At 72.4% G+C, this 114,339-nt stretch carries 104 protein-coding genes and 1 tRNA gene (1 of these 105 cut by a window edge); 68 read left to right on the forward strand and 37 right to left on the reverse strand.

Annotated elements, in window-relative coordinates:
- From ABZ659_RS14245 to ABZ659_RS14255, 3 genes are all read right to left on the reverse strand, one after another.
- On the reverse strand, positions 1-1,158 hold a 1,158-nt coding region (locus tag ABZ659_RS14245; protein ID WP_360218561.1), incomplete at its 3' end, for an ABC transporter ATP-binding protein.
- 26 nt (positions 1,159-1,184) lie between these two features.
- Positions 1,185-2,045, reverse strand: a complete 861-nt coding sequence (locus ABZ659_RS14250) for an ABC transporter permease (protein WP_360218194.1) — start codon at positions 2,043-2,045, stop codon at positions 1,185-1,187.
- Positions 2,042-3,025, reverse strand: a complete 984-nt coding sequence (locus ABZ659_RS14255; protein ID WP_360218197.1) for an ABC transporter permease — start codon at positions 3,023-3,025, stop codon at positions 2,042-2,044. The genes ABZ659_RS14250 and ABZ659_RS14255 overlap by 4 nt, the downstream gene beginning before the upstream one ends.
- Positions 3,026-3,319: 294 nt before the next feature.
- Between ABZ659_RS14255 and ABZ659_RS14260 the strand changes: the two genes are divergently transcribed.
- Positions 3,320-4,876: an ABC transporter family substrate-binding protein gene (locus ABZ659_RS14260; RefSeq protein WP_360218200.1), complete on the forward strand. Its 1,557-nt coding sequence runs from the start codon at positions 3,320-3,322 to the stop codon at positions 4,874-4,876.
- Here the strand turns inward: ABZ659_RS14260 and ABZ659_RS14265 are convergent.
- The 4 genes from ABZ659_RS14265 to ABZ659_RS14280 all read right to left on the reverse strand — a co-directional run bounded on the left by ABZ659_RS14265 (position 4,819) and on the right by ABZ659_RS14280 (position 10,840).
- Positions 4,819-6,102: a transposase gene (locus tag ABZ659_RS14265; protein WP_360218203.1), complete on the reverse strand. Its 1,284-nt coding sequence runs from the start codon at positions 6,100-6,102 to the stop codon at positions 4,819-4,821. The genes ABZ659_RS14260 and ABZ659_RS14265 overlap by 58 nt on opposite strands.
- Positions 6,103-6,105: 3 nt before the next feature.
- A complete protein-coding gene (locus tag ABZ659_RS14270; protein ID WP_360218206.1) occupies positions 6,106-8,253 on the reverse strand; it encodes an AGE family epimerase/isomerase in 2,148 nt (715 codons plus the stop codon).
- Between the two features lie 4 nt (positions 8,254-8,257).
- On the reverse strand, positions 8,258-10,372 hold the full coding sequence (glgX, locus tag ABZ659_RS14275) for a glycogen debranching protein GlgX (RefSeq protein WP_360218209.1): 2,115 nt from the start codon (positions 10,370-10,372) through the stop codon (positions 8,258-8,260).
- A 383-nt stretch (positions 10,373-10,755) separates the two neighbouring features.
- Positions 10,756-10,840: transfer RNA gene (locus ABZ659_RS14280), tRNA-Leu, on the reverse strand.
- 186 nt (positions 10,841-11,026) lie between these two features.
- On the opposite strand from ABZ659_RS14280, the gene ABZ659_RS14285 reads away from it, so the two are divergent.
- From ABZ659_RS14285 to ABZ659_RS14295, 3 genes are all read left to right on the forward strand, one after another.
- Entirely contained in the window at positions 11,027-12,352 is a 1,326-nt protein-coding gene (locus ABZ659_RS14285; protein WP_360218212.1) for a M20/M25/M40 family metallo-hydrolase, read from the forward strand.
- 156 nt (positions 12,353-12,508) lie between these two features.
- Complete coding sequence (gene chpH, locus ABZ659_RS14290) at positions 12,509-12,742, forward strand: chaplin ChpH (protein WP_360218215.1); 234 nt, start codon at positions 12,509-12,511, stop codon at positions 12,740-12,742.
- A gap of 184 nt (positions 12,743-12,926) precedes the next feature.
- On the forward strand, positions 12,927-13,736 hold the full coding sequence (locus tag ABZ659_RS14295; protein WP_360218218.1) for a chaplin: 810 nt from the start codon (positions 12,927-12,929) through the stop codon (positions 13,734-13,736).
- Between the two features lie 81 nt (positions 13,737-13,817).
- On the opposite strand, the gene ABZ659_RS14300 is transcribed toward ABZ659_RS14295, so the two are convergent.
- Positions 13,818-14,006, reverse strand: coding sequence for a DUF5703 family protein (locus ABZ659_RS14300; protein ID WP_053758043.1), 189 nt, complete (start codon positions 14,004-14,006; stop codon positions 13,818-13,820).
- Positions 14,007-14,053: 47 nt separating this feature from the next.
- Between ABZ659_RS14300 and ABZ659_RS14305 the strand changes: the two genes are divergently transcribed.
- Positions 14,054-14,743 (forward strand): hypothetical protein, encoded by a 690-nt coding sequence (locus ABZ659_RS14305; RefSeq protein ID WP_360218222.1) that lies wholly within the window; start codon positions 14,054-14,056, stop codon positions 14,741-14,743.
- Positions 14,744-14,841: 98 nt separating this feature from the next.
- On the opposite strand, the gene ABZ659_RS14310 is transcribed toward ABZ659_RS14305, so the two are convergent.
- Both ABZ659_RS14310 and ABZ659_RS14315 read right to left on the reverse strand, forming a co-directional pair.
- Positions 14,842-16,884 carry a helix-hairpin-helix domain-containing protein gene (locus ABZ659_RS14310; RefSeq protein ID WP_360218225.1) on the reverse strand — a complete coding sequence of 681 codons (2,043 nt, stop codon included), beginning with the start codon at positions 16,882-16,884 and terminating at the stop codon, positions 14,842-14,844.
- A complete protein-coding gene (locus ABZ659_RS14315; RefSeq protein WP_360218228.1) occupies positions 16,881-17,864 on the reverse strand; it encodes an aldo/keto reductase in 984 nt (327 codons plus the stop codon). Before ABZ659_RS14315 ends, ABZ659_RS14310 begins: the two co-directional genes overlap by 4 nt.
- Before the next feature lie 484 nt (positions 17,865-18,348).
- Here ABZ659_RS14315 and ABZ659_RS14320 point away from each other — a divergent pair, with 484 nt between their 5' ends.
- Together ABZ659_RS14320 and ABZ659_RS14325 are read left to right on the forward strand one after the other, a co-directional pair.
- Positions 18,349-19,404, forward strand: a complete 1,056-nt coding sequence (locus tag ABZ659_RS14320) for an LLM class F420-dependent oxidoreductase (RefSeq protein ID WP_360218231.1) — start codon at positions 18,349-18,351, stop codon at positions 19,402-19,404.
- A gap of 304 nt (positions 19,405-19,708) precedes the next feature.
- Positions 19,709-20,500 carry a ferritin-like domain-containing protein gene (locus tag ABZ659_RS14325; RefSeq protein WP_360218234.1) on the forward strand — a complete coding sequence of 264 codons (792 nt, stop codon included), beginning with the start codon at positions 19,709-19,711 and terminating at the stop codon, positions 20,498-20,500.
- Between the two features lie 24 nt (positions 20,501-20,524).
- On the opposite strand, the gene corA is transcribed toward ABZ659_RS14325, so the two are convergent.
- Positions 20,525-21,517, reverse strand: a complete 993-nt coding sequence (gene corA, locus ABZ659_RS14330; RefSeq protein ID WP_360218237.1) for a magnesium/cobalt transporter CorA — start codon at positions 21,515-21,517, stop codon at positions 20,525-20,527.
- 62 nt (positions 21,518-21,579) lie between these two features.
- On the opposite strand from corA, the gene ABZ659_RS14335 reads away from it, so the two are divergent.
- From ABZ659_RS14335 to mshC, 4 genes are all read left to right on the forward strand, one after another.
- Positions 21,580-22,266, forward strand: a complete 687-nt coding sequence (locus ABZ659_RS14335) for a histidine phosphatase family protein (RefSeq protein WP_360218240.1) — start codon at positions 21,580-21,582, stop codon at positions 22,264-22,266.
- A gap of 88 nt (positions 22,267-22,354) precedes the next feature.
- Positions 22,355-22,945, forward strand: a complete 591-nt coding sequence (locus ABZ659_RS14340; RefSeq protein WP_360218243.1) for a DUF3090 domain-containing protein — start codon at positions 22,355-22,357, stop codon at positions 22,943-22,945.
- On the forward strand, positions 22,909-23,727 hold the full coding sequence (locus ABZ659_RS14345) for an SCO1664 family protein (RefSeq protein ID WP_360218246.1): 819 nt from the start codon (positions 22,909-22,911) through the stop codon (positions 23,725-23,727). The genes ABZ659_RS14340 and ABZ659_RS14345 overlap by 37 nt, the downstream gene beginning before the upstream one ends.
- Positions 23,728-23,835: 108 nt before the next feature.
- Positions 23,836-25,065: a cysteine--1-D-myo-inosityl 2-amino-2-deoxy-alpha-D-glucopyranoside ligase gene (gene mshC / locus ABZ659_RS14350; protein ID WP_360218249.1), complete on the forward strand. Its 1,230-nt coding sequence runs from the start codon at positions 23,836-23,838 to the stop codon at positions 25,063-25,065.
- A gap of 82 nt (positions 25,066-25,147) precedes the next feature.
- On the opposite strand, the gene ABZ659_RS14355 is transcribed toward mshC, so the two are convergent.
- From ABZ659_RS14355 to ABZ659_RS14380, 6 genes are all read right to left on the reverse strand, one after another.
- Positions 25,148-26,158, reverse strand: coding sequence for a PAC2 family protein (locus tag ABZ659_RS14355; protein ID WP_360218252.1), 1,011 nt, complete (start codon positions 26,156-26,158; stop codon positions 25,148-25,150).
- Positions 26,159-26,316: 158 nt separating this feature from the next.
- Positions 26,317-27,000 carry a FadR/GntR family transcriptional regulator gene (locus ABZ659_RS14360; RefSeq protein WP_360218255.1) on the reverse strand — a complete coding sequence of 228 codons (684 nt, stop codon included), beginning with the start codon at positions 26,998-27,000 and terminating at the stop codon, positions 26,317-26,319.
- A gap of 142 nt (positions 27,001-27,142) precedes the next feature.
- Positions 27,143-28,759 (reverse strand): glycerol-3-phosphate dehydrogenase/oxidase, encoded by a 1,617-nt coding sequence (locus ABZ659_RS14365; protein ID WP_360218258.1) that lies wholly within the window; start codon positions 28,757-28,759, stop codon positions 27,143-27,145.
- A gap of 68 nt (positions 28,760-28,827) precedes the next feature.
- Positions 28,828-30,387 carry a glycerol kinase GlpK gene (gene glpK, locus ABZ659_RS14370; RefSeq protein ID WP_360218261.1) on the reverse strand — a complete coding sequence of 520 codons (1,560 nt, stop codon included), beginning with the start codon at positions 30,385-30,387 and terminating at the stop codon, positions 28,828-28,830.
- Positions 30,388-30,463: 76 nt separating this feature from the next.
- Positions 30,464-31,258, reverse strand: coding sequence for an MIP/aquaporin family protein (locus ABZ659_RS14375; protein WP_360218264.1), 795 nt, complete (start codon positions 31,256-31,258; stop codon positions 30,464-30,466).
- Between the two features lie 303 nt (positions 31,259-31,561).
- Positions 31,562-32,326, reverse strand: a complete 765-nt coding sequence (locus tag ABZ659_RS14380) for an IclR family transcriptional regulator (protein WP_360218267.1) — start codon at positions 32,324-32,326, stop codon at positions 31,562-31,564.
- Positions 32,327-32,709: 383 nt separating this feature from the next.
- On the opposite strand from ABZ659_RS14380, the gene metH reads away from it, so the two are divergent.
- The 3 genes from metH to ABZ659_RS14395 all read left to right on the forward strand — a co-directional run bounded on the left by metH (position 32,710) and on the right by ABZ659_RS14395 (position 39,106).
- The gene (metH, locus tag ABZ659_RS14385; RefSeq protein ID WP_360218270.1) at positions 32,710-36,228 is read left to right on the forward strand and encodes a methionine synthase; all 3,519 of its coding nucleotides are present in this window, start codon (positions 32,710-32,712) and stop codon (positions 36,226-36,228) included.
- A gap of 143 nt (positions 36,229-36,371) precedes the next feature.
- Positions 36,372-37,073, forward strand: a complete 702-nt coding sequence (locus ABZ659_RS14390; protein ID WP_360218273.1) for an HAD family phosphatase — start codon at positions 36,372-36,374, stop codon at positions 37,071-37,073.
- A gap of 431 nt (positions 37,074-37,504) precedes the next feature.
- Positions 37,505-39,106 (forward strand): ABC transporter substrate-binding protein, encoded by a 1,602-nt coding sequence (locus ABZ659_RS14395; RefSeq protein ID WP_360218276.1) that lies wholly within the window; start codon positions 37,505-37,507, stop codon positions 39,104-39,106.
- A 260-nt stretch (positions 39,107-39,366) separates the two neighbouring features.
- On the opposite strand, the gene ABZ659_RS14400 is transcribed toward ABZ659_RS14395, so the two are convergent.
- Positions 39,367-40,038, reverse strand: a complete 672-nt coding sequence (locus ABZ659_RS14400; RefSeq protein ID WP_360218279.1) for a response regulator transcription factor — start codon at positions 40,036-40,038, stop codon at positions 39,367-39,369.
- Between the two features lie 15 nt (positions 40,039-40,053).
- Positions 40,054-41,001, reverse strand: coding sequence for a RecB family exonuclease (locus tag ABZ659_RS14405; protein WP_360218282.1), 948 nt, complete (start codon positions 40,999-41,001; stop codon positions 40,054-40,056).
- A gap of 176 nt (positions 41,002-41,177) precedes the next feature.
- Between ABZ659_RS14405 and ABZ659_RS14410 the strand changes: the two genes are divergently transcribed.
- The 3 genes from ABZ659_RS14410 (at position 41,178) to ABZ659_RS14420 (ending at position 44,415) form a co-directional block, all read left to right on the forward strand.
- A complete protein-coding gene (locus ABZ659_RS14410) occupies positions 41,178-42,653 on the forward strand; it encodes a site-2 protease family protein (RefSeq protein ID WP_360218285.1) in 1,476 nt (491 codons plus the stop codon).
- Positions 42,654-42,708: 55 nt separating this feature from the next.
- Positions 42,709-43,611 (forward strand): tRNA (adenine-N1)-methyltransferase, encoded by a 903-nt coding sequence (locus tag ABZ659_RS14415; RefSeq protein ID WP_360218288.1) that lies wholly within the window; start codon positions 42,709-42,711, stop codon positions 43,609-43,611.
- A gap of 219 nt (positions 43,612-43,830) precedes the next feature.
- On the forward strand, positions 43,831-44,415 hold the full coding sequence (locus ABZ659_RS14420; RefSeq protein WP_360218291.1) for a hypothetical protein: 585 nt from the start codon (positions 43,831-43,833) through the stop codon (positions 44,413-44,415).
- A gap of 57 nt (positions 44,416-44,472) precedes the next feature.
- Here ABZ659_RS14420 and ABZ659_RS14425 read toward each other — a convergent pair whose 3' ends face one another.
- The gene (locus ABZ659_RS14425) at positions 44,473-44,778 is read right to left on the reverse strand and encodes a ferredoxin (RefSeq protein WP_360218294.1); all 306 of its coding nucleotides are present in this window, start codon (positions 44,776-44,778) and stop codon (positions 44,473-44,475) included.
- A 245-nt stretch (positions 44,779-45,023) separates the two neighbouring features.
- Between ABZ659_RS14425 and arc the strand changes: the two genes are divergently transcribed.
- The 6 genes from arc (at position 45,024) to prcA (ending at position 51,210) form a co-directional block, all read left to right on the forward strand.
- The gene (gene arc, locus ABZ659_RS14430) at positions 45,024-46,790 is read left to right on the forward strand and encodes a proteasome ATPase (protein ID WP_360218297.1); all 1,767 of its coding nucleotides are present in this window, start codon (positions 45,024-45,026) and stop codon (positions 46,788-46,790) included.
- A gap of 233 nt (positions 46,791-47,023) precedes the next feature.
- Positions 47,024-48,535 (forward strand): depupylase/deamidase Dop, encoded by a 1,512-nt coding sequence (gene dop, locus ABZ659_RS14435; RefSeq protein ID WP_360218300.1) that lies wholly within the window; start codon positions 47,024-47,026, stop codon positions 48,533-48,535.
- A gap of 188 nt (positions 48,536-48,723) precedes the next feature.
- Positions 48,724-48,942: a ubiquitin-like protein Pup gene (locus ABZ659_RS14440; protein WP_360218303.1), complete on the forward strand. Its 219-nt coding sequence runs from the start codon at positions 48,724-48,726 to the stop codon at positions 48,940-48,942.
- Between the two features lie 49 nt (positions 48,943-48,991).
- A complete protein-coding gene (locus ABZ659_RS14445) occupies positions 48,992-49,597 on the forward strand; it encodes an endonuclease VII domain-containing protein (protein WP_360218564.1) in 606 nt (201 codons plus the stop codon).
- Positions 49,549-50,394 carry a proteasome subunit beta gene (prcB, locus tag ABZ659_RS14450; protein WP_360218306.1) on the forward strand — a complete coding sequence of 282 codons (846 nt, stop codon included), beginning with the start codon at positions 49,549-49,551 and terminating at the stop codon, positions 50,392-50,394. Before ABZ659_RS14445 ends, prcB begins: the two co-directional genes overlap by 49 nt.
- Positions 50,395-50,454: 60 nt before the next feature.
- Positions 50,455-51,210: a proteasome subunit alpha gene (gene prcA / locus ABZ659_RS14455; RefSeq protein WP_360218309.1), complete on the forward strand. Its 756-nt coding sequence runs from the start codon at positions 50,455-50,457 to the stop codon at positions 51,208-51,210.
- Positions 51,211-51,273: 63 nt separating this feature from the next.
- On the opposite strand, the gene ABZ659_RS14460 is transcribed toward prcA, so the two are convergent.
- Positions 51,274-52,287: a LacI family DNA-binding transcriptional regulator gene (locus ABZ659_RS14460; protein ID WP_360218312.1), complete on the reverse strand. Its 1,014-nt coding sequence runs from the start codon at positions 52,285-52,287 to the stop codon at positions 51,274-51,276.
- Positions 52,288-52,379: 92 nt separating this feature from the next.
- Between ABZ659_RS14460 and ABZ659_RS14465 the strand changes: the two genes are divergently transcribed.
- The 17 genes from ABZ659_RS14465 (at position 52,380) to ABZ659_RS14545 (ending at position 69,879) form a co-directional block, all read left to right on the forward strand.
- A complete protein-coding gene (locus tag ABZ659_RS14465; RefSeq protein ID WP_360218315.1) occupies positions 52,380-53,639 on the forward strand; it encodes an MFS transporter in 1,260 nt (419 codons plus the stop codon).
- A gap of 9 nt (positions 53,640-53,648) precedes the next feature.
- The gene (gene pafA / locus ABZ659_RS14470) at positions 53,649-55,010 is read left to right on the forward strand and encodes a Pup--protein ligase (protein ID WP_360218318.1); all 1,362 of its coding nucleotides are present in this window, start codon (positions 53,649-53,651) and stop codon (positions 55,008-55,010) included.
- A 144-nt stretch (positions 55,011-55,154) separates the two neighbouring features.
- A complete protein-coding gene (locus ABZ659_RS14475) occupies positions 55,155-56,156 on the forward strand; it encodes an FKBP-type peptidyl-prolyl cis-trans isomerase (RefSeq protein WP_360218321.1) in 1,002 nt (333 codons plus the stop codon).
- A gap of 137 nt (positions 56,157-56,293) precedes the next feature.
- Positions 56,294-56,665 (forward strand): FKBP-type peptidyl-prolyl cis-trans isomerase, encoded by a 372-nt coding sequence (locus tag ABZ659_RS14480; protein ID WP_360218324.1) that lies wholly within the window; start codon positions 56,294-56,296, stop codon positions 56,663-56,665.
- A 119-nt stretch (positions 56,666-56,784) separates the two neighbouring features.
- Positions 56,785-57,786 carry a WYL domain-containing protein gene (locus ABZ659_RS14485; protein ID WP_360218327.1) on the forward strand — a complete coding sequence of 334 codons (1,002 nt, stop codon included), beginning with the start codon at positions 56,785-56,787 and terminating at the stop codon, positions 57,784-57,786.
- A 19-nt stretch (positions 57,787-57,805) separates the two neighbouring features.
- The gene (locus tag ABZ659_RS14490) at positions 57,806-58,870 is read left to right on the forward strand and encodes a WYL domain-containing protein (RefSeq protein ID WP_360218330.1); all 1,065 of its coding nucleotides are present in this window, start codon (positions 57,806-57,808) and stop codon (positions 58,868-58,870) included.
- Positions 58,867-59,160, forward strand: a complete 294-nt coding sequence (locus ABZ659_RS14495) for a hypothetical protein (protein ID WP_360218333.1) — start codon at positions 58,867-58,869, stop codon at positions 59,158-59,160. The genes ABZ659_RS14490 and ABZ659_RS14495 overlap by 4 nt, the downstream gene beginning before the upstream one ends.
- 76 nt (positions 59,161-59,236) lie before the next feature.
- Positions 59,237-59,431: a hypothetical protein gene (locus ABZ659_RS14500; protein ID WP_360218336.1), complete on the forward strand. Its 195-nt coding sequence runs from the start codon at positions 59,237-59,239 to the stop codon at positions 59,429-59,431.
- Between the two features lie 323 nt (positions 59,432-59,754).
- Entirely contained in the window at positions 59,755-60,039 is a 285-nt protein-coding gene (tatA, locus tag ABZ659_RS14505; RefSeq protein ID WP_360218339.1) for a Sec-independent protein translocase subunit TatA, read from the forward strand.
- Positions 60,040-60,085: 46 nt separating this feature from the next.
- Positions 60,086-61,045 (forward strand): twin-arginine translocase subunit TatC, encoded by a 960-nt coding sequence (gene tatC, locus ABZ659_RS14510; RefSeq protein WP_360218342.1) that lies wholly within the window; start codon positions 60,086-60,088, stop codon positions 61,043-61,045.
- A gap of 31 nt (positions 61,046-61,076) precedes the next feature.
- Entirely contained in the window at positions 61,077-61,967 is an 891-nt protein-coding gene (locus tag ABZ659_RS14515) for a diacylglycerol kinase (RefSeq protein ID WP_360218345.1), read from the forward strand.
- Between the two features lie 57 nt (positions 61,968-62,024).
- Positions 62,025-64,874, forward strand: a complete 2,850-nt coding sequence (locus ABZ659_RS14520; protein WP_360218348.1) for a DEAD/DEAH box helicase — start codon at positions 62,025-62,027, stop codon at positions 64,872-64,874.
- Positions 64,875-65,216: 342 nt separating this feature from the next.
- Positions 65,217-66,908, forward strand: a complete 1,692-nt coding sequence (locus ABZ659_RS14525) for an ATP-binding protein (RefSeq protein ID WP_360218351.1) — start codon at positions 65,217-65,219, stop codon at positions 66,906-66,908.
- Positions 66,905-67,312: a roadblock/LC7 domain-containing protein gene (locus ABZ659_RS14530; RefSeq protein WP_360218354.1), complete on the forward strand. Its 408-nt coding sequence runs from the start codon at positions 66,905-66,907 to the stop codon at positions 67,310-67,312. Before ABZ659_RS14525 ends, ABZ659_RS14530 begins: the two co-directional genes overlap by 4 nt.
- Positions 67,309-67,746: a DUF742 domain-containing protein gene (locus tag ABZ659_RS14535; RefSeq protein ID WP_360218357.1), complete on the forward strand. Its 438-nt coding sequence runs from the start codon at positions 67,309-67,311 to the stop codon at positions 67,744-67,746. Before ABZ659_RS14530 ends, ABZ659_RS14535 begins: the two co-directional genes overlap by 4 nt.
- Positions 67,727-68,347: an ATP/GTP-binding protein gene (locus ABZ659_RS14540; RefSeq protein ID WP_360218360.1), complete on the forward strand. Its 621-nt coding sequence runs from the start codon at positions 67,727-67,729 to the stop codon at positions 68,345-68,347. Before ABZ659_RS14535 ends, ABZ659_RS14540 begins: the two co-directional genes overlap by 20 nt.
- A gap of 56 nt (positions 68,348-68,403) precedes the next feature.
- On the forward strand, positions 68,404-69,879 hold the full coding sequence (locus tag ABZ659_RS14545) for a cytochrome P450 (protein WP_360218363.1): 1,476 nt from the start codon (positions 68,404-68,406) through the stop codon (positions 69,877-69,879).
- Between the two features lie 24 nt (positions 69,880-69,903).
- Here ABZ659_RS14545 and ABZ659_RS14550 read toward each other — a convergent pair whose 3' ends face one another.
- The 3 genes from ABZ659_RS14550 to ABZ659_RS14560 all read right to left on the reverse strand — a co-directional run bounded on the left by ABZ659_RS14550 (position 69,904) and on the right by ABZ659_RS14560 (position 72,822).
- Positions 69,904-70,869, reverse strand: a complete 966-nt coding sequence (locus tag ABZ659_RS14550; RefSeq protein ID WP_360218366.1) for a pseudouridine synthase — start codon at positions 70,867-70,869, stop codon at positions 69,904-69,906.
- 32 nt (positions 70,870-70,901) lie between these two features.
- On the reverse strand, positions 70,902-71,744 hold the full coding sequence (locus ABZ659_RS14555; protein WP_360218369.1) for a siderophore-interacting protein: 843 nt from the start codon (positions 71,742-71,744) through the stop codon (positions 70,902-70,904).
- 127 nt (positions 71,745-71,871) lie between these two features.
- Positions 71,872-72,822 (reverse strand): 5'-3' exonuclease, encoded by a 951-nt coding sequence (locus ABZ659_RS14560; RefSeq protein ID WP_360218567.1) that lies wholly within the window; start codon positions 72,820-72,822, stop codon positions 71,872-71,874.
- Positions 72,823-73,014: 192 nt separating this feature from the next.
- Here ABZ659_RS14560 and ABZ659_RS14565 point away from each other — a divergent pair, with 192 nt between their 5' ends.
- The 4 genes from ABZ659_RS14565 (at position 73,015) to ABZ659_RS14580 (ending at position 77,713) form a co-directional block, all read left to right on the forward strand.
- Positions 73,015-74,088, forward strand: coding sequence for a betaine/proline/choline family ABC transporter ATP-binding protein (locus ABZ659_RS14565; RefSeq protein ID WP_360218372.1), 1,074 nt, complete (start codon positions 73,015-73,017; stop codon positions 74,086-74,088).
- Positions 74,081-75,904 carry an ABC transporter permease/substrate binding protein gene (locus ABZ659_RS14570; RefSeq protein ID WP_360218375.1) on the forward strand — a complete coding sequence of 608 codons (1,824 nt, stop codon included), beginning with the start codon at positions 74,081-74,083 and terminating at the stop codon, positions 75,902-75,904. The genes ABZ659_RS14565 and ABZ659_RS14570 overlap by 8 nt, the downstream gene beginning before the upstream one ends.
- A gap of 516 nt (positions 75,905-76,420) precedes the next feature.
- Positions 76,421-76,987: an XRE family transcriptional regulator gene (locus ABZ659_RS14575; RefSeq protein ID WP_360218378.1), complete on the forward strand. Its 567-nt coding sequence runs from the start codon at positions 76,421-76,423 to the stop codon at positions 76,985-76,987.
- A gap of 3 nt (positions 76,988-76,990) precedes the next feature.
- On the forward strand, positions 76,991-77,713 hold the full coding sequence (locus ABZ659_RS14580) for a helical backbone metal receptor (protein WP_360218381.1): 723 nt from the start codon (positions 76,991-76,993) through the stop codon (positions 77,711-77,713).
- Here ABZ659_RS14580 and ABZ659_RS14585 read toward each other — a convergent pair.
- Positions 77,640-78,740, reverse strand: a complete 1,101-nt coding sequence (locus ABZ659_RS14585) for a TDT family transporter (protein WP_360218383.1) — start codon at positions 78,738-78,740, stop codon at positions 77,640-77,642. The genes ABZ659_RS14580 and ABZ659_RS14585 overlap by 74 nt on opposite strands.
- A 71-nt stretch (positions 78,741-78,811) precedes the next feature.
- Between ABZ659_RS14585 and ABZ659_RS14590 the strand changes: the two genes are divergently transcribed.
- Entirely contained in the window at positions 78,812-79,738 is a 927-nt protein-coding gene (locus tag ABZ659_RS14590) for a LysR family transcriptional regulator (RefSeq protein ID WP_360218386.1), read from the forward strand.
- 18 nt (positions 79,739-79,756) lie between these two features.
- On the opposite strand, the gene ABZ659_RS14595 is transcribed toward ABZ659_RS14590, so the two are convergent.
- The 3 genes from ABZ659_RS14595 to ABZ659_RS14605 form a co-directional block, all read right to left on the reverse strand.
- Entirely contained in the window at positions 79,757-80,467 is a 711-nt protein-coding gene (locus tag ABZ659_RS14595; RefSeq protein WP_360218389.1) for a gamma-glutamyl-gamma-aminobutyrate hydrolase family protein, read from the reverse strand.
- A 24-nt stretch (positions 80,468-80,491) separates the two neighbouring features.
- Positions 80,492-81,958 carry an ethanolamine permease gene (eat, locus tag ABZ659_RS14600; RefSeq protein ID WP_360218392.1) on the reverse strand — a complete coding sequence of 489 codons (1,467 nt, stop codon included), beginning with the start codon at positions 81,956-81,958 and terminating at the stop codon, positions 80,492-80,494.
- A gap of 139 nt (positions 81,959-82,097) precedes the next feature.
- Entirely contained in the window at positions 82,098-82,835 is a 738-nt protein-coding gene (locus ABZ659_RS14605; RefSeq protein WP_360218395.1) for an FCD domain-containing protein, read from the reverse strand.
- A 111-nt stretch (positions 82,836-82,946) separates the two neighbouring features.
- Here ABZ659_RS14605 and ABZ659_RS14610 point away from each other — a divergent pair, with 111 nt between their 5' ends.
- From ABZ659_RS14610 to ABZ659_RS14625, 4 genes are read left to right on the forward strand one after another with little or no spacing between them, the layout of a single operon-like run.
- Positions 82,947-84,311, forward strand: a complete 1,365-nt coding sequence (locus ABZ659_RS14610) for a glutamine synthetase family protein (RefSeq protein WP_360218398.1) — start codon at positions 82,947-82,949, stop codon at positions 84,309-84,311.
- Between the two features lie 7 nt (positions 84,312-84,318).
- Positions 84,319-85,710 (forward strand): aldehyde dehydrogenase family protein, encoded by a 1,392-nt coding sequence (locus ABZ659_RS14615; RefSeq protein WP_360218401.1) that lies wholly within the window; start codon positions 84,319-84,321, stop codon positions 85,708-85,710.
- A complete protein-coding gene (locus ABZ659_RS14620) occupies positions 85,707-86,489 on the forward strand; it encodes a 3-oxoacyl-ACP reductase (RefSeq protein WP_360218404.1) in 783 nt (260 codons plus the stop codon). The genes ABZ659_RS14615 and ABZ659_RS14620 overlap by 4 nt, the downstream gene beginning before the upstream one ends.
- 48 nt (positions 86,490-86,537) lie before the next feature.
- The gene (locus ABZ659_RS14625; RefSeq protein ID WP_360218569.1) at positions 86,538-87,464 is read left to right on the forward strand and encodes a DUF2510 domain-containing protein; all 927 of its coding nucleotides are present in this window, start codon (positions 86,538-86,540) and stop codon (positions 87,462-87,464) included.
- A 257-nt stretch (positions 87,465-87,721) separates the two neighbouring features.
- Here the strand turns inward: ABZ659_RS14625 and ABZ659_RS14630 are convergent, their stop codons facing one another.
- Together ABZ659_RS14630 and ABZ659_RS14635 are read right to left on the reverse strand one after the other, a co-directional pair.
- Entirely contained in the window at positions 87,722-88,657 is a 936-nt protein-coding gene (locus ABZ659_RS14630; protein WP_360218407.1) for a hypothetical protein, read from the reverse strand.
- 123 nt (positions 88,658-88,780) lie between these two features.
- Complete coding sequence (locus tag ABZ659_RS14635; protein ID WP_360218410.1) at positions 88,781-89,983, reverse strand: amino acid deaminase/aldolase; 1,203 nt, start codon at positions 89,981-89,983, stop codon at positions 88,781-88,783.
- Positions 89,984-90,214: 231 nt separating this feature from the next.
- On the opposite strand from ABZ659_RS14635, the gene ABZ659_RS14640 reads away from it, so the two are divergent.
- Both ABZ659_RS14640 and mycP read left to right on the forward strand, forming a co-directional pair.
- Positions 90,215-91,570, forward strand: a complete 1,356-nt coding sequence (locus ABZ659_RS14640) for a hypothetical protein (RefSeq protein ID WP_360218416.1) — start codon at positions 90,215-90,217, stop codon at positions 91,568-91,570.
- Complete coding sequence (gene mycP / locus ABZ659_RS14645; RefSeq protein WP_360218420.1) at positions 91,567-92,739, forward strand: type VII secretion-associated serine protease mycosin; 1,173 nt, start codon at positions 91,567-91,569, stop codon at positions 92,737-92,739. The genes ABZ659_RS14640 and mycP overlap by 4 nt, the downstream gene beginning before the upstream one ends.
- 33 nt (positions 92,740-92,772) lie before the next feature.
- On the opposite strand, the gene ABZ659_RS14650 is transcribed toward mycP, so the two are convergent.
- Entirely contained in the window at positions 92,773-93,681 is a 909-nt protein-coding gene (locus ABZ659_RS14650; protein WP_360218423.1) for a serine hydrolase, read from the reverse strand.
- A 150-nt stretch (positions 93,682-93,831) separates the two neighbouring features.
- On the opposite strand from ABZ659_RS14650, the gene ABZ659_RS14655 reads away from it, so the two are divergent.
- The gene (locus ABZ659_RS14655) at positions 93,832-94,563 is read left to right on the forward strand and encodes an SseB family protein (protein ID WP_360218426.1); all 732 of its coding nucleotides are present in this window, start codon (positions 93,832-93,834) and stop codon (positions 94,561-94,563) included.
- 18 nt (positions 94,564-94,581) lie between these two features.
- Here the strand turns inward: ABZ659_RS14655 and ABZ659_RS14660 are convergent, their stop codons facing one another.
- Positions 94,582-94,929: a DUF1844 domain-containing protein gene (locus ABZ659_RS14660; protein ID WP_360218429.1), complete on the reverse strand. Its 348-nt coding sequence runs from the start codon at positions 94,927-94,929 to the stop codon at positions 94,582-94,584.
- Positions 94,930-95,255: 326 nt separating this feature from the next.
- Between ABZ659_RS14660 and infC the strand changes: the two genes are divergently transcribed.
- The 9 genes from infC (at position 95,256) to ABZ659_RS14705 (ending at position 105,155) form a co-directional block, all read left to right on the forward strand.
- Entirely contained in the window at positions 95,256-95,969 is a 714-nt protein-coding gene (gene infC / locus ABZ659_RS14665; protein ID WP_360218432.1) for a translation initiation factor IF-3, read from the forward strand.
- Between the two features lie 121 nt (positions 95,970-96,090).
- Positions 96,091-96,285, forward strand: coding sequence for a 50S ribosomal protein L35 (gene rpmI, locus ABZ659_RS14670; protein ID WP_007829094.1), 195 nt, complete (start codon positions 96,091-96,093; stop codon positions 96,283-96,285).
- 94 nt (positions 96,286-96,379) lie between these two features.
- Positions 96,380-96,763 carry a 50S ribosomal protein L20 gene (gene rplT / locus ABZ659_RS14675; protein WP_210922300.1) on the forward strand — a complete coding sequence of 128 codons (384 nt, stop codon included), beginning with the start codon at positions 96,380-96,382 and terminating at the stop codon, positions 96,761-96,763.
- A gap of 206 nt (positions 96,764-96,969) precedes the next feature.
- Positions 96,970-97,812, forward strand: coding sequence for an RNA methyltransferase (locus ABZ659_RS14680; protein WP_360218436.1), 843 nt, complete (start codon positions 96,970-96,972; stop codon positions 97,810-97,812).
- A 54-nt stretch (positions 97,813-97,866) separates the two neighbouring features.
- Positions 97,867-98,988 carry an ATP-binding protein gene (locus ABZ659_RS14685; protein WP_360218439.1) on the forward strand — a complete coding sequence of 374 codons (1,122 nt, stop codon included), beginning with the start codon at positions 97,867-97,869 and terminating at the stop codon, positions 98,986-98,988.
- A 173-nt stretch (positions 98,989-99,161) separates the two neighbouring features.
- On the forward strand, positions 99,162-100,238 hold the full coding sequence (gene pheS / locus ABZ659_RS14690; RefSeq protein ID WP_360218572.1) for a phenylalanine--tRNA ligase subunit alpha: 1,077 nt from the start codon (positions 99,162-99,164) through the stop codon (positions 100,236-100,238).
- Positions 100,238-102,751: a phenylalanine--tRNA ligase subunit beta gene (gene pheT, locus ABZ659_RS14695; RefSeq protein ID WP_360218442.1), complete on the forward strand. Its 2,514-nt coding sequence runs from the start codon at positions 100,238-100,240 to the stop codon at positions 102,749-102,751. Before pheS ends, pheT begins: the two co-directional genes overlap by 1 nt.
- 369 nt (positions 102,752-103,120) lie before the next feature.
- On the forward strand, positions 103,121-104,461 hold the full coding sequence (locus ABZ659_RS14700) for a transcriptional regulator (protein WP_360218445.1): 1,341 nt from the start codon (positions 103,121-103,123) through the stop codon (positions 104,459-104,461).
- Between the two features lie 133 nt (positions 104,462-104,594).
- Positions 104,595-105,155, forward strand: coding sequence for an NUDIX hydrolase (locus ABZ659_RS14705; RefSeq protein ID WP_360218448.1), 561 nt, complete (start codon positions 104,595-104,597; stop codon positions 105,153-105,155).
- A gap of 10 nt (positions 105,156-105,165) precedes the next feature.
- Here ABZ659_RS14705 and ABZ659_RS14710 read toward each other — a convergent pair whose 3' ends face one another.
- Both ABZ659_RS14710 and ABZ659_RS14715 read right to left on the reverse strand, forming a co-directional pair.
- The gene (locus ABZ659_RS14710; RefSeq protein ID WP_360218451.1) at positions 105,166-105,423 is read right to left on the reverse strand and encodes a hypothetical protein; all 258 of its coding nucleotides are present in this window, start codon (positions 105,421-105,423) and stop codon (positions 105,166-105,168) included.
- A 182-nt stretch (positions 105,424-105,605) separates the two neighbouring features.
- A complete protein-coding gene (locus ABZ659_RS14715; protein WP_360218454.1) occupies positions 105,606-106,478 on the reverse strand; it encodes a 3-hydroxybutyryl-CoA dehydrogenase in 873 nt (290 codons plus the stop codon).
- A 183-nt stretch (positions 106,479-106,661) separates the two neighbouring features.
- Between ABZ659_RS14715 and ABZ659_RS14720 the strand changes: the two genes are divergently transcribed.
- Positions 106,662-107,897 carry a family 10 glycosylhydrolase gene (locus ABZ659_RS14720; protein WP_360218457.1) on the forward strand — a complete coding sequence of 412 codons (1,236 nt, stop codon included), beginning with the start codon at positions 106,662-106,664 and terminating at the stop codon, positions 107,895-107,897.
- 4 nt (positions 107,898-107,901) lie between these two features.
- Here the strand turns inward: ABZ659_RS14720 and ABZ659_RS14725 are convergent, their stop codons facing one another.
- Together ABZ659_RS14725 and ABZ659_RS14730 are read right to left on the reverse strand one after the other, a co-directional pair.
- Positions 107,902-108,099 carry a DUF1918 domain-containing protein gene (locus tag ABZ659_RS14725; RefSeq protein WP_360218460.1) on the reverse strand — a complete coding sequence of 66 codons (198 nt, stop codon included), beginning with the start codon at positions 108,097-108,099 and terminating at the stop codon, positions 107,902-107,904.
- 95 nt (positions 108,100-108,194) lie between these two features.
- Positions 108,195-109,115: a DMT family transporter gene (locus tag ABZ659_RS14730; protein WP_360218463.1), complete on the reverse strand. Its 921-nt coding sequence runs from the start codon at positions 109,113-109,115 to the stop codon at positions 108,195-108,197.
- On the opposite strand from ABZ659_RS14730, the gene ABZ659_RS14735 reads away from it, so the two are divergent.
- The 3 genes from ABZ659_RS14735 (at position 109,114) to ABZ659_RS14745 (ending at position 111,715) form a co-directional block, all read left to right on the forward strand.
- Positions 109,114-110,562: a PLP-dependent aminotransferase family protein gene (locus ABZ659_RS14735; protein WP_360218466.1), complete on the forward strand. Its 1,449-nt coding sequence runs from the start codon at positions 109,114-109,116 to the stop codon at positions 110,560-110,562. The genes ABZ659_RS14730 and ABZ659_RS14735 overlap by 2 nt on opposite strands.
- Positions 110,563-110,604: 42 nt before the next feature.
- Complete coding sequence (locus ABZ659_RS14740) at positions 110,605-111,045, forward strand: GNAT family N-acetyltransferase (RefSeq protein ID WP_360218469.1); 441 nt, start codon at positions 110,605-110,607, stop codon at positions 111,043-111,045.
- Positions 111,046-111,118: 73 nt separating this feature from the next.
- Entirely contained in the window at positions 111,119-111,715 is a 597-nt protein-coding gene (locus ABZ659_RS14745) for a histidine phosphatase family protein (RefSeq protein WP_360218472.1), read from the forward strand.
- Here the strand turns inward: ABZ659_RS14745 and ABZ659_RS14750 are convergent.
- Entirely contained in the window at positions 111,704-112,153 is a 450-nt protein-coding gene (locus tag ABZ659_RS14750) for a DUF6314 family protein (RefSeq protein ID WP_360218475.1), read from the reverse strand. The two genes, ABZ659_RS14745 and ABZ659_RS14750, sit on opposite strands and share 12 nt — an antisense overlap.
- A 159-nt stretch (positions 112,154-112,312) precedes the next feature.
- Between ABZ659_RS14750 and ABZ659_RS14755 the strand changes: the two genes are divergently transcribed.
- The 3 genes in view from ABZ659_RS14755 to argJ are tightly spaced (at most 28 nt apart) and all read left to right on the forward strand, a layout consistent with a single transcriptional unit that may run on beyond the window.
- Entirely contained in the window at positions 112,313-112,528 is a 216-nt protein-coding gene (locus tag ABZ659_RS14755) for a hypothetical protein (RefSeq protein ID WP_360218478.1), read from the forward strand.
- Positions 112,529-112,556: 28 nt separating this feature from the next.
- Complete coding sequence (gene argC, locus ABZ659_RS14760) at positions 112,557-113,585, forward strand: N-acetyl-gamma-glutamyl-phosphate reductase (RefSeq protein ID WP_360218481.1); 1,029 nt, start codon at positions 112,557-112,559, stop codon at positions 113,583-113,585.
- On the forward strand, positions 113,582-114,339 hold the 5' portion of the coding sequence (gene argJ / locus ABZ659_RS14765; RefSeq protein ID WP_360218484.1) for a bifunctional glutamate N-acetyltransferase/amino-acid acetyltransferase ArgJ. Its footprint extends 394 nt past the window's final position; only the first 758 of its 1,152 coding nucleotides appear in the window; it begins with the start codon at positions 113,582-113,584; its stop codon lies off the right edge, out of view. The genes argC and argJ overlap by 4 nt, the downstream gene beginning before the upstream one ends.

Consider the following 114,339-nt stretch of genomic DNA (forward strand, 5'->3'; position numbering starts at 1 on the left):
GCTCCCGCCCGCGGCGCTCCCGAGTCCGCCACCCGCGGTGCTCCCGCCCGCGGCGCTCCCGAGTCCGCCACCCGCGGTGCTCCCGCCCGCGGCGCTCCCGAGTCCGCCACCCGCGGTGCTCCCGCCCGCGGCGCCCCCACCCGCGACACCCCCGAGCCCTCGCCCCCGCACCGTCGGCGGGAACAGCTCCACCGCCCCCAACCCCGCGGCCCGCGCGCCGTGATGGCAGGCGGCCACATGCCCGTCCGCGCCCGCGAGTTCCGGCGGCCGCCCCCGGCACACCCCGTCCGCCAGCGGACAGCGCGGCGCGAAGGCGCAGGCCCGCCCCCGGGCGCCCGGCGCCGGCGGGACACCCGGCATCGGGGTGGGCGGGGTGTCGTCGTCGAGCCGGGGCACCGAGCCCAGCAGGCCCTTGGTGTACGGCATCCGCGGCCGGGTGTAGAGGGCCTCCGCGGGGGCGCTCTCCACGATCCGCCCGCCGTACATCACCGCGACCCGGTCCGCCGCCCCGGCCACCACCCCCAGGTCGTGGCTGACCAGCAGCAGCGCCGCGCCCGTCGCCCGCCGCGCGGCCTCCAGGGCCCGCAGCACCCGGTCCTGCCCGAGGGTGTCGAGCGCGCTGGTGGGCTCGTCGGCCACGATGACGTCCGGCCGGTTCGCCATCGCCACGGCGATCATCGCCCGCTGCCGTACCCCGCCCGACACCTGGTGCGGATAGGCGTCCGCGACCCGCCCCGGCTCCGGCACCCCGACGGCGTCCAGCAACCCCACGGCCGTCCGCCGCGCCGCCGCCCGCCCCGGTCGCGGCGACTGGTGCAGCCGCAGCGCCTCACCGATCTGGTCGCCGATCCGCCGCACCGGCGACAGCGCGGCCAGCGCGTCCTGGAAGACCATGGCGATCCGCCGCCCGCGCAGCCCCGCCAGCTCCCGCTCCGGCATCCCGACGACCTCCCGGCCCAGCAGCCGTACCGACCCGGACACCGTGAGCCCCGGCGGGCAGAGCCCGAGCAGCGCCAGCGCGGTCAGGCTCTTGCCCGCGCCCGACTCACCGACCAGGCCCAGCACCTCGCCCCGGCACAGCCGCAGGTCCACCCCGCGCACCAGCTCCAGCGCGGGGGAGCGGCGCCCGGCGGGCCGCGCCACCCGCAGCCCCCGCACCTCCAGCACCGCCTCCGTGCCCCCCGTCACCGCCCGCCCCCCGCCGCCGCCACCGGGTCGAGGGCGTCCCGCAGCGCCTCCCCGAGCAGATGGCAGGCGAGGACCAGGCAGACCAGCAGCCCGGCCGGGAAGAAGAACATCCACGGATACGTCACCGGCACCTCCGCGGCGTCCGCGATCAGCGAGCCCAGCGAGACGTCCGGCGGCTGCACCCCGAAGCCGAAGTACGACAGCCCGGTCTCACTGAGCACCGCCCCGGCCACCGCCACCGTCGCGTCCGTGACCAGGAACCCCGCCAGATGCGGCAGGAGATGCCGCCGCATCACCCCCACCGGACCGACGCCCAGGTACGGCGCCACCCGGACGAACTCCCGCTCCCGCAGCGACCGGGTCTGCGCCCGCACCGCCCGCGCGGTGACCATCCAGCCGAACGCGGCCAGCAGCCCCGCGAACACCGGCCAGCCCAGCCCGCGCAGCCGCGGCCCGAGGACCACCAGGACGAGGAACGCGGGCACCACCAGCATCAGGTCGACGAGGAACATCAGCACCCGGTCCACCCACCCGCCGAGATACCCGGCGCACACCCCGACGACGGCCCCCAGCACTGTCGCGAAGGACGCCACCAGCACCCCGACGAGCAGCGACTTCCGCAGCCCGCGCACACACTGCGCGAACACGTCCTGGCCGATCCGGTTGGTGCCGAACCAGTGCTCGGCGCCGGGCGGGCGGCGCAGGGCGGTGTAGTCGGCGTCGGCGTACCCCCACCGGGTCAGCGCCGGACCGGCGAGCGCCAGCAGGACCAGCCCGAGCAGCAGCGCCGTACCCGCGAGGGCGGTGGGGGAGCGGACCAGCCGCCGTACCACCGCACGGGACCGCGCCGACCTCACGGGTACCGGACCCGGGGGTCGAGCGCGGCGTGCAGCAGGTCTCCGGCCAGCCCGGCCAGCAGGACCAGCGCGGCCCCGAACACCTCCACCGCGACGACGGAGTTGACGTCGCCCTTCTGCACCGACTCCACGAACCAGCCGCCCATGCCGTGCCAGCCGAAGACCTTCTCGGTGAACACCGCGCCGGTGAACAGGGTCAGGAACCCGAAGGAGAAGAACGTCGCCAGCGGGATCAGCGAGACCCGCAGCCCGTGCCGCAGCAGCGCCCGCCCGGGAGTCAGCCCCCGGGCCCGGGCGGCGCGCAGGTGCTCGGAGGCGAGCACGTCCGCCGTCGCCGCCCGCTGGTAGCGGCTGTACGTGGCGACGGCCCCCAGGGCGACGGCGAGCGTCGGCAGCGCCAGGTGCACCGCGGCGTCCCCGAACCGGGTCAGCGGCCCGCCCGTCAGACCGGGCGTGCGCTCGCCGGTGTAGCGGATCACCGTACGGCCCGTGGCGTCGTTGACGGTGATCGCGCCCGCCTGCAACAGCAGCCCCAGCACGAACGGGGGCACCGCCAGCACCGCGAAGGAGAACACGGTGAGCGCCCGGTCCGGCAGCCGGCCACGGCGGACCGCCGCCCACACCCCGGCCAGCACCCCCAGCGCCGTACCCACCACGGTCCCCACGACCAGCAGCCGCGCGGTCACCCCGACGCGGCGGCCGAACTCCGTGGTCACCGGGGTGCCGTCGAGCGTCCGGCCGAGATCGCCGTGCAGCGCCCGCCACGCCCAGTGCGCGAACCGCTCGGTGACCGGAACCGAGTCGCTCAGTCCGAGCTGCGCGAGCCGCTGGTCGACCACGGCCACCGGCGGCGGCGGGGTGCGCTGTTCGTAGTAGGCGCGGGGATCGAGGGCGCTCGCGGAAATCAGATAGGAGAGGAAGGTTGAAACGAGAAGTAAGGCGAGGCAGTTTGTCAGGCGTATTGCCGACAGTTTAAGCATCGAGTGTTCCCCCGTAGGAACTTCACGAGCGTGGCATGGCCCAATGTTAGGCTCCTCTCCCCCGCCTGGAAGCCGAGTTGCGTGTTCGATCCCCACGGCGGTGGCGCAGCGCAGAACCTTATGAGGGGGAGAGGGCACGCTATGGCGGATTTTCCCGGCACCCGGAGATGGTTACGGCACCTATTGGTATGGACCGCCCTCGGCGGGCTGTTAGTCGGATGCACCCAATCCGCCACGGACACGCCCCGCGAGGACAATTCACGGGCCGCCGTCCCGGCCTACGGCCACACCGACGTGCACCCCCGCCCCCGCTCCGCACTGCGCCAGGGCGGCACCCTCACCCTGCCGGTCTCCCAGTGGCCCACCCAGTTCAACCACCACCACGTCGACGGCGCCCTGGACGACGTGTGGACCATCGCCTCCCTGGTGGAACCCATGCTCTTCACCCGGGACGCCCAGGGCACCCCCCGGCCCGACCCCGACTACCTCCGCTCCGCCGAGGTCACCGCCACCTCCCCGCAGACCGTCACCTACCGCCTCAACCCCGAGGCCCGCTGGTCCGACGGAGAACCCCTCGGCTGGCGCGACTTCGACGCCCAGTGGCGCGCCCTCGGCCGGGGCGACGACCGCTACCAGATCGCCGACCCCAGCGGCTACGAGGACATCGCCGACGTCCGCCCCGGCGCGGACCCGCACGAGGTCGAGGTCGTCTTCGCGGAGCCGTTCGCCGACTGGCAGCGGCTGTTCACCCCGCTCTACCCGGCCGCCGCCTCCGGCACGCCCGAGCAGTTCAACGAGGGCTGGCGCGACGGCGTCCCCGTCACCGGCGGCCCGTTCCGGGTCGGCGACCTGGACGCCACCGACCGCACCCTGACCCTGGTGCCCTCCCCGCACTGGTGGGGCCGCCGCCCCCTGCTCGACCGCGTCATCCTGCGCACCCTCGACCCCGCCACCGCCGTCCAGGCGTTCCTCAACGGCGAGATCGACGCGGTCAACGCGGCGGCCGCCGACGTCTACGACCGCCTCAAGGACGCCCGCGACACCGAACTGCGCACCGGCTCCGCCTGGGACGCCGTACAGATCGCCCTCAACGGCGCCGCGGGCCCGCTCACCGACCCCGAGGTGCGCCGGGCCCTGCTGCACGCCGTCGACCGGAAGGCCCTCGCGGAGGTCGCCGGCGAGGGCCTGCCCGTCGGGGTGCCCCTCCTCGGCAACCACTTCTTCATGACCAACCAGCCCGGCTACACCGACAACTCCGGCCCCTACGCCACCCGCGACCTCGCCGCGGCCGAACGCCTCCTGGACCGCGCGGGCTGGCGCCGCGCCGACCCCACCGGCACCCGCAGCAAGGACGGCCACCCGCTGGAACTGCGCCTGGTGCTGAGCCAGTCCACCAACCGCCTGGGCCTCGACCTCGCCCAACTCGTCCAGCACATGCTCGCGGAGGCCGGGATCACGGTGGAAGTGCAGAAGGTCCCCGCCGACGACTACCTGCCGAAGTACCTCAACCAGGGCAACTTCGACCTGGCCATCTTCCGCTTCGTGGGCCTGACCTACCCCAGCACCCTCTACCCCGTCTACCGGCAGACCGACGACGAGCAGACCTACGCCAACTACGGCCGCGTCTCCAGCCCGCGGGTCGACGCCCTGCTCGCGGAGGCCTCCCACACCCTGGACGAGGGGCGCCGCCGACGGCTCTACCAGCAGGCCGACGCCGCCATCTGGGCGTTGGCCCACGACATCCTCCTCTACCAGCGCCCCCAGGTCGTCGCCGTCCGCGAGCACCTCGCCAACTACGGCGTACCGGGCCTCGGCGACATCGACTTCACCGACGTCGGCTGGGAGAAGTGACCACCGGCGCTCAGCGCGTCATAGCCGAGCGCCACCGAGGCCAGCGTGACGTGGTGGTGCCAGCCCCGGAACGAACGGCCCTCGAAGTCCGCCAGCCCGAAGTCCCGCTGGAGCCGCGCCAGACTCTGCCCCGACAGCGCCCGCAACTGCGCCAGCGGCATGATCTCGGGCAGCCTGCGCGCCGACAGGTTCGTCAGCCAGTAGGAACGCGGCGCCGGACGGCCGTAGGGCCAGTCGGTCACCAGGTGCCGGGGCCGCTGCGCGGGCTGCGCCTCCGCCGATCGGGCCCCCGCACCCCCGCCGTGCGGAGCCTCCGTCAGCAGCAGCGCGGGCATCGACAGCACCTGTGACTGCCGCATCCGCGCGGTGGCCCGGTCCTGCCAGGCGATCGGCATCCGCTTGCGGTGCTGCGCGGCGTGCACCGCCAGCTCCACCAGCGTTCCACTGCCGTACGGCGATCCCGCGCACGGCCGCGGCAGGGTGACCCCCACGCTCGGCGCCACCTGCACCAGGTACGCCAGGCCGCGCGCCTCAAGTCCGCGCAGCAGCGGCGCCACGTCGCCCTCGCCGCGCCAGTCGACCAGCACCGGCAGCGGCTCCAGCAGCCACTCCTCCAGCATCTCGTCGACGGCCTCCAGGATGTACCGCCAGCGCGGCCGGGTCCGCTCCACGTCCGGCAGGTGCGCCTGACGGCGCAGCTGCTCGTCGCGGTCCCAGCGCTGCGGCAGCAGCAACCGCCAGCTCACCGGCACCCCGCCGTGCCGGCCGACCAGCGAGGTGGCCAACGCCAGCTGGCAGTTGACGGTGCGCTCAAGCGAGGGCGCGTACTGCCGGGCGACGCCCACGGACCGGTCGCCGTTCTTGGTGAACACGACCTCGTCCACGCACCACGCCTCGGTGCCCAGCGTCCGCTCCAGCTGTCCGGCGAGCCGCCGCCGCACCGGCCCGGAGGGCCACGGGCTCTGGTTGACGAACTGCTGGATCTGCTGGACGGCCCGACGTCCCAGCACCTGTTCGGAGATCCGGGCGGGGGTCTTGCGGCCGGGGACGTCGAGCAGCCCGCGGACGTACACCTCGCCCCAGCGCCGCTGGTCCGACCGGGCCAGCGTGCCGAAGAGGTCCTGGCAGTACGCGGAGAAGTCCACCGGCACGAGCGGCACCTCGGCGGGCGGCACGGGGACGGCCGTCTCGGCAAGGAGGTGCGCGGGGGGCAGGGTCGTGGTCACGGGTCAGTCCTCCTCGCCCTCAAGCAGGAAGGCGTCGGTGGCCAGCAGCGCTTCGCGGACCTCGGGCAGCACCGAGCCGACGACGACGAAGTCCACGTCGAGCCCCGCCTTGGTGCGCTGCACGAGCAGTTCGTTGACGGCGGGACGGCACATCTCGGTGACCTGGCCCAGGTGGAACTCCACCCGCTGCGGCCCCGCCGCCATCACCTCGCCCAGCACCCGCCGGAACTTCTCCAGCTCCCCGGAGTCCACCGCGCCGCCGCAGCGCACGTGCGCGGTGCCGCCGTCGAACTCGCTGCGCACCCGCAGCCGCATCTGCACCGGCTCCAGCTCCACGCGCACCCGCACCGGGCCGTCGCTCTCGGGCAGCCTGACGGTGAGTTCCTTGGCGTCGAAGTGGTGGTGGGGCCGCCCGTCGACCCAGACCCGGGTCAGCTCGACCGTGCCGCGCGGCAGCAGGTCGGGCGCGACGCGCAGCTCCCGGTCCGGCAGGTCGCCGGGGCGCGGCCGGAAGTACAGGCTCAGCGGCTCGTGGCTGATCAGCAGCCCGGTGTAGGCGGCGGCCAGGTAGCACAGCTCCAGCGCGTGGTACCCGGCCATCGAGTGCGAGCCCTTGAAACGCTCGGTGCCGACCAGGTACGGGTTGCCGTCGGCCAGCACGTTGAAGTAGACGCCGCCGTCCTGGTGGTCGAGGAAGAAGGCGTTGTAGAACGCCGCGGCCTCCCGGGCCAGACGCAGCGAGTCCGGGTCGTGCGAGGTACCGGCGAGGATCAGGTAGGCGAGGATGGCCTGCTCCTGCTGCCACCACGCCTTGCGGTCGTGCCAGACCATCCGGTGGATGCCGCTGTCCGGGTCGGGCCGCCGCTCCACCACGTCGTACCAGCCGCCGCGCAGCTGGTCGCTGCCGACCGCGGGCATGATCTCGCCGATCCGGCGGGCGGTCTCGGCGTACTCGGGCTTGTCCGCCAGCGCCCGGATCCGCGTCAGGTTCCAGGCGATCTTCAGGTTGTGGCCGACGACGGCCCGGTCCTGCTGCCAGCCCCAGGTGCGGTCCGGCGTCCAGTCCTCGTGGAAGCGCTCCTGCACGAACGGGCTGTTCGGCTCGTCCGGGAAGCGGGCCACGATGGTGTCGGCGGTCTCCTCCAGGAGCGCGGCGAAGTCCTCCCGCCCGGTGGCCAGATAGGCGTTGATCAGGTACGCCGGGGCGTGGTCGCCGATGGAGTTCCAGTTCTTCCGCGACCGGTTGCGGCCCAGCGCGTCGTCGCAGGGGCTGAGGTTGATCGGGTCGATGTGCGAGAAGAAGCCCCCGCGCTCCTCGTCGCGGAAGTACCGCTCGAACAGCGCCACCGTCCGGTCGATGTCGTTCAGGATCCGCGGGTCCCCGGTCACCCGGTACGTCTGGGTCGGCCCGGCCAGCGCGTAGATCTGCTCGTACATCGGGATGGCGTCGATGTCGTCGCCGAACTCCGAGGCGTAGACCTTGCGCCGCCCGGTCGGGGTGATGTCCATGCCGTGGTACCAGTAGACGATCCCGTCCTGCTTGTCGTCCACGCGCATGTACTGCCGCAGGTACTCGGTGCCGCTCTCCGCCGCGTCCAGGAACCGGTCCTCACCGGTCAGCAGGTACGCCGTCGCCAGCCCGTAGACCAGCCGGGAGATGGTGTCCGTCTCCTGGCGCACGTTCTGCCCGGCGAACTCCGGCAGATGGGCGCCGTCGAGGGTGAGGTTGGTGCGGTAGCCGCGCCAGTCGTACTTGCCGTCGGGGAACTGCCCCCGTAAGTAGAAGTCGGCGATCGCGGTGGCCTGCCGCACCCACCACTTCGGGTGCTCGAAGACGTACTGCCCGCGGCTCTCCTCGGGGAAGGTGATCTCCTTCGCCTCGAACCGCGAGCCCCCCTCCCACTCGTAGAAGATCCCGTACGCGAACAGGAAGCGGCCCGCGCCCAGCATGTCCCGGGTCTGCCCGGTGGTGTCACGGTAGGGGTCGCCGAGGTTGCGGACGACGCGGGAGACGACGTTGCGGGCCAGGTGCACGGTGAACTCGCGGCCGTCGGAGGTGCGCAGCCCGAACCGGTTCTGCACCGGGCTGTGGTAGGTGACGTATCCGGCGAGGGTGTCGGAGAAGATTCGGCGTTCGGCGGTTGCGCTCATCTCGTCACGTGCCCTTCTCATCGGGTAAGGCCACGAGCAGCACGACGCTGCGGCCGTGGGCATGGAAGGTGTGCGCTTCGATCAGCTCTTCCTGGCCGGGCGCGAGCAGGTCGCGCGGCGCTCCGCAGGCGGTGTCCAGCACCCGGTACCAGCGGTGGCCGTCGACGGCCGGCAGCTCGAAGTCCAGCCCCAGGTGGTACATGTTCATGATCAAGTGCAGGTCCGGGTCGCCCCGGAACCCGCCGAGCGTGGCGGCCAGCACCCGGGCCTCGTCGTCGTCCCAGCCGGGGCAGTCCAGCCGGGTGCCGTGCCAGGTGACGTCCGCGACGCCGCGCTCGTTGCGCCGCTCGGTGAAGAACCTCGGCTCCCGGAACGTCTGGAACCGCTTGCGCAGCGCGATGACCCGCTCCGTGAAGGACCGGATCTCCGTCTCCTTCTCGGCCTGCTCCCAGTCCAGCCAGGACACCTCGTTGTCCTGGCAGTAGGCGTTGTTGTTGCCCTGCTGGCTGTTGCGGAACTCGTCCCCGGCCAGCAGCATCGGCACCCCGCGGCTGAGCATCAGCACCGACAGCAGGTTCTTGATCTGCCGCACCCGCAGCCGCTCGACCTCCTCGGAGTCCGAGGGCCCCTCGACGCCGCAGTTCCAGCTGAAGTTCTCGTGCGCCCCGTCGGCGTTCGCCTCGCCGTTGGCGTGGTTGTGCTTGTGGTCGTACGACACCAGGTCGTTCAGCGTGAACCCGTCGTGGCAGGTCACGAAGTTGATGCTGTTGGTCGGCAGCACCTGCTGCGGGAAGAACAGGTCCGCCGAGCCGCCGATCCGCGAGGCGATCTCCCCGACCAGCCCCGCGTCCCCGCGCACGAACCGCCGTACGTCATCCCGGAACGGCCCGTTCCACTGCGCCCAGCGCTTCCCCGGGAACCGGCCGACCTGGTACAGGCCGCCCCCGTCCCACGGCTCAGCGATGATCTTCGTCTCGGAGAGCACCTGGGACAGCTCGATCGCCCACAGCGCGGGCGGCACCGCCATCTCGTACCCCATCGGCCCCCGCGACATCTCCGACGCCAGGTCGAACCGGAAGCCGTCCACGTGGTGCTCGGTGACCCAGTACTCCAGGCACTCCAGGATGAACTTGGTGACCATCGGGTGGTTGGCGTTGACCGCGTTGCCGCACCCGGTGAAGTCCATGTACCGGCTGCGGTCCTGCGGCCACAGGTGGTAGTACGCCTCGTTCGCCGCGCCCCGGAAGCTGATCGTCGGCCCGTACTCGTTGCCCTCGCTGGTGTGGTTGAAGACCACGTCGAGGATGACCTCGATACCGGCCCGGTGCAGCGCCTTGACCATGTCCCGGAACTCGGTGATGTGGTGCGCGAGGTGCGGCTCCGCGCAGTACCCGGTGTGCGGCGCGAAGAAGCCGTACGGGTCGTAGCCCCAGTAGTTGCGCAGCGGGATGCCGTCCGGCGCGTTCCGCAGGACCTGGGTGTCGTCGAAGTCGAACACCGGCAGCAGTTCCACGGCGGTGATCCCGAGGCGCTGGAGCTCCGGGATCTTCTCCACCACCGCGGAGAACGTGCCGGGCCGGGCCGCCCCCGAGGTCGGGGAGGCGGTCAGCCCGCGCACGTGCGCCTCGTAGATGACCGTGTCCGCCATGGGGACGCGCAGCGGCCGGTCGCCCTCCCAGTCGTAGCTGTCGAGGTCGACGACCAGACTGCGCATCGAGTGCTCCACGTTGTCAGCGCCGCCGACCGCGCGGGACCGCTCCCAACGGGTGTTGATGTTGGCGCGGGCGTACGGGTCGAGCAGCACCTTGCGGTGGTTGAACCGGGACCCGGAGTGCGGGGTGTTGCGGGGCCCGTCGATGCGGTACGCGTACACCTGCCCGGGGCCGAGACCCGCCACGTGGCAGTGCCAGAAGTGGAAGCTGCGGTGGTGTTCCGGGTGCAGCCGGACGACCCGGGACGGCTGCGGCGCGTCACACCGGTCGAAGAGCAGCAGATCGACCCGGGTGGCGTGCTCCGAGAAGATCGAGAAGTTCACCCCGTCGGCGTCGACGGTGGCGCCGAGTGGCTGCGGATGTCCCGGCGAGACCCTGGAGACGGCCTCCGGCCGCTGCTCCGCCAAGACGCTTCCCTGGGTTTTCACAGAGCTTCACCTCTTGTCACCTGGGTGGTCGAGCAACCGTCAAGTCCGCTAACAGGCCGGGCATGTGCTGGCGGCAACTCGCCGGAGACCGCGCCCGATTCAGTCAACAAGCTCAGTAAGGTTGAGTCAAGCATGTTGTAAAACCGGAAGCGTGTGCGAAGCCCGTGCGGAACGGGACGAGGGTGCGACACCTGGGACTTCCCGGCCGAACGGGACCGCGCGGAAAACTTGTGGAACCCGCCCGCGGGCCCCCCGACCCTCGCGATTCCGGCCGCGACGGCCGGTCCCGACCGGCCGACACGCCCCCGCCCGGACACGCAGGATCCCCCCGGCCGCCGTAGCGACCGGGGGGATCCGGTGAGTGTCCGAGGGGGGACTTGAACCCCCACGCCCGATAAAGGGCACTAGCACCTCAAGCTAGCGCGTCTGCCATTCCGCCACCCGGACAAGGTGTCTGTCGTGCGGGGTTTCCCCCGCGGCGACGACGTAAACATTACCAGGCTTCCGAGCCGCCGATCACACCCCCACCCGGCGTGCGCGGCCGGTGACGGACCGCCCCCGGTCTTGGGCCGCACCCGCCCCCGGAGGGAGGATGAGGAGATCCGTCAGCAGCACCAGCGGGAGGTACCCACCGTGAGCCAGCAGGACACGACCAGCGACGTCACCGGCGAGGACGAGGTCGTGGACCTCTGCCGCGACCTCATCCGCATCGACACCAGCAACTACGGCGACCACTCGGGCCCCGGCGAACGCGCGGCGGCCGAGTACGTCGCCGAGAAGCTCGCCGAGGTCGGGCTCGAACCCCGGATCATCGAGTCGCACCCCGGCCGCGCCTCCACCGTCGCCCGCATCGAGGGCGAGGACCCGTCCCGGCCCGCGCTGCTCATCCACGGCCACACCGACGTCGTCCCGGCCAACGCCGCCGACTGGACCCACGACCCGTTCTCCGGCGAGATCGCCGACGGCTGCGTCTGGGGCCGCGGCGCCGTCGACATGAAGGACATGGACGCGATGACCCTCGCCGTCGTCCGCGACCGGCTGCGCAGCGGCCGCAAGCCGCCCCGCGACGTCGTCCTCGCCTTCCTCGCCGACGAGGAGGCGGGCGGCACCTACGGCGCCAAGCACCTCGTCGACAAGCACCCCGACCTCTTCGAGGGCGTCACCGAGGCGATCGGCGAGGTCGGCGGCTTCTCCTTCACCGTCAACGAGAACCTGCGCCTCTACCTCGTGGAGACCGCGCAGAAGGGGATGCACTGGATGCGCCTCACCGTCGACGGCACCGCGGGCCACGGCTCGATGACCAACGACGACAACGCCATCACCGAACTGTGCGAGGCCGTCGGCCGCCTCGGCCGCCACACCTGGCCGGTACGGGTCACCAAGACCGTCCGCTCCTTCCTCGACGAACTCTCCGACGCCCTCGGCACCGAACTCGACCCCGAGAACATGGACGCCACCCTCGCCAAGCTCGGCGGCATCGCCAAGATGGTCGGCGCCACCCTGCGCAACTCGGCCGCGCCGACCATGCTCGGCGCCGGGTACAAGGTCAACGTCATCCCCGGTCAGGCGACCGCCCACGTCGACGGCCGCTTCCTGCCCGGCTACGAGGAGGAGTTCCTCGCCGACCTCGACCGCATCCTCGGCCCCCGCGTCCGCCGCGAGGACGTGCACGCCGACAAGGCGCTGGAGACCGACTTCGACGGCCGGCTCGTCGACGCCATGCAGACCGCGCTCGGCGCCGAGGACCCCATCGCCCGCGCCGTGCCCTACATGCTCTCCGGCGGCACCGACGCCAAGTCCTTCGACGACCTCGGCATCCGCTGCTTCGGGTTCGCGCCGCTGCGGCTCCCGCCGGAGCTGGACTTCGCCGGGATGTTCCACGGCGTCGACGAGCGGGTCCCGGTGGACGGCCTGAAGTTCGGGGTGCGGGTGCTCGACCGCTTCCTCGACGCGTCCTGAATGACCCACTGAAACGACACTCCACTATTCGTCCGCGTGTGCGGTCGCGACTGGGAAGGGTGAATGCGCTCATAGGGTCGTAGCTCTATTAGTCCCTCCTCGTTACTGCTGGTGCGATCAGCTTCATGGGATCGCATTGCCAACAAGGAGGAATAAATGATCAAGAAGATCGTCGCCGCCGCTGCCGCCACCGGTGGTCTCGTCCTCGCCGGCGCGGGCCTCGCCGCCGCCGACTCCGGCGCCCAGGGTGCCGCGGTGCACTCCCCGGGCGTGGCGTCCGGCAACGTCGTCCAGGCGCCCATCCACATCCCGGTGAACGTCTGCGGCAACACGATCTCGGTGATCGGCGTGCTGAACCCCGCCTTCGGCAACGTGTGCATCAACAAGTGACGTGACCACCCCCTCGTGAGGGTGTGACCAAGGGTCCGGACCCGCCCGTCGGCCCCGGAGCGCGCGCCATGCGCTCCGGGGCCGACGGGTTCGCTTCCGCTCCCGTCCCGCGCCCCTCGCGCTCCCTTTCCGCGATACGGCAGGCCGAGGAACTCGGCACAAGGCGAAGGCAGGAACTCAGCACATGCGACAGGTCACCCGCAAGGGCCTGATGACCGTGGCGGCGGCGACCGGTGTGATCGCCGCGGTCGGCGGCCAGGCCCACGCCACCTCCGGATCGGGCGCCCACGGCTCGGCGTCCGGCTCTCCCGGCGTACTCTCCGGCAACAGCGTCCAGGCGCCGGTCCACGCACCGGTGAACGTCTGCGGCAACACCGTCAACGTCGTCGGCCTCCTCAACCCGGCCGCGGGCAACTCCTGCGCCAACGGCGGCGGCTCCCCCGCGGGCGGCTCGCAGGCGGAGGGCCACGCCTCCGGCTCCCCGGGCGTCGGCTCGGGCAACAGCGTCCAGGCGCCGGTGCACGTGCCGGTGAACGTCTGCGGCAACAGCGTCGACGTGGGCGGCGTGGGCAACCCGGCCGCGGGCAACTCCTGCGCCAACCACGGCAACCCCGGCGGCCCCGGAGGCGACCACCCCACACCCCCGCCGCCCCCCGGCGACGACGAGCCGGGCAACCCCGACAACCCTGGTAACCCCGGCAACCCGGACAACCCCGGTAACCCGGAGAACCCGGTGGAGCCGCCCGCCCCGGACACCCCGCCCGCCGACGACGACACCCCCGGCGACTCGGCACCCCCGGACGACTCCGCCACCCCGCCCGGCTCTCCGTCCGGCAACCGCCCGGGTGCCCAGACCGGTGCCACCCGGCCGCAGGCCGACGCCCAGCTCGCGGAGACCGGCAGCGGCCTCCCGCTCGGCGCCGCCGGCCCGCTGGGCGCGGGTGCGCTGCTGGCCGGTGCGGTCCTCTACCGCAAGGCCCGCACCACGTCGTAAACCCTCACAAAACCCCTCAGGACGGCACGCCATGGAGCGGGCTCCCACCCGGGGCCCGCTCCGCCCCGTCCGTGGCCTACGTCACCACGTGGCCCGCACCTGGCGGATGATCCGTCGCCGCAGGCGCACCCTGCGACTGCCGTCCCGCAACAGGCTCAGACGGTGCAACTCCCAGTGCCCGTACTCCGCATGGTCCGTCAGCAGACGCGCCGTGTCCTTGCGGGAGACCCCGCGCGGCACGTACACGTCGACAAATTCGTATTCCGGCATCGCATCTATTGTGCGGGCACAGCCCGGGTGCGGATAGCGTCTGCACTATGTCTGATGCTGCGCAGCCCACCGCTGCCGAGGTACGCGCCGCCGCCGAGGCGGTCAAGACCGCCCTCGACCGCCATCTCGCCGCGGTCGAAGGGCGGTCGGGTGAGGACGACCCGGGCGTCTACGAGGCGTTCAACGAGCTGGCCGCCGCCGCGGAGGCGTACGACGAGCTGCTGTACGACCGCTACGACGAGGTCACGCCCTTCGAGATCCCCGGCGCGGAGGACGCCCTGCCCCCGTACACCGGCCCGGAGGAGCCGAGCGCGCTGAGCGTGCTGATCCGCCGCGACTACACCGTGGTGGAACCGCAGCGGCTGCTGGCCCAGGCCCAGCGGGTGGAGGCGGCGGACGGCGACGGCACCGGCGTGGAGGCGGCGGCCACCGTCCACGGGGCGCTCGGCATCCTCTTCGGCGAGTTCGAGCCGGACGAGATCGCCTCCCGGCACAAGGAGTTCGGCCTGGAGGAGGGCGACTCCACGATGTGGGTCACCGCCGCCGACGAAGCGGCGGACCCCGGCGAATGGCTGGAGGCCCCGTTCGAGAACGCCGACCCGCAACAGGTGGTCTGCCGCTTCGACGTCAGCGCGGTCTTCGACGAGGAGATCCCGGACGACGACGATGACGACCTGGAGGCGGAACTGGAGCTGGACGAGGACGAGGACCTGGAACCCTTGGACGCGGACCGCTAACCACCCCCGAAACCGCGACCCACCCGCCGCCACTCCTCCCCAGACGGCGGGCAGCCGGAGAACGACCGCCTGCCCGCCCCAAGGCACTCGCCCCCTCCCTAACCCTCCTCCGCCCCCTGAACCGCCGCCAGCAGCGTCGGCAGCCGGGTCGTACGCGGCTTGGCGGCCACCTCGGCGACGGCCCGGGGGAGGGCCTGCTCCACCCCCTGCACCACCGACAGATGCCGCTCGGCCCGCCCGAAGGCGGTGTAGACCCACGGCCGGCTGAGGGCCGCGGCGGCGTCCCCGGGCAGGACGACGACCACGGCGGGCCAGCGTCCGCCCACGGCCTGGTGGGCGGTCAGCGCCCACCCGTGCCGCACCCACCCCTCGACCCGCTCACGGGGCACGACGACGTCCGTACCCGAGCAGGACAGCCGCAGCCCGCCGCTGTCGGCGCCCACGACGACCCCCGGCAGCACCCGCCCGGGAACGGGGGAGTAGACGACCCGGTCCCCGGCGTCGAACCCGCCGAACCGTCCGGGACCGGGGTTGAGCCGCTCCTTCAACGCCGCGTTCAGCACCCGCGTACCGGCGGCGCCCCCGTGCCCCGGCGTGATGACGACCGTCTCCTCCGGGGGCACCCCGATCGCCCGGGGCACCGAGTCCGCCACGAGCTGCACGGTCCGGTGCACGGCCTCCCCGGCATCCCGCACCGGCACGATCACGACCTCCTTGCCGGGCGCCTCGACCTGGGTCAGCTCACCGACGCCGATGCCCGACACCAGCTCACCGAGCGGCCCGGGATCGGGCGTGCGCGAGGCGACCCGCGGACAGGTCCGCGCGGCCAGCAGGTCCGCGAACACCCGCCCGGCCCCCACGGACCACAGCACCCCGGGATCCCCGCCCAGCACCAGCCGCACCCCGTCCGGCAGCGACTCGACCAGCAGGGCGGCGGTCTCCACGTCCAGCTGCGGGGCGTCGAGCACCACCAGCAGATCCAGATCGAGCGCCCCGTCCGCGTCCCGCCCGGGCCCCTCCGCACCGGCGAGCAGCCCGGCGACGGTCACGACCCCGTCCGCGGCGTCCCCCGCCAGAACGGCGAACCGGTCCCGCCCGACGGGACTGTGCGCGGCGGCCCAGGCCCGCGCCCCCACTCCCCGGGCAGCCCGCAACAACGCGGCGGACTCGCCCCGAGACGCCTCACCACCGGTGTGCAGCACGAGCCCGTGCCCGGCCACGACCCGGGCCAGCTCCCCGGCGGCCCCACCGCCCCCCGCGGCGCCCCGCTCCCACTCGTCACCCGAACCGCTTCCCTCGGGCACGGAGTCGACCAGCCGGGCCAGCCCGTCGGCGAGACTCTCCTCGGCGAGCGCGTACCGCTCCAGCCCCACGAGCACCCGTACGGCCCGCTCCTCACCCTCGGCACCCTCCTGCCCGCCAGCGGGATCGAGGGCGTCCTGGAAGGCAAGAGCATCGCCTTCCCCGAGCGCGCTCTGCACCGCGGCGTCCGCGTCCGGCACCCCCCGCCGGGCCAGGGCGGCGGTGAGGGCGGGCAGCTCCAGCACCGTGTGCCCGGCGAGCGCGGCCTGCTCCAACAGCCACCCGACGAGGGCCCGCCCGCGCCGCTCGTCGCCCGGCGAGGACTCCGCGCCGAGCAGCGCCCGGGCGAACCCGTCGGCCTGCTCGGGCCGCACCCCGGGCACCCGCAGCAACTGCCACGGATCCTCCCGCAGACCGTCCTCGGCGCCCTCCCCGAGCGCCTGCGCCACCGACGAGGCCAACCCCTCGGGAGCACCCCCCGCCACCAGCACGGCCCGCACCGCGGCCGTCCGCTCCGCGTCGGGAGCGGCGGCCACGGGCGGTGACGGCGCGACCCGCCGCGCGGGCTCGGCCACGGCGGGCCGCCGCACCGGCTTCTCCTCGGCGAAGACGGGCCCCACGGGCTTCGCCCCGCTCTCCACGGCGCGCACCGCGGCGAGCAGTTCGGCGGCCGTGCCGCTGAGCTTGGCGCCGCTCTCGACCGCCCCCTCCTTCTCCGCCTTGCGCCGCTCGATCCGCTCCCGCTCGACGCGCTGGGCCTCCAGCTCGGCCTGCGCCTCGGACACCTCGGCGGGGCCCTCCGGCGTGCCGTCCTCGGTGGTCTCCGGCTCGGTGCTCACAGCGTGCTCCAGTCGTGATCGGGATAGCGGTGCACGGGCGCCGACACGTCGTCGAGCGCCCGGCAGATCTCGTCAGGAAGACTAAGCGCCTCCACTGACAACGCCGCCGTGAGCTGCTGCGCGTTGCGCGCCCCGATGATCGGCGCGACCACGCCGGGCCGGTCGCGGACCCAGGCGAGGGCGACCTGGAGCGGGGTCACCGCGAGCCCGTCGGCCGCGGTCGCCACCGCGTCCACGACCCGGCTGGCGGTGTCGTCGAGATACGGCTCGACGAACGGGGCGAAGTGCTCCGACGCGCCCCGGGAGTCCACGGGCGTCGCGGTGCGGTACTTGCCGGTGAGCACGCCGCGGCCCAGCGGCGACGAGGGCAGCAGACCGATGCCGAGGTCCAGCGCGGCGGGCAGCACCTCGCGCTCCACGCCGCGCTGCAACAGGGAGTACTCCATCTGCGTACTGGCCAGCCGGGTCCGGGTGCCCGGCGCCGCGAGCTGCCAGGTGGCCGCCTTGGCCAGCTGCCAGCCGCAGAAGTTGGATACACCGGCGTAGCGGGCCCGGCCGCTGCTCACCGCGAGGTCGAGGGCCTGGAGCGTCTCCTCCAGCGGGGTGCCCGCGTCGTACGCGTGGACGTGCCACAGGTCGACGTAGTCGGTGCCCAGGCGGGCGAGTGAGGCGTCCAGGGCGGCGAGCAGGTGTCCGCGCGATCCGTCGAACCGGCGGTCCGGGTCGGGCACGCTGCCCGCCTTGGTGGAGATGACCAGGTCCCGGCGGGGGACCAGGCCGTCTATGAGACGCCCGAGCAGGTACTCGGCCTCGCCGTCCCCGTACACGTCCGCCGTGTCGACGAGGCTCCCGCCCGCCTCCCAGAACGTCTTCAGCAGATCCGCCGCGTCGTGCTCGTCGGGTTCCCGGCCCCAGGTAAGGGTCCCGAGTCCGATACGGGACACACGCAGGCCGGTACGGCCGAGATGCCTCTGCTCCATGAACGCCGAGATTACTGGCCAGAACCTGCGGTGTGGGTTGCCTACGGGCAACGTATTCCAGGTAGCCGGGGTGGCGCACCCCGGCAGGGAGGGGTGCCGCCCCCGAGCTCTTCGAGCAGGACCCCCATCGCCCCAGCGGCACGACTGCCCGCAGCCAAGGCGGCAGGCGACTGCCCACAGCTGGGGCGTCAGCCCCCTGCCCGCAGTCGGGGCGTCAGCCGACGACGAGCCGCAGTCGCCGTACGAGGGAAGGGGCCGTGTCGGGGGGTGTCCGCCCGCAGTGGTTCGCGCGGAAAACCCCGTACACCCCGCACCCCACAGCCCGCGCGGTTCCGAGGACGGACACCCCCCGGCGCGGCCCCGACCCACCCCCCGGCAGACAGCGCTACGCACGCCACCCACCGGACAGGTACGGGCCGCCGCAGGCATCCGCGCGCTAAGGTCTCCCGACAAGGGACGTTACTGACCAGTAAGGGGAACGGCCATGCAGCTCGGGATCAACCTCGGCTACTGGGGTGCCGGTATGGACGCCGACAACCTCGCCGTGGCGCAGGAAGCCGACCGCCTCGGGTACGCCGTCTGCTGGGCCGCCGAGGCCTACGGCTCGGACGCCGCCACCGTACTCACCTGGGTCGCCGCCCAGACCACCCGCATCGACGTCGGCTCGGCCATCTTCCAGATCCCGGCCCGCCAGCCCGCCATGACCGCCATGACCGCCGCCACGCTCGACTCCCTCTCCGGCGGCCGCTTCCGCCTCGGCCTCGGCGTCTCCGGCCCCCAGGTCTCCGAAGGCTGGTACGGCGTCAAGTTCGACAAGCCCCTCGCCCGCACGCGCGAGTACGTCGACATCGTCCGCAAGGCCATGTCCCGCGAACGCCTCACCCACGACGGCGAGCACTGGACCCTGCCCCTCCCCGGCGGCCCTGGCAAGCCCATCAAGCTCACCGTCCACCCCACGCGCGAGCACATCCCTCTCTACATCGCCGCCATCGGCCCCAAGAACCTCGAACAGACCGGCGAGATCGCCGACGGCGCCCTCCTGATCTTCCCCTCCGCCGACCACCTGGAGGAGACGGCGATCCGGCACATCCGCGCGGGCCGCGAGAAGACCGGCAAGTCCCTCGACGGCTTCGACGTCTGCCCCACCGTCCCGCTCGCCGTCGGCGACGACAAGGACGTCCCCGCCCTCGCCGACACCTTCCGCCCCTACACCGCCCTGTACGTCGGCGGCATGGGCAGCCGCAAGCAGAACTTCTACAACCAGCTCGCTCAGCGCATGGGCTACGAAGAGGCCGCCGCCGAGATCCAGGACAAGTACCTCTCCGGCGACAAGCAGGGCGCGGCCACCGCCGTACCGCACGACCTCATCGACAAGACGACCCTGCTCGGCTCGGTGGACCGCATCGCCGACCGGATGAAGGCGTACGCCGCTGCCGGGGTCACCACCCTCACCCTCGCCCCCGCGGGCTTCACCCTGGACGAGCGGCTCACCGCCCTGCGCGCGGGCACGGAGGCCCTGGAGCGCGCGGGCCTCGCCTGACGAGCCCTGAGTCCCGAGCCCTGAGCCCCGACTCCCGACTCCCGAGCCCCGCCCCCTGAGCCCCGAGCCGCGACCCCTGGGCCCCGCCCCCCGAGCCGTGAGCGGTCGGCCGTGGTGGGGGCTCGGGGGTCGACCCCGCCACGGCCGTCACGCGGAACAACGCCCCCGCACCCGCCCCCGTCACGTCATCCTTTCGACGGAGTTGTCCGACACACCGGTTGCGACACCACTGCCCGCCGCTTTGACTCGTCCTTCACGGGCCCGGATCCCACGGAGGCCGCGCACGGCAGAGAGGTGCCTTCAGATGCTTTCGGCCAAGAGTCTGTTCCAGGAGATCCTCGACAACGACGAGTCGTTCCGCCTGTTCTGCTCCATCGCCGCCAGCGGCGAGGCACAGGGCGGCTGGGAGAACGCCCGCATCGCCGTGCTCGTCCCGGACAGCGAGCGCGCGCTCGCCCCCAAGATCACCCGTCACGGCGCGGACGAGGACAAGCACGGGCGGATCTTCAACGCCCTGCTGAAGAAGCGGAACCTGGAACCGGTCCCGGTCCCCCCGGAGACCGACTACACCATGATCCTCGAGAAGCACGGCATCGGCCTGGCCCACGAGAAGCTCAAGAGCGACGAGCCGCTCACCGTCCAGGACATCGTCACCTACCTCGCCCACAGCAGGGTCACCGAACAGCGCGCCTCCGAACAGATGGACCTGCTGCGCAAGCACTTCGCCGACCACCCCGACCTGGGCCGCGCGGTCCGGATGATCTCCGCCGACGAGGACAACCACCTCGCCTACTGCCACGAGGAACTGCTCCGCTTCGCCCGCGCCGGACACGGCCGCGCCATCCAGGGCGCGCTCCGCGAGTGCGCGCTCGCCGAGATCCGGATCTACCGGGACGTCAGCCTCGCCGTGATGGCCCACATGGGCCGCGTCCTCGGCTGGCCCAGACCGAAGGCGGCACTCCTGGCGCTCGGCATTCACACCGTGTACGCGTACGAACGCCTGGGCGGCTGGCGCCGCATGGTCTCCCTGCGGATGCCGGAACACCGGGACGCCCTGGGCGGCCCCACACCCCCACCCACCCCCGAGTTCGCCTGACCCGGACACCGCGACGCACCCCCCTCACAACCACCCCCGCCGCTTGAACAACCGGTACACCCCCACTTCCAGCACCACCAGCACCCCCACCAGCACCGGGTAGGACCACACCCACCCCAGCTCGGGCATATGCCGGAAGTTCATCCCGTAGATCCCCGCCACCATCGTGGGGATCGCGGCCATGGCGGCCCACGCCGAGATCTTCCGCATGTCGTCGTTCTGCCGCACGCTCATCTGCGCCAGGTGCGCCGCCAGCACGTCGGACACCAGCCGGTCCAGCCCCTCGACCGACTCGTTCACCCGCATCAGATGGTCCAGCACGTCCCGGAAGAAGGGCCGCGCGCTCTCCTCGACGAACGGCGGCGCCACCCCGTTCACGCCCGCGAGGCGGCTCAGCGGCAGCGCGAGCGGCCCGGTGGCCCGCCGGAACTCCAGCACCTGCCGCTTGAAGTTGTAGATCCGCGAGGACACGTGCCGGGACCGCCCCGCGTCCACCGAGAAGACCTCCGCCTCCAACTCCTCCAGGTCCGCGGAGAGCTCGGTGGCGACGTCCAGATAGTGGTCGACGGCGGCGTCGGCGATCGCGTACAGCACCGTCGTCGCCCCGCCCTGCCCGAGCAGCTCCGGCTCCCGCTCCAGCCGCTGCCGCACCGGCCCGAGCGGCAGCCCCGCACCGTGCCGGACGGTCACCACGAAGCCGTCGCCGAGGAACGTCAGCACCTCACCGGTGGACACGGTGTCGCTCTCCGGCTCGTACACGACCGGTTTCAGCACCAGGAAGAGCGAGTCGTCGTACACCTCCAGCTTCGGCCGCTGGTGGGCCTTGAGGGCGTCCTCGACGGCCAGCGGATGCAGCCCGAACTGCTCCGCGATCCGGTCCAGCTCCCGCTCGTCCGGCTCGTACAGGCCGATCCACACGAACCCGCCCGCGGCCCGCGCCTCCGCAAGCGCCGCGGAGAAGTCCCCGGGGCCCTCGGTCCGCCGCCCGTCGCGGTACACGGCACAGTCGACGATCACGCACCACACTCCCTCCTGGCCGGGGCGCCGCCGCGGTCGGCGGTACGCCTACCCTGGGCGACATGCCCACGCTGATCCTGGTCCGGCACGGACGTTCCACCGCCAACACCGAGGGACTGCTCGCCGGGTGGACGCCCGGCGTCGGACTCGACGAGCGCGGCGCGGCCCAGGCCGCCGCCCTGCCCGGACGACTCGCCGAGCTGCCGCTCGCCGAGGTCGTCACCAGCCCCCTGCAACGCTGCCAGGAGACCCTCGGGCCCCTCCTGGACGCCCGCCCGCACGTGCCCGTGCACACCGACGACCGGATCGGGGAGTGCCACTACGGCGACTGGTCCGGCCGCAAGCTGGCCGAACTGAAGGACGAACCACTGATGGAGGTCGTCCAGGCGCACCCGTCCGCCGCGGCGTTCCCCGGCGGCGAGTCGATGCGCTCGATGCAGACCCGGGCCGCGGAGGCGGTACGCGAGTGGAACGCGCGCGTGGAGCGCGACCACGGCGCCGACGCCGTGTACCTCATGTGCTCGCACGGCGACATCATCAAGTCCCTCGTGGCGGACGCGCTCGGACTCCATCTCGACCTCTTCCAGCGGATCTCCGTCGAACCGTGTTCCATCACCGCGATCCGCTACACCCGCCTGCGGCCGTTCCTCGTCCGGCTCGGCGACACCGGCGACTTCGCGTCGCTCGCCCCGCGCGAGGAACCGCCCACCGGCGACGCTCCGGTCGGCGGCGGCGCGGGCGCACCGTGATCGTCGACCGCAGTAGGGTGAACCGACCTCACCAGCCGCCCGACCCCCACCGAAGACTCCCCACTCACGACTTCAATGGAGACAGGACGTGTCCCGTCAGGTGTTCCTCTACGACCAACCGGACCGTTTCGTGGCCGGTACGGTCGGACTACCCGGGCGCCGTACCTTCTTCCTCCAGGCCACCGCGGGCCCCCGCACCACCAGTGTGGCCCTGGAGAAGACCCAGGTCGCCGCGCTCGCCGAGCGCATGGACGAACTGCTCGACGAGGTCGTGCGGCGCAGCGGCGGCAGCGCCTCCGTCCCGGCCGTGGCGCCCTCGGAGATCCACGACACCGCCCCCCTGGACACCCCCGTCGAGGAGGAGTTCCGGGTCGGCACCATGGCCCTCGCCTGGGACGGTGAGGAACAGCGCATGATCGTCGAGGCGCAGGCCCTGGTGGAACTGGACGCCGACACCGACGAGGACCTCGCCGAGGCCGAGGAACGGCTGCTCCAGGACGAGGAGAACGGCCCCCCGATGCTGCGGGTCCGCCTCACCGGCGCCCAGGCGAGGGCCTTCGCCAAGCGCGCCCTCGACGTCGTCAACGCGGGCAGGCCGCCCTGCCCGCTGTGCAGCCTGCCGCTCGACCCGGAAGGACACGTATGTCCGCGCCAGAACGGATACCGCCGCTCAGCGTGACACCCGCGGAACTCCTCACCGAGGGCGAACTCACCGTCCGGGGCCGGATCCGGGAGGCCTCCAACGCGGCCCTGTACTGCACGGTGGCGCACGAGGGCCAGGAGGCCGCCTGCGTCTACAAGCCGGTCGCGGGGGAGCGCCCCCTGTGGGACTTCCCGGACGGCACCCTCGCCGCGCGCGAGGTGGCGGCGTACCTCGTCTCCGAGGCCACCGGCTGGGACCTGGTCCCCCCGACCGTGCTGCGCGACGGCCCCTACGGCGAGGGCATGGTCCAGCTGTGGGTCGAGGCCGTCCCCGGCGCCGAGCTGCTGGCCCTGGTCGACGCGGAGGAGCCGGAGCCCGGCTGGAAGGCGGTCGGGCTCGCCGAGGTCGCGGAGGACCGGACGGCCCTGCTGGTGCACGCCGACGACGAACGGCTGCGGCGCCTCGCCGTCCTCGACGCGGTGATCAACAACGCCGACCGCAAGGGCGGCCACCTGCTGCCCACCGCCACCGGGCACCTCTACGGCATCGACCACGGCGTCACCTTCAACGCCGAGAACAAGCTGCGCACCCTGCTGTGGGGCTGGGCCGGGGAACCCCTCACCGAGGAGGCCGTGACGGTCCTCGACCGCCTCGGCGAGCAGCTGGAACCGGGCGGCACGCTCACCGAACGCCTCACCGGCCTGATCACCGCCGCCGAACTCGACGCCACACGCGCGCGTGTCGACGTACTCCGCACCACCCGGACGCACCCCGAGCCCAGCGGCGAATGGCCCGCCATCCCCTGGCCCCCGGTGTAGGACGCGGGGGGCGGGGCACACGGGCCGGGATCGCGCAAGACCGCCTTCCCGGCCACCAGCCCGTGGTCCGAGTCGTATACGGAACTCCAGTCCGGTTAGGCTCATCGCATGTATGCCTGGCCCGCTTCCGAGGTCCCCGCCCTGCCCGGTCAGGGCCGCGACCTCAGGATCCACGACACCGCGACCGGTGCCCTGGTCACCCTTGACCCCGGTCCCGTCGCCCGCATCTACGTCTGCGGCATCACGCCCTACGACGCGACCCACATCGGTCACGCGGCGACCTACACCGCGTTCGACCTGGTGCAGCGCGTGTGGCTCGACAACAAGCGGCAGGTCCACTACGTCCAGAACGTCACCGACGTCGACGACCCGCTGCTCCAGCGCGCGGACCGCGACAACGTCGACTGGGTGGCCCTCGCCGAGCAGGAGACCGCCCTGTTCCGCGAGGACATGACCGCGCTGCGGATGCTGCCGCCGAAGCACTACATCGGCGCCGTGGAGGCCATACCCGGCATCGTGCCGCTGGTGGAGCGGCTGCGGGACATGGGCGCCGCCTACGAGCTGGACGGCGACGTCTACTTCTCGGTCGAGTCCGACGCCGACTTCGGCAAGGTCTCCGGTCTCGACGCCGCGACCATGCGGCACCTGTCCGCCGAGCGCGGCGGCGACCCCGACCGGCCCGGCAAGAAGAACCCGCTCGACCCGATGCTGTGGATGGCGGCCCGCGAGGGCGAGCCCAGCTGGGACGGCGGCTCCCTCGGCCGGGGCCGGCCCGGCTGGCACATCGAGTGCGTCGCCATCGCCCTCGACCACCTCGGCATGGGCTTCGACGTCCAGGGCGGCGGCTCCGACCTGGCCTTCCCGCACCACGAGATGGGCGCCTCCCACGCCCAGGTGCTGACCGGCGAGTTCCCGATGGCCAAGGCGTACGTGCACGCGGGCATGGTCGCGCTGCACGGCGAGAAGATGTCGAAGTCCAAGGGAAACCTGGTCTTCGTCTCCCGGCTGCGCCGCGACGGCGTCGACCCGGCCGCCATCCGGCTCGCGCTGCTCGCCCACCACTACCGGTCCGACTGGGAGTGGACCGACGCGGTGCTGCGGGACGCCGAGACCCGCCTCGCCCGCTGGCGCGCGGCGGTCTCCCGGCCCGACGGCCCGCCCGCCGAGACGCTGGTCGACGAGGTCCGCGACGCGCTCGCCGCCGACCTGGACGCCCCCGCCGCGCTCGCCGCCGTGGACCGCTGGGTGGCCGGTCAGGAGGAGCGGGGCGGCACGGACGCCGGCGCCCCCGGCGTCGTGTCGCGCGCGGTCGACGCACTGCTCGGCGTGGCCCTCTAGCGGCCCACACGCGCCACGCGCACCACACGACGCAGGGGCGCTTCCCTCCACCGAGGGAAGCGCCCCTGCCCGGCTCTCCGCGTCACTCCTCCGAGGAGGAGTCGCCCCCGTCGGTCTCCGTGTCCGTCTCCGTCTCCGGCTTCGGCGGCTTCGGGGGACGCGCCCGCTCACCCGGGCTGTCCCGCAGGTACGGCGGACCGTCCCCGCCGTCGGTGGCGTGCCCACCGGGACCGGGACCGGAGCCCGGCCCGCCGCCGTCCCGGCGCCGCAGATACCGCTCGAACTCGCGCGCGATCGCCTCGCCCGACGCCTCCGGCAGCTCGGCGGTGTCCCGGGCCTCCTCCAGCGACTGGACGTACTCGGCGACCTCACTGTCCTCCGCGGCCAGCTGGTCCACGCCCACCTGCCAGGCCCGCGCGTCCTCCGGCAGCTCGCCCAGCGGGATACGGACGTCGATCAGGTCCTCCAGCCGGTTCAGCAGGGCCAGCGTCGCCTTCGGGTTGGGCGGCTGCGACACGTAGTGCGGTACGGCGGCCCACAGCGACACCGCCGGGACGCCCGCGTGCGCGCACGCCTCCTGGAGGACGCCCACGATGCCCGTGGGACCCTCGTACTTGGTCTCCTCCAGGTCCATCCGCCGGGCCAGGTCCGCGTCGGACGTGGTCCCGCTGATCGGCACCGGACGGGTGTGCGGGGTGTCGCCGAGCAGCGCGCCCAGGATCACCACCAGCTCCACGCCCAGCTCATGGGCGAAGCCCAGCAGCTCGTTGCAGAACGAGCGCCAGCGCATGGACGGTTCGATGCCCCGCACCAGTACCAGGTCGCGCGGTTTGTCCCCGCCGATCCGGACCACCGACAGCCGCGTCGTGGGCCATGTGATCTTGCGGACGCCCGCGTCCATCCACACCGTGGGGCGGTTGACCTGGAAGTCGTAGTAGTCCTCGGCGTCCAGCGCCGCGAACACCTCGCCCTTCCACTCCCTCTCGAGATGCGCGACCGCGGTGGAGGCGGCGTCGCCGGCATCGTTCCAGCCCTCGAACGCGGCCACCATGACTGGGTCGATCAGCTCGGGAACCCCCTCTAGCTCGATCACCCAGTGCCTCCTTCCGACGTGCCCTCGCCTGACGTCCCAACCTTACGGCGTTCCACGGGGGCGCCCGCAGCCCCCTCGCACGGGGCAGTGAACGGATCACTGCCCCGATCATCACCCCGGAACACTTACCGATTCATCCGAGCTGTCGGGCTGGGCTGTCAGGCGGCGTCCCCCAGCGCGCCGCGCAGCCACTGCTCCACGCTCGCGATGTGCACGGTCGCCCACGAGCGGGCCGCCTCGGCGTCCCGGTCGCGCAGCGCGGCGAGGATCGCGCGGTGTTCGCGCAGGGTGCGGCTGACGGCGTCCCGCTGGGTCAGACCGCGCCAGACCCGGGCCCGCGTGGTCGGTCCGGACAGGCCGTCGAGCAGGGACGCCAGCACCGTGTTGCCGGACGCCTGCCCGACGGCCCGGTGGAACTCCAGATCGCAGGCGACCAGTTGTTCCACCGACGGCGCGGCGCCGAGCGCGTCCAGCCGCCCGTCCAGCGCGTCCAGCTCCGCCGCGGTGATCCGGGACGCGGCCAGCGCGGTGGCGGCGGGCTCCAGGATGCGGCGCACCCCGAGGAACTCCAGCACCGTGTCGTCCCGGTGGAAGTCGACCACGAAGCTCAGCGCCTCAAGGAGCAGCCGCGGGTCCAGGCTGGTCACGTACGTGCCGTCGCCCTGCCGCACGTCCAGGATCCGGATCAGCGACAGGGCGCGCACCGCCTCGCGCAGGGAGTTGCGGGAGAGCCCCAGGTCGGCGGCGAGCTCGCTCTCCCTGGGCAGCCGGTCCCCGGGTCGCAGCGCACCGGAGACGATCATGCCCTTGATCTTCTCGATCGCCTCGTCGGTCACTGCCATCGTCGGCCTCCCACGGTCGCACGGTCGCGCAGGACATCGCCCTAGACATCCGATGTCTGGGCGCATTATGACCGACGCCGTACGAAGGGGGCGGCCCCGTCGCCGTGGAGCCGCCCCCTTCGTCCTTCCGTCCGGCCCGCCGCTACTCCTTGTCGAGCAGGTCCCGGACCCTGGCGCGGACGTCGTCCGTGGCCAGCCCGCGGATGGTCAGAGTGGTCCGGCGGCGCAGTACGTCGTCCTCGGTCTCGGCCCATTCGTGGTCCCGGGCCCAGGCGACCTGGGCCCAGATCTCGGGGGCGTCGGGGTGGACGCGCTCGGCGAGTGCCGGGTCCTCGTTGGCGATCCGGGCGATGTCGAAGGCGAGGGAGCCGTAGTGCGTGGCGAGGTGCCGCGCGGTGTCCGGCGCCATCCGCGGGCCGGGCGCCGGGCGGTCGGTGAGCAGCCGGTGGGCGACCGCGCGCGGGTTGGCGATGCCGGGCAGCGGCAGCTTCTTCGGCAGTGCGGAGACCGGCTCGAAGTCGTCGCCCAGCGGGTGACCCGGCAGCGACTCCAGCTTGCGCATCACGGTGCGGCCGATGTGGCGGAAGGTCGTCCACTTGCCGCCCGCGATGGACAGCATCCCGCCCCGGCCCTCGGTGACGACGGTCTCCCGCTTGGCCTTGGCGGTGTCGCCGGGGCCGCCCGGCAGCACCCGCAGCCCCGCGAAGGCGTACGTGATCAGGTCCCGGTCGAGCTGCTGGTCGCGGATGGAGAACGCGGCCTCGTCGAGGATCTGGGCTATGTCCTTGTCGTTGACGGCGACCTCGGCCGGGTCGCCCTCGTACACCTCGTCGGTGGTGCCCAGCAGCAGCATGTCCTCCCAGGGGAGGGCGAAGGTGATGCGGTACTTGTCGATGGGCGTGGCCAGCGCGGCCTTCCACGGAGAGGTCCGCTTCAGCACCAGGTGGGCGCCCTTGGACAGCCGGATGGACGGCGCCGCCTTCGGGTCCTCCATGCGGCGCAGGTGGTCGACCCAGGGGCCGGTCGCGTTCAGCACCAGCCGCGCGTCCACGCCGAACTCCTCACCGGAGAGCCGGTCGCGCAGTTCGGCGCCGGTCACCCGGCCCCGGGTGAAGCGCAGCCCGGTGACCTCGGCGTGGTTGAGGACGGCGGCGCCCGCGTCGACGGCGGCGCGGACCGTCATCAGCGCCATCCGCGCGTCGTTCATCTGGTCGTCGCCGTAGACGGCCACGGCCTTGAGGTTCTCGGTGCGCAGCTCGGGCACGTCGGCCTGGGCGCGGGCGGGGGAGAGGAGGTGGCCGACGCCGTCGCCGAACGCGGAGAGCGCCGAGTAGGCGAAGACCCCGGCCCCGAGCTTCGCGGCGCCGTGCGGGCCGCCCTTGTAGACGGGGAGGTAGAAGGTGAGCGGGTTCGCCAGGTGGGGGGCGACCTGGCGGGAGACCGCACGCCGCTCGAAGTGGTTCTCCGCCACCAGCTTCACCGCGCCGGTCTGGAGGTAGCGCAGACCGCCGTGCAGGAGCTTGGAGGAGGCGGAGGAGGTGGCGCCGGCGAAGTCGCCGGCGTCGACCAGGGCCACCCTCAGGCCGGACTGCGCGGCGTGCCAGGCGGTGGAGATGCCCAGGATCCCGCCGCCGATCACGAGGAGGTCGTACGACGCCTTGGAGAGCTGCTCGCGGACCTCGGCGCGGGCGGGGTTGGCGCCGGTGGCCGGGCGGGTGCCGAGGGCAGGCACGGACTGGAGGGTGGACTGACTGGTCATGTCGGGTTGCTACTCCTCATCGGAGCCGTCGGGAGCGGACCCCCGACGGCTCCTCGTCAGGTTGTTCGTCAGCTCTCGTCTTCGAGCCAGCCCATGGTCCGCTCGACGGCCTTGAGCCAGTTCTTGTACTCACGGGCGCGGGCGTCCGCGTCCATGCGGGGGGTCCACTCGGCGGCCCGGCGCCAGTTGGCGCGCAGGTCGTCGGTGCTGTTCCAGAAGCCGACGGCGAGACCGGCGGCGTAGGCGGCGCCGAGGCAGGTGGTCTCGGCGACCATCGGGCGCACCACGGGGGCGTCCACGAAGTCGGCGAGGGTCTGCATCAGCAGGTTGTTGCTGGTCATGCCGCCGTCGACCTTGAGGGTGGCCAGCTCGACGCCGGAGTCCTTGGTCATGGCGTCGGCGATCTCGCGGGTCTGCCAGGCGGTGGCCTCCAGCACGGCGCGGGCGAGGTGCGCCTTGGTGACGTACCGGGTGAGACCGGCGATGACACCGCGGGCGTCGGAGCGCCAGTAGGGGGCGAACAGGCCGGAGAAGGCGGGCACGAAGTAGGCGCCGCCGTTGTCCTCGACGGAGAGCGCGAGGGTCTCGATCTCGGCGGCGGTGGAGATCAGGCCCATCTGGTCGCGCATCCACTGCACCAGCGAGCCGGTGACGGCGATGGAGCCTTCCAGGGCGTAGACGGTGTCCTGGTCGCCGATCTTGTAGCCGACGGTGGTGAGCAGCCCGCTGTAGGAGTTGATGATCTTGTCGCCGGTGTTCATCACCATGAAGGTGCCGGTGCCGTAGGTCGACTTGGTCTCGCCCTCGGAGAAGCAGGTCTGTCCGAACAGGGCCGCCTGCTGGTCGCCGAGCGCGGAGGCGACCGGGATGCCGCCGAGCAGGTCGCCCAGCCCGCCGCCGGTGATCTCGCCGTAGACCTCGGCGGAGGAGCGGATCTCGGGGAGCATCGCCAGCGGCACGCCGATGGACTCGGCGATCTTGGCGTCCCACTCCATGGTGTGCAGGTTCATCAGCAGGGTGCGGGAGGCGTTGGTGACGTCGGTGACGTGCTTGCCGCCGTTGACGCCGCCGGTGAGGTTCCAGGTGACCCAGGTGTCCATGGTGCCGAAGAGGATGTCGCCCGCCTCGGCGCGCTCCTTGAGGCCGTCGACGTTGTCGAGCAGCCAGCGGGCCTTGGGCCCGGCGAAGTAGGAGGCCAGGGGGAGGCCGGTCTCGCGGCGGAAGCGGTCCTGGCCGACGTTGCGGCCGAGTTCCCTGCAGAGGGCGTCGGTGCGGGTGTCCTGCCAGACGATGGCGTTGTGGACGGGCTCACCGGTGTTCCTGTCCCAGAGCACGGTGGTCTCGCGCTGGTTGGTGATGCCGATGGCCTTGATGTCGTCGCGGGTGATCCCGGCCTTCTCGACGGCGCCGGCGACGACCTCCTGGACGTTGGTCCAGATCTCGGTGGCGTCGTGCTCGACCCAGCCCGGCTTGGGGAAGATCTGCTCGTGTTCCTTCTGGTCGACGGAGACGATCCGGCCGTCCCGGTCGAAGACGATGCAGCGGGAGGACGTGGTGCCCTGGTCGATGGCGGCGATGAACGGCCCTTGGCCGTGGGAGGCGATGCCGGCGGTGTGGGCGTCGGTCACTGTGTGCTCCTGAGAGGTCCGTGGGTACGGGGGCGGTACGCGCGTGTGTGTGCGGGACAGCTTGCCGGGGCCGCTGTCAGACGAAGGCGAGCTTGTAGATACCCGCCGCGAGCGCTCCGCCGATCAGCGGTCCGGCGACCGGGATCCAGGCGTAGCTCCAGTCGGAGCCGCCCTTGTTCGGCAGCGGCAGCAGCGCGTGCACGATGCGCGGACCCAGGTCACGGGCCGGGTTGATGGCGTAGCCGGTCGGCCCGCCCAGGGAGAGGCCGATGCCGACCACGACCAGCGCGGTGATCAGCGCGCCGAGGGTGCCCAGGCCGTTGCCGTCGTCGTTGAGGCCCTGGGTGAGGACGGCGAGCACCAGCACCAGCGTGCCGATGATCTCCGTGGCGAGGTTCTGCACCGCGTTGCGGATCTCGGGACCGGTGGAGAACACGCCCAGAACGGGTCCGGCGCCCTTCTCCTGCGCCTCCACCGCCTTGGCCTGGGTGGCCTGCGCCCCCGGACCGCCGACGATCTCCCTGTCGGTGAGGTGGGCCTGGAACTGCCCGTAGTAGGCGATCCAGACCAGCGCCGCGCCGATCATGGCGCCGAGGAGCTGTCCGGCCCAGTAGGTGGGGACGTCGCCCCACTCGCCGTCCTTGATCGCGATGCCGAGGGTCACCGCCGGGTTCAGGTGGGCGCCCGACAGGGGCGCGGTGGTGTAGACGGCGGTCAGGACCGCGAAGCCCCACCCGAAGGTGATCGCGAGCCAGCCGGCGTTGCGGGCCTTGGAGGCCTTGAGTACCACGGCGGCCACCACGCCACCGCCGAGGAGGATGAGCATGGCGGTACCGATGGTCTCGCCGATGAAGATGTCGGAGCTGGACACCCGCGACTCCTTTGTCCTTTGGCGTCGTCACACTCTAACGTTTATTGCCGGTAGGTGTTCGACATTGTCGACCGATGGACGGGAGTCTTGCTCTGGCGTTACGCGGAGTCAAGAGTTCCGTTGTGGAAAGTGCGATCGTTATTGATCGCTACGGGTCGGCGATGTTTTGTGTGTGACCGTGTATGAAGGATGACCCTTCGACCCTTATGTCCGCTCACGGTGCCCCGAAATGCGTCGGGGGCCGGAACGTCCTCCGACGTTCCGGCCCCCGACGCGTGACGCGGCCGTCGTCCGGCCCGCCGCTCAGAACCGTCCGGCGCCCAGGTCGCGGGAGACCGCGCGGGCGCAGTCCCGCACCGCCGCGATCAGCTCCGGGCGGAGCTCACCGTCCCGGCACACCCGCTCCACGGCCCCGGTGATGCCCACCGAGCCGACCGGCATCCGGCGCCGGTCGTGGATCGGCGCGGCGATGGAGGCGACGCCCTCCCAGGTCTCCTCCACGTCCGCGGCGTAGCCCCGCGCGCGCGTGAGGTCGAGGATCTCCTCGAAGCCGTCCAGGTCGCACACCGTGCGGTCCGTGAACGCCTTGCGGTCGGCCTCCAGTGCCTCGCTGTGCGCCACCGGGTCGTACGCCGACAGCACCTTGCCCAGCGCCGTGGAGTGCAGCGGCTGCATGGCCCCGATCTCCAGCACCTGACGGCTGTCGTCCGGGCGGAAGACGTGGTGCACCACCAGGACGCCCTGCTGGTGCAGCACGCCCAGGTGGACGCTCTCGCCGCTGGAGCGCGCCAGGTCGTCCGTCCAGACCAGCGCCCGCGCCCGCAGCTCGTGCACGTCCAGGTAGGTGGTGCCGAGCCGCAGCAGCTCCGCGCCCAGCTGGTAGCGCCCGGACGTCTCGTCCTGCTCGACGAAGCCCTCGTGCTGGAGGGTGCGCAGGATGCCGTGCGCGGTGCCCTTGGCCAGCCCCAGGGACGAGGCGATGTCCGACAGGCCCAGCCGCCGCTCGCCGCCCGCGAGCAGCCGCAGCATCGCCGCCGCCCGTTCGAGCGACTGGATGTTCCGTGCCATCGCCGTCCTGCCTCCGTCCCCTTCGGCCGTCGCGCCGCGACGGCGTCCGGCCTCCGCCTGCCGTCGGCCGGTGGACTCACCGTCCGCCGTCGGCCCGTCGAATACCGCCGAGCGACCCCTGGTGCCTGAGAGGGTCGCGAGCACCACGATGTCCCCCACTGGACAACGTTCGGCAATGCCGAACACTACCGGTCGATGTCGACCCGCGGCTAATAGCCTGGCCCGTACCGGTCCCGGCACGGGCCGCCCGCCATCCTCGTCCGCGTCGTGGACGCCCTGCCCACCGGGCCCCGGTCCCGGCTACCCTTGCCGCGTGCGTCCAGCGTGAGAAGGTCCACGGAAGACGCAAAGCCGACAGCCGTCGCACCCCAGGGAGCCCTTTCATGGCCTCGTTGCCACAGAGCCCGTCCGCAGCCGACAGCCGCACCCGCGCCACCGCCCTCCGGCAGGCCCTCGCCAGCCGCGTGGTGGTCGCCGACGGGGCGATGGGCACCATGTTGCAGGCCCAGGAGCCGACACTGGACGACTTCGAGCAGCTGGAAGGCTGCAACGAGGTCCTCAACGCCACCCGCCCCGACATCGTCCGCACCGTGCACGCCGCGTACTTCGACGCGGGCGTCGACTGCGTCGAGACCAACACCTTCGGCGCCAACCTGTCCGCCCTGGGCGAGTACGACATCGCCGACCGCATCGGCGAACTCTCCGAGGCCGGTGCGCGCATCGCCCGCGAGGTGGCCGACGAGTACACCACCGCCACCGGACAGCAGCGCTGGGTCCTCGGCTCCATGGGCCCCGGCACCAAGCTGCCCACCCTCGGCCACACCACCTTCGCCGCCATCCGCGACGCCTACCAGCGCAACGCCGAGGGCCTCCTCGCGGGCGGCGCCGACGCGCTGCTCGTGGAGACCACCCAGGACCTCCTCCAGACCAAGGCGTCGGTCATCGCCGCCCGCCGCGCCATGCGGACGGCCGGGTACGACGTCCCGCTGATCGTCTCCGTCACCGTCGAGACCACCGGCACCATGCTGCTGGGCTCCGAGATCGGCGCCGCGCTCACCGCGCTGGAGCCCCTCGGCATCGACATGATCGGCCTGAACTGCGCCACCGGCCCCGCCGAGATGAGCGAGCACCTGCGCTTCCTCGCCCGGCACTCGCGCACCCCGCTGTCCTGTATGCCCAACGCCGGACTGCCCGTCCTCACCTCCGACGGCGCCCACTACCCGCTCTCCGCGCCGGAACTCGCCGACGCGCAGGAGAACTTCGTACGCGACTACGGCCTGTCCCTGGTCGGCGGCTGCTGCGGCACCACCCCCGACCACCTCCGCCAGGTCGTGGAGCGGGTACGGGACCTCACCCCCGTCCAGCGCGACCCCCGCCCCGAGCCGGGCGCCGCCTCCCTCTACCAGTCGGTGCCGTTCCGGCAGGACACCTCCTACCTCGCCATCGGCGAGCGCACCAACGCCAACGGGTCGAAGAAGTTCCGCGAGGCCATGCTGGACGGCCGCTGGGACGACTGCGTGGAGATGGCCCGCGAGCAGATCCGCGAGGGCGCGCACATGCTCGACCTGTGCGTGGACTACGTCGGCCGCGACGGCGTCGCCGACATGGAGGAGCTGGCGGGCCGCTTCGCCACCGCCTCCACCCTGCCGATCGTGCTGGACTCCACCGAGGTCGACGTCATCCGCGCCGGACTGGAGAAGCTCGGCGGACGCGCGGTGATCAACTCCGTCAACTACGAGGACGGCGACGGCCCCGAGTCCCGCTTCGCGAAGGTCACCGAGCTGGCGCGCGAGCACGGCGCCGCCCTGATCGCGCTGACCATCGACGAAGAGGGCCAGGCCCGCACCGCCGAGAAGAAGGTCGAGATCGCCGAACGGCTGATCGACGACCTCACCGGCAACTGGGGCATCCACGAGTCGGACATCCTCATCGACTGCCTCACCTTCACCATCTGCACGGGCCAGGAGGAGTCCCGCAAGGACGGCGTCGCCACCATCGAGGCCATCCGCGAACTCAAGCGCCGCCACCCCGAGGTGCAGACCACCCTCGGCCTGTCCAACATCTCCTTCGGCCTCAACCCGGCCGCCCGCATCCTGCTCAACTCCGTCTTCCTCGACGAATGCGTCAAGGCGGGCCTGGACTCCGCGATCGTGCACGCGTCCAAGATCCTGCCGATCGCCCGCTTCAGCGAGGAGGAGGTCACCACCGCCCTCGACCTCGTCCACGACCGCCGCTCCGAGGGCTACGACCCGCTCCAGAAGCTGATGGCGCTGTTCGAGGGCGCCACCGCCAAGTCCCTGAAGGCGGGCAAGGCCGAGGAACTGGCCGCGCTGCCGCTGGAGGAACGCCTCAAGCGACGCATCATCGACGGCGAGCGCAACGGCCTCGAAGCCGACCTCGACGCCGCCCTCGCGGAGCGCCCGGCGCTCGCCATCGTCAACGACACCCTCCTGGACGGCATGAAGGTCGTCGGCGAACTCTTCGGCTCCGGCCAGATGCAGCTGCCGTTCGTGCTGCAGTCCGCCGAGGTCATGAAGACCGCCGTCGCCTACCTCGAACCCCACATGGAGAAGGTCGAGGGCGCCGAGGGCAAGGGCACCATCGTGCTGGCCACCGTCCGCGGCGACGTCCACGACATCGGTAAGAACCTCGTCGACATCATCCTCTCCAACAACGGCTACAACGTCGTCAACCTCGGCATCAAGCAGCCCGTCTCCGCGATCCTGGACGCCGCCGAGGAACACAAGGCCGACGTCATCGGCATGTCCGGACTCCTGGTCAAGTCCACCGTGATCATGAAGGAGAACCTGGAGGAGCTGAACGCCCGCGGCCTGGCCGCCAGTTACCCCGTCATCCTCGGCGGCGCCGCCCTCACCCGCGCCTACGTCGAACAGGACCTGCACGAGGTCTACGAGGGCGAGGTCCGCTACGCCCGCGACGCCTTCGAGGGCCTGCGCCTGATGGACGCCCTCATCGGCGTCAAGCGCGGCGTGCCCGGCGTCCAGCTGCCCGAGCTGAAGCAGCGCCGGGTCCGCGCGGCCGCCACCGAGGTCGAGGAACGCCCCGAGGAAGGCCACGCGCGCTCCGACGTCGCCACCGACAACCCCGTCCCCACCCCGCCGTTCCAGGGCACCCGCATCGTCAAGGGCATCCAGCTCAAGGAGTACGCCTCCTGGCTCGACGAGGGCGCCCTCTTCAAGGGCCAGTGGGGCCTGCGGCAGGCCCGCACCGGCGAAGGCCCCAGCTACGAGGAACTCGTCGAGACCGAGGGCCGCCCCCGGCTCCGCGGCCTGCTGGACCGCCTCCAGACCGAGAACCTCCTGGAGGCGGCCGTGGTCTACGGCTACTTCCCCTGCGTCTCCAAGGACGACGACCTGATCATCCTGGACGACCGGGGCAACGAGACCACCCGCTTCACCTTCCCCCGCCAGCGGCGGGGCCGCCGACTGTGCCTGGCGGACTTCTTCCGGCCCGAGGAGTCCGGCGAGACCGACGTCGTCGGCTTCCAGGTCGTCACCGTCGGCTCCCGCATCGGCGAGGAGACCGCCCGCCTCTTCGCGTCCGACTCCTACCGCGACTACCTCGAACTGCACGGCCTGTCCGTCCAGCTCGCCGAGGCCCTCGCCGAGTACTGGCACGCGCGCGTGCGCTCCGAACTCGGCTTCGCCGGGGAGGACCCCGCCGCCATGGAGGACATGTTCGCGCTGAAGTACCGCGGCGCCCGCTTCTCCCTCGGCTACGGCGCCTGCCCCGACCTGGAGGACCGCGCCAAGATCGCCGACCTGCTCCAGCCGGAGCGCATCGGCGTCCACCTCTCGGAGGAGTTCCAGCTCCACCCCGAACAGTCCACCGACGCCATCGTCATCCACCACCCCGAGGCCAAGTACTTCAACGCCCGCTGACCCGTGCTCCAGCGGGCCACGGCCGTCCCGTGACCTGCCGCACCGCCCGCTGATCGGATCCGTCGTACAATGGTCGGTCCACTGCTCGCAGGCCGGTTCCCCGCGTGGGAACCGGCCTGTGCGTCCCTGAAGGAGGTTGGTGGATGACGACCACGCTCCCCGCGCCGGGCACCCGCACAGGCGAGGGCTCCGCGCTCCAGGCGGTGCTCCTCGACATGGACGGCACCCTGGTGGACACCGAGGGCTTCTGGTGGGACGTGGAAGCCGAGGTCTTCGCCGCCCTCGGCCACACTCTCGACGACTCCTGGCGCCATGTCGTCGTCGGCGGCCCCATGAGCCGCAGCGCCGGATTCCTCATCGAGGCCACCGGCGCCGACATCACCCTCGCCGAACTCACCGTCCTGCTCAACCAGGGCTTCGAGGACCGCATCGACCACTCCCTGCCGCTGATGCCGGGCGCCGCCCGGCTGCTCGCCGAACTCGCCGCGCACCAGGTCCCCGCCGCGCTGGTGTCGGCCTCGCACCGGCGCATCATCGACCGCGTCCTCACCTCGCTCGGCCCCCAGCACTTCGCGCTCACCGTCGCCGGCGACGAGGTGCCGCGCACCAAGCCGCACCCCGACCCGTACCTCCTCGCCGCCGCCGGACTCGGCGCGGATCCGGCCAGATGCGCGGTGATCGAGGACACCGCCACCGGCGTCGCGGCGGCCGAGGCGGCGGGCTGCCAGGTCGTCGCCGTCCCCTCCGTGGCCCCCATCGCCCCCGCCGACCGGCGCACCGTGGTGTCTTCCCTGGAAGAGGTCGACCTGGCATTTCTGCGCGGCCTTGTGACACAAATGCGCTAGCCGTTCACCCACCGTGCCGTACGGATAGAGCGCCAATTCATCCCGTGCCCCGGACCGACGTCCGCAAAGGAATTCGACTCCGCCGGTTGGCTGAATTCCGGCTCGCCACCCCCTGGTTGAAAGTGTGACGTTCGCCACCCCTCACCGGGTCGACAGCCACCCCCGCATGTGCTTCCCGTCCCGTTACGGGGCGGTACGCCATGCCCTTGTGCCCTGATTCATGGACCGCTGCCGGAAACCTTCCCGTGTCGGGTTTTCGGTCTGTCCACGCCCGGTTTCACAGCGTGATGGTGCCTCAACTCCACTGGCTGTGAACGCCGCTGCAAGCGCGGACTAATCTCGTCGCGAGAACGACATCCCCAACCTCGTGGAACGGCTACGCCACCCCTGTATGCCGGGTACACGGACGTGACATCTGGAGAAACTCGAGCATGAACCGCAAGACTTTGGTGCTGCCGGCCATCGTGGGCCTGCTCGCGCCGGTGCTGGTGGCCTGCGGTGGGTCCGACAGCGGCAGCGACTCGGACGCCATCGTCGTCGGCACCACGGACGGGTTCATCGCCTCAGAGGACGCTCCCGCCCCCGTCGACCCCGCCTACGCCTACGACGTCGGCACCTGGAACATCCTGCGCCAGACCGTGCAGACCCTGATGGTCCAGCCCCGCGGCGACGGCGAACCCGTCCCCGAGGCCGCCGAGTCCTGCTCCTTCAGCGACGCGGGCAACGAGCGCTACTCCTGCGAACTCCGCAAGGACCTCAAGTTCTCCGACGGCGACCCCGTCACCGCCGAGGACGTCAAGTACTCCATCGACCGGGCCCGCGCCATCAAGGCCGACAGCGGCGTCTTCGCCCTGCTCTCCACCATCGACACCGTCGAGACCAAGGGCGACCGTGAGGTGATCTTCCACCTCAACACCGCCGACGCCACCTTCCCGTACAAGCTGTCCACCCCCGTCGCCGGCATCGTCAACCCCGACGACTACGACAAGGGCAAGCTCCGCGACGGCTTCGACATCGACGGCTCCGGCCCCTACAGGCTCGACGCGCAGGAGGAGGACGGCAAGCTCACCAAGGCCGTCTTCACCAGGAACCCGAACTACAAGGGTGCCCTCGACGTCAAGAACGACAAGGTCGAACTGCGCTCCTTCGCGGACGCCGACGCCATGGGCGACGCCCTCGAAAAGGGCGACATCGACCTGATGACCCGCACCATGAACCCCCAGCAGATCCAGGAGCTGTCCACCGGCTCCAACAGCGACATCGACCTCGTCGACATGCCCGGCCTGGAGATCCGCTACCTCGCCTTCAACACCGACGACCCGTCCGTGAAGGACAAGGCCGTCCGCCAGGCGATGGCCCAGCTCGTCAACCGCAGCGAACTCGTCACCGAGGTCTACGGCTCCCAGGCCGAACCGCTGTACTCGCTGGTCCCCGCCAGCATCACCGGCCACACCAACGCGTTCTTCAACGCCTACGGCGACCCGAACGTGTCCAAGGCCCGCGACACCCTCACCGAGGCCGACATCACCACCCCGGTGAAGCTCACCCTGCACTACACCACCGACCACTACGGCGCCGCCACCAAGGACGAGTTCGAGGTCCTGAAGAAGCAGCTCAACGACAGCGACCTCTTCGACGTCACCACCAAGGGCACCCCCTGGGAGACCTTCCGCCCCGCCGAGAAGGAGGGCGAGTACGAGGTCTACGGCATGGGCTGGTTCCCCGACTTCCCCGACGCCGACAACTACCTCGCCCCGTTCCTCGACGCCGACAACTTCCTCGGCTCGCCGTACGCCAACAACGAGATCCGCAACACCCTCATCCCGCAGTCGCGGCGCGAGGCCGACCGCATCGCCGCCGTCGAGAGCCTCTCGGACATCCAGGACATCGTCGCCGAGGACGTCCCCGTCCTGCCGCTGTGGCAGGGCAAGCAGTACATCGCCGCCCGTGACGGCATCACCGGCGCCGCCTACGCCCTCAACTCCTCCTCCACCCTCCAGCTGTGGGAGCTGGGCCGCGGCGTGAGCGGCTGACACCCGCCCGGCCCCGGGGCCCTCGACGAGGGCCCCGGGACGCACCAAACGAACACGAGGAACTCCCCGTCCTCCCCGTCCGGCAGGGCAAGCAGGACGCCGTCGTCGGCGACGGCGCCCACGGCCTGGAGTACTGCCTGGACGCCTCCACCGTGTTCCGCTTCCGGCAACTGCGCGAGGCCCCCCAGGCCCGCACCCACGACGAGGGCGCCCCCCATCAGGCCCGAAGGGGGGCGCCCTCTCCTCGTCTCCCGCGACGGCTACTGCGCGCCGGGACGCACCAGCCCGCTCTCGTACGCGTACACCGCCGCCTGCACCCGGTCCCGCAGCCCCAGCTTCGTCAGCACATGCCCCACGTGCGTCTTCACCGTCGTCTCACTGACGAACAGATCAGCGGCGATCTCCGCGTTCGACAACCCGCGCGCCACCAGCTTCAGCACCTCCACCTCACGCTCCGTCAGCGTGCCCAGGGTGTCCGGCACCGGCTCGTCCCCCGACGGCAGATGCGTCGCGTACTTGTCCAGCAGCCGCCGCGTGATACTCGGCGCCAGCATCGCCTCACCCGCGGCCACCACCCGGATCGCCTGCACCAACTCGTTGGCCGGGGCGTCCTTCAGCAGGAAACCGCTGGCGCCCGCCTTCAACGCCTCCACCACGTACTCGTCCAGGTCGAACGTCGTCAGCACCAGCACCTTCGCCGGACCGTCCCGACCCGGGCCCGTGATCTGCCGGGTCGCCTCCACACCGTCCATCCGCGGCATACGGATGTCCATCAACACCACATCGGGCTGGAGCGCCCGCACCTGGTCGAGCGCCTGGAGGCCGTCCCCGGCCTCACCCACGACCGCGAGGTCCTGCTCCGCCTCCAGGATCATCCGGAAGCCCGTGCGCAGCAGCGGCTGGTCGTCGACCAGTAGGACACGGATGGCCACGTAAGTCTCCTTCGGCTAGTCCGGCCCCATTCTGCCCTGCGCGCCCCCACCGGACTCCGCCACCCTGACCGGCAGCGGATAGGGCGGGGGAGTGCCGCCGAACTCCGGACAGTGCGCCTGGTGATCGCACCAGCCGCACAGCTTCGTCGGCCGGGGCCGCCAGTCACCGCTCTCGGTCGCCTGCCGGATCGCCTCCCACAGCGCCAGCAGCTTCCGCTCCACCCGCTCCAGATCGGCGAGGACCGGGTCGTACGTCAACACGTCACCACTGCCGAGGTAGACCAGCTGGAGCCGACGCGGGACGACCTTCCTCAGCCGCCACACCACCAACGCGTAGAACTTCATCTGGAACAGCGCCCCGTCCGCGTACTCCGGCCGGGGTGCCTTGCCCGTCTTGTAGTCGACGATCCGCACCTCACCCGTCGGCGCCACGTCGACCCGGTCGATGATCCCGCGCAGCCGCAGCCCCGAGTCCAGCTCGGCCTCCACGAACAGCTCCCGCTCGGCGGGCTCCAGCCGCGTCGGGTCCTCCAGCGTGAACCACCGCTCCACCAGCCGCTCCGCCTCCGACAGCCAGCGCGCCAGCCGCTCCCCGTCCGGATCGTCGGCGAACAGCTCCACCACCTCCGGCCGGGAGGCGCGCAGCCGCTCCCACTGCGCCGGGATCAGCGACCTGGCCCGGGGCGCCGTACGCTCCCCGGCCGGGGCGTCGAAGAGCCGCTCCAGCACCGCGTGCACCAGCGTGCCCCGAGTCGCCGCCTCGCTGGGCTTCTCCGGCAGCTTGTCGATCACCCGGAAGCGGTACAGCAGCGGACACTGCATGAAGTCACCGGCACGCGAGGGCGACAGGGACGCGGGCGCGACCGCCGCTCTGGGCTCCTCCGGCTCCGTCACGGCAGGCGGCCGTACCGCCGCGGCGGCGTCGCTGGGGGCCCTCATGTCGCCCTCGGTCCTCGTCTCCATGACCACAGACCTTACGGCCCACCACTGACAGTCACTCGACCGCCGCCACCGCTCCCGCGGCAACCGTGAGAACAGGAGGGGGTGCCGGGGCGGAACACGCCCCGGTGGACGCATACCATCGACCTCAGACCCTTCCGCCCGGCAGGCGCGGGAGACGCTTCGAACGAGGGGAAACCGTGGACGTGAGCGGCGGGAGCGGGCAGCCGCGGTCCGACAGGGACCAGCCGGCCGAGAACAGCGCCGACCAGACACCCCGGCCCACCACGGAACCCGACGACGCCACCGCACAGCCCGCCAGCCCCGACGAGCAGACCAGCGCCCCCGACGAGGGGGACACCACCCCGCCGCCCGTGACGCCGAGCGACCACGGGGAAGGCCGGGACGGCCGGGACGACCAGGACGGTCGGAAAGGTCGGGACGAGCGGCAGCCCACCCCACCGAACCCGGTCCCGGAACGGCCCCACGCCCACACCGGAGGCAAGGGACCCGCGCGGGGACCCGAACCCCGGGGCGGACTGCTCATGGGGCGGCCCTTCGGCGTACCCGTGTACGTCGCCCCCAGCTGGTTCCTCGTCGCCGCCCTGATCACCTGGGTCTTCGGCGGACAGCTCGACCGCGTCCTGCCCGAACTCGGCGGCGCCCGCTACCTCGTCTCCCTCTTCTTCGCCGTCGCCTTCTACGCCTCCGTCCTCGTCCACGAACTCGCCCACACCGTCGCCGCCCTCCGCTTCAAACTCCCGGTCCGCCGCATCCAGCTCCAGTTCTTCGGCGGCGTCTCCGAGATCGAGAAGGAGGCCGAGACCCCCGGCCGCGAGTTCGTCCTCGCCTTCGTCGGCCCCCTGCTCTCCCTCGTCCTCGCCGGTGTCTTCTACGCCGCCATGCAGACCGTCGAGCCGGGCACCGTCCCCGGCGTCCTGCTCGCCGGACTGATGATCTCCAACCTGATCGTCGCCGCCTTCAACCTGCTGCCCGGCCTCCCCCTCGACGGCGGCCGGATGCTCCGCGCCGTCGTCTGGAAGATCACCGGCAAACCCATGAGCGGCACCATCGCCGCCGCCTGGTTCGGCCGCGCCCTCGCCGTCGCCGTCCTCATCGGCCTGCCCTGGCTCACCCAGTCCGGCGCCCTCGGCAGCGACGCCGTCGACAACGTCGGCATGGACACCGTCATGGACGCCCTGCTCGCCGCGATCCTCGCCGCGATCATCTGGACCGGCGCCGGAAACAGCCTCCGCGTCGCCCGCCTGCGCGAACACCTTCCCGAACTGCGCGCCCGCGCCCTCACCCGCCGCGCCGTCCCCGTCCAGACCGACACCCCCCTCTCCGAGGCCCTCCGCCAGGCCAACGCCGCCGGAGCCCGCGCCCTCGTCGTCGTCGACGGCGACGGCACCCCCGTCTCCCTCGTCCGCGAGGCCGCCATCGTCGGCGTACCCGAACACCGCCGCCCCTGGGTCGCCGTCAGCGGCCTCGCCCAGGACCTCACCGACGGAATGCGCGTCTCCGCCGAACTCGCCGGGGAGGACCTCCTCGAAGTGCTGCGCGCCACCCCCGCCACCGAGTACCTCGTCGTCGAGGACACCGGCGAGATCTACGGCGTCCTCTCCGCCGCCGACGTCGAGCGCGCCTTCGTCAAGGCCATGGCCCGCCCCTCCTGACCACCCGCACCCGGCCGTGGTCGGCGGCCCCCGCCAGGCCCGGTAGGCTGGTCACATGTCCGAACCGACCGGTGCCGCCCGCCGTCGCGGGCCCTTCAAGGTCGGGGACCAGGTACAGCTGACCGACCCCAAGGGCCGCCACTACACGTTCACGCTCGAAGCCGGGAAGAACTTCCACACCCACAAGGGTTCCTTCCCGCACGACGAACTGATCGGCGCACCCGAGGGCAGCGTTGTCCGCACCACCGGGAACGTCGCCTACCTCGCGCTGCGCCCCCTGCTCCCCGACTACGTCCTGTCCATGCCCCGCGGGGCGGCCGTCGTCTACCCCAAGGACGCCGGACACATCCTCGCCTTCGCCGACATCTTCCCCGGCGCGCGCGTCGTCGAGGCGGGCGTCGGCTCCGGCTCGCTCAGCAGCTTCCTGCTGCGCGCCATCGGCGACCAGGGCATGTTGCACAGCTACGAGCGCCGCGCCGACTTCGCCGAGATCGCGCAGGCCAACGTCGAGCGCTACTTCGGCGGCCCCCACCCCGCCTGGCAGCTCACCGTCGGCGACCTCCAGGACAACCTGAGCGACACCGACGTCGACCGCGTCATCCTCGACATGCTCGCCCCCTGGGAGTGCCTGGAGGCCGTCTCCAAGGCGCTCGTCCCCGGCGGCATCGTCTGCTGCTACGTCGCCACCACCACCCAGCTCGCCCGGACCGTGGAGTCCATCCGCGAGATCGGCTGCTTCAACGAGCCGACCTCCTGGGAGACGATGATCCGCAACTGGCACATCGAGGGCCTCGCCGTCCGCCCCGACCACCGCATGATCGGGCACACCGGCTTCCTCCTCACCGCCCGCCGCCTCGCCGACGGCGTCGAACCGCCCATGCGCCGCCGCCGCCCCGCCAAGGGCGCCTACGGCGAGGACTACTCCGGCCCCAACGCCGACGGAGGCGTCGGCCGATAGAGCGGGGGCGTCGGCCGCCGGAGCGGCGGCCCCCTGCCGCGTACAACGTCACGGCGCCGGGCCCGAGTTCCCCCACCAGCGCGGGAAGTCGGGCCCGGCGCCGTCGCATTGACCCGGGCCGAAACCGTACGAGTGCCCACCCCGGCGTTCCCCCGCACTGTGACGTGTGGCACGATGCAGCCACCCCCACCGGCACAGCCCTCACAGGAGACACTCCTCGTGCAGCAACCCGCCGTTCCGGAACTGGCCCACGCCCACGCCCACGCCCACCCCATCCACTGGCTCGCCACCGCCACGGCGGTCGCCGGGGTCGTCGCCCTGTCCTCCGTGCTCCAGCCCGACCCGGCCACGGCCGCGCAGCCCCCCGCGGGCGAGTCCCGGAAGACCACGGCCGCCGGACCGCCGCCGACCACCGACGGCGTCGACTTCCCCCTCGACTGCGGCCCCGTGACCACCGTCGTCGCCCACCAGGCGTCCGGTGACCTCGACGGCGACGGCCGGCCCGAGACCGTCGCCGTGGTGCACTGCGACGCCGGAATGAGCACCCCGCCCGACGGCGTGTACGTCCTCACGCGCGGCGCCGACGGAGCCCAACCCCGCCTGGTGGCCACCCTCGTCGACCCCGAGGACCGGGTCACCGTCAGCGACTTCACCGTCCGTGACGGCACCGTCCGCGCGACCCTGCACGGCTACTCCACGGCCGACGTGCCCACCTGTTGCCCCGACGTCCACGACGACACGAAGTGGCAGTGGCGCGACGGCGCGTTCGTCCGCTCGACACCCGCCGGGGCGCGCAGCGTGTGACCCACGCGACCACGGGTGTGAGAAAACAGACAGTGACTACGGACCGTACGAATCCGGTCACTCCGCGTCCGGGCCGTAGACCTCCACCCTGTCCGAAACGCGACGCACGTGGATGCACTCACCCGGACACTCCCGCGCCGAGTCGACCACGTCCGTCAGCAACGGCAGCGGCACCGGCGTCGTCGCGCCCCTGCCCTGCAGCAACTCCTCGTCCGCGCCCTTCACATAGGCCAGACCGTCGATGTCCAGCTCGAACACCTCGGGCGCGTACTGGACGCAGATACCGTCGCCGGTACAGAGGTCCTGGTCGATCCAGACCTCCAGAGCCCCACCGTCGACCACGGTCTCCTGCTGCACAGCCATCCGCTCCTGCCGTTTCTCCGCCGGACCGAACGGGAATCCGGCCAGCTCTGACGGGTGTTGAACACTTCGACCCTACCTCCGGCAGCTTTCCAATCACGTTCGGTGGGTATTCCCCTGGCGTGAGGGAGAGCGCAAGGGTGAAGATCGGACACACCCCGACCGTCTTTGTGATCTAGGGGTTTCAATCGACACCCACCCAGGTAGGGTCTGGAAGCGTCCAGCTCCCCTTGGAGGAGGTGAGGACCGTGGCAGCCCACGACGACGACATGAACCGCGGCATCCGCCCGGGACGAGGGTCCGAAGACCCGGCCGGGCAGATCGCCTACCTTGAGCAGGAGATCGCCGTCCTGCGACGCAAGCTCGCCGACTCTCCGCGGCACACGAGGATTCTCGAAGAGCGGATCGTCGAGCTTCAGACGAATCTGGCCGGCGTGTCCGCCCAGAACGAGCGACTCGCCAACACGCTCCGTGAGGCCCGCGACCAGATCGTGGCCCTCAAGGAAGAGGTCGACCGGCTCGCCCAGCCGCCCGCCGGGTTCGGCGTCTTCCTCACGGCGAACGAGGACGGCACCGCCGACATCTTCACCGGAGGCCGCAAACTCCGCGTGAACGTCAGCCCCAGCGTCGACCTCGAAGAGCTGCGGCGTGGCCAGGAAGTCATGCTCAACGAAGCACTCAACGTGGTCGAAGCCATGAAGTTCGAGCGCGTCGGGGACATCGTCACCCTCAAGGAGATCCTTGAGGACGGCGAGCGCGCCCTGGTGCTCGGGCACACCGACGAGGAACGGGTGGTACGGCTCGCCGAGCCGCTGCTGGACGTCACCATCCGCCCCGGCGACGCCCTGCTGCTCGAACCCCGCTCCGGCTACGTCTACGAGGTCGTCCCCAAGAGCGAGGTCGAGGAACTCGTCCTCGAAGAGGTCCCCGACATCGGCTACGAGCAGATCGGCGGCCTCGGCAACCAGATCGAAGCCATCCGCGACGCGGTCGAGCTTCCGTACCTCTACCCCGACCTGTTCCGCGAGCACGAACTGCGCCCGCCCAAGGGAGTCCTCCTCTACGGACCCCCCGGATGCGGCAAGACGCTCATCGCCAAGGCCGTCGCCAACTCGCTGGCCAAGAAGGTCGCCGAGGTCACCGGCCAGGCCGCGGGCAAGAGCTTCTTCCTCAACATCAAGGGCCCCGAGCTGCTCAACAAGTACGTCGGCGAGACCGAGCGGCAGATCCGCCTCGTCTTCCAGCGTGCCCGCGAGAAGGCCAGCGAGGGCACCCCCGTCATCGTCTTCTTCGACGAGATGGAGTCCCTCTTCCGCACCCGCGGCTCCGGCGTCAGCTCCGATGTCGAGAACACCATCGTCCCGCAGCTCCTCGCCGAGATCGACGGCGTCGAGGGCCTGCAGAACGTGGTCGTCATCGGCGCCTCCAACCGCGAGGACATGATCGACCCCGCCATCCTGCGCCCCGGCCGACTCGACGTGAAGATCAAGATCGAGCGTCCCGACGCCGAGGCGGCCAAGGACATCTTCGGCAAGTACCTCACCGAGCGTCTCCCCCTCCACGGGGACGACCTCACCGAGCACAGCGGCGACAAGTCCATGACCGTCCAGAGCATGATCCAGACGGCCGTGGAACACATGTACGCCGAATCGGAGGAGAACCGCTTCCTTGAGGTGACCTACGCCAATGGTGACAAGGAAGTCCTCTACTTCAAGGACTTCAACTCCGGCGCCATGATCGAGAACATCGTGGGCCGCGCCAAGAAAATGGCGATCAAGGACTTCCTCGAAAAGAATCAGAAGGGCCTCCGGGTCTCCCACCTGCTCCAGGCATGTGTCGACGAGTTCAAGGAGAACGAGGACCTGCCCAACACGACCAACCCCGACGACTGGGCCCGCATCTCCGGAAAGAAGGGCGAGCGGATTGTTTACATCCGTACCCTGATCACCGGAAAGCAGGGCGCGGACACGGGTCGCTCCATCGATACGGTGGCGAACACCGGACAGTACCTGTAAAAGCCAGGGCGGCTGCGGGTCCCCTCTCCGGGTACCCGCAGCCGACTGCTTTTCCAGGGAGGCTGGAGCAAGGCAATGACGCAAATGATCTCCCCACCGGCGCAGAGGCGTTCTAGGCTCTTCCATACCGCCGAGTCGCGCAGTGCGGGGACGGGCACCGCACACGCAACCGAGCGCCAGCGGTACGTGAGTGGCGTCCACGACCGAGGGCGCCGCCGGGCAAGGAGGGCCGCATGACCGTACGGCGAGTAATGGGCATCGAGACGGAGTACGGGATCTCCGTTCCCGGCCACCCCAACGCCAATGCCATGCTCACCTCATCCCAGATCGTCAACGCCTACGCCGCGGCGATGCACCGGGCCCGCCGGGCCCGCTGGGACTTCGAGGAGGAGAACCCCCTGCGCGACGCGCGAGGCTTCGACCTCGCCCGCGAGGCCGCCGACGCCAGCCAGCTCACCGACGAGGACATCGGCCTGGCCAACGTCATCCTCACCAACGGAGCCCGGCTCTACGTCGACCACGCACACCCCGAATACAGCGCCCCCGAAGTCACCAACCCCCGCGACGCCGTCCTCTGGGACAAGGCGGGCGAACGCATCATGGCCGAGGCCGCCGAACGCGCCGCCGCGCTCCCCGGCGCCCAGCCCATCCACCTCTACAAGAACAACACCGACAACAAGGGCGCCTCCTACGGCACGCACGAGAACTACCTGATGAAGCGGGAGACCCCGTTCTCCGACATCGTGCGCCACCTCACGCCCTTCTTCGTCTCCCGCCAGGTCTTCACCGGCGCCGGTCGCGTCGGCATCGGCCAGGACGGCCACGAACACGGCTTCCAGCTCAGCCAGCGCGCGGACTACTTCGAGGTCGAGGTCGGCCTGGAGACCACCCTCAAGCGCCCCATCATCAACACCCGCGACGAGCCCCACGCCGACGCCGAGAAGTACCGCCGCCTGCACGTGATCATCGGCGACGCCAACCTCTCGGAGATCTCCACCTACCTCAAACTGGGCACGACGGCGCTCGTCCTGTCCATGATCGAAGACGGCTTCATCGCCGTCGACCTCGCCGTGGACCAGCCCGTCCGCACCCTCCACCAGGTCTCCCACGACCCGTCGCTGAAGCGCCTGGTGACCCTCCGCAGCGGCCGCACCCTCACCGCCGTACAGCTCCAGATGGAGTACTACGAACTCTCCCGCAAGTACGTCGAGGAGCGGTTCGGCGCCGATGCCGACGACCAGACCAAGGACGTGCTGGCCCGCTGGGAGGACACCCTCAACCGCCTCGAACGCGACCCCATGAGCCTCGCGGGCGAGCTGGACTGGGTGGCGAAGCGGGAACTCATGGAGGGCTACCGCCGCCGCGACGACCTCGACTGGGACGCCGCCCGGCTGCACCTCGTCGACCTCCAGTACGCCGACGTACGCCCCGAGAAGGGCCTCTACAACCGTCTGGCCGCCCGCGGCCGGATGAAGCGCCTCCTGGACGAGACCGAGGTCGAGCAGGCCAAGGTCAAGCCGCCCGAGGACACCCGCGCCTACTTCCGCGGACGCTGCCTTGAGCAGTACGCCGACGACGTCGCCGCGGCCTCCTGGGACTCCGTGATCTTCGACCTCCCGGGTCGGGACTCCCTCCAGCGGGTCCCAACCCTGGAACCGCTTCGCGGAACGCGTAATCACGTCAAGGCACTGCTGGACCGCTGCCGTACCGCGGAAGACCTGGTCAGGGTCTTGTCCGGCGGCTGAGCGGGTACACGGAGCAGACGCCCGGCCGGGGTGGAAACCGCCTCGGCCGGGAATCATCGAGGTGGCCCTCGCGCGTTGTAGCAACGGCAGGGCCGTTGTCAGACCGGCCTTGTAGGGTCTGATCAAGACCGAACGGCAGGAAAGCCGTCCTGCCGACCATGTCGGGCGAACCGAGCGGGGTGAGGGTGATGGCGACCAAGGACACCAGCGGCGGGCAGCAGAAGGCGACGCGCTCCACGGAGGAGGTCGAGGAGCAGACGACCGAGGCGCAGGGGTCGGAGGACCTCAAGGAGCGCCAGGAGAAGCTCAGCGATGACGTGGACTCCGTCCTCGATGAAATCGATGACGTACTCGAAGAGAACGCCGAGGATTTCGTGCGAAGCTTCGTGCAAAAAGGCGGAGAGTGAAGGTCATCTAGCGATCTAGCCTTCGGAATGAAGGTCTACGGGGGTGGGTGTGGACGGCGGGTCCAAGTCGAAGGAGTGCGGGAAGTGGCAGCGGGAGCTGCCGCTCGCCGCCTTCGCCCGCGACAAGAACCGGCGTGATGGCCTTCAGCCGTACTGCCGGGAGTGCGTGGCGGCGTACAGTGCCGCGCACTACCGGCGTCGCCAGGAGGCGCTGGGCAGGCCGGTCCGGGAGAAGGTGGACGTGCCGCCGGGGCACAAACTCTGTCGGTCGTGCGGCGAAACCAAGCCGCACAGCGAGTGGCACCGCAACGCCTCCGCCCCGGACGGCCTGTCGACGCGGTGCAAGACCTGCCGGGCCGTCCAGGGCCGCGAGGGGCACCTCAAGCGTCAGTACGGCATCTCCCAGGCCGAGCGCGACCAGTTGGCCGCGTCCCAGGGCGGTGTCTGCTGCATCTGTCTCGTGGCCTTGCCAGAGCATGTGGATCACTGCCACGAGACGGGTAGGGTCCGTGGCGTACTGTGCTTCAGCTGCAACGCGGCGCTGGGGCAGTTCAAGGATCGGCCCGACGTCATAAGGCGGGCTGCCGCATACGTGGAAGGAATCGCGTGGAAGCCAACACTCGTAGCACCGGGCGTCTACCAGCTGCCTTCCTGACGCCTGGGTCCTCCTCCTTCATGGACTTCCTGTCCGAGCACCAGCCGGAGCTGCTGCCGGGCAAGCGGCAACTCCCGCCCACGCAGGGCGTGATCGAGGCGCCGCACGGGACCACGATCGTGGCCGTGACGTTTCCGGGGGGCGTCGTCCTCGCCGGTGACCGCCGCGCCACGATGGGGAACGTGATCGCCCAGCGCGACATCGAGAAGGTCTTCCCGGCCGACGAGTACAGCGCCGTCGGCATCGCCGGTACGGCGGGTCTGGCCGTGGAGATGGTCAAGCTCTTCCAGCTGGAGCTGGAGCACTTCGAGAAGGTGGAGGGCGCCCAGCTGTCGCTGGAGGGCAAGGCGAACCGCCTGTCGACGATGATCAGGTCCAACCTGGGCATGGCGATGCAGGGCCTGGCCGTCGTCCCGCTGTTCGCCGGGTTCGACGTGGACCGGGGCAGGGGCCGGATCTTCTCCTACGACGTCACGGGCGGCCGGTCGGAGGAGCACAACTTCGCCGCCACCGGCTCGGGTTCGATCTTCGCGCGCGGCGCGATGAAGAAGCTCTTCCGTGCCGACCTGACCGAGGACGACGCCACCACGCTGGTGGTGCAGGCCCTGTACGACGCGGCAGACGACGACTCGGCGACCGGTGGTCCCGATGTCGCCCGCCGGATCTACCCGATCGTCACCGTGATCACCGAGGACGGTTTCCGCAGGCTCACCGAGGACGAGTCGTCCGGGATCGCCCGCTCGGTGCTGGAGCGGCGCCTTGAGCAGCCCGACGGCCCGCGGGCCGCGCTGCTGTAGGCGGCGGCCGGTTCTTGTGAGGGTGATCCAGTGACTTCCACAGAAAGGGACGGATAACCGGTGTCGACGCCGTTCTATGTCTCACCCCAGCAGGCCATGGCCGACCGGGCGGAGTACGCCCGCAAGGGCATCGCCCGGGGCCGCAGCCTGGTCGTGCTCCAGTACGCCGACGGCATCGTGTTCGTCGGCGAGAACCCGTCCCGCGCGCTGCACAAGTTCAGCGAGATCTACGACCGGATCGGCTTCGCGGCCGCCGGCAAGTACAACGAGTACGAGAACCTGCGCATCGGCGGGGTGCGGTACGCGGATCTGCGGGGTTACACCTACGACCGGGACGATGTCACGGCCCGTGGCCTGGCCAACGTCTACGCCCAGACGCTCGGCACGATCTTCTCCTCGGCGGCGGAGAAGCCGTACGAGGTGGAGCTGGTCGTCGCGGAGGTGGGGGAGACGCCGGACGGTGACCAGATCTACCGGCTGCCGCACGACGGCTCGATCGTGGACGAGCACGGTTCGGTCGCGGTGGGTGGCAACGCCGAGCAGATCAGTGGCTACCTGGACCAGCGCCACCGCGACGGTATGACGCTGGCGGAGGCGTTGACGCTGGCGGTGCAGGCGCTGTCGCGGGACACCAACGGTACGCAGCGGGAGATCCCCGCGGAGCGGCTGGAGGTGGCGGTGCTGGACCGTACGCGTCCGCAGAAGCGGAAGTTCAAGCGGATCACCGGCGGTCAGCTGTCGCGGTTGCTGGCGGCTGACGCGGGCCCGGAGGCGGAGGCGGGCTCCGAGGAGTCGTCCGGGTCCGAGGAGGGGTAGCCCTTCCGTCCACCCCTGCTGGTTCCTGTGCCCCGGCCGCCCTGCGGCCGGGGCACAGGGCGTTCAGGTGGGGCGTGGTGGCGCTGTGGAGGCGCGGACGACGAGGTGGACGGGGATGTCGCCGTGGTCGGGTTCGCGGCCGTCCAGGACGGCGAGGAGGGCGTGCATCCCGCGTTCGCCGAAGAGCTCGGCGTCGAGGTGGACGGTGGTGAGTTCGGGGTCGATGGCGGTGGCGAGGGCGAGGTCGTCGAGGCCGGTGACGGAGACGTCGTCGGGGATGCGCAGGCCGAGGCGGCGGAGTGCCTTGTAGGCGCCCGCGGCGAGTTTGTCGTCGTCGCAGACGATGGCGGTGGGCCGGGGGTCCGCGGTGAGGGAGGCCTCGGTGGCGGTGAGGGCGTCGTCGATGGAGAGGGGGGCGCGGGTGGTGCGCAGGGTGGTGCCGGGGGCGGCGTCGAGCCGGTCGGCGAGTGCGCGGGCCCGGACGTCGAAGGTCCAGGAGGGGACGTCGGCGGCGAGGTGCAGGAAGGCGCGGTGGCCGAGGCCGAGGAGGTGGTCGGCGATCTGGCGGACGCCGTCGGCGATGTCGAGGTTGACGGTGGTGGCGCCGTGGCTGCCGTGCGGGTCGCTGTCGAGCATGACGAGGGGGAGCTGGTCGCCGCGGAGGGCGGTGAGGGCGTCGGCGGCCATGGAGGAGGCGATGACGCCGTCGAGGGCGGCCTGGGCGGAGTGGAAGGGGTCCTTGGCGGGGCCGATGCCTTCGGGGGAGGGGTAGAGGACGACGCCGAAGCCGTGTGCGGCGGCGACTCGGGCCGCGCCGGTGTAGACACCGGCGAAGAATTCGGTGGTGAGGGCGGGGACGACGAGGAGGACGGTGCGGGTGTGGCCGAGCCGGAGGTTGCGGGCGGCGAGGTTGGGCCGGTAGCCGAGGTCGAGGGCGGCCTGCCGGACGCGCTGGGCGGTGGTCTCGGAGACGCGTCCGCGCCACTTGTCGCCGAGGACGAGGGAGACGGCGGCCTGGGACACGCCGGCGGCCTGGGCGACGTCCCGGCTGGTGGGTCGGGTGCTGCCTCGTGCCACCGTGGGCCTGCTCTTTCGTCTGGACGTGTGAACTGGGCACATGGTACGTATGACGACGGACGTTATACGTAAAACCTCGGGAAGGGCGGGTCATGGCCGCGGGATACCTGGAGATCCTCAGGGCGCAGCACGCCGCCCGCCTGCTGGTCGGCACGCTCGTCGGGAGGCTGCCGAACGCCACGGCGGCGATCGCGATCGTGCTGTTCATCCGCGCGGAGGGCGGTACGTACAGCCTGGCGGGGGCGCTGGCGGCGGTGTACGGGGTCGCGAACGCGGTGGGGCAGCCGGTCCTGGGGCGGCTGTGTGACCTGTACGGGCAGCCGCGGGTGCAGTTGCCCGCGGCGCTGCTGTCGGCGCTGGCGATGGTGGCGTTCGCGGGGACGGGTACGGAGCTGCTGGCGCTGTCGTATGCCGCGGTGGCGGCGGCGGGGCTGTTCACGCCGCCGCTGGAGGGCGGTCTGCGGGCGCTGTGGCCGAGTGTCCTCCGCAGGGAGGAGCAGGTGCACACCGCGTACGCGATGGACGCGGTGGCGCAGGAGGTGATGTTCACGGTCGGCCCGCTGCTGGTGACGTTGTGCGTGTCGCTGTGGTCGGCGCGGGCGGCGCTGGTGGTGCTGAGCGTGGTCGGGGTGCTGGGCGCGCTGTCGGTGGTGGTGTCGGCCCCTTCGCGGGCGTGGCGGTCGGCGCCGCGGGAGGCGCACTGGCTGGGCGCGTTGCGCTCGCGCGGGCTGCTGGTGCTGCTGGGGGCGTTCCTGTTCATCGGGGTGGCGCTGGGGTCGATCACGGTGGCGGCGGTGTCGTACGCGGACGACCACGGTGGTGACGTGGTGTACGGCTGGCTGATGGCGGGGCTGGGCCTGGGCGCGCTGCTGGGCGGCTCGGTGTACGGGGCGCGGCAGTGGGTGGGTCCGCCGGAGCGGCGACTGCGGGTGCTGGTGGCTCTTCTGGCGGTGTGTTACGTGCCGCTGGTGCTGTTGCCGGGTCCGGTGGCGATGACGGCGTTGTCGGCGCTCGCGGGGGTGTTCCTGGCGCCGGCGATCGCGTGCGCGTTCGTGCTCGTGGACCGGCACGCGCCGCGGGGGACGGTGACGGAGGCGTTCTCGTGGTTGGTGACGACGTTCACGGTGGGCGCGTCGGTGGGGACGGGGGTCGCCGGGCCGGTGGTGGAGTGGGGCGGGGCGCTGGGGGGTTTCGTGGTGCCGGGGGTGGCGGGGGCCGTGTCGTTGCTGGTTCTGCTGGCCGCGCAGGGGGTCCTCGCAGTTCCCGCCGGGGGCGGGGTGGTTGCGGCTTCATCGGAAAATGATCCAAATCGTGCCGCCGAACCCCGTTTCAGTTCCGGGGATCGGGCGTAATGTTCAGTCATGGACCGCCGCATTTTCGGGCTGGAGAACGAGTACGGCGTCACGTGCACGTTCAGGGGACAGCGCCGCCTGTCGCCTGACGAGGTGGCTCGGTACCTCTTCCGCCGTGTCGTGTCATGGGGCCGTAGCAGCAATGTCTTTCTGCGGAACGGCGCCCGCCTCTATCTCGACGTGGGCTCACATCCGGAATACGCGACACCCGAATGTGACAACGTGACCGAGCTGGTCACCCACGACAAGGCTGGCGAGCGCATTCTCGAAGGTCTTCTGGTGGACGCGGAGCGACGCCTGCACGAGGAGGGAATCGCGGGCGACGTCTACCTGTTCAAGAACAACACCGACTCGGCGGGCAACTCCTACGGGTGCCACGAGAACTATCTGGTGGCGCGGCACGGGGAGTTCTCGCGGCTCGCGGACATTCTCATCCCGTTCCTCGTCACCCGGCAGTTGCTGTGTGGTGCCGGGAAGGTGTTGCAGACCCCGCGGGGCGCGGTGTACTGCGTCAGTCAGCGGGCGGAGCACATCTGGGAGGGCGTGTCGTCGGCGACGACGCGTTCCCGTCCGATCATCAACACGCGTGACGAGCCGCACGCGGACGCGGAGCGTTACCGCCGTCTGCATGTGATCGTCGGCGATTCGAACATGTCCGAGACGACGATGCTGCTGAAGGTCGGCGCGACCGATCTGGTGCTGCGCATGATCGAGGCGGGCACGGTGATGCGGGACCTGACGCTGGAGAACCCGATCCGGGCGATCCGTGAGGTCAGTCACGACATCACCGGGCGCCGCAAGGTGCGGCTGGCGAGCGGCCGGGAGGCCTCGGCGCTCGAGGTGCAGCGGGAGTACTACGAGAAGGCCGTGGACTTCTGTGAGCGGCGCGGTATCCGCACCGGCACGGTGGAGCAGGTGCTGGAGCTGTGGGGCCGCACCCTGGACGCGATCGAGACGGAGGATCTCGACCGGATCGGCACCGAGATCGACTGGGTGATGAAGTACAAGCTGCTGGAGCGGTACCGCGCCAAGCACAACATGACCATGTCGCATCCGCGGGTCGCGCAGATAGACCTCGCGTACCACGACATCCACCGTCGTCGTGGGCTGTACTACCTGCTGGAGAAGAAGGGCCAGGCGGCGCGGATCTGCGACGACCTGAAGATCTTCGAGGGCAAGTCGGTGCCGCCGCAGACCACTCGGGCCCGGTTGCGGGGTGACTTCATCCGGCGGGCGCAGGAGCAGCGCCGGGACTTCACCGTCGACTGGGTGCATCTGAAGCTGAACGACCAGGCGCAGCGGACGGTGTTGTGCAAGGACCCGTTCCGTTCGGTGGACGACCGGGTGGAGAAGCTGATCGCCGGTATGTGAGGGGTGTCCCACGGGGTCCTCGGGCCCGGTGGGGCGGTGTGGAACGCCACACGGGCGCCGTACGTTTCTCGTACGGCGCCCTTCTCACGCCGTAGAGTTGCGCGCACGCCATCCACAAGATCGACCGATTACGAGGCCCCCACCGTGCGCCGACGCTCACTTCTCATCGCCGTTCCCGCCGGACTGGCCACGCTCGCCGCTTGCGGTGACGAGGGCTCGGATTCCGGCAAGGCCAGCGACAGCGCGTCGCCGACGGACGGGTCGTCGTCCGAGGCACCCGCGCCGAAGATCGTCGACGGTCCGCTGCCCGCGGTGACGGCGGGCACGAAGTTCGACGAGAAGCCGACGGTGGCGAAGGGCTCGGGTGACCCCTCGGACCAGCTCGCGGTGAAGACGCTGATCGCGGGCGGCGGGCGCACGGTCGCGGAGGGCGACTACGTCCAGGCGAACTACCTGGGCCAGGTGTGGGACACGGCGAAGGTGTTCGACAACTCCTACGACCGTAAGACGCCGCTGGTGATCCAGCTCGCCCAGGGCAGCATCATCGACGGCTGGCGCTACGCCCTGACGGGGAAGAAGGCGGGCAGCCGGGTCCAGTTCTCGGTGCCGCCGACGTGGGGGTACGGCGAGAGCGGCAACCAGAACGCGGGCATCAAGGGCACGGACACGCTGGTGTTCGTGGTCGACCTGCAGAACACGTTCAACGCGAAGAGCTCCGCCGAGGGCACGGACGTCGCGCAGGACAACGTGGACCTGCCGAAGGTCGGCACCAACAAGGACGGCAAGGCACCGTCGATCGAGGTCCCGGACGCCGAGGCGCCGACGGAGCTGGTGGCGAACTACGTCATCGAGGGCGACGGCGCGGAGGTCGGCGCGGAGGACAGCGTGCTGGTGCAGTACAAGGGCGTGCTGTGGGACGGCGGCAAGGAGTTCGACTCGACGTACGGCCGCAAGGCGCTGACGTCGTTCTCGCTCCAGCAGGTCGTGAAGGGCTGGGCACAGGGGCTGACCGGCAAGAAGGTCGGCAGCCGGGTCCTGATCGTGATCCCGCCGAAGCTGGGGTACGGCGACCAGCCGCCGAGCGGCAGCGGCATCAAGAAGGACTCCACACTGGTGTTCTCGGTGGACATCCTGGCCAAGATGTGACGGCCCGCGGGACCGGGCGGCCGTGGGCGGGGTGGCGGTGGGCGGGGTGGCGGGTGCCGCCCTGCCGGGCGGCTGCCGGGCGGGGATGAAAGACTGGGGGGCGTTGCCTTGTTCGCATACATGCAGGAGCTAGAGACGTGAGCATCGAGAAGCCCGAGATCGACTTCCCGGGCGGCGAGCCCCCGGCGGACCTTGAGATCAAGGACATCTGGGAGGGTGACGGGCCGGTCGCCAAGGCGGGCGACACCGTCTCCGTCCACTACGTGGGCGTCGCGTTCTCCACGGGTGAGGAGTTCGACGCGTCCTGGAACCGCGGCACGCCGCTGAAGTTCCAGCTGGGCATCGGTCAGGTCATCGCGGGCTGGGACCAGGGTGTGCAGGGCATGAAGGTCGGCGGTCGCCGCCAGCTGGTCATCCCGCCGCACCTGGCGTACGGCGACCGGGGCGCGGGTGGCCGGATCGGCCCGGGTGAGACGCTGATCTTCGTCTGTGACCTGGTGTCGGTCTGACCGCGGTCGGTCGTGTGGGGTCCATGCCCGTCCGGGCATGGACCCTCGGCTTTTGTCCGGGTGCCGCGGAGCGGTACGGTCATCGGTCGGAAGCACCATAGGGAAGGCGAAGGGCGTCGATGGCCATTGCCAAGGCCGAGCGGCTGATGAATCTGGCGCTGTGTCTGCTCGGGACCAGGCGGCCACTCAGCAAGCGGGAGCTGCGCGACTCGATCGAGGCCTACGTCGAGACCGTGCGGCCGGGGAGCGGTGCGGCCGGGCGGCCGGGCGGGAGCGCGGCCGGTGCCGACGACGCCTTCAACCGGATGTTCGAGCGGGACAAGGACGATCTGCGCGAGCTGGGCCTGGTCATCGAGACCGTGGAGAGCCTGGACGGCGAGGTCGGCTATCTGGCGCGCCGGGACAGCAACCGGCTGCCGCCGATCACCCTGGACGCGGAGGAGGCCGCCGCCCTCGGTCTGGCGGCGAAGGTGTGGCAGCAGGCCCGGCTGGCGGGCGCGGCGAGCGGCGCGCTCCAGAAGCTGCGCGCGGCCGGGCTGCCCGAGGACGTCGACCCGTACGAGGCGCACGGCGCGCTGGAGCCGCGGATCCCGGTGCACGAGGCGGCGTTCGAGCCGCTGATGCTGGCGTGCCGGGACCGCCGTCCCGTCGGCTTCGACTACCGCAAGGCGACCGCGGCCCGGCCGGAGCCCCGGCATGTGGAGCCGTGGGCGCTGGAGTGCTGGCGCGGTCACTGGTACCTGGCCGGTTTCGACCGGGACCGCGGCGCGGAGCGGGTGTTCCGGCTGTCGCGGATCACCGGCCGGGTGCGCACCCGCGGCGGCCGGTACGTCGCGCCCGTCCCCGACGTGGTCACGGTGCGGGAGACGGTGGCGAGCTGGGCGGGGGAGATCGCCGACCGGACGGCCCGGATCCGGTTGCGGTCGGGGTCCGGTTACCCCTTGCGGGCGAAGGCCACCTCGGTGCGGGAACTCGGCGACGGCTGGGACGAGTTGGAGATTCCGTACGGGCACGGTCTGGACGCCTGGCTGGTGGAGTTCGGGCCGGATGTGGTGGTCCTGGAACCGGCGGAGCTGCGGGCCGACGTGGTGGACCGGCTGCGCGCCGTGGCCAAGGGCTGAGGGGGAGCGGAGAAAGACAGTGGCTGGCAAACCGGTCAGGCCCGTGAACGCCATCGACCAGACCCGGCGGATGCTCTCCCTGGTGACGTATCTGCGGGAGCGTCCCGGCGCGCGCGTGGAGGACGTCGCGCGGGCCTTCGGGATCACCGAGGACGAGCTGATCTCCGACCTCGACGTGCTGCCGCTGTGCGGGACGAGCTTCCGCGGCGGTGACCTGCTCGACATCGACACCGACGGTGAGCGCATCTGGTGGCACAACCCGGCCGCGCTCGGCGCGGAGGCCGCCGAGCCGCTGCGGCTGGCCGCCGACGAGGCGACCGCGCTGCTGGTCGCGGCGCGCGCGGTGGCCACCCTGCCGGGGTTGCGCGAGGGCGACCGGCAGGCGCTGCTGCGGGCGACGGCCAAGGTGGAGGCGGCGGCGGGGGAGGCGGCCGGGGCCAGTTCCCGGCTGTCGGTGACGTTCGAGTCGGAGGGCGGTGTCTTCGCGGACGTCGACCGGGCGATCTCGGAGCGGCGCAGGCTGTGGATCCGCTACTACTCACCGGCGCGTGACGAGGTCACCGAGCGGGAGATCGACCCGATCCGGCTGGTCAGCGTCGGTCACACCTATGTGGAGGGCTGGTGCTACCGCTCGGAGGCGCGCCGCACCTTCCGGCTCGACCGGGTCGCGGAGATCAAGGTCCTGGACGAGCCGTCCGCGCCGCCGGAGGTGGAGCTGCGGGACCTGTCCGAGGGGCTGGTGCAGCCCGCGGCGGAGGATCCGGAGGTCGTCGTCGAGGTCGGTCCGGGCGGGCGCTGGGTCGCGGAGTACTACCCGCACGACAGCGCCGATGAGCTTGCCGACGGCGGGCTCCGTATCACCCTGCGCACCCCCGACCCGGCGTCGTTGAGACGGCTGGCGCTGCGGCTCGGCCGGGACGGCCGGATCGTCGCCCCGGGTGAGCTGGCCGACAGCGCCCGCCGGGCGGCCCGGGAGGCGCTGGCGGCGTACGACGGTGTCGAGGCGGCGGCCGTGGGGCCGTCGCCGGGCGGGGCGCGTGAGGTGCACGACGGCCGGTACGACAGGCAGGAGCGAGGACTGTGAGCGAGTCGGCGACGCCCGGGGCGCGCGGCATGTCGGTTGCCGCCGCGTTCGCCGGGATGCGGAGCGTGGCTCCCGTGGTGTTCCGGGCGGGCTGCCCGGACTGCCGGGGCCGGTTCGAGCTGGCGGCGGGCGCGCTGCGGCTGGCGATCGGGGCGAGCAGCCGTACGACGTTCTACTCCTTCACCTGTCCCGACTGCGGCACCCTGGTCCGCAAGCCCGCCGGTGAGCGCATCGTGGAACTGCTCACCGGCGGCGGTGTGAGCACGCTGCGGCTGCACTCGACCGTGTAGGCCCCGGCCGATGGCGGCTTGGGCCGGGCGGGACCCGTGGCGGCCCGCCGGGCGCGGGACCCTCTAGGCTCGGCGCATGTTCTGGGCGATGTGCGCGGTGGCGTTGGGGTTTGCGGGACTGCTGGTCCTCGGGGTGCTCGCGGTGCGGGTGTTCCTGGAGGCGGAGCGGCTGGGGCGGCAGGTCGCGGACTCCGCGCGCCGGGTCAACCGGGCCGCGGAGGAGCTGGAACGCGCGGCGACGGGCGCGGCCCGCTCGGCGGACGCCCTGTGAGAGCCCGGTCAGGCGGGGACGCGGCGGCCGTCCAGGTCCACTAGGGAGGCGCTGTGCATCCACTAGACCGCCCCTGCGAGTCCCGCAGTCCGGGACGTTTCGGGGTGCTTCGCCCTGTCGACCTGCCCCACCCGGCAGGTACGCTGCTGGTCGCGGCCCGGTAAACGAGGCCCGGACCGCGGCCGGGAGTACGCACGGGGATTGCCTCACGTTCACCCCTGAGCGTTACGATCGCTGACGAGCACGCTCGGTCGGACACCTGTCCGACCGGTCGGACAACACAGCACCCCACCCAAGCCGCCTCGGTGAGAAGGTAAAGACTTATGTTCGGAAGGCTCGGAGCCCCCGAGATCATTCTCATCCTCGTCGTCATCATCCTGCTGTTCGGCGCGAAGAAGCTTCCGGACATGGCCCGCTCGCTCGGCAAGTCCGCGCGCATCCTGAAGAGCGAGGCCAAGGCGATGAAGGAGGACAAGTCCTCCGCCCCGGCCGACCCGCCGCAGCCCGACGACCAGCAGGGCCCCGCTCAGCGCATCATCCAGGCCGCGCCCGGCGACGTGACCAGCTCCCGCCCGGTCACCGAGCCGACGGACACGACCAAGCGCTGACGCAGGGCCGGTGACCTCCGGCCCCCGCACGAGATGGGAACGTGGGTTGCTGAAGCCTGCCCGCAAGAAGGAGAAGGAGAAGGATCCCGAGGGGCGGATGCCCCTCGCGGAGCACCTTCGTGAGCTTCGCAACCGGCTCGCGAAGGCGCTGCTGGCGATCGTCCTGGTGACGATCGTCGCCGCCTTCTTCTACAACGACATCATCAACTTCTTCACCGAGCCGATCCTCAAGTCGGTCGGCTGCACGCAGTCGTTCGAGGAACTCGCGCGCGCACAGGAGGACGCGGACCCGTGCGCGCAGATCACCATCAACGGTCTGCTCACGCCGTTCACGCTCGCCCTCAAGGTCTCCCTGATGGCGGGTGTCGTGCTGGCCGCGCCGGTCTGGCTGTACCAGCTGTGGGCGTTCGTCGCGCCCGGTCTGCACCGGCACGAGAAGAAGTACGCCTACGCGTTCGTCGCCACCGGCTTCCCGCTCTTCCTCGCGGGCGCCTTCTTCGCCTACAAGGTGCTGCCCACCACCGCGAAGGTGCTGATCGAGTTCACGCCGTTCGGCGTCGACAACCTGCTGCCGCTGGACGACCTGCTCGACCTGGTCACGCGCATGGTCGTCGTCTTCGGTCTCTCCTTCGAACTGCCGCTGCTGCTGGTCATGCTGAACTTCACCGGCGCCATCACCGGCAAGCGGATGCTCGGCTGGTGGCGCGGCATGATCATGGGCATCACCGTCTTCGCGGCGATCGCCACGCCCAGCACCGACCCGCTGACCATGATGGCGCTGGCCGGGCCGATCTGGGTGCTGTACTTCACCGCCGTCGCCGTCTCGCTGGTCAACGACCACCGCAGGCGCCGCCGTGAGGCCCTCGGCCCCGCCGACGACGAGGCGTCCGAGCTGGACCTGACCCCCGAGGACATCGGCGAGGCCGAGCCGGTCACGAGCGGCCGGGCCACGCTGCCGGAGCAGGCGAGCACGGACCGGGTCAACGGTTATGACGACGTGACCTGAGGATCCGCGGACGGCTCATAGGGTCACTCCCGTGAGCAGCGAGATCACCATCGTCGTCAACCCCACCGCGGGACGCGGCCGGGGCGCCCACGCGGCGCAGCCGGCCGCCTCCGCTCTGCGGGCCGCCGGGTTCCAGGTACGCACGCTCGTCGGGAGCAGCGCCGCGGACGCCCTCGCACGCGCGCGTGCCGCCGTCGCGGAGGGCACCGGCGCGCTCGTTGCGGTGGGCGGCGACGGCATGGTCAACCTGGCGCTCCAGGCGGTCGCGGGCACCCGCACCCCGCTCGGGGTGGTCGCCGTCGGCACCGGCAACGACTTCGCCCGCGCCCTGGGCCTGCCCGTCCGGGACCCGGCCGCCGCGGGCCGGGTCACCGCCGACGCCCTGAAGGGGGCCCGGCTGCGGGACGTCGACCTCGGACGGGTCGGCGACCACTGGTTCGGCACCGTCCTCGCCTCCGGGTTCGACTCCCGCGTCAACGACCGCGGCAACCGGATGCGCTGGCCCGCCGGGCGGCTGAAGTACGACCTCGCGATGCTGGCCGAGCTGGCCGCGTTCCGGCCGTTCCCGTACCGGATCACCCTGGACGGCGGCGAGACCCGGGAGATCGAGGCGACGCTGGTGGCGGTCGGCAACGGGGCGTCGTACGGGGGCGGGATGCGGATCTGTCCCGGCGCCGACCCGACCGACGGGCTGTTCGACGTCACCGTGGTCGGGGACTGCGGCCGGGCGACCCTGCTGCGGGTGTTCCCGTCGGTGTACCGGGGCGGGCACGTGCGCCACCCCAAGGTCAGCGTCTACCGCGCGGTCAGCGTCGAGCTGGCCGCCGACGGCATCACCGGGTACGCCGACGGGGAGCCGCTCGGGCCGCTGCCGCTGACCGCCCGGTGCGTGCCGGGCGCGGTCCGCATCGTCGGCCCCTGACCGTCGTACCCCGCTGAACTGGGCGGATCGCCCGATACCGGGCTGTGGATCCCGATAATGATCGTCCCGTTGTCCGTGGGGCCCGGTACGCTCGAAAGTACGATGACAGAGGATCTCTCACCGGCCGAGCGGTACGCGGCAGCCCGGAAGCGGGCCGTCGAGCAGGCCACCGCGCTCGCGTCCTTCCGCGAGATGTACGACTTCGGCCTCGACCCCTTCCAGATCGAGTCCTGCCAGGCGCTGGAGGCGGGGAAGGGCGTCCTGGTCGCCGCGCCCACCGGCTCCGGCAAGACGATCGTGGGTGAGTTCGCCGTCCACCTCGCCCTGCTCCAGGGCAGGAAGTGCTTCTACACCACCCCCATCAAGGCGCTGTCGAACCAGAAGTACGCCGACCTGTGCCGCCGCTACGGCGCGGAGAAGGTCGGCCTGCTCACCGGCGACAACAGCGTCAACCCCGACGCCCCGGTGGTCGTGATGACCACCGAGGTGCTGCGGAACATGCTGTACGCCGGCTCGCGGACCCTGCTGGGCCTGGGCTACGTGGTCATGGACGAGGTGCACTACCTCTCCGACCGGTTCCGCGGCGCGGTCTGGGAAGAGGTGATCATCCACCTGCCCGAGTCGGTGACGCTGGTGTCATTGTCGGCGACGGTGTCCAACGCCGAGGAGTTCGGCGACTGGCTGGACACCGTCCGCGGCGACACCGAGGTGATCGTCTCCGAGCACCGGCCGGTGCCGCTGTTCCAGCACGTGCTGGCCGGGCGGCGGATGTACGACCTCTTCGAGGAGGGCGAGGGGCAGAAGAAGGCCGTCAACCCCGACCTCACGCGGATGGCGCGGATGGAGGCCACCCGGCCGTCGTACCAGGACCGCCGCCGGGGCCGCGCGATGCGCGAGGCCGACCGGGAGCGGGAGCGGCGGCAGCGGTCACGGGTGTGGACGCCGAGCAGACCGGAGGTCATAGAGCGGCTCGACGCCGAGGGCCTGCTGCCCGCGATCACCTTCATCTTCAGCCGCGCCGCCTGCGAGGCCGCCGTCCAGCAGTGCCTGTACGCGGGGCTGCGGCTCAACGACGACGAGGCGCGGGCGCGGGTGCGGGCCCTGGTGGAGGAACGCACCGCGTCGATCCCCGCCGAGGACCTGCACGTCCTCGGCTACTACGAGTGGCTCGAAGGGCTGGAGCGCGGGATCGCCGCCCACCACGCGGGGATGCTGCCGACCTTCAAGGAGGTCGTGGAGGAGCTGTTCGTCCGCGGTCTGGTGAAGGCCGTGTTCGCCACCGAGACGCTGGCGCTGGGCATCAACATGCCCGCGCGGTCGGTGGTCCTGGAGAAGCTCGTGAAGTGGAACGGCGAGCAGCACGCCGACATCACCCCGGGCGAGTACACCCAGCTCACCGGGCGGGCCGGGCGGCGTGGCATCGATGTCGAGGGCCACGCGGTGGTGCTGTGGCAGCGGGGCATGAGCCCCGAGCACCTGGCGGGGCTCGCGGGCACCCGCACGTACCCGCTGCGGTCCAGCTTCAGACCGTCGTACAACATGGCCGTCAACCTGGTCGAGCAGTTCGGGCGGCACCGGTCGCGGGAGCTGCTGGAGACGTCGTTCGCGCAGTTCCAGGCGGACCGGTCGGTGGTCGGGATCTCCCGGCAGGTGCAGCGCAACGAGGAGGGCCTGGAGGGCTACCGGGCCTCCATGACCTGCCACCTCGGCGACTTCGAGGAGTACGCGCGGCTGCGCCGGGAGCTGAAGGACCGGGAGACCGAGCTGGCCCGGCAGGGCGCGGCGCAGCGGCGCGCGGAGGCGGCGGTGGCGCTGGAGCGGCTGAAGCCGGGCGACGTGATCCACGTGCCGACGGGGAAGTACGCGGGGCTGGCGCTGGTCCTCGACCCGGGGCTCCCGGCGGGGCGTTCCAACGGGCACCGCGGGTTCGAACACCACGACGGTCCGCGGCCGTTGGTGCTCACCGCCGAGCGGCAGGTCAAGCGGCTGGCGTCGATGGACTTCCCGGTGCCGGTGGAGGCGCTGGAGCGGATGCGGATCCCGAAGTCGTTCAACCCGCGCTCCCCGCAGTCCCGTCGGGACCTGGCGTCGGCGCTGCGCACCAAGGCCGGGCACATTCCGGCGGAGCGGGCCCGCAAGCGGCGTTCGGCGGCGGCGGACGACCGGGAGATCGCCCGGCTGCGGACGGCGCTGCGGGCGCACCCGTGCCACGGGTGCAACGACCGGGAGGACCACGCGCGGTGGGCCGAGCGGTACCACCGGCTGCTGCGGGACACCTCCCAGCTGGAGCGGCGGATCGAGGGCCGCACCAACACCATCGCGCGGACCTTCGACCGGATCGTGGCCCTGCTGACCGAGCTGGACTACCTGCGGGACAACGAGGTCACCGAGCACGGCAAGCGGCTGGCCCGGCTCTACGGCGAGCTGGACCTGCTGGCCAGCGAGTGCCTGCGCGAGGGCGTCTGGGAGGGCCTCGGGCCCGCCGAACTGGCGGCGTGCGTCTCGGCGTTGGTGTTCGAGGCGCGGGTCTCGGACGACGCGATGGCGCCGAAGCTGCCCTCCGGGCAGGCGCGGGCCGCGCTGGGGGAGATGGTGCGGATCTGGGGGCGTCTGGACGCGCTGGAGGAGGACTTCCGCATCACCCAGACCGAGGGTGTCGGGCAGCGGGAGCCGGATCTCGGGTTCGCCTGGGCGGCGTACATGTGGGCCAGCGGCAAGGGGCTCGACGAGGTGCTGCGGGAGGTGGAGATGCCCGCCGGTGACTTCGTGCGCTGGTGCAAGCAGGTCATCGACGTGCTGGGGCAGATCCAGGCGGCGGCGCCCCCCGGGTCGACCGTGGTGAAGAACGCCCGCAAGGCCGTGGACGCCTTGCTGCGGGGCGTGGTCGCCTACTCGTCGGTGGGCTGACGGGACAGGAGGGCCGGGGGTGTCCGTCCGAGCGGCGGGCACCCCCTAGCCATGGGTGCCGTCACCCGTGACGGTGAGCCGGATTCGTACGCCCGTACGTCGTTACGTTCGGTGTTCGAACCGCTCCGTTGGGTGTAAATGGGGCTGAGGGTACTCCTGTCGCGCGGGGTGTTTCAGGCGGACGCGGAATGTGACACGGCGATGATCCGGTCGGACTAAGCTCGCCCGCAGCGCGCCGAGTTGAGGTGTATTCGGGCGTTTGTTCCCCATGGGTCGCACGAGTTCCTGAACGTGCAGGATGCCCATGGACCGTCCCCCCGCTGATTCGTCTTAGAGGCCCACATGGTGAGTGTTCAACCCCCTCCCCTACGGCGCGACCTGCCCGAGGGGCGCGTGTTCCTGGTACCGGCCATAGTGATGGCGGCGGCGACCGGGGCCGCCGTCGCCCTGGTGGTGCCCTCGGCGCGGGTCGTGGTCGGCGCGTGCGGTGCCGTGGCCGTGGTGCTGCTGCTGGCGGTGTCCGCCGAGGCGGTGCGGCGCGGCCGGGTGGTGCGCAACGTGCAGGCCGAGCACAGCCACTACGCCGCCTACCTGGAACGCCGGTGGGCCGCGCAGCACGACGTGCTGGCCCGCTTCACCGACGACATCGTGCCCGCCGCGTTCGAGAAGCTGAAGACGGGTGAGTCCCCGGTCGAGGCGCTCCGCCAGCTCCGGGAGGAGGACGAGCGCTTCCAGTACCTCCCCGGACCGCTGGAAGTCCTGCTGAAGCGGGTCATGTTCATCGTGGACACGGAGGACGCCATCCGCGACTCCCTGGCCCGCTCCTTCGTCGACGTCGCCCGCCGCATCCAGGCCCTCATCCACCAGCAGGCCCACGAACTGCGGGAGATGGAGGAGGACCACGGCACCAACCCCCGGGTCTTCGACGACCTGCTCCGCATCGACCACGGCACCTCCCTGATGGGCCGTCTCGCCGACACCGTCTCCGTCCTCGGCGGCGGCCGTCCCGGCAGGCAGTGGCCCCTGCCCGTGTCGCTCTACAGCACCCTGCGCGGCGCGATGTCCCGGATCCTGGAGTACCGCCGGATCACCCTGAGCAACATCGCCCGCATCAGCGTCAAGGGCATCTACGTCGAGCCCGTCATCCACGCCTGCGCGGAACTGTTCGACAACGCCACGCGCTACTCGCCCCCGAACTCCAAGGTCCACGTCACCGCGGTCGCCGTGCAGACCGGTGTCGCCATCGAGATCGAGGACGGCGGCATCAGCTTCAACGAGGAGGCCCGCGCCCGCTGCGAGGGGATGCTGGAACGGGCCATGCAGGGCATCGACATCCAGGACCTCGACCAGGCGCCCCGCCTCGGTCTCGCGGTCGTCGGCCGCCTGTGCAAGTCCCACAACATGCGGGTCTCGCTGCGCCCCTCGGCGTACGGCGGGGTCCGCGCCGTCCTCGTCGTCCCGCACGCCCTGCTCACCACCGAACGCGGTGTCGGCCTCGCCCACGGCATCGGCGCCACCTCGCTGCCCATCCTCTCCGACGAGATCCCCCAGGGCCCCCAGCGCCCGCCCAAGAAGCGCCGTCCCTCCAGCCCCAAGAAGGTCCCCTCGACCGCCCTCCACCTGGAGGAGGAGGAAGCCGCCGCCGCCACGGAACGCGGCATCCCCGCCGCCATCGACGTCCCCGCCCCCGCACCCCCGTCGGAGGACGACGACCCGATCGTCACCGAGTGGACGGCCACCGGCCTGCCGCAGCGCCGCAGCCGGGTGGTCGTACCGCCCCACGAGCTGCGCAGGCGCGCCTACATCGCTCAGGCGGAGGAGCAGGAGGCCGCCGAGAAGGCCGCGCGCGAGGGCCGCACCGTACCGGAGCCCGCGCCCGAGCCGAAGGAGGAGCAGCCCCCGCCCGGACTCTGGGTCGAAGCCTTCTTCGAGGGGCTGAAACGCGACCCGTCCGAGTACGAGTCCGAGTCCACCCCCGGGCCGACCGAGGAGCCGGTCGGTCCCGAGGCCGCAGACGAGAGGGATCCCAAGTGATGGAGTACCGACCGAACCTCGACTGGATGCTCACGGACCTCGCCAAGAGCGTGCCCGGCATCCAGATGATCGTGGTGCTCTCCGCCGACGGGCTGCGCATCGCCCGCCAGGGCGGCGACCCCGACACCGGGGACCGGGTCGCCGCCGCCTGCGCCGGGCTGCAGAGCCTGGCCGGCGCCCTCGCCGACGAGATCACCAGCAGTGACGGCGAGATGCGCATGATCCTCATCGAGGTCAACGGCGGCTACTTCTACCTGATGGCCGCCGGCCCCAACGCCTATCTGGCGGTGCTCTCCGACATCCGCTGCGAACCCGGGATGATGAGCTCCCGGATGCGTGACCTCGTCGCCCGGATCGGACCGCACCTGACCAGTCCGCCGCGGCGGAACAAGAGGGTCGTATGACTCCTCCGAAGCGCCAGCGGCGCCACCCCAGGAAGGAAGAGCCGCCGCCCCAGCAACCGCCGGAGCCCCGCGAGGACGACGGTGACGACAGCGACGACTCCCGGCCCGAACCCGAGCGCCTGTTCGTGATCGGCGGCGACGGGGACGGGGACGGAGGGCGCGGGGACGTCGACCTGGTGACGTTGGTGGTGGCGCACGCCGAGCCGAGGTCCTCCACTCCCCCCGAGCAGGCGGCAGTGCTCAGGCTCTGCGTCGCCCCCCTGTCCGTGGCCGAGATCTCGGCCTACCTGGCCCTGCCGTTCAGCGTCGTGTCCGTACTGCTCACCGACATGCTGACGGCCGGACTCGTACAGGCGCGCGCCCCGATCGTCCGCCAGGCGCTACCCGACCGTTCCATCCTCGAAGCGGTGATGCATGGACTTCAAAAGCTCTGACACCATTCCCGGCCCGCGCGCCGAGGACCACCTGCCGCACACGGCGCGCGCCGCGGTGAAGATCGTGATCGTGGGTGGCTTCGGGGTCGGCAAGACCACCATGGTCGGCTCGGTCAGCGAGATCAAACCGCTGACCACCGAGGAGACCATGACGCAGGCCGGGATCGGCGTCGACGACGACCGCCGTACCGACGACAAGACGGCCACCACCGTGGCGATGGACTTCGGCCGCATCAGCATCACGGACGAACTCGTGCTGTACCTCTTCGGCACCCCCGGCCAGGAACGCTTCTGGTTCCTGTGGAACGGGCTGTTCGAAGGGGCGCTCGGCGCGGTCGTCCTGGTCGACACCCGGCGCCTCCAGGTCAGCTTCGACGTGATGGGGCGGCTGGAGGAGCGCGGCGTACCGTTCGTGGTGGCCGTCAACACCTTCCCGAACGCGCCCCGTTACCCCCTCGACGAACTGCGCATCGCGCTCGACCTGGCACCCGAGATCCCCATCGTGGAGTGCGACGCCCGGCGCCGCGCCTCCAGCCGGGACACGCTGATGACCCTCGTGCGGTTCCTGCACGAGATCGTCATGAACCGCCAGCTCATCTGACGGGACAGCCCCCGTACCCCGTACGCCCGTGTACGCGTCTCCGAAAGCGACTCGCTGTGATGCCTGAATCCCCAACCCCGGCCGGTACGGACGACGCCCTGCTCAGTCCGCCCCCCGGCTGCCCCGCGCACGCCTTCGGCCCCCAGGGGGCGCGTCGGCTCTACGGCCCGGACGCGGACGACCTGCGGTCCCTGTACGAGGAACTCCGCGACGAGCACGGGCCGGTGGCGCCGGTGCTGCTGCCCGACGACGTCCCGATGTGGGTGGTCCTCGGCCACGCCGAGAACCTGCAACTGGTGCGCTCACCCACGCAGTTCTCCCGGGACAGCCGGATCTGGACCCCGCTGCGGGAGGGCCGGGTCAAGCCCGACCACCCGCTCATGCCGCACATCGCCTGGCAGCCGATCTGCTCGCACTCCGAGGGCGACGAACTCCTGCGGCTGCGCGGCGCGGTCAACGGCGCGCTGTCCACCATCGAGTTCCGTGCCCTGCGGCGGCTCGTCAACCGCTTCAGCCAGACGCTCGTCAACCGCTTCTGCGAGGAGGGCGAGGCCGACCTCGTCAGCCAGTTCGCCGACCACCTGCCGATGGCCGTGATGTGCGAGATCCTCGGAATGCCCGACGAGTACGGCGACCGGATCGTGCACGCCGCCCGCGACATGCTCAAGGGCACCGAGACCGCCATCGCCAGCAACCAGTACATCGTCGACGCGCTGGGGCGGCTCGCCGCCCGGCGGCGCGCCCATCCCGAGGACGACTTCGCCAGCCGACTGATCACCCACCCCGCCGGGCTCTCCGACGACGAGGTCCGCGAACACCTGCGGGTGGTGCTCATCGCCGCCTACGAGGCCACCGCCAACCTGCTGGCCAACGTGTTGCGGATGGTCCTCACCGACTCGCGGTTCCGCAACCGGCTCAACGGCGGGCAGCTCACCGTGCCCGAGGCGGTCGAGCAGTCGCTGTGGGACGAGCCCCCGTTCAGCACCGTCTTCGCCTACTTCGCCAAGCAGGAGACCGAGCTGGGCGGCCACCGCATCCGGCGCGGCGACGGCCTGCTGTTCGCGCCCGCCCCCGGCAACGTCGACCCCAGGGTACGGCCCAACCTGCGGGCCGGGATGAAGGGCAACCGCTCCCACCTCGCCTTCGGCGGCGGACCGCACGAGTGCCCGGGGCAGGACATCGGCCGCGCCATCGCCGACGTCGGCGTGGACGCGCTGCTGCTGCGGCTGCCGGACGTGGAGCTGGCCTGCGACGAGGACGAGCTGAGCTGGGCGGAGTCCATCTCCTCCCGCCACCTGCTGGAACTCCCGGTGTGCTTCGAACCCCGCGAGCAGCAGGACGTCCTCCGGAAGCCCGCCCTCAACGCCGTCCCGCAGCAGCGCGCCAGCTGGGAGATCAGCGCCACCGAGGCCGACGCCACCCCGACCCCGCCCCGGCCGACGACTTCCATGGAGCCCCTCCAGACACCGGGCCCCCCGACCCGGCCGGACGGCGTGTGGCGACGGCTGGTGCGGTGGTGGCGCGGCTACTGACCGGACGCGCCGGGCGTACGGCGGTCAGCGGGCCGTCGGACCGGTGGCCCACTCGGCGGGCGACGACCAGGCGTCGAGCGTGCGGCCGGAGCGGAAGCGGTGCGGCGTCCCGGTGACCGGGTCGGTGAACTCCAGTCCCCGCGCCAGCAGTTGGAGCGGACGGCGGAAGTCGTCGGGTGGCGTCGGCGGCGCCACCTCCGGGTAGAGGGGGTCACCGAGGATCGGCAGGCCGAGGGCGCTGAGGTGGACGCGGAGCTGGTGGGTCTGGCCGGTGGCGGGCGACAGCCGGTAGCGGGCCGGCCCGGCACCGGCGCGGGTCTCCAGCAGCTCGATCCGGGTGACCGCGTTCGGTTCGCCCCCGACCTCCCGGGCGGTCAGCGAGCCGCGCTCCTTCACGATCCGGCTGCGCACCGTCCGCGGCAGCGCCAGCCCGGGATCGTACGGCGCCACGGCCTCGTACTCCTTGCGCACCAGCCGGTCGCGGAACAGGGTCTGGTAGGCGCCGCGCTCCGTGGGGCGCACCGTGAACAGCACCAGGCCCGCCGTCAGCCGGTCCAGCCGGTGGGCGGCGCTGAGCGTGGGGATGCCGAGGTCGCGGCGGAGCCGGGCGAGCGCGGTCTCGGTGACATGGCTGCCGCGCGGGGTGGTGGCCAGGAAGTGCGGCTTGTCCACGACGACGAGGTGCTCGTCCCGGTACACCACCGGCAGCGGGAACGGCACCGGCACCTCGGCGGGCAGCTCCCGGTGGAACCACACGTACGCCCCCGGCGCGTAGCCCGCGTCCGGGCGCACCGGCCTCCCGTCCGCGCCGACGATCAGGCCGGAGGCGAGCATCGCGTCGATCACCCCCGGGCCCGCGCCGGTGAGCCGCGCGACCAGGTAGTCCCGCACGGTGTCCCAGGGCCCCGCCGCGGGCATCCGCACCCGCACCGGGTCGACCCCGGCGCGCTGGGGGAGCGGGGAGGGCGGGGCGGGGGTTCTGCGTCTCATGGTGGGCCGGAGCGGCGGGCGGTGACGCCGGACTACGCGGGCGCCGTGCCCTCCTGCTCGGCCTCCACCCGGGCGTTCCACTCCCGCTTGGACTCCTGCCAGCCGTCCTCGTCGTGGCCGAGGCGCCAGTAACCGGAGACGGAGAGGTCCTCGCGGGGCACCTGGTGGTCGACGCGGAGCAGTCGGCGGAGTTCCTTCACCCAGCCCGCCTCGCCGTGCACGAAGGCGTGGACGCGGCCCTCCGGGAAGGGCAGCGCGCGCACCGCCTCGACCAGGGCGGCGCCGACCGGCCGGTCACCGCGGTGCAGCCAGACCACCTCCGCGTCGGAGTCGATCTTCTGCTCCTCCTCGGGCCCGGCGACCTCCACGAAGGCACGCACCGTGGAGCCGTCGGGCAGCGCCTCCAGGGCCGCCGCGACGGCGGGCAGGGCGCTCTCGTCCCCGACGAGCAGGTGCCAGTCGGCGTCCGGGTCGGGGGCGTAGGCGCCGCCGGGACCCATGAAGTGGATCGTGTCGCCGGGGCGGGCGCGGACGGCCCACGGTCCCGCCAGGCCCTCGTCGCCGTGCAGCACGAAGTCCACGGTCAGTTCCCGCGGTTCGGCGTCCCAGGCGCGCACGGTGTACGTGCGGGTCACCGGCCACTGCTCGCGCGGGAACTCCTCGCGGACGCGCTGCACGTCGAACGGCTCGGGGTAGCTGACGCCCGGCGCGGGGAACAGCAGCTTCACGTAGTGGTCGGTGCAGGAGCCCGCCGAGAAGTCGGCCAGTCCGTCGCCGCCGAGGACCACGCGCTGCATGTGCGGAGTGAGCCGTTCGGTGCGAACGACCTGCGCGGAGTGTGCCCTGCGCGGCGTGCGGGCCGGACGTTCTGCCATGGCGGCCTCCCTGCTGTTCCCTGCTTAGGGTTCCCTAAGCTAGCACTTCCCCCCGGTGCCGGCCTCTCCTGTCCTTCCGGGAGCCGCCTCACGCACGGACCCTCTGGCCTCACTCCCCGTACGGACGTCACCGGCGTGCGGGGCCGGCCTCAGCTCTGAGCGTGGTGAGCAGACGCTCCAGTGAGCCGCCGAGGTTCCAGTGGGCGGCCAGCTCGGTGAGCCCGGCCGGGTCGCGCGGGGCGTGCGGCAGCGCCGGGTCGACCTCGGGCAGCGGAACGTCGTCGGCGACCTCGACCACCTTCGGCGCGACCTCGACGTAGGGCCGGGCCTCGGTGAGGCGCTTGCGCTGCGACGGGGTGAGCTTCGCCTTCGGGTCGTCTACGGCGGCCATGATCCCGGCCAGGTCGCCGAACTCGGCGAGCAGCTTCGCGGCCGTCTTCTCGCCGATGCCGGGCACCCCGGGCAGTCCGTCGCTGGGGTCGCCGCGCAGCAGCGCCAGGTCCGCGTAGCCGGGGCCGTCGACGCCGTACTTCTCGCGCAGCACCGACTCGTCCGTGATCTGGAGGGTGCCGACGCCCTTGAGCGGGTACAGCACCCGCACCCCGCGGGCGTCGTCCACCAGCTGGTACAGGTCGCGGTCGCCGGTGACGATGTCGACCGGGAGCGCGGCGCGGGCGGTGAAGGTGCCGATCACGTCGTCCGCCTCGTAGCCCTCGACGCCCACGCGGGCGATGCCGAGGGCGTCGAGGACGGCCTCGATGACCGGCACCTGCGGGGCGAGGGTGTCGGGCACCTCCTCCGCGTCGGGCCCGCTCTCGTGCTCCTCGGCGACGCGGTGCGCCTTGTAGGACGGGATCAGGTCGACGCGCCACTGCGGGCGCCAGTCGGCGTCCATGCAGGCGACCAGCTGGGTGGGCCGGTGGTCGCGGACCAGGCGGTCGATGAATTCCAGCAGCCCGCGCACGGCGTTCACCGGGGTGCCGTCCATGGCTTTCACGGACTCCGGCACACCGAAGTAGGCGCGGAAGTAGAGCGAGGCGGTGTCGAGCAGCATCAGTCGTCCGGTCACGCCCCGCATCATGCCGCACCCCACTGACAACGGCCCCCGGCGTGCCCGGGAGCACCCCCGGGACACCCCCTGTGAACTGGCCCACTTGTGCGTTTGGCGGTGGGCGGCACGGGCAGGCGCCGCCGCGGAGCCGTGCCGGTTGCGCGTTCAACTGTTCAGCGTCCGGTCGCCCCGTCCCAGCAGTCGAGACAAGAGGTACGTGTGTCAGCCAGGCTAGAGGCCGAGCATCTTCACAAGGTGTTCGGCAGACGACCCAGGGAGGCGGCCGAACGGCTGCGCGGTGGAGCGGACCGGGAGGAGTTGCGGGCGGACGGCGCCACGGCCGCCGTCATCGACGCCTCCTTCACCGTCGAGCCAGGGCAGATCTTCGTCGTCATGGGCCTGTCCGGGTCCGGCAAGTCCACCCTGCTGCGGATGCTCAACGGGCTGCTGGAGCCGACCGCGGGCCGGGTCCGCTTCGACGGCCAGGACCTCACCGCGCTCGGCGCCACCGAGCTGCGCGAGGTCCGCGCCCGGAAGATCAGCATGGTCTTCCAGCACTTCGCGCTCTTCCCGCACCGCAGCGTCCTGGAGAACGCCGCCTACGGGCTCGCCGTGCAGGGCGTGCCCCGCGCCGAGCGCGAGGAGCGTGCCGCCGAGGCGCTGCGGCTGTGCGGGCTGGCCGGCTGGGAACGGTCCTGGCCCGACGAGCTGTCCGGCGGTATGCAGCAGCGCGTCGGCCTGGCCCGCGCCCTGGCCACCGACGCCGACCTGCTGCTGATGGACGAGTCCTTCAGCGCCCTCGACCCGCTGATCCGGCGCGACATGCAGGACCAGCTGCTCCAGCTCCAGCAGACCCTGAAGAAGACCATCGTCTTCATCACCCACGACCTCAACGAGGCCATGCGCCTGGGCGACCGCGTCGCCGTCATGCGGGACGGCCGGATCGTGCAGAACGGCACCGCCGAGGACATCCTGCTGCGCCCCGCCAACGACTACGTCGCCTCCTTCACCAAGGACGTCGACCGCTCACGCGTGCTGACGGCCGCCGCCGTCATGGACACCGCGCGCGGCGACGAGGCCGACTGCGGCTGCCCCACCGCCACCCCCGCCACCCCGTTCGGCGAGCTGTGCGCCCTCAGCGCGCGCGTGCCGCACCCCGTCGCCGTCCTGGACGCCGACCGCGCCCTCGTCGGCGTCGTACCGCCCCGGCGGTTGGTCGGGTTCCTCGGGGACCGGCAGGGTGACCCGGAACCCTGTACGAGCCCGCGCGGGCAGGTGACCGCCCGTGCCTAGGCTGCACCTCGGTGACGGGGTCGACTCCGGCGTCGACTGGCTGCTCACCCACCTGTCCTGGCTGTTCGACGCCGTCAAGGCGGTCCTCGGCGGGATGTACGACGCCGTGAACGCCGTGCTCACCGCGCCCGAGGCGCTGCTCCTCGCGGGCATCCTGGCGGTCGTCGCCTGGTGGCTGCGCGGGCTGGCCGCGGGCGTCCTGGCGTTCGCCGGGTTCGCCCTCGTCGACTCGCTCGGCCTGTGGGAGCGGGCCATGTCGACGCTGGCGCTGGTGCTCGTCGCCACCGTCATCGCCCTGCTGATCGCCGTACCGCTGGGCATCTGGGCCGCCCGCTCCAAGACGGTCAGCGCCGCCGTGCGGCCCGCCCTCGACCTGCTCCAGACGATGCCGTCGATGGTGCTGCTGATCCCGGCGATCCTGTTCTTCGGGCTGGGCACCGCCGCCGGTGTCGTCGCCACGCTGATCTTCGCCGTCGCGCCCGGCGTGCGCATGACCGAGCTGGGCATCCGCCAGGTCGACGGCGACCTCGTCGAGGCCGCCGAGGCCTTCGGCACCACCCCGCGCGACACCCTGCTCCGCGTCCAGCTGCCCCTCGCCCTGCCGACGATCATGGCGGGCGTCAACCAGGTCATCATGCTCGGACTGTCGATGGTCGTCATCGCCGGTATGGCCGGGACCGGCGGCCTCGGCGGCGCCGTCAACGAGGCCATCGGCCGCCTGGAGATCGGGTACGGCTTCGAGGCGGGCGTCGCCATCGTCGTCCTCGCGATCTACCTGGACCGGATGACCAGCGCGCTCGGCACCCAGATCTCCCCGCTCGGCCGACGCGCCGCCGCCCGGGCCCGCGCCGTCGGCGCCGCCCGGCCGTGGGCGCACCGCCCGCGCCCCGCCGTCGCGGTCGTCGGCGTGGTCGTCCTCGCCCTGGTCGCCGGCGGCGTGAACGTCTTCGGCTCCGCCGGCGGCACCGCCGAGGCGTCCGCCGCCGACGTCGGCAAGGGCAAGGAGGTCGAGATCGGCTTCCTGCCGTGGGACGAGGGCATCGCCTCCACCTACCTGTGGAAGGAGATGCTGGAGCGCCGCGGCTTCGACGTGACCACCACCCAGTACGCCGCGGGCCCCCTGTACACCGGCGTCGCCACCGGCCAGATCGACTTCCAGACGGACGCCTGGCTGCCCACCACCCACGGGGAGTACTGGTCCGAGTACGGCGAGCGGATCGACGACCTCGGCGCCTGGTACGGCCCCACCTCGCTGGAGCTGACCGTCCCGGCGTACATGGAGGACGTGGACTCCCTCGCCGACCTCAAGGCGCACGCCGACGACTTCGGCGGCCGGATCATCGGCATCGAGCCCAGCGCCGGGATGATGGGCCTGCTGAAGGACAAGGTCCTCAAGGAGTACGGCCTCCAGGACTCCTACAAGGTCGTCGACGGCTCCACCCCGGCGATGCTCGCCGAGCTGAAGCGGGCCTACGCCGAGAAGAAGCCGGTCGTCGTCACGCTCTGGTCGCCGCACTGGGCGTACAGCGACTACGAGCTGAGGAAGCTGGAGGACCCGAAGGGCGCCTGGGGCGAGGGCGACGGCGTGCACACCGTGGCCCGTGACGGCTTCGCGGAGGACCACCCCGAGGTCGCCCGGTGGCTGAAGGACTTCTCCATGACCGAGGAGCAGCTCACCGGCCTGGAGTCGCGGATCCTGAAGGCGGGCCGCGGCAAGGAGCAGGACGCCGTCCGCGGCTGGCTGAAGGAGCACCCGGGCCTGCTGGACACGTGGGCCCCCGTCGACAGGACGGACGAGAACCAGGCGGCCGGGTGACCTGACCGGCCCGGGCCGCCGCGCGCGGGGCGGTCACCGCCGTACGGATCTTCCGTGGGTACGGCGGTGTCCGCCCTTCGCGTCGCCGGGGTGCGTGCCTACCGCAAGGATCCGGACAACCACGCAGCGCCATGCCACCCCCCGAACCCGGCGCCAACCGCGTGCCGGGCGCACCGACTTCGCCCGTCGCCTACGCCGGGAGGATGGGGGAACACGGGAGAACAGCCGCGCATTGAAAGGAAGAGCGCCGTTTCGCCGCCGTTTCGGCGCCGCTGGTCAGGTGCTCCGTCCGGGTTCGCACCGGAGAAGGGGTTCCGCGGGAGGCGTCCACGGCGGGATGATCCAGGTGGCGCGAACTGTGGGGTCCCACCCGACGCAGTGTGTCGTCGATGTGACGGCCATGGGAAACGGTTTGCCGAACATGCGTAGGGTGCAGAGAACCCGACAACAGCGAGGGTGCGTCGGGCCTCGGCGCACGTGGCGGAGCGAGGACGAGCGAGGGAGGGAGCCGGAGCGATGGGCGACCACAAAGAACAGCCCCTTCGAGTGGGCGCGGCCGTGCGTCGGCGGCGCCGCGCGCTACAGCTCACCCTCGCGGTCGTGGCCGAACGCAGCGGCCTGTCGGTGCCCTTCCTCAGCCAGATCGAGAACGACCGGGCGCGGCCCAGTACCGGCTCCCTGGAGAAGGTCGCCGACGCGCTGAGGACCACCGCCGTCGAACTCCTCGCCGCCGCCGACCCGGCGTGCAGCGTCGACGTGGTCCGCGCGGAGTGCGTCGAGTCCGCGCTCCAGCCGCGGATGCGGTCCCTGGTGCGCGGTCACCACCAGATGCACGCCTCGGAGTTCACCGGGGACCATGACGCGGGCCGGGAGTTCCAGTACCGCAACGACCAGTTGATGTACGTCGCCGACGGCGCGGTGGAGATCGAGGCGGAGGGCCGCGCGTACCGGCTGGGCCGCGGCGACACCCTGTACCTCACCGGCGGGGTGCGGCACCGCTGGCGGGCCACCGTGCCCGAGACCCGGGTGCTGGTCGTCGCCGTGGCCGAGCACATCGAGGCCCTGCACGACCGGAACCGGTAGCGCGTGCGGCGGGTCGTCTCCCTGGTGCCGTCGCTGACCGAGGCGGTCGCGGTGACCCTGCCGGGCGCGCTGGTCGGCGCCACCGACTGGTGCGTCCGTCCGGCGGACCTCGACGTCACCCGCGTCGGTGGCACCAAGAACCCCGACACCGCCCGGATCGCCGCCCTCGCCCCCGACCTGGTGGTCGCCAACGAGGAGGAGAACCGCGCCCCCGACCTGGACGCCCTGCGCGCGGCGGGCGTCGAGGTGCTGGTGACCGAGGTGCGGGACGTGCCCGGGGCGTTCCGCGAGCTGGACCGGGTGCTGGCCGCCTGCGGCGCCGGGTCCCGGCCGCGGTGGCTGGACGAGGCGGAGGCGGCCTGGGCGCGGCCGCCGGTCCCCGAGCGCCGTACGACGGCGGTGGTGCCGATCTGGCGGCGGCCCTGGATGGTGCTGGGCCGCGACACCTTCGCCGGGGACGTGCTGGCCCGCCTCGGCGTCGACCACCTCTACACCGACCACCCCGACCGCTACCCGCGCGTACCGCTGGCGGAGCTGCGCGCGGCGGCGCCGGACGTCGTCGTGCTGCCCGACGAGCCGTACCGCTTCACCGCCGACGACGGCCCCGAGGCGTTCCCGGGCCTGCCCTGCGCGCTCGTCGACGGGCGGCACCTCACCTGGTACGGGCCGTCACTGGCCGCGGCGCCACGGGTGCTGGCCGAGGCCCTGCGAGCAGCGCGCCGCTGACCAGCCCGCGCGCGGTGTGCGCGGCGGCGACCGCCCAGGCGGCGGCCAGTACGGCGTACAGGCCCGCCGCGAGCCAGCCGAAGGCGGCCAGGCCGGTGTGCCGGGTCAGCGAGTCGGCGCCCGTCACACAGGTGCCGACCGGGAAGGTGAACGCCCACCACGTCATCGTGAAGCGCATCCCGAGCCGCCGGGCGCGCAGCACGTGCGCGGTGGCCAGGGCGCACCACAGCAGCGCGAACCCCATGACCGGCACCCCGTACAGGACGGCGAGCGCCCGGAACCCCTCGGCGTACGGGGCGGGCAGCACACCGGGAGCGACGTCCGCGAACTGCCCGGCCGCCGTGGTGGACTGCCCGAGCGGGCCGAGGACCAGGAACAGCGTCGGGGTGAGGGCCAGCGGCAGCGGGCCGCCGGTGAGCAGCCGGGCGAACACCACCGGCAGCATCAGCGACGTCGCGAGCAGGCTGAGCCCGAACAGCGCGACACAGGCCAGCAGCAGGGTCTGCCGGGCCTGCCCCGCCGGGAGCCACGGCACCAGCGGCGGCCCGACCGCGGCCGACACCATGGGCGCCACCAGCGGCAGCAGCCACACCGGCGACGCCTGCGGCAGCCGTACCCGGTGGTGTACGGCCATCAGGTACGGCACCGCGACGGCCGCCGCCAGCCCGACGGCCGTACCGGCGACGAACAGCCCGGCGCCCAGCCACACGGCCGCCGCCGCACCGGTCCAGGCCCGGCCGACGGTGAGGGCGCCGCCGCCGACGGCGAGCAGGGCCATCGACAGGCAGCCGTAGAAGGGCGCCACGGCCGGGTCGCGGAGGTGGGCGCGGGCCTGGTCGCGGTGGTGGGCCCAGTGCACGGCGCGGGCGGTGAGCAGCGCGGCCAGCAGGGCGAGGGCGAGACACCAGAGAGCCGCCCACAGGTCGAGCGGGGCGGGGGCGAGGCGGAAGCCCGCGGTGGCGAGGATCGCGGTGCCCATGACGGCGGCGTACCAGTGGGGTCCGAGGTGACGGACGGAGGTGACCATGGGATCCACGGTCGGGCCGGGCGGCCACCGCGGCCAGAGGGGTTCTCCTTCTCACGGCATAAGCTGGGTTTATGAGCCAGTCGGAGGATGAGGGACACGAGCAGGTCCGGGGCCTCGCGCACCGGGTGCCCGACCTGGGGGCGCTGGAGCTGCTGCTGGCCGTGGCGCGGCTGGGCAGCCTCGGCGCGGCGGCGCGGGAGGTCGGCATCACCCAGCCCGCCGCCAGCAGCCGGATCAGGTCCATGGAGCGGCAGCTCGGGGTGGCCCTGGTGGACCGTTCACCGCGTGGCTCCCGGCTCACCGACGCGGGGGCGCTGGTGACGGACTGGGCGCGGCGGGTCGTCGAGGCCGCGGAGGCCTTCGACGCGGGCGCGCAGGCGCTGCGGGACCGGCGGGACTCCCGGCTGCGGGTCGCGGCCAGCATGACCATCGCCGAGTACCTGCTGCCGGGCTGGCTGCTCGCGCTGCGCGCCGAGCGGCCCGACACGGCGGTGTCACTGCTCGCGGGCAACTCGGCGTCGGTCGCGGAACGCCTCCTCGCCGACGAGGCGGACCTCGGCTTCGTCGAGGGGCTGACGGTGCCGCCAGGGCTGGACGCGGTGGTGATCGCGCACGACCGGCTGGTCGTCGTGGCGGCACCCGGCCACCCCTGGGCCCGGCGCCGCCGCCCCCTGTCAGCGGAGGAGCTGGCGGCCACTGCGCTCATCCTCCGGGAGGAGGGCTCCGGAACCCGCCAGGTCCTCGACACCGCCCTCGGCGGGCTGGCCCGTCCGCTGATCGAGCTGTCCTCCACCACCGCCGTCAAGGCCGCCGCCGTCAGCGGTGCGGGCCCCTCCGTCCTCAGCGAACTCGCCGTCCGCGAGGAACTCACCATGCGCCGCCTGGTCAGCGTCCCCCTCGCCGACGTCGCCCTCGGCCGCTCCCTGCGTGCGGTCTGGCCCACGGGCCACCGCCCGACGGGCCCGGCCCGTGACCTGCTGTCGCTGACGCGGGGATAGAGACACGGGGGGCGCGCCTCAGGCGGTGGGGCCGGACCCCTCCGCCGCCCGCACCAGCGCCGCCATCACCCGCACGTCCTCGCCCATCTCCGGGTGCCACTGCACCCCCAGGACCCAGCCGCCGTCTTCGGCGGGCGGCAGTTCGAGCGCCTCCACGGTGCCGTCCGGGGCGTGGGCCGACGGGACGAGACCGGTGCCCAGGCGGTCGACGGACTGGTGGTGGTAGGTGGGGACCTGCGACTCCTCCGGGACGGCGGCGGCGTACAAGGTGCCCGGGACGGGCTTGACCGGATGGTGGCCGAAGACGCCGACCACCTCGGCGTGACCGTCGAGGTGCTGGACGAGGGTGCCACCGAGGGCGACGTTCAGCAGTTGCATCCCGCGGCAGATCCCGAGGAGCGGCACGCGCGCGTGGAGGGCCGCTTCGATGAGGGCGAGTTCCCAGGCGTCCCGCTCCCGCGCGGGCGGCCCGGTACGGGGGTCGCGCTCGGCGCCGTAGCGCGCCGGGTCCACGTCGGGCCCGCCCGCGACGACCAGGCCGTCCAGCCGGGCCACCGTCTCCGCCGCCCGCTCCGGCGCGTCCGGCGGCAGCATCACCGCCAGCCCGCCCGCCCGCCGCACCAGGCGCGGGTAACCGGCGGGCAGCAGCGCCGCCTCCAGCTCCCACACGCCCCAGCGCGCCCCCGGCTCCAGATAGGTGCTGATCCCGATCAGCGGCCTGGCCACCACACCACTCTCCCTCGGCCGTCCCCGTCAGTCCCGCGCCAGCTCCGCCTCCGCCGCGGCCAGCGCGGCGAACTCCTCCTCCGGAGCCTTCGCCACCAGATGCTTGCGGCTGTGCAGCCCGAAGTACGCCAGCGCCACGACGTACACCGCCAGCGCGATGAGCGCCGCCGTCACGTCCACCAGGAACGTCGCCACCAGCGCCGCGCAGGCCAGCACCAGCGCCACCGACGACGTCACCACGCCGCCCGGCGTCCGGTAGGGCCGCGCGAGGCCCGGTTCGCGGCGCCGCAGCACGATGTGGGACAGCGACATCAGCGCGTACGAGATCGTCGCGCCGAACACGGCGACGTTCAGCATCCGCGCCCCGTCCCCGGTGCCCGCCGCCAGCCCGAACCCGATCGCGCCGGGCACCAGCAGCCCCAGGTACGGCGCCTTGCGGCCGCTGGTCAGCGACAGGAACCTCGGCAGGTAGCCCGCGCGGGACAGCGCGAACAGCTGGCGCGAGCCCGCGTAGATGAGGGAGAAGAAGGACGCCACCAGGCCCGCGAGCCCGGCGTAGTTGACGATCCGGCTCCACGCGGTCGCCTCGCCGTCCGGCTGGAGCGCCTCGACCAGCGGGTTGCCCGCGTCCTGCACCGCCGCCGAGCCGCGCGCCCCGGCCGCCGTGACGAAGGTGACCACGGCCAGGACCACCAGGACGCCCATGGACCAGATGATCGCCTTCGGCAGCGTACGGGACGGCTCCCGGGTCTCCTCGGCGGCCAGCGGCACGCCCTCCACGCCGAGGAAGAACCACATGCCGAACGGGAACGCCGCCCAGATGCCGAGCAGCCCCATCGGCAGCCACGAGTTGGACCCCGCCGCCGTGGCGTCCACGGGGATGTCGTCGAGGGTGGACGCGTCGAAGTGGGGGAGCGCGGCCAGCGCGAACACCACCAGCGCCGCCACCGCGATCCCGGTCACCACGAAGCTGAACCGCAGCGCCTCGCCCACGCCCCACAGATGGATGCCGAGGAAGACCACGAAGCAGGCGAGGTAGACCGGCCAGCCGGACTCCAGGCCGAACAGGCCGAGCGACTCGACGTAGTCGCCGATGAAGATGACGATCGCGGCGGGCGCGAGCACGTACTCGATGAGGATCGCGGTCCCCGTCAGGAAGCCGCCCCACGGGCCGAGCGCGCGGCGGGCGAAGCCGTAGCCGCCGCCCGCGGTGGGCAGGACCGACGACAGCTCGGCGAGCGCGAACACCAGGCAGGTGTACATCGCGCCCATCAGCACCATGGCGACGGCCAGCCCGCCGAAACCGCCCTCCGCGAGGCCGAAGTTCCAGCCGGAGTAGTCGCCGGAGACGACGTAGGCGACGCCGAGACCGGTCAGCAGCAGCCAGCCCGCGCTGCCCCGGCGCAGGGCCCGGCGCCGGAGGTAGTCGTCCGTCGGGTCGGCGGCGTCCGGTGCGGACGGGGGCGTGGGCGTGGGCGTGGGCTCCACGGTCATACGGCGACTCCCGGGATGCGACGCAACGGAACGGTGCAATGGAATGGACGCATACCTTTGTGCGCCCGACGGCGGTAAGGCAAGACCCGTGCGTCAAGTCGCCGTGAAGTCCACCGGCTGGGGGCGCGTGAACGGCATCTCACGTGAGGAAGCCCCGCAGCAGCGCCGCCGTGCCCGCGCAGTGCTCGCGCGCGATCTCCCGCGCGCCGTCCGCGTCGCCCTCCAGCACCGCCCCGACCAGCGCCTCGTGCTGGCGCTGCGAGTGCTCCAGGTTGCGCACCAGCAGCGGTATGCAGTCCAGCAGGTCGTTCACCGTGGCCCGGACGGCGGCGTACTGCGCGGTCAGCGTCGGGGAGCCGCACAGCTCGGCGAGCGTGAGGTGCAGCAGGGTGTCCAGACGCCGGTACTCGCCCAGCGGCGCGTCCTGCGTGGCCGTCAGGGCGGCGCGCAGCCGTGCCGCGCCCGCGCCCGCGTCCGCCAGCCCGTGCGCCGCGCACAGCCCGGCCGCGCCCACCTCCAGCACCTCACGGAACCGCAGCACGTCCTCGACGTCCACCCCGGCGATCCGGCGCCGCAGCTCGCCCTCCCCGCCGCCCGCCGCGCGCGGGAGCACGAACGTGCCGCCGTAGCGCCCCCGCCGCGCCTCCACCAGCCCCTGGTCCTGGAGCACCTTGAGCACCTCGCGCAGGGTCACCCGGCTGATCCCGAGCCGGTCCGCGAGGTCCCGCTCCGGCGGCAGCCGCTCACCGGCCGCCACCAGCCCGAGCCGCACCACCTGGAGGATCTGCTCCAGGGCCTCCTCGAAACCGTTGCCCGCCCGCACCGGACGCAGCACCGGAGTGAGCCGGTCCGCCACCGGGACGCCAGCCTCCGCCATGTCGCCGTGCCCCCTTCCCAAGCATTGGTCGGCCGCCATACCTTATGCCGCAGCCTATGGCTCCCGGCCCCGCCTACGAAGAGCGCGCAGCAGCCCCCAGGAGGCACACCCGTGGCAGACCGCACACCCCCGCTCGCCGTCGAGGAACTGCACGCCCTCGTCGCGGGCGGCGAGATCGACACCGTCGTCCTGGCCTTCCCCGACATGCAGGGACGGCTCCAGGGCAAGCGGTTCGCCGCCCGCTTCTTCCTCGACGAGGTCCTCCGCCACGGCACCGAGGGCTGCACCTACCTGCTCGCCGTCGACACCGAGATGAACACCGTCGACGGCTACGCGATGTCCTCCTGGGAGCGCGGCTACGGCGACTTCGCCATGCACCCGGACCTCAGCACCCTGCGCCGGGTGCCCTGGCACCCCGGCACCGCCATGGTCACCGCCGACCTCGCCTGGGACGACGGCACCCCGGTCGTCGCCGCGCCCCGCCAGATACTGCGCCGCCAGCTGGAGCGGCTCGCGGAACAGGGGCTGACCGCGCAGGTCGGCACCGAGCTGGAGTTCATCGTCTTCAGGGACAGCTACGAGCGGGCGTGGGACACGCACTACCGCGGCCTCACCCCGGCCAACCAGTACAACGTCGACTACTCCGTCCTCGGCACCGGCCGCGTCGAGCCCCTGCTGCGCCGCATCCGCAACGAGATGGCGGGCGCCGGGATGACCGTCGAGTCCGCCAAGGGCGAGTGCAACCCCGGCCAGCACGAGATCGTCTTCCGCTACGACGAGGCCCTGGTCACCTGCGACCAGCACGCCGTCTACAAGACCGGCGCCAAGGAGATCGCCGCGCAGGAGGGCTGCTCCCTGACGTTCATGGCGAAGTACGACGAACGCGAGGGGAACTCCTGCCACATCCACCTCTCCCTCGCCGACGCCGACGGCGCCAGCGTCATGGCGGGCGGGGGACCCGACGGCATGTCCGACCTCATGCGGCACTTCCTCGCCGGACAGCTCGCCGCGCTGCGCGACTTCGCCCTGCTGTACGCCCCCAACATCAACTCCTACAAGCGGTTCCAGGTCGGCTCCTTCGCCCCGACCGCCGTCGCCTGGGGCCGCGACAACCGCACCTGCGCCCTGCGGGTCGTCGGTCACGGACCCTCCCTGCGCTTCGAGAACCGGCTGCCCGGCGGCGACGTCAACCCGCACCTCGCGGTCGCCGGGATGGTCGCCGCGGGCCTGTACGGCGTCGAGAAGGGGCTGGAGCTGCCCGAGCCGTGCCCGGGGAACGCCTACACCGCCGAGTACGCGCACGTCCCCGGCACCCTGCGCGAGGCCGCCGAGCTGTGGGAGAACAGCCCGATCGCCCAGGCGGCCTTCGGGGACGAGGTCGTCGCGCACTACCGCAACATGGCCCGCGTCGAGGTGGACGCCTTCGACGCCGCGGTCACCGACTGGGAGCTGCGCCGCTCCTTCGAACGCATGTGAGGCCCCCGTGACCGACCAGCCCGACCAGCCCGACCAGCTCCACGTCGTCAACCCCGCCACCGAGGAGACCGTCGCCACCGTCCCGGCCGCCACCGCCGCCGACGTGGACGCGGCGGTCGTACGGGCCACCCGCGCCCAGACCCGGTGGGCGGCCCTGGCCCCGGGCGACCGGGCCCGGCTGCTGCGCCGGTTCGCCGTGACCGTCGACGAGCACCTGGAGGAACTGGCCCGGTTGGAGGTCAGGGAGGCCGGGCACACCGTCGGCAACGCCCGCTGGGAGGCGGGCAACGTGCGCGACCTGCTCGACTACGCGGCGGGCGGCGTGGAGCGGCTCACCGGACGCCAGATCCCGGTCCCCGGCGGCCTCGACGTCACCCTCCTCGAACCGCTCGGCGTGGTCGGCGTCATCGCCCCGTGGAACTTCCCCCTGCCCATCGCGGCCTGGGGCACGGCCCCCGCGCTCGCCGCGGGCAACGCCGTCCTCCTCAAACCCGCCGAGACGACCCCGCTGACGGCGCTGCGGCTGGCCGAGCTGGCCCTGGCCGCGGGGCTCCCCGAGGGCCTGTTCCAGGTGCTGCCCGGGCACGGGCCGGTCGCGGGCACCGCCCTCGTCGAGCACCCGGGCGTGGCGAAGATCGTCTTCACCGGGTCGACAGCCGTGGGCACACAGGTGTCGGCGAAGGCGTCGGCGCTGCTGAAGCCGGTCACCCTCGAACTCGGCGGCAAGAGCCCCAACATCGTCTTCGCCGACGCCGACCTCGACACCGCCGCGGCCACCGCCCCCATGTCCTTCCTGGACAACTCCGGCCAGGACTGCTGCGCCCGCACCCGCATCCTCGTCCAGCGGACGGTGTACGACCGGTTCCTGGAGCTGCTGGCCCCGGCGATCGAGGCGGTCCGCGTCGGCGACCCGGCCGACGAGACCACCGACATGGGCCCGCTGATCTCCCGTACCCAACTGAACCGGGTCCGCTCCTACGTCGCCCCCGACGCGACCGGCATCCGCGGCAAGGCCCCCGAGGGTCCCGGCTTCTGGTTCCCGCCCACCGTCCTCACCGACGTGGACCCGCACGCGCGCGTGGCCGTCGAGGAGGTCTTCGGCCCCGTCGCCGTCGTCCTCCCCTTCGAGGGCGAGGCCGACGCGGTCCGCCTCGCCAACGACACCCCCTACGGACTCTCCGGCTCGATCTGGACCCGCGACATCGGCCGCGCCCTCCGCGTGTCCGGCGCCGTCCGGGCGGGCAACCTGTCCGTCAACTCCCACTCCAGCGTCCGCTACTGGACCCCCTTCGGCGGCTTCAAGCAGTCCGGCGTCGGCCGTGAACTGGGCCCGGACGCGCTGGCCGCCTTCACCGAGACCAAGAACGTCTTCATCAGCACGGAGGGCCCCGCACAGTGACCGAAGACCTCGTTTGCCGCCGACTGGTCGGCCGTACCGCCGTCGTCACCGGAGCGGGCAGCGGCATCGGCCTCGCCACCGTCCGCCGCCTGGCCGCCGAAGGCGCCCACGTCGTCTGCGGCGACATCGACGAGACCTCGGGCAAGGCCGCCGCCGAGGAGGTCGGCGGCCTCTTCGCCCAGGTCGACGTCACCGACCCCGCACAGGTCGAGGCGCTGTTCAGGGCGGCGTACGACACCTACGGCAGCGTCGACGTCGCCTTCAACAACGCGGGCATCTCCCCGCCCGACGACGACTCCATCCTGGAGACCGGCCTGGACGCCTGGAAGCGGGTGCAGGAGGTCAACCTCACCTCCGTCTACCTGTGCTGCAAGGCCGCCATCCCCTACATGCGGCGCCAGGGCAGGGGCTCCGTCATCAACACGGCGTCGTTCGTGGCCCGGATGGGCGCGGCCACCTCGCAGATCTCGTACACCGCGTCCAAGGGCGGCGTCCTCGCCCTCTCCCGCGAACTGGGCGTGCAGTTCGCGCGGGAGGGCATCCGGGTCAACGCGCTGTGCCCCGGACCGGTCAACACCCCGCTGCTGCGGGAGCTGTTCGCCAAGGACCCGGAGCGGGCCGCGCGCCGCCTGGTGCACATCCCGCTCGGCCGGTTCGCCGAGGCCGACGAGATCGCCGCCGCCGTCGCCTTCCTGGCCAGCGACGACTCGTCCTTCGTCAACGCCACCGACTTCCTCGTGGACGGCGGCATCTCGGGGGCGTACGTCACACCCCTGTAGGCGCCGCCCGTGCGCCCCGGGCCACGTCCTACAGTGGCCCGGGTGAGCATGACACCCCCGCCCGGCTGGTACCCCGACCCGCGCGCACCGCACCTGGAACGCTGGTGGGACGGCGCGGCCTGGACCGACCACCGGCGCACCCCCGGACAGCCGGTCACCACGGCCTCCCCCGCCCCCGCCGGCGGCGGCCGGGGAGGCGGTTCGACGGGTGTGAAGGCCGTCGCCCTCACCACCGCGGCGGCCGTCGTCGGCACCGCGATCGTCACCGGCGTGGTCCTCCTCGGCAGGGGCGACGACCAGCCCACCGGCCCCCGCACGGGCCCCACCGTCTCCGCTCCCGCCCCGGAGACCAGCGAGCCCTCGCCGTCCCCCGCGCCCGCCACCTCCGAACCCTCCGCCGACGACCCGTCCGTGGTGGTCGACGAGCTGAACGGCATCACCCTCCCCCTGCTCAGCGGCTGGGTCCGCCCTCAGTACATCAGCGACGAGGACGTCCTGATGACCACCGACGGCACCTACGACTGCCCCGGCGAGGGCAGCCTGTGCCGCCACGGCCTGGTCATCTCGCACACCGCGCCCCTGGAGGACGGCACGTCCCCCGAGGCGCTCGCCAAGGCCGACATCAAGGAGGCCGCCGAGGAGGCGTACGACCGCGACAGCCTCGACCGCCGCCCCTACGGCGGCCTGGAGTCCCACGAGGTCGTCAAGTCGGAGCCGGTCGCCGTCGCGGGCCGCGCCGGGTACCTGGTGCGCTGGAAGGTCACGACGGCCAAGGGCCCCGGCGGTTACGTCCAGTCGCTCGCCTTCCACTCCACCGTCGGCGTCGAGGCACCCGTCCTCGTCCGCTACGTCTTCGACGCGGGCGAGGACGGCCCACCCCTCACCGACATGGACCGCCTCACCGAGGGCATCCGCCCGATCGACGACGCGGCCACCGGCGGCGGAGTGGGCAGCAGCATCGGCCCGGAGGACTAGGGCGTGTCGCGGAAGTCCCGCCTGCCGCCCGACGCCCGGCACGCTCCCCCGAGCTCTTCGAGCAGGGGGTACCCCCACTCGCCGCACCGGACGAAAGCCCACGTACAACCAGTACGAGGGCTTCCGCCCGGCACGCCGAGAGCACGCTCCCCCAAGCTCTCGGCTCCGCTCGGGCAGGGGGGACCCCCATGACGCCGCTCGGCCCGCCCTCCGGGCGGACGACGGGACTTCCGCGACTCGCCCTGGGAACCCCCGGCTCAACGCCCCCCGGGCAGTTCCCCGTCGGCCAGCCGCACCGCGTCGGCCCGGCACACCTCCACGGTCCGTACGGCGCCCCCGGGCGGCGCCCACCGCACGGACTGGACGGCGGGCCCGTGCCGCTGGTCGAAGAAGCACCCGGCGCCCGACCCGGCGGTGTCCAGGCCCAGCCGCGCGTCCAGCCGGCCCAGCGCCGCGCGGCCCTCGGCCAGGATCCCCGGCACCTCCGCCACGGGGGCGCTCTTGGCGCGCTCGTACGCGTCCAACGCCAGCGAGTGGTCCGCCAGTTCCGGGTACGTGACGCCCACGGCGCCGGGCTGGAACGGATGCGCCGACAGCAGCGCACCGAACTCGGTGATCGCCCGCTCCGCGGCCCGGGCCCGCCGCTCGGGGTCCCCGGCCGCGGCCCGCTCCACCGTGCGCACGGGGCGGCCCGTCGTCGGGAGGACGGGCACGGGCGGCTCCGCCCGGCGCGGCCCGGCGGGCGCGGGCACCGGCCGCCGCGGCGCGCGGCCACACCGGTACACCGTCGTGGCCAGCACCGGCACAGTGGCGACGTAGAGGGCGGCCCACTGCACCGGCCACGGGACCTCCAGTGCCACGGCCACCACCACGAGCCACAGGACGAAGAGTCCGGTTCCCCCGCCCAGCGCGGTCAGTACCGCTCCGGCCCAGCGCGCCCCCCGCCTCGGCGCGGACGCCACGGCGAACCGCGGACGCGACGCCCGGTGGTACGCCGCCCCCATGCCCACCGCGGCCTGCGCCCACAACAGCACCGTCACCGCCCCGATGCCCACGCCCAGGTCACCGAGACGGAACATGGCGAACGCGACCACCATCTGGAGGAGCCCCGCCAGGGCCCCGTACCGCACCGCGAGCCGTACCGGCAGCCCGGCGTCCCCCCGCTCCCGGACCGTGCCACGCCCACCCGTCACCGACCCCGCCCCTCCCCGTCGTCCACCGTGTGGCCTGTCATGATCCTCCGGCGCGGCCGCCTCCTCCAGGTCCGGAAGTCCACGAACCGGCCCGTCCCACCTTGCCGACTCCCGGCAACGGCCTCACAGGAACGTGTGCCCCTCACCCCGGTACGTCGGCACGGTCGCCGTCACCTCGTCGCCCTCCACCAGGCGCAGCACGTCGAACCGCTCGCACAGCTCACCGGCCTTGGCGTGCCGGAACCACACCTTGTCGCCGACCAGCAGATCGTCGGCGGGCGCCCCCAGCAGCGGCGTCTGCACCTCACCGGCGCCCTCCTGGGGGTCGTAGCGCAGCCCCTCCGGCAGGTACGGCTCCGGCAGCCGGTCCCGGCCCGGCGCGCCCGACGCGGGATAGCCGCCGCCCAGCACGGTCACCACGCCCACCCCGGGCCGCCGCACCACCGGCGCGGCGAACAGCGCGGCCGGACGCCCCCGGAACGACGTGTAGTTGTCGAACAGCCGCGGCACGTACAGCCCCGACCCGGCCGCGATCTCCGTCACCGCGTCCTCCGCCGCGGTGTGCTGCACACTGCCGGTCCCGCCGCCGTTGACGAACTCCAGCCCCGGCGCCACCGCCCGCACCGCCCGCACCACCGCGGCCCGCCGCTCCGCCAGCTCCCGGCGCGCCGCGGCCTGCATCAGCCGCACCGCCCGCGACCGCACCGGCCGCCCGGCGACGGAGTCGCCCACACCGGCGACATGACCCTCGTACGCCATGATCCCCACGACCTCGAAACCCGGCCGCCGGGCCACCACCCGGGCCAGGTCCGCGACCTCGGCGGGGGAGTGCAGCGGGGAGCGGCGGGCGCCGATCCGCACCCGGCCGCCCAGCAGCCGCAGCGAGGTGTCCAACTCCAGGCACACCCGCACCACTTCACGCCCACCGTCGCGGGCCTCGTCGATCAGCCGCAGCTGGGCCGGGTCGTCGACCATCACCGTGACGGAGGCGGCGAGCTTGGGGTCGGCGGTCAGCTCGGCGTACCCGGCGCGGTCCGCGGACGGGTACGCGAGCAGCACGTCCTCGAAGCCGGAGCGGGCCAGCCACAGGGACTCGGCCAGCGTGAAGGACATCACGCCCGCGAAGCCGTCCCGCGCGAGCACGCGCTCCAGCAGCGCCCGGCAGCGCACGGACTTGCTGGCGACCCGGATCGGCTTGCCCCCGGCCCGGCGGACCAGATCGTCCGCGTTGGCGTCGAAGGCGGCCAGGTCGACGATCGCGAGGGGAGCGTCGAGGAGGGCGGTGGCCCGGTCGTAACGGGCCCGGTCAGTGGCGCGCGCAGTCATGAACGAAGCGTGCCAGACCGGGTTACCGCAAGGTAGGGGGATGTTCCGGGCAGATGCCCCGGCGTCGCCGACTGGTTCCCGTTCGACCGGCGGCAACCCGTAGAGTGACGTGCGGACACGGGGAAGACTCCGGTGGGACATCCGCACATCCACCGCGCCTCAGGGCGTACGACGTGAGAACGACGGCCCACGCACAAGGAAGCGGTCCGGGCAGAGGGAAACGGGGGGTGCATGAGCACAGAAGCCCAGCGCGCTCCCGTGCCACCACGCCCACCACGCCCCACCACACCCCCGCACACCCCGGCGCCCCGGGACACGGCGCCGCCGCCCGGGCCGCCCCCGCGCCCACAGGGGCCGCCCCTGCCCGCCGGCACCCCGGCTCCCCCGGCCGCCCGCTCCGACGCGGGGAACCCGGACGGCGACCGGGACGCCCCCGCCGCCCCACGCCGGGACGGCTCGGGGCCGCCTTCGCACACCAGCGGCTCCGGCCCCTCCACGCGTCCGGCCGACCGAGGTGACGGCTCCGCCCGCCCCACCGCCCCGCGCCTCCCGCGCCCGAGCCGCCCCGCCTCCGGTGGCCGCTCCCCGGTGCCCGCCCCGCCCCCGCCGCCCGCCTCCGCACGCTTCCCCGACACCGCGCCACCCCGGGGCGGCGGCGACACCGCGTCCCCCGAGGCCGCCGCGGAGACGACCACCCGCCTGCGGCCGGTCCCCCCACCCCCCGACCCGGCGCTCTCCTGGGGCGCCATGACCCCGCCCCCCGCCCGCCCCGTCGTCACCCTCGGACAGCCCGAGACCTACGACGACCAGGGGCGCCCCCGGTCGCTCAGGACCCGGCTGCGCGGCCGTACCGCCGCCGCGGTCGGCTGCGTCGTCCTCGGCCTCGGACTCATCGGCGGTGCCGTGACCGGCAGTTGGCTCACCGGCGACTCCGGGGAGGACGGCGGGCGCGGCGCCTTCACCGCCGCCGGGGAGCTGTGGCACAGCACCCCGGTCGACCGGCTCTTCCCGCCCACCGTGCAGGGCAGGGGCGCCGGACCCGGCGGCTCCGACCGCGCCTGGACCCGGATCGCCGTCGCCCCGGACGGCGACTGCGCGGGCGCCTTCGACCCGCTGCTGCGCAAGGTCCTCGCCCCGGTGGGCTGCGCACGCCTGCTGCGCGCCACCTACACCGACGCCACGCAGAGCCATGTCACCACCGTCGGCCTCCTCTTCACCGGCGCCGACGTGGAAGCCATGCGCTCCCTGGACGACCGCTTCGCACGCGAGGACCTCGACCGGCGCGGCGACCTCGTGCCCCGCCCGTACGCCGCCGAGGGCACCGCCGCCGCCCGGTTCGGCCCCGAGCAGCGCGCCACCTGGACCATCTCCGTGCTCACCGACGCCCCCGTCGTCGTGTACGCCGTCTCCGGCTGGGCCGACGCCCGCACCGTCGACGAGCCCGAGCCCGCCGCCGAGGCCAGGGCCTCCGGCGCCACCAGCGCCGCCGCCCAGGCGGGCCTCGGCCACGAGGCGCAGGGCCTCGCCGACCGCGTCGAGCGGGCGCTGCGCAAGAACGCCACCTCGCCCACGGAGCAGCCGTCATGACCGGCCCCACCCGCCGCGCCGGACTCCTCGGCTGTCTGCTCGCCGCCTGCCTCGCCCTGGTCCCGCCCACCGCCGCGCACGCCGACGGCATCCGCGCCCGGCAGTGGGCCCTGGACGCCCTGCACACCGAGCAGGCGTGGCAGACCACGCAGGGCGCCGGGATCACCGTCGCCGTCCTGGACACCGGCGTCGACGACCAGCACCCCGACCTCGTCGGCAACGTCCTCGACACCCAGGACCTGGTCGGCTTCGGCGCCGGGCGCGGTGACGAGACCTGGGCCAAGCACGGCACCGCCATGGCCGGGATCATCGCCGCGCACGGGCACGGCGTGAACAACGCCGACGGCGTCATGGGCATCGCGCCCGAGGCGAAGATCCTGCCCGTCCGCGTCATCCTGGAGGACGACGACCCGGCCCGCTCCAAGGCCCGCAAGTCCCGGGGCAACGCCCTCGCCCAGGGCATCCGCTGGGCCGCCGACCACGGCGCCGACGTCATCAACCTCTCCCTCGGCGACGACTCCGCCTCCGCGCACCCCGAACCCGCCGAGGACGAGGCCGTCCAGTACGCGCTGGCCAAGGGCGCCGTCGTCGTCGCCTCCGCCGGGAACGGCGGCGAGAAGGGCGACCACATCTCCTACCCCGCCGCCTACCCGGGCGTCATAGCCGTCACCGCCGTCGACCGCTACGGCACCCGCGCCTCCTTCTCCACCCGCCGCTGGTACGCCACCGTCAGCGCGCCCGGCGTCGACGTCGTCATCGCCGACCCGGACGGCAGGTACTACGAGGGCTGGGGCACCAGCGCCGCCGCCGCTTTCGTCTCCGGCACGGTGGCCCTGGTCAGGTCCGCCCACCCCGACCTGACCCCGGCGCAGATCAAGCGTCTGCTGGAGGACACCGCCCGCAACGCGCCCGTCAAGGGCCGCGACGACTCCCGGGGCTTCGGCTTCGTCGACCCGGCCGCCGCCCTCACCGAGGCCGCCCGCACGGAGCCGGAGGGCCTGCGCTCGGCGGCCTACGGCGCGGAGTACTTCGGCCCCGGCCCCGACACCCCCGAACCCGATTCCAGCCCGGCCGCCTGGGCGGGCCCGTTGGCGGGCAGCGCGGGCGGCGTCCTGCTGGTCGCGGCGGTGGTGCTGTGGCGGGGCCGGCGCTGGTACGGCGAGGACTGACATCCATAGGAGCATCCCGCCTCACCGCCCGCCTCAGGACCCGGACGCGCCCACCGCCCGCACCGCCGCCCCGGCCACCGCCTCGACCAGCGCCACCCCTCGCTCCTTCGTCGCGTTGCCGTCGGACAGCACCGCGAGCAGGCAGTCATGGCCGTCGGCGGTGACACGGCCGATGCTGTTGACGTCCCACAGCCCGGTCGCGGTGCGCGGCAGCCACCCGTTCTTCAGAGCCCACGACGAGCCGTCGGCGACCGCCGACACCCCCCAGTCCTGCCCGGCGTCGATCCGCCCCATCAACTCCCGGAGATACGTCCGCGAGGCGGCGCTCAGCTTGGAGTCGTCGCCGAACACCTGCCCAAGCAGCGTCAGTTGATCGGCTGCCGTGGTCCGGGTCAGCCCCCACAGTGTCCCGTCGCCGCCCTCGGTCGCGGTCAGGCCGAACCGCTCGTTGGCGGCGTCCAGCCCCTCCGCCCGCCCGATCGCGCGCCACAGCGCCGACGCGGACGCGTTGTCACTGCTGACGATCATCGCGGTGGCGTACGCCTCCTCGGCCACGGTGAGCCCCCGTCCGGCGTCCTGCGCCTGGAGCAGCAGCGCCGCGAGGATGTCGACCTTCACGATGCTCGCGGTGTCGAAGGAGCCGTCGCCGTACCCGGCGCGCTCCCCGGTCCCCAGGTCCAGCACCGCCACGGAGACCTCGGCGCCGTCCGCCACGGACACCTCCGCCATGGCCCGCGCGAGCAGCGCGTCCCGGTCGACCACCGGCTCCACCACGGTCTCCACCTGCTCCACAGCCGCCTCCCCGGTCGACGAAGCCGCCGCCGACGATACGACGCCCGCCCCGGAGTGCGCCCGCGCCTGGACGTAGCACGCCCCCGCCGTACCGCCAGCGATCACCACGGACGCGAGAGCGGCGCAGGCGAGGGTTCGAGGAGAGGCCATGCCCGCGATCCTGCGGGCGTTCGCTGTGCGGACCGTGGGACGGGGATGAGATCCGGGTCAGGGAAGGCTGAGGAAACCGTGAGCCCGGTGACGCCCGGGCGACCGGGCCCACCCGAGCCCGGCGGCATCCCCCCGATAGGGTCGGTGACCGTGGCGAACAAGAACATTCCCGACCCCGGCTACTCCGACGACGACGGCTCCGCCGACCCCCGGCTGAGCGCGGCGCTCGCCGCCTGGGCCACGGACCGCACCGCCGAGGGCCCCGTCCTGGAGGCCCTCAAGGGCACCCGGCTGCTCGTTCCCGTCGTCGCCGTGCTCGGGGAGGTGGAGGAGGACGAGAACGGGCTGCGCCGCGAGAAGACCAGCGACATGGCCGTACCCACCCTGAAGGCGCGGGGCCGCACCGCGCTGCCCGCGTTCACCTCCACCGACGCGCTGGCCCGCTGGGACCCGGCGGCCCGCCCCGTGGCCGTACCGCTGCACCAGGCCCTCCAGGCGGCGGCACACGAGAAGGCCGACACGATCGTCCTCGACCTGGCCGGACCGGTGCCCTACGAGCTGACCGGGCGCGCGCTGCTCGCGCTCGCCGAGGGCCGCACCAGCACCGACCCGCTCGGCGACCCGGCGGTCCTGGACGCCGTACGGGCCGCGGTGGCCGCCGAGCCCGGCGTGCTCCGCGCGCACCTCGCCCCGGGCCAGGCCGACGGCACCCTGGCCCTCGTCCTCGACCCGGCCGCCGACCCCGCCTCGGCCGCCCGCGCGGTCGCCGGGCGGATGGCCGCCGACGAGACACTGCGGGCCCGCCTGGTACGCGGTCTCGACCTGGCACTGCTGCCCGCCGGGACCACGCCACCGGGCGAGCCCTTGTACGTACGCGGTTGACCGTGAAGAGGGGGGCGGCTAGCCGTAGACCGGCCCGGTGTACTTCTCGCCCGGGCCCTGGCCCGGCTCGTCCTGGACCAGCGACGCCTCGCGGAACGCCAGCTGGAGCGACTTCAGACCGTCGCGCAGGGGCGCCGCGTGGAAGGAGCTGATCTCGGTGGCGCTCCCGTCCAGCAGGCCGGCCAGGGCGTGGATCAGCTTGCGGGCCTCGTCCAGGTCCTTGTGCTTCGCGCCCTCCTCGGTCAGACCGAGCTTCACGGCCGCGGCGCTCATCAGGTTGACGGCGACCGTCACGATCACCTCGACTGCGGGGACCTCGGCGATGTCGCGGGTCATGGCGTTGAAGTCGGGCGTCTCTTCACTCATGCGGTTCACCCTAGAGGCAGCCGGGCGCCCGGTCCCAGTCGGTCTCGGTTAGCCGTTCGGGGACCGAGCTGCTAACCTTGTGTAACGACCGGTCGGATTCGCCTGCCTCACGGCCCGCGAGCCCGGCCCACAAGTGGAGGCTTTCGAACTCCCACCTGATCGCCCTGCGGGCGGCAGGTCACCGGTCAGGCGGTCCCACCCGTTGTGGAAGGGATCGCCCGAAAGCGCGCCCCGCGGTCCCCGCGGCGGTGCTCCGGTAGTTCGAGGAGCCCCGCCTGTGATCGTCCGGGGCATTTTCTCTGTCTCGGCGCGGTTAGGTCTCATGTATGGAGAGACGTAACGCGGCTGTCCGCCAGACCGCCGTGTGGTGCTACCGAGGAGGATCCATCAGCGCCGAGCCCCGCATCAACGACCGGATTCGCGTTCCCGAGGTGCGACTTGTCGGTCCCAGTGGCGAGCAGGTGGGCATCGTCCCCCTGGCCAAGGCACTGGAGCTTGCGCAGGAGTACGACCTGGACCTGGTCGAGGTCGCGGCGAACGCCCGTCCGCCCGTGTGCAAGCTCATGGACTACGGGAAGTTCAAGTACGAGTCGGCCATGAAGGCCCGTGAGGCGCGCAAGAACCAGGCGCACACGGTCATCAAGGAGATGAAGCTCCGGCCGAAGATCGACCCGCACGACTATGACACCAAGAAGGGTCACGTCGTCCGGTTCCTCAAGCAGGGCGACAAGGTCAAGATCACGATCATGTTCCGTGGTCGCGAGCAGTCCCGTCCCGAACTGGGCTACCGGCTGCTCCAGCGGCTCGCGGAGGACGTCGCGGACCTCGGGTTCATCGAGTCGAACCCGAAGCAGGACGGCCGGAACATGATCATGGTTCTCGGTCCGCACAAGAAGAAGACCGAGGCGATGGCCGAGGCTCGCCAGGCGCAGGAGGCCCGCAAGGCCGAAGCGAAGGCCAACCCCGGTCGCTCGCAGAACGCCGCGGACGCCCCCGAGGAGCCCGCCGAGGCGTCGGCGGAGGAGCCGGCCGAGGCGTGATCCCCGGGACGCGCGCCCCCGCGTGCCGTCCCAGGCAGTAACCGAAACACGAGCGACGCTCCACCGTGCCCGGTCTCATGGCCGGGCACCGGAGCGCCACCCACGAGGAGAGAACGGCGCTATGCCGAAGAACAAGTCGCACAGCGGTGCCAGCAAGCGCTTCAAGGTCACCGGCTCCGGCAAGGTGCTCCGTGAGCGCGCCGGCAAGCGCCACCTGCTTGAGCACAAGTCGTCCCGACTGACGCGTCGCCTCACCGGCAACGCCGAGATGGCCCCGGGCGACGCCAAGAAGATCAAGAAGCTTCTCGGCAAGTGACATCGGGCGCACCCCGCGCCTGATTCCCGACCGGGACCCAATCGAACCCGGGCCGTGTGACGACCACCGCGGCCCCGCTACAAGGAGTTAAGAAGTGGCACGCGTCAAGCGGGCAGTCAACGCCCACAAGAAGCGCCGGGCGATCCTCGAGCAGGCCTCCGGCTACCGCGGTCAGCGTTCGCGCCTGTACCGCAAGGCCAAGGAGCAGGTCACCCACTCGCTGGTCTACAACTACAACGACCGCAAGAAGCGCAAGGGCGACTTCCGGCAGCTGTGGATCCAGCGCATCAACGCCGCTGCCCGCGCCAACGGCATCACGTACAACCGCTTCATCCAGGGTCTGAAGGCCGCGAACGTCGAGGTCGACCGCAAGATCCTCGCCGAGCTGGCCGTCAACGACCCGGGCGCGTTCGCCGCGCTGGTCGAGGTGGCGCAGAAGGCGCTGCCGAGCGACGTCAACGCGCCGAAGGCCGCGTGACGCTGCGCTGGCTTCGAGCCGACGTGACCCGACCCGCAGGTTTTGTCCTGCGGGTCTCGTCGTGTCGGGGTACGTAGTCGTCCGGCTGCGGGTGGGGGGTGGCTGGTCGCGCCCACGCGGCGGTGGCCGCACGTCGATACGGCCCCACGCCCCTTGAGGTGGGGCCGCTCGCGCCGGTCCAGGAGTTGCCGAAGGTGAAAGAGAACATGCCTGCCCCTGATCTCATCTCCCCCCGTTCCCCCCGTGTCCTGGCCGCCCGGCGGCTCGCCAAGCGGAACTTCCGGGGGAAGGAGCGGCTGTTCCTCGCGGAGGGGCCGCAGGCGGTTCGGGAGGCGGCCGGGCAGGCGGAGACGCTCGTCGAGTTGTTCGCCACCGTCGAGGCCGCGGAGCGGTACGCCGACATCGTGGGCGCGGCCCGGGACGCCGGGGCCCGGGTGCATCTCGCCCCCGAGCAGGTCATCGCCGACATCTCGACCACCGTCACCCCGCAGGGGCTGGTCGGGGTCTGCCGGTTCCTGGACAGGCCGTTCGAGGAGATCCTCGCCGCCCGGCCCAGGCTGGTCGCCGTCCTCGCGCACGTGCGGGATCCCGGCAACGCGGGCACCGTGCTGCGGTGCGCCGACGCCGCGGGAGCCGAGGCGGTCGTGCTGACCGACGCCTCCGTGGACCTGTACAACCCCAAGGCCGTACGGGCCTCCGTCGGGTCGCTGTTCCATCTGCCGGTCGCCGTCGGCGTCCCCGTCGAGCGGGCCGTGGCGGGGCTGCGGGAGACCGGCGTACGGGTGCTGGCCGCCGACGGCGCGGGGGACCGGGACCTCGACGACGAGCTGGACCGGGGCACCATGGGCGGGCCCACCGCCTGGGTCTTCGGCAACGAGGCGTGGGGGCTGCCGGAGGAGACCCGGGCGCTCGGCGACGCCGTCGTGCGCGTCCCCATCCACGGACAGGCCGAGAGTCTGAACCTGGCGACCGCCGCCGCCGTATGTCTCTACGCGTCGGCCCGTGCACAGCGCGCCGCCGGAGGCTGCCGCTCCGTCACCGAAGGCTAGTAGGGTGACCAGCTCGGGGGCCCATCTGGACAAGCCGAGAGGTGGGGTACGGGGATGAGCGTCGGCACGAGCAGCGCACCGGGAGCGCACCGGGCGCGCCCGCCCGCTGCCGTCGGCGGCCTGGGCGTCGATCCCGACGACCTGCCGGACGGACTCGTCGTCGCCGACGAGTACGGCAGGGTGGTCTGCTTCAACGCCGCCGCCGAGCGCATCACCGCGGTTCCCGCCGCCGAGGCCCTCGGCCAGCGGCTGGAGAAGGCGCTGCCGTTAGAGGACCTGGAGGGCAGGCGCTGGTGGCAGCTGACCGACCCGTACGGAGGCCTCGCCATCCGGGTCCGGCAACCCGAGCGGAACCTCCTGCTGCCGGGCGGGCGGGAGGTGCTCGTCGCCGCCCGCTACGTGCGCGCCGAGCCCACCGGGCCGGTCCAGCGCGTCGTGGTCTCGCTGCGGGACACCGAGGCCCGGCGCCGCACCGAGCGCAGTCACGCCGAGCTGATCGCCACCGTCGCGCACGAGCTGCGCTCCCCGCTCACCTCCGTCAAGGGGTTCACCGCCACCCTCCTCGCCAAGTGGGAACGGTTCACCGACGACCAGAAGCGGCTGATGCTGGAGACCGTCGACGCCGACGCCGACCGCGTGACCCGGCTCATCGCCGAGCTGCTCGACATCTCCCGCATCGACTCCGGGCGCCTTGAGGTGCGCCGCCAGCCCGTCGACATGGGCGCCGCCGTCGGACGGCACATCCAGGCGTACGTCGCCGCCGGGCTGCCCGCCGACCGGTTCCTGCTCCGCATCGAGCAGCCGCTGCCCGACCTGTGGGCCGACCCCGACAAGATCGACCAGGTGCTGAGCAACCTGCTGGAAAATGCGGTGCGGCACGGCGAGGGAACCGTCACCATCGACATCACGGCCACGGCGTCACCCCGCGAGGGGGAGGACACCGGCACGTCGGTCACCGTGAGCGACGAGGGCCCGGGCATCCCGGAGGAGTCCATGAACCGCGTCTTCACCCGCTTCTGGCGGGGCAGCAAGCGCGGCGGCACCGGCCTCGGGCTGTACATCGTCAAGGGCATCGTCGAGGCCCACGGCGGCACCATCACCGTCGGCCGCGCCCCCGGCGCCGGTGCCGAGTTCCGATTTACGTTGCCCGTGAGCGCTCCGGCCTATCTCGCCTGAGCAGCCCGCGGGCGCATCCGCGTATCCCCACCCCGTTAGACTCGGCCAATGGCACCTTTGTGTCCTGCTCGCGGCCCTTCGCGTCGATGACGGGGACTCCAGCCAGCCAATCGGAAGCACGGGAAGAGATGTCGGCACCGAATAAGTCGTACGACCCTGTCGAGGTCGAGGCGTTGAAACCGGAAGAGATCGAGCGGATGCGGGACGAGGCGCTCGCCGCCTTCGCCGCCGCGGACTCCCTCGACGCGCTCCACGAGGCCAAGGTCGCGCACACCGGCCCGGCCTCCCCGCTGGCCCTCGCCAACCGCGAGATCGGCGCCCTGCCCCCGCACGCCAAGGCCGACGCGGGCAAGCGGGTCGGCATGGCCCGCGCCGCCGTCAACAAGGCCCTCGCCGCCCGCCAGGGCGAGCTGGAGGCCGAGCGGGACGCCCGCGTGCTCGTCGAGGAGGACGTGGACGTCACCCTGCCGTACGACCGCGTCCCCGCGGGCGCCCGGCACCCGCTGACCACGCTGTCGGAGCGCATCGAGGACATCTTCGTGGCCATGGGCTACGAGGTGGCCGAGGGCCCCGAGGTGGAGGCCGAGTGGTTCAACTTCGACGCCCTGAACATCGGCCCGGACCACCCGGCCCGCGGTGAGGCGGACACCTTCTTCGTGCGGGGGCCGAAGGGCGGCACCGAGTCCGGTGTCGTGCTGCGCACCCACACCTCGCCGGTCCAGATCCGCTCGCTGCTCGGCCGTGAGCTGCCGGTGTACGTGATCTGCCCCGGCCGCGTGTACCGCACCGACGAGCTGGACGCCACCCACACCCCGGTCTTCCACCAGGTCGAGCTGCTCGCCGTGGACGAGGGCCTGACCATGGCCGACCTCAAGGGCACCCTGGACCACATGGTCCAGTCCCTGTTCGGCGAGGGCATGAAGACCCGGCTGCGGCCGAACTTCTTCCCGTTCACCGAGCCGTCCGCCGAGATGGACATGCTCTGCTACGTCTGCAAGGGCGCGTCCGTCGGCAACCCCGACCGGCCCTGCCGCACCTGCTCGTCCGAGGGCTGGATCGAGCTGGGCGGCTGCGGCATGGTCAACCCGCGGGTGCTGGTCGCCTGCGGCGTCGACCCGGAGAAGTACAGCGGCTTCGCCTTCGGGTTCGGCATCGAGCGGATGCTGATGTTCCGCCACAACGTCGAGGACATGCGAGACATGGTCGAGGGTGACGTCCGGTTCACCCGGCCGTTCGGGATGGAGATCTGATGCGGGTCCCGCTTTCTTGGCTGCGGGAGTACGTCGACCTGCCGGAGACGGAGACCGGTCGTGACGTGCAGGCCAAGCTCATCGCCGCCGGCCTCGAGGTCGAGACCGTCGAGCAGCTCGGCGACGGCCTCAAGGGCCCCCTCGTCGTCGGCCAGGTGCTGACCATCGAGGAGCTGACGGAGTTCAAGAAGCCGATCCGCTTCTGCACCGTCGACGTCGGCCGGGCCAACGGCACCGGCGAGCCGCAGGAGCTGATCTGCGGCGCCCGGAACTTCGCCGTCGGCGACAAGGTCGTGGTCGTACTGCCGGGCGCCGTACTGCCGGGCGGGTTCGCCATCGCCGCCCGCAAGACCTACGGCCGCACCTCGCACGGCATGATCTGCTCCAGCGACGAGCTGGGCATGGGCGACGACGGCAGCAAGGGCATCATCGTGCTGCCGCCGGAGACCGAGGTCGGCAAGGACGCCATCGAGTTGCTGGAGCTGGTCGACGAGGTCCTCGACATCGCCGTCACCCCGGACCGCGGCTACTGCCTGTCGATCCGCGGCGTCGCCCGCGAGACCGCCACCGCCTACGGGCTGCCACTGCGCGACCCGGCGCTGCTCGACGTGCCGGGACCGAACGCGTTCGGCTACCCGGTCGAGGTCTCCGACCCGCTCGGCTGCGACCGCTTCACCGCGCGCACCGTCACCGGCCTCGACCCCGAGGCCCGCTCCCCGATCTGGCTCCAGCGTCGCCTCCAGAAGGCGGGTATGCGCCCGATCTCGCTCGCCGTCGACGTCACCAACTACGTGATGCTCGAACTCGGCCAGCCGCTGCACGCCTACGACCGGAGCCTGGTCCAGGGCACCATCGGCGTGCGCCGTGCCGCGGAGGGCGAGAAGCTCACCACGCTCGACGGCGTCAAGCGCACCCTGCACGCCGAGGACCTGGTGATCACCGACGACCGCGGCCCGATCGGGCTGGCGGGTGTCATGGGCGGCGCCAACACCGAGATCGCCGACCACGACGACACCGAGAACGCGACGTCGGACGTCGTGATCGAGGCCGCCCACTTCGACCAGGTCGCCATCGCCCGCACCGCGCGCCGCCACAAGCTGTCCTCGGAGGCGTCCCGCCGCTTCGAGCGCGGCGTCGACCCGCAGGCCGCCGCTGCCGCCGCGCAGCGCACCGTCGACCTGCTGGTCCTGCTCGCGGGCGGCACCGCCGAGGCCGGGGTCACCGAGGTCGTCGCCCCGTCCGCGCCGCGCACCATCAGCATCCCCGCGGACCACCCCGACAAGGTCGCCGGTGTGGTCTACGGCCGGGAGACCGTCGTACGCCGTCTCCAGGAGGTCGGCTGCGACGTGTACGGGCAGGACGAGCTGATCGTCACCGTGCCGTCCTGGCGGCCCGACCTCACCGACCCCAACGACCTCGCCGAAGAGGTCATCCGCCTGGAGGGCTACGAGAACCTGCCCTCCACGCTGCCCAAGCCGCCGTCGGGCCGTGGCCTCACCCACCGGCAGCGGCTGCACCGCCGGGTCGGGCGGGCGCTCGCCGGGGCGGGCTACGTCGAGGCGCCGAACTACCCGTTCGTCAGCGAGCAGGTCTTCGACCAGCTCGGGCTGGACGCGGACGACCCCGCCCGCCGGGTGGTGAAGCTGGTCAACCCGCTCAGCGACGAGGAGCCCGCGCTGCGGACCTCGCTGCTGCCGGGGCTGCTCGGCGCGCTGCGCCGCAACGACGGCCGGGGCAGCCACGACCTCGCGCTGTTCGAGACCGGGCTGGTCTTCCTGCCCCGCGAGGAGCGTCGGGTCGCCGCCGTGCTGCCCGTCGACCGGCGCCCCACCGACGAGGAGCTCGCCGGGCTCGGTACCGCGCTCCCCGACCAGCCGCGCCATGTCGCCGTCGTCCTCGCGGGCGCCCGCGAGCAGGCCGGATGGTGGGGCCGGGGCCGCCCGGCCGACTGGGCCGACGCGGTCGGGGCCGCGCGGGCCGTCGCCGCCGAGACCGGGGTCGAGCTGACCGTCCGCAAGGGACAGTACGGGCCCTGGCACCCGGGCCGGTGCGCCGAGCTGGCGATCACCGTCGACGGCGCGGACCGGGTCGTCGGGCACGCCGGTGAGCTGCACCCGCGCGTCGTGAAGACCCTGGGCCTGCCCGAGCGCACCTGCGCGATGGAGCTGGACCTGGACGCCCTGGAGCGGGCCGCCGACGGCACCCCGCAGGCGCCGTCCATCTCCACGTTCCCGGTCGCCACGCAGGACGTCGCGCTGGTCGTGGACCGTCCGGTGCCGCACACCGAGGTCGAGGCCGCGCTGCGCGAGGGCGCCGGTGAACTGCTGGAGTCGCTGCGGCTGTTCGACGTCTACGAGAACGCCGAGCAGCTCGGCGAGGGGCGCAAGTCGCTCGCCTACGCGCTGCGGTTCCGCGCCGTCGACCGGACGCTGACGGTCGACGAGGCGTCGGCGGCGCGGGACGCGGCGGTGGCGCTGGCCGCGGAGCGCACGGGGGCGGTGCTGCGGGGCTAGGCATGGCTGGTTCCCGTCCCTTGAGGGCGGCGCTCGCCGCCTTCAAGGGACGCGGGGAACCACGCGGCCAGCCACGACGTGCCGCGGCCGACAAGCGGGGATGACCTGCACGGCGTGCCGTGCCCCGGCGCGCCGTCCCCCCGTCACGGAGTGTCGGGCAGGCGACGGGGCGGACGGCGGCGTTCGGGCCACCGCACTGTAAGAGGGGGAGCCGGCGGCCCGGCCGGGCCTCTTGCGAGGCATTTCAGTCAATCGGGCGGGAACGCTCCGCGACAGCGCGCACACACTGCGGATGCGAGCACTCGGTTCACACCCCGTGTGAACCCCGATTCACTACGCTGTCGGGCAGTAGCCACCTTGGGGGCAAGGATGCAGCCCAACACCCTGCTGGACGCGATCCTCGACGAGGCCGGAATCTCGCACGCCGGGCTGGCCGCCCACGTCAACCAGGCCGGACGGGCGCGGGGACTGGCCCTGCGCTACGAGCACACCGCGGTGGCGCGCTGGCTGAAGGGCCAGCGACCGCGCGGCCAGGTGCCCGACCTGATCTGCGAGGTGCTCGCCGCCCGGCTGCGGCGGCCCGTCACCCTCGACGACATCGGCCTCGGCGTCCCGGGCGAGCCGCAGACCCCGCACGGCGCCTCCCTGTCCGGGTTCGTGGAGCGGGCCACCGCGCTCTGGCGCAGCGACGAGCAGCAGCGCCCGCACATCCTGGGCGCCCCCGCCGTCACCGGCACCCCCGCCGTGATGCCGGTGTGGGAGTGGGAGAACCCGCCGGAGGACGTGGACGTCTCACGCGGCGGACGGCACCGGGTCACCCCGGCCGACCTGGAGCTGCTGCGGGCGGCCCGCGGCCACTACGAGCAGATGTACCGCAAGGCGGGCGGGGTGGCGACCCGTGCCCGGATCGTCGGGTTCCTCAACGCGGAGGCGGCGCCGCTGCTGCGCGGCAGCTACACCGACGCCATCGGCCGCCAACTGCACCGGGCCACCGGCGGGTTGGTGGCGGTCGCGGGCATCTGCGCCTACGACTCCGACGCGCACGGTCTCGCGCAGCGCTACTTCCACCAGGCGCTGCGGCTGGCGAAGGCGAGCGGGGACCGCGGGCTGGGCGCGTACGTGATCGCGCTGCTGGTCAACCAGTCGCTGTTCATGCGGGAGTTCCGGCAGGCCGTCGCCTTCGCGGAGGCGGCGCTGCGCACGGCGGGCAGGGACATCACCCCGGCGCTCGCCTCCGACCTGTACGCGATGCAGGCGAAGGCCTACGCGCACCTCGGCGACAGCGCGAGCGCGCTGTCCTGCATCCGGCGGGCGGAGACGGCCGCCGGACGCATCCGGCGCGGCTACGAACCCGACGAGACCGGCTATGTCCAGCCGGGTCTGGTCAACGTCCAGGTGGCGGAGGCGCTGCTGAGCCTCGGGGAGCTGGCGGCGGCGGGGGAGCACGCCGCGGCGGCCGTGGACAACCCGGCGCACGACCGGGGCCGGGTGCACCGGCTCGCCATGCTCAGCACGATCGAGCTGCGGCGGGGCAACGCCGACAAGGCGGCGGCCACGGCGGTGCGGATGGCAGAGCAGGCGCGCGGCATGGAGTCGCAGCGGCTGCGCGACAGACTCCGCGCGGTACGCGACCACCTGGTGCGCAGCGGCGGCCCGGGTACCGCCGAGGCCGCCGAACTCATCGACGGGGCCCTGCGCGTACCGCTGTAACCGCCCTCCTACCGCCCACTACGACCGGGCCCCCGCGCCGCCCCCCGTGCGCCGGGGGTGGTGGCCGCGCGCCTGCTGCCGACTCGTGCCTGCTGCGATATTGCCACTGACTCAACCGGAAGGTGGCAGAACCATGCAGTGGACGAAACTGAACGAACAAACTGTGTATGAAAATCGCTGGTTCCGCGTCAATCTCGCGGATGTCGTCTTACCTGACGGCCGGCATCTCGACCACTTCCTGATACGCCTGCGGCCCGTCGCCGTGGCCACCGTGGTGAACGGGGCCAACGAGGTCCTGCTGCTGTGGCGGCACCGGTTCATCACCGACAGCTGGGGCTGGGAACTCGCCGCCGGGGTCGTGGAGGACGGCGAGGACATCGTCGTAGCGGCGGCCCGCGAGCTGGAGGAGGAGACCGGATGGCGGCCGGGACCCCTGCGCCATCTGATGAGCGTGGAGCCGTCCAACGGGCTCACCGACGCCCGGCACCACATCTACTGGGCCGACGAGGGGAAGTTCGTCGGACACCCCGTAGACGACTTCGAGTCGGACCGCCGGGAATGGGTCCCCCTCAAACTCGTTCCCGACATGGTCGCCCGTGGTGAGGTCCCGGCCGCCAACATGGCGGCCGCACTGCTCCTGTTGCACCACCTCAGGCTCGGTCAGGACAGTGTGCCGCGGCACGACCGGGCCTAGGCCTGCCGCCCTAGTGGCCGAGGGCCTGCCAGACCGCCACGATCAGCGCGCCGACGGCGGTGACGGCGGCGATCGAGGGCAGCGGCCAGCGTGCGTGTTCCAAGGTCACCAGACGGCTGTTCAGCTCGTCCAGCTCCTTGGCGGTCTCCTCGGTCCGGTGGGTGAGCAGTGCCAGGCCGCCTTCGACTCGGGCGTACGCCACGTCCAGTCGGCGTCGTAACTCTGCGAGTTCTCCATGGGCGACGGACTGCTCGGGATCGGCGGTCACGAACCGCTCCTTTCCGTAGTCGTTCCTCTCCCTTGCATCACGCATCACGAGTGAACTCGCCTGCTGGGCCCGTGGGGAGAGTGTGAGACTGGCATATGCGAGCTTGGGGCGCACACGGTGTGTGAATGCCGCGGGCCCGGCACCGAAAGGGTGCCGGGCCCGCGGAACGTCACGTTCAGTGCTCAGCCGTAGGTGTAGAACCCGGAGCCGGTCTTACGGCCGAGGCGGCCCGCGTCGACCATCCGCTGGAGCAGCGGGGGAGCGGCGTACAGCGGCTCCTTGTACTCGTCGTACATGCTCTGCGCGACCGACGCCACCGTGTCCAGACCGATCAGGTCGGACAGCTTCAGCGGGCCCATCGGGTGGGCGCAGCCCATCTCCATGCCGTTGTCGATGTCCTCGCGGCTGGCGATGCCCGTCTCGAACATCCGGATCGCGGAGAGCAGGTACGGGATCAGCAGGGCGTTGACCACGAAGCCCGAACGGTCCTGGGCGCGGATCGCGTGCTTGCCGAGCAGCTTCTCCGTGAACAGCTGGGCCCGGCCGAGGGTGCCCTCGGAGGTGGTGAGCGCGGGGATCAGCTCGACGAGCTGCTGCACCGGGGCCGGGTTGAAGAAGTGGATGCCGACGACCTGGTCCGGGCGGGAGGTGGCGACCGCCAGCTTCACCAGCGGGATCGAGGAGGTGTTGGAGGCCAGGATCGCGTCCGGCCGGGTCACCACCTGGTCGAGCACCTGGAAGATCTCGGTCTTGACGTGCTCGTTCTCGACGACGGCCTCGATCACCAGATCACGGTCGGCGAACTCGCCGAGGTCGGTGGTGAAGCTCAGCCGGTCCAGCGTGGCGTCCCGCTCGGCCTCGCTGATCTTGCCGCGCTCGGCGGCCTTGCCGAGGGAGTTCAGCAGCCGGGTCCGGCCGATCTCCAGGGCCTCGCCGGTGGTCTCGGCGACCCTCACCTCCAGGCCCGCCCGAGCGCAGACCTCGGCGATGCCCGCCCCCATCTGACCGCAGCCCACCACTCCGACGCGCGCGATATCTCCCGAACTGCCGGTCACATCGTCCCTTTCGCTGATCCACGGCCGGTCAGTCCACCGGGTTGCGGCGTCCTTGCTGCCAGCCCTGCTCCGATCGTGCACGTTACCCCCAAGTATCGATGATCGATCGACGGGGTGGAGGCATCCTGGAGCGCGGTACGATCCGTGACCGATCGGATCCGCAGCGTATGGGGGTGTTGTTCCATGGGACGGCTGTCACGGCGGGCGTTCGCCCTGGTCGCCCTGTCGACCCTGGCCTCGGGCGCGGACGTGTCCGCCACCCCCTCCCGCACCGGGCGACCCCGGGCCGCCGGCACGGGGGAGATGCGGGGCGTGTGGCTGGCGACCGTGCAGAACCGCGACTGGCCGTCCGAGCCCGGCCTCACCGCGGCCGAGCAGCGCGCCGAACTCCTCGCCCACCTCGACACCGCGGTCCGCCGCCGCCTCAACACGGTGATCTTCCAGGTACGGCCCACCGCGGACGCCCTGTGGCCGTCACCGCACGAGCCCTGGGCGGAGTGCCTCACCGGCACCCAGGGCCGCGACCCCGGCTGGGACCCGCTGGGCACCGCCGTCGCCGAGGCCCATGCCCGCGGGCTCGAACTGCACGCCTGGTGCAACCCGCTGCGGATCGCCGCGCACGACGACCCGACCCGCCTCGTCGCCTCCCACCCCGCGCGCCAGCACCCCGACTGGGTGGTGGCCTACGGCGGACGGCTCTACTACAACCCCGGGCTGCCGGAGGTCCGCGCCTTCGTGCGGACGGCGATGCTGGACGCGGTCCGCGGGTACGCCGTGGACGCCGTCCACTTCGACGACTACTTCTACCCGTACCCGGTGCCCGGCCAGACCTTCGACGACGACGCCGCCTACGACGCCCACGGTGGCGGCTTCCCCGACCGGGCCGCCTGGCGGCGGGACAACATCGACCGGCTGGTGCGCGACATGGCGACCGGGATCGGAAAGACCCGCCCGGCCGCCCGCTTCGGCATCAGCCCCTTCGGCGTCTGGCGCAACGCCGACAACGACCCGCGCGGCTCCGACACCCGGGCCCTGCAGTCCTACGACGACCAGCACGCCGACACCCGCAAGTGGGTCAGGGAGAACTGGATCGACTACCTCTGCCCCCAGCTGTACTGGCACACCGGCAACGCCCCCGCCGACTACGCCCAGCTGGTGCCCTGGTGGTCCGAGGTGGCCCGGGGCACGAAGACCCGGCTGTACGTCGGCGAGGCGCTGTACCGCGCCGGCGACCCCGCCCAGGGCGCCGCCTGGCAGGACCCGGCGGAGCTGTCCCGGCACCTCACCCTCGCCGCGGACCACCCGGAGGTGCGCGGCCATGTCTTCTTCGCCGCGAAGGAGGTGCGGGAGGACCGGATCGGGGCGATGGCGCGGGTGGTGGCCGACCACTACCAGCGGCCGGCACCGCCGCCGAGCTGAGGCGCTACTGTCCGGTGGTCTCCCGGTGCCGGATCTCCGTGTCGGGGCCGGGGGAGCAGACGCCCTCGTGGCCGTCCTCGAAGCGGACCCGGAACGGCGGGTTGCCCTCCTGGCCCATCACTTCGACGATCTCGCCGACCTTGTCCTGCTGTCCGACCACCCTGCCGTGCTGGACAAGCTGGTCGCCCACGCGTGCGCGCATCTTGGGCCTCCTCCGAGTGCGGGAGCAGCGGTCCGTGGCTCTGCCCGAGTCTACGGCGCGCGCTGCCGGTCGGGCCCCGCGTGGACGGGTGCCGTTCAGCCGCGCGCCCGTTGCGTGACGGCGATGCAGACCAGCACCGCCGCGGCCGTCAGCGGGGCGGCCACCGTCAGGTGCTCGCCGAGCAGCAGCACCGACCACACCAGTGTGAGCAGCGGCTGGGCCAACTGCAACTGGCTCGCCCTGGGGATGCCGATGGCCGCCATGCCCCGGTACCAGACCACCAGGCCCAGGAACTGCGAGCCCGCCGCCACCCACAGCACCCCGGCCACGCTGTGCCCGGTGAGCTGGACGGGTTCGTACGACAGGGCCAGCGCGGCGGCGGGCAGCGCCAGCGGCAGACACAGCACCAGGGCCCAGCCGATCACCTGCCAGCCCGGCATGACCCGGGCCAGCCGCCCGCCCTCGGTGTACCCGGCGGCGCACACCAGCAGCGCCGCGAAGAGGTAGAGGTCGGCGGAGGTGAGCGCGCCGCCGCTCTGCCGCACGGTGAACGCGACCACCGCCGCCGCGCCCGCCAGCGCCGCCGTCCAGAAGGTGCGCGAGGGCCGGGTGCCCATCCGCAGGGCGGAGAACAGCGCGGTCGTCAGTGGGAGCAGGCCGACCACGACGGCGGCGTGCGCGGTGGTCGACGTCCGGAGCGCGAGCGTGGTCAGCATCGGGAAGCCGACGACGACCCCCGCGGCCACCACCGCGAGCCCCGCCCAGTGCCGCCGCTCCGGCGGTGCCACCCGCAGCGCCAGCAGACAGGCGCCCGCGATCAGCGCCGCCAGCACACTGCGCACCGCCACCAGCGACCAGGGCCCGAACCCCTCAAGACCCCAGGCGGTCGCCGGGAAGGTGAGGGAGAAGGCGGTGACGCCGAGGGCGGCCAGCAGGGTGCCGGTGCCGCGCCCTGGGGTTTCCGGGATGCTGACCGCTATCGGGGTCGGCGCGATAGCGCTACTCTCTGCTCTCATGCATGAGCGTAGCAGCGTGGCTGAACTGGCGGAACAGTTGAGGAGAGAGCTGAACCGCTATCCGGTGGACGGAAAGCTCCCGTCGAGCCGGGCCCTCGTCGAACGGTTCCGGGTCAGCCCGGTGACCGTCTCGCGGGCCCTCGCCCAGCTCGCCGCCGAGGGCCTCGTCGTCACCCGGCCCGGCGCCGGTGCCTTCCGCGCCCGCCCCCGCACCGCCACCCCGCCGCCCGCCGGGGACACCTCCTGGCAGGAGGTCGCGCTCAGCGCCGACGGCGCCGCCGACCTCGTACCGCGCTCCGTGGACGCCTCCGGGGTGCTGGTCTCGCTGGCCGCCCCCTCACCCGGCGTCGTCGAGTTCAACGGCGGCTACCTGCACCCCTCCCTCCAGCCGGAGCGGGCGATGGCCGCCGCCCTGTCCCGCGCGGGCCGCCGTCCCGGCGCCTGGGGACGCCCGCCGATGGACGGCCTGCCCGAGCTGCGGGAGTGGTTCGCTCGCGGCCTCGGCGGCGCCGTCACCGCCGCCGAGGTGCTCGTCACCGCGGGCGGCCAGTCCGCCCTGACCACCGCCCTGCGCGCCCTCGCCCCGCCCGGCGCGCCCGTCCTGGTGGAGTCGCCCACCTACCCCGGCATGTTGGCCATCGCCCGCGCCGCCGGACTGCGCCCGGTACCCGTCCCCGTGGACGCCGACGGCGTACGGCCCGCCCTGCTCGCCGACGCGTTCCGCGCCACCGGCGCCCGGGTCCTCGTCTGCCAGCCGCTGTTCCAGAACCCCACCGGCGCCGTGCTCGCGGCCGACCGGCGCGGTGAGGTGCTGCGCATCGCCCGCGCGGCCGGGGCGTTCGTCGTCGAGGACGACTTCGTGCGGCGCCTGGTGCACGAGGACGCGCCCCCGCTGCCGCGCCCGCTCGCCGCCGACGACCCGGACGGCGTCGTCGTCCACGTCGGCTCGCTCACCAAGGCGACCTCGCCCAGCTTCCGGGTCAGCGCCCTCGCCGCGCGCGGCCCGGTCCTGGAACGGCTGCGCGCCATCCAGGTCGTCGACACCTTCTTCGTCCCCCGCCCCCTCCAGGAGGCCGCCCTCGAACTGGTCGGCTCGCCCGCCTGGCCGCGCCATCTGCGGTCGGTGTCGGCGGAGCTGCGGGCCCGCCGGGACGCGCTGACCGCCGCGCTCCGGCTGCACCTGCCCGAACTGGCCCTGCCGCACGTCCCGTCCGGCGGCTACCACCTGTGGCTCCGGCTGCCCGACGGCACCGACGACGTGGCGCTGACCGCCGCCGCCCTGCGCGCGGGCGTCGCCATCACCCCGGGACGCCCCTACTTCAGCGCCGAACCCCCGGCCGCCCACATCCGGCTGAGCTTCGCCGCGGTGGCGTCGGTCGGGGAGATCGCCGAAGGGGTACGACGGCTGCGGGCGGCCTGCGACGAGGTGCTCCCGCGCGGGCGGTAAACCGCTCGACGGCCACTCCCGTCCCTTGCGACCATCCCCCACATGACCGACGACGTGCCGCGCCTCGCCGAGGGCTACGAGATCTCCACCGACCCCGACCGCGTCGACGCCGCGCGGGTGCACCGCTGGCTGTCCACCGACGCGTACTGGGCGCTGGGCCGGTCCCGGGAGAAGCAGGACCAGGCGATCGCCGGTTCGCTCAACCTCGGGGTATACGACACGGCCTCCGGCACCCAGGTCGCCTACGCCCGGGTGGTGACCGACCGCGCCACCTTCGCCTGGCTCTGCGACGTGTACGTCGACCGCACGGTACGCGGCAAGGGCATCGGGACGGCGCTGGCGGCGGCGGTACGCGAGGAGCTGCGGGGGTACGGCGTGCGGCGGATCATGCTCGCCACTCACGACGCCCACGACGTCTACGCCAAGGTCGGGTTCCGGGCGCTGGAGCGTCCTGACCAGTGGCTGGCGCTGACCTTCGGGTGAAGGTTCACGCACCCACGGTAACTCCCAGGTAACACCTCTTGACCAGCGCTCTTTCGGGGCTCACGATCCCCGCATGGCACTTCGGGTCACGTTCGTCGCCAGCGCCCGCAGCTCCCCCCTGCTCGCCGAGCGGTTCGAGGACGACCGGCCGCTGGACCAGCCGGGCTGGGAGGAGGTCCAGCACGCCGCCCGTGACCTGCTCCCGCTCGCCGCGGCCGAGCTGCGGTACTGCTCGCCGACCCCGCGCAGCCGCGCCACCGGGGACGCCCTCGGCTACCACCCGCTGGTCCAGCCAGCCCTGCGGGACTGCCACATGGGCCGCTGGCGCGGACTGACCCTCGGCGAGGCGATGGCCAGGGAACCGGACGCCGTGGACGCCTGGCTCGCCGACCCGCGCTCCACCCCGCACGGCGGTGAGTCGCTGCTGGCGTTCATCTCCCGGGTCGGCGGCTGGCTCAACACCCGGCCGGTGGAGGAGAACGGCCGGATCGTCGCCGTGGCGGAGCCGTCGGTGATCCGCGCGGCCCTCGTCTACGCGCTCAAGGCACCGCCCGCGACCTACTGGAACATCGACGTGCGCCCGTTGTCGACGACCACCGTCACCGGCTGGGCGGGCCGCTGGCACCTGTGCCTGGACGGCACCCCGGCGGCGTACCCGTCATGCGCCTAGGCGCCGGTAGTCGGTGCTGAGCACCAGGTCCTTCGCCGGACCCCGGACCCGCCACACCGTCCGCCACCGGTCGCGGTCCCGCACGCTGAACTCGCCGCGGTAGAGGTCGGCCGAGCACGGGTGGTCGGCGGTGTGCCGCCCGGTCGTCAGGTCCAGGTCGTGGAAGAAGCGCCCGTCGGCGAAGCGGACGTCGGCGGTGCCGGGCGTCGGGCCGGGCAGGAAGCGCAGGGTGCGCTCGGCGGGCCGGGCCACACCGCGCCACAGGAAAGTGCCGGACTCGTGGTGGAGGAGACCGCCGCCGTCCAGGTGGCCGAAATCCGTCGTCCCCGTGAAGCGGCCCTCGTCCCCGGCGGCCAGATCCCGCACGGACCGCTCGACTCCCCACCGTCCGGCCAGAAACGCCAGCGCGTCCGGCACTGGCCAGAACTCGTCCCTCACCCGCCGCTCTCCGTTCCCCGGGCCCCCACGTGAACCATTGACGCGTACGCACCCCTCCCCATCTTGCCGTTCGAAGTGCTGAACGATGTCTGATTCTTCGAACTACCCCTCCTCGCCAAGCCGCACTCCGTCGAGACCGGTCGCGCCTACGACATCGACGTGAAGGTACGGGGCCGCCAGGCCGGCCTCTACCTCGACGGCCAGCTCTGGGGCGGCTTCACCGACGACAGGCCCGCCGAGCCGTTCCGCCAGGTCGCCAGCCGCGACGCCCGCACCGGCGAGGAGTTCGCGTGCACCTTCGCGCCGAACTCGGTGACGTTCCCAGGGGCGCCCGCTACCGACCGGGATTGCATAAAAGTGCAGCGAAACGTATAGTCATGCTCTCCAGGAGGAGGGTCTTTCCATGACGGTACGTGCGGCAGTGGCCGGGGCGAGTGGGTACGCGGGTGGGGAGGTGCTGCGTCTGCTGCTGGGGCACCCGGGGGTGGAGATCGGTGCCCTGACCGGCAACTCCAACGCCGGGCAGCGGCTCGGGGCGCTTCAGCCGCACCTGCTGCCACTGGCCGACCGCGTGCTGCGGGAGACGACGCCCGAGGTGCTCGCCGGGCACGACGTCGTCTTCCTCGCGCTGCCGCACGGGCAGTCCGCCGCCGTCGCCGAGCAGCTCGGTCCCGACGTGCTCGTCGTCGACATGGGCGCCGACTTCCGGCTCGCGGACGCCGCTGACTGGGAGGCGTTCTACGGCTCCCCACACGCCGGGACCTGGCCGTACGGCCTCCCCGAACTGCCGGGTGCCCGCGCCGCGCTGGAGGGGTCCAAGCGCGTCGCGGTACCCGGCTGCTACCCGACCGCCGTCTCCCTCGCGCTGTACCCGGCGTACGCCGCCCAGCTCGCCGAGCCGGAGGCCGTGATCGTCGCCGCCTCCGGCTCCTCCGGCGCGGGCAAGGCACCCAAGCCGCACCTGCTGGGCAGCGAGGTCATGGGCTCCATGGCGCCGTACGGCGTCGGCGGCGGCCACCGGCACACCCCCGAGATGATCCAGAACCTGAGCGCGGCGGCGGGCGAGCGGGTCGCCGTGTCCTTCACCCCGACCCTCGCCCCCATGTCCCGCGGCATCCTCGCCACGTGCAGCGCCACCGCCCGGGAGGGCGTGACCGCCGAGTCGGTGCGCGCCGCGTACGAGAAGGCGTACGCCGACGAGCCCTTCGTCCACCTCCTCCCCGAGGGGCGGTGGCCCGCCACGGCGTCCGTCCAGGCTTCCAACGCCGTTCAGGTGCAGGTCGCGTACGACGCCGCCACCCGGCGCATCATCGCGATCAGCGCCATCGACAACCTGACCAAGGGCACCGCGGGCGGTGCCGTCCAGAGCATGAACATCGCCCTCGGACTCGACGAGACCACCGGGCTGACGACGATCGGAGTTGCGCCGTGAGTGTGACGGCAGCGAAAGGGTTCACGGCGGCGGGCATCGCCGCCGGGATCAAGGAGAACGGCAACCCGGACCTGGCCCTCGTGGTCAACACCGGACCCCGCCGCGCCGCCGCCGGAGTCTTCACCTCCAACCGCGTCAAGGCCGCGCCCGTGCTCTGGTCGGAGCAGGTGCTCAGGAGCGGTGAGCTGACCGCCGTCGTCCTCAACTCCGGCGGCGCCAACGCCTGCACCGGCCCGAAGGGCTTCCAGGACACCCACGCCACCGCCGAGAAGGCCGCCGACGTCCTCGGTATCGGCGCCGGCGAGGTCGCCGTCTGCTCCACCGGCCTGATCGGCGTCCTGCTGCCCATGGACAAGCTGCTGCCCGGCGTCGAGACCGCCGCCGCCCAGCTGTCCGAGCACGGTGGGGAGAAGGCCGCCATCGCCATCAAGACCACCGACACCGTCCACAAGACGTCCGTGGTCAGCGGGGACGGCTGGACCGTCGGCGGCATGGCCAAGGGCGCCGGGATGCTCGCTCCCGGCCTCGCCACCATGCTGGTCGTCCTCACCACCGACGCCGACCTCGACAGCACGGTGCTCGACCGGGCGCTGCGGGACGCCACCCGCGTCACCTTCGACCGCGTCGACTCCGACGGCTGCATGTCCACCAACGACACCGTGCTCCTGCTCGCCTCCGGCGCGAGCGGGGCGGTCCCCGACCACGCCGGGTTCGCCGACGCCGTACGGCAGGTCTGCGACGACCTCGGCCAGCA

Origin of the sequence: Streptomyces sp. NPDC006997 (assembly GCF_040635175.1) — a bacterium.
Taxonomy (GTDB): Bacteria; Actinomycetota; Actinomycetes; order Streptomycetales; family Streptomycetaceae; genus Streptomyces.

Bases quoted from the DNA above. Each gene is read 5' to 3' on its own strand.
- ABZ659_RS14255 (WP_360218197.1), bottom strand. From the start codon at position 3,025: ATGCTTAAACTGTCGGCAATACGCCTGACAAACTGCCTCGCCTTACTT.
- ABZ659_RS14270 (WP_360218206.1), bottom strand. From the start codon at position 8,253: ATGAGCGCAACCGCCGAACGCCGAATCTTCTCCGACACCCTCGCCGGA.
- chpH (WP_360218215.1), top strand. From the start codon at position 12,509: ATGATCAAGAAGATCGTCGCCGCCGCTGCCGCCACCGGTGGTCTCGTC.
- ABZ659_RS14295 (WP_360218218.1), top strand. From the start codon at position 12,927: ATGCGACAGGTCACCCGCAAGGGCCTGATGACCGTGGCGGCGGCGACC.
- ABZ659_RS14300 (WP_053758043.1), bottom strand. From the start codon at position 14,006: ATGCCGGAATACGAATTTGTCGACGTGTACGTGCCGCGCGGGGTCTCC.
- ABZ659_RS14305 (WP_360218222.1), top strand. From the start codon at position 14,054: ATGTCTGATGCTGCGCAGCCCACCGCTGCCGAGGTACGCGCCGCCGCC.
- ABZ659_RS14315 (WP_360218228.1), bottom strand. From the start codon at position 17,864: ATGGAGCAGAGGCATCTCGGCCGTACCGGCCTGCGTGTGTCCCGTATC.
- ABZ659_RS14320 (WP_360218231.1), top strand. From the start codon at position 18,349: ATGCAGCTCGGGATCAACCTCGGCTACTGGGGTGCCGGTATGGACGCC.
- ABZ659_RS14325 (WP_360218234.1), top strand. From the start codon at position 19,709: ATGCTTTCGGCCAAGAGTCTGTTCCAGGAGATCCTCGACAACGACGAG.
- ABZ659_RS14335 (WP_360218240.1), top strand. From the start codon at position 21,580: ATGCCCACGCTGATCCTGGTCCGGCACGGACGTTCCACCGCCAACACC.
- ABZ659_RS14345 (WP_360218246.1), top strand. From the start codon at position 22,909: ATGTCCGCGCCAGAACGGATACCGCCGCTCAGCGTGACACCCGCGGAA.
- mshC (WP_360218249.1), top strand. From the start codon at position 23,836: ATGTATGCCTGGCCCGCTTCCGAGGTCCCCGCCCTGCCCGGTCAGGGC.
- ABZ659_RS14360 (WP_360218255.1), bottom strand. From the start codon at position 27,000: ATGGCAGTGACCGACGAGGCGATCGAGAAGATCAAGGGCATGATCGTC.
- ABZ659_RS14365 (WP_360218258.1), bottom strand. From the start codon at position 28,759: ATGACCAGTCAGTCCACCCTCCAGTCCGTGCCTGCCCTCGGCACCCGC.
- ABZ659_RS14380 (WP_360218267.1), bottom strand. From the start codon at position 32,326: ATGGCACGGAACATCCAGTCGCTCGAACGGGCGGCGGCGATGCTGCGG.
- metH (WP_360218270.1), top strand. From the start codon at position 32,710: ATGGCCTCGTTGCCACAGAGCCCGTCCGCAGCCGACAGCCGCACCCGC.
- ABZ659_RS14390 (WP_360218273.1), top strand. From the start codon at position 36,372: ATGACGACCACGCTCCCCGCGCCGGGCACCCGCACAGGCGAGGGCTCC.
- ABZ659_RS14395 (WP_360218276.1), top strand. From the start codon at position 37,505: ATGAACCGCAAGACTTTGGTGCTGCCGGCCATCGTGGGCCTGCTCGCG.
- ABZ659_RS14405 (WP_360218282.1), bottom strand. From the start codon at position 41,001: ATGGAGACGAGGACCGAGGGCGACATGAGGGCCCCCAGCGACGCCGCC.
- ABZ659_RS14415 (WP_360218288.1), top strand. From the start codon at position 42,709: ATGTCCGAACCGACCGGTGCCGCCCGCCGTCGCGGGCCCTTCAAGGTC.
- ABZ659_RS14425 (WP_360218294.1), bottom strand. From the start codon at position 44,778: ATGGCTGTGCAGCAGGAGACCGTGGTCGACGGTGGGGCTCTGGAGGTC.
- dop (WP_360218300.1), top strand. From the start codon at position 47,024: ATGACCGTACGGCGAGTAATGGGCATCGAGACGGAGTACGGGATCTCC.
- ABZ659_RS14440 (WP_360218303.1), top strand. From the start codon at position 48,724: ATGGCGACCAAGGACACCAGCGGCGGGCAGCAGAAGGCGACGCGCTCC.
- ABZ659_RS14465 (WP_360218315.1), top strand. From the start codon at position 52,380: ATGGCCGCGGGATACCTGGAGATCCTCAGGGCGCAGCACGCCGCCCGC.
- pafA (WP_360218318.1), top strand. From the start codon at position 53,649: ATGGACCGCCGCATTTTCGGGCTGGAGAACGAGTACGGCGTCACGTGC.
- ABZ659_RS14485 (WP_360218327.1), top strand. From the start codon at position 56,785: ATGGCCATTGCCAAGGCCGAGCGGCTGATGAATCTGGCGCTGTGTCTG.
- ABZ659_RS14500 (WP_360218336.1), top strand. From the start codon at position 59,237: ATGTTCTGGGCGATGTGCGCGGTGGCGTTGGGGTTTGCGGGACTGCTG.
- tatA (WP_360218339.1), top strand. From the start codon at position 59,755: ATGTTCGGAAGGCTCGGAGCCCCCGAGATCATTCTCATCCTCGTCGTC.
- ABZ659_RS14520 (WP_360218348.1), top strand. From the start codon at position 62,025: ATGATCGTCCCGTTGTCCGTGGGGCCCGGTACGCTCGAAAGTACGATG.
- ABZ659_RS14525 (WP_360218351.1), top strand. From the start codon at position 65,217: ATGGTGAGTGTTCAACCCCCTCCCCTACGGCGCGACCTGCCCGAGGGG.
- ABZ659_RS14535 (WP_360218357.1), top strand. From the start codon at position 67,309: ATGACTCCTCCGAAGCGCCAGCGGCGCCACCCCAGGAAGGAAGAGCCG.
- ABZ659_RS14540 (WP_360218360.1), top strand. From the start codon at position 67,727: ATGGACTTCAAAAGCTCTGACACCATTCCCGGCCCGCGCGCCGAGGAC.
- ABZ659_RS14550 (WP_360218366.1), bottom strand. From the start codon at position 70,869: ATGAGACGCAGAACCCCCGCCCCGCCCTCCCCGCTCCCCCAGCGCGCC.
- ABZ659_RS14555 (WP_360218369.1), bottom strand. From the start codon at position 71,744: ATGGCAGAACGTCCGGCCCGCACGCCGCGCAGGGCACACTCCGCGCAG.
- ABZ659_RS14560 (WP_360218567.1), bottom strand. From the start codon at position 72,822: ATGCGGGGCGTGACCGGACGACTGATGCTGCTCGACACCGCCTCGCTC.
- ABZ659_RS14575 (WP_360218378.1), top strand. From the start codon at position 76,421: ATGGGCGACCACAAAGAACAGCCCCTTCGAGTGGGCGCGGCCGTGCGT.
- ABZ659_RS14585 (WP_360218383.1), bottom strand. From the start codon at position 78,740: ATGGTCACCTCCGTCCGTCACCTCGGACCCCACTGGTACGCCGCCGTC.
- ABZ659_RS14590 (WP_360218386.1), top strand. From the start codon at position 78,812: ATGAGCCAGTCGGAGGATGAGGGACACGAGCAGGTCCGGGGCCTCGCG.
- eat (WP_360218392.1), bottom strand. From the start codon at position 81,958: ATGACCGTGGAGCCCACGCCCACGCCCACGCCCCCGTCCGCACCGGAC.
- ABZ659_RS14605 (WP_360218395.1), bottom strand. From the start codon at position 82,835: ATGGCGGAGGCTGGCGTCCCGGTGGCGGACCGGCTCACTCCGGTGCTG.
- ABZ659_RS14625 (WP_360218569.1), top strand. From the start codon at position 86,538: ATGACACCCCCGCCCGGCTGGTACCCCGACCCGCGCGCACCGCACCTG.
- ABZ659_RS14635 (WP_360218410.1), bottom strand. From the start codon at position 89,983: ATGACTGCGCGCGCCACTGACCGGGCCCGTTACGACCGGGCCACCGCC.
- ABZ659_RS14640 (WP_360218416.1), top strand. From the start codon at position 90,215: ATGAGCACAGAAGCCCAGCGCGCTCCCGTGCCACCACGCCCACCACGC.
- mycP (WP_360218420.1), top strand. From the start codon at position 91,567: ATGACCGGCCCCACCCGCCGCGCCGGACTCCTCGGCTGTCTGCTCGCC.
- ABZ659_RS14650 (WP_360218423.1), bottom strand. From the start codon at position 93,681: ATGGCCTCTCCTCGAACCCTCGCCTGCGCCGCTCTCGCGTCCGTGGTG.
- ABZ659_RS14660 (WP_360218429.1), bottom strand. From the start codon at position 94,929: ATGAGTGAAGAGACGCCCGACTTCAACGCCATGACCCGCGACATCGCC.
- infC (WP_360218432.1), top strand. From the start codon at position 95,256: ATGGAGAGACGTAACGCGGCTGTCCGCCAGACCGCCGTGTGGTGCTAC.
- rpmI (WP_007829094.1), top strand. From the start codon at position 96,091: ATGCCGAAGAACAAGTCGCACAGCGGTGCCAGCAAGCGCTTCAAGGTC.
- ABZ659_RS14680 (WP_360218436.1), top strand. From the start codon at position 96,970: ATGCCTGCCCCTGATCTCATCTCCCCCCGTTCCCCCCGTGTCCTGGCC.
- ABZ659_RS14685 (WP_360218439.1), top strand. From the start codon at position 97,867: ATGAGCGTCGGCACGAGCAGCGCACCGGGAGCGCACCGGGCGCGCCCG.
- pheT (WP_360218442.1), top strand. From the start codon at position 100,238: ATGCGGGTCCCGCTTTCTTGGCTGCGGGAGTACGTCGACCTGCCGGAG.
- ABZ659_RS14700 (WP_360218445.1), top strand. From the start codon at position 103,121: ATGCAGCCCAACACCCTGCTGGACGCGATCCTCGACGAGGCCGGAATC.
- ABZ659_RS14705 (WP_360218448.1), top strand. From the start codon at position 104,595: ATGCAGTGGACGAAACTGAACGAACAAACTGTGTATGAAAATCGCTGG.
- ABZ659_RS14720 (WP_360218457.1), top strand. From the start codon at position 106,662: ATGGGACGGCTGTCACGGCGGGCGTTCGCCCTGGTCGCCCTGTCGACC.
- ABZ659_RS14725 (WP_360218460.1), bottom strand. From the start codon at position 108,099: ATGCGCGCACGCGTGGGCGACCAGCTTGTCCAGCACGGCAGGGTGGTC.
- ABZ659_RS14735 (WP_360218466.1), top strand. From the start codon at position 109,114: ATGCATGAGCGTAGCAGCGTGGCTGAACTGGCGGAACAGTTGAGGAGA.
- ABZ659_RS14730 (WP_360218463.1), bottom strand. From the start codon at position 109,115: ATGAGAGCAGAGAGTAGCGCTATCGCGCCGACCCCGATAGCGGTCAGC.
- ABZ659_RS14740 (WP_360218469.1), top strand. From the start codon at position 110,605: ATGACCGACGACGTGCCGCGCCTCGCCGAGGGCTACGAGATCTCCACC.
- ABZ659_RS14745 (WP_360218472.1), top strand. From the start codon at position 111,119: ATGGCACTTCGGGTCACGTTCGTCGCCAGCGCCCGCAGCTCCCCCCTG.
- argC (WP_360218481.1), top strand. From the start codon at position 112,557: ATGACGGTACGTGCGGCAGTGGCCGGGGCGAGTGGGTACGCGGGTGGG.